This window comes from Bacillus sp. WP8 (assembly GCF_000800825.1).
Taxonomy (GTDB): domain Bacteria; phylum Bacillota; class Bacilli; order Bacillales; family Bacillaceae; genus Bacillus; species Bacillus safensis.
In genome coordinates, this window is record NZ_CP010075.1 from 3,163,027 (window position 1) to 3,278,369 (window position 115,343).

The following is a 115,343-nucleotide window of genomic DNA, read 5'->3' on the forward strand; positions in this document are numbered from 1 at the left end:
AACGTAAAAGAAGAAACACTTTTGGCACCTGCGTCTTTTAAAATTCTTGCTGCATCATAAATGGTTGCTCCCGTTGTATAGATATCATCAACTAATATAATATCCCTTTGAACAATCACATCTGTATGCTTTATTTGAAACAATCCTTTTTGATCTAGGCGTTCATTTTTCTTTTTTTTGGACTGCTTACTTTGATGTATTTTCACGAGTGGCTGCAATATTGGCTTACCTATCAAGGAAGCGATGATGACAGACTGATTAAATCCTCTTTCTGTTAGTCTTTCATGACTTAAAGGGATCGGAATCAGCAGTGGTTCTTTTATGCTGAAGGAATGTTTAAATGCTGCTTGTACATCTCGTTTAAACAGCTCAACTAAAGCCGTATCACCCCGAAATTTAAAGCGGGCAAGGACATCTTTCATCAACTCATTGTAAGTATAAACTGACCTATTTTTCACAAGAACTTTAGTAGAATCAGGGCGTTCATTCCATCTATCGCAGTCCTGGCACATTTGGTCATTTGACTGCGCCCTTCCACACGTTGGACAAATAGGACGCTCAATCTTTACTAAGTCATTCTTACATGCTACACAAAGACGATCATCATTTAATAGTAGGAATGATTTCCAGGTAAAAGCCGGCACAAAATGTCCCTCACAAATTTGGCAATTCAATTGTTTTTCTTGTTCAGCAGCAGACGATTTTCACACCTTGGAAATGCGGAGACCTTGGAAGCTGCTTCTGTCAGAATAACCAGCATAGCAGTATTCTTCTGTTTATCCACCATCTCAGATTTACTGTAAGATATTTTATCGATGTCTGTTATATATTGTGGTTTCACTTGATTCAGTGAAATTGCTAATACATCTTCCATACACTTTTCACAATGACAAATCATGTTTAATTGGTTGAGATATTGATAGAGAATTTCCTTGAGTAGTATTTCTTTTGCATTGAGTAGCATATTTTGTCTCTCCTGCCATTTGTGTATTGTGAATATAATGTACCATGATTTAGTTGAACCCACACTGTTTTTCAGAAAACTCATTTGCAGCCGTATCATTCATTTTAACGATATGCTTCTTTGCTTGTTTCATACTTCTCGTTAAACCAAAATGAAAAAGGAAAACGTCTCCTGTACAATAATCCGGGTGTCTGCCTACTCTTCCAGAAATCTGAACAAGTGCACTCTCTGTAAAAATAGTAGATTCCGAACCTAATACCCCCACTTGAACATTTGGAATGGTTACGCCTCTTTCTAGAATAGTGGTTGTAACTAGTACATCGTATACGTAATCTCTAAAGTGCTGAACCTTTTGTTTCCTATCTGGATCATCGGCAGATACTCCCTCCACGTTTAAGGAGTGTTCTCGAAGAATCTTCGTTACCTTCTTCATGGTAGCAATTGAAGGAACAAAAAGTAATACTCTTCTTTTATTTTCAATATGTCTCTGCATCCAATTCATCACTTTACGGGGCAGCTGATTCTTTTTTAATTTCTTTTTCCAATGTCCAATCCAATGAAAGGTTGGTACGGGTAATGGTTGTTTATGAAAACGCAGAGGAATTTTTATCGCTTCCAGTTTTCCACTAGAAACCTTTCTCGTCATTTTTTTAGAGGGTGTCGCACTTAAATAAATCCTAACCCCTCCGTTCTTTCTCATCGCCTTTAGAACAGCAAATTGGAGACGTTCATCCATTGAATAAGGAAAGGCATCGACTTCATCTACAATGACCACATCAAATGCATTTTTGTACCTCATCAGCTGATGGGTTGTGGCGATCACTAGCGGTGCAATCTGAAACCTTTGAGAACTGCCTCCATAAAGTACGGCTATTGTCATCCCTTGAAATGCTTTTCTAAGTCGTGGTTCGAGTTCAAGCACAACATCTGTTCTAGGGGTCGCAATACAGACACTCATTCCTTGATTTAACGCATATTCGATTCCGTGAAAAAGCACCTCCGTTTTCCCTGCCCCGCAAACCGCCCAAACAAGTAGATCAAATTTGTTTTTGATAGCTTCAATCATTCTTTCTGACGCTCTTTTTTGTCCTTTAGACAGCTCTCCCTGCCATGTTAATTCAGCTCGATATGTTTCTACTATTTGTGGACCTGTCCATTCATAAAGAAACCCACATTCAGTTGCTTTTCCCATCATGATGCATGATCTACAGTACACACAATCCTTTTGACACACTTCACATGGAGAGTGAGCAAAGTACCGCTTGTGTGATACACCGCACCGGCAGCATGTAAAACCATTTGCTTTCCTCTCAATGGCAGGTGTTCGATTGACTAAGCCCTTCTCCTCCAGCCAATCCAATTTGTACTGTGGGCACCTTGTTTCGGCGGTGAGCAAATGGCGTGAATGCAGCTGCCGCATTAGTTCCATTGCTTTGTCCATATTCAACTTCACCAAACACCTTTCAATTGATGTTTGCCTATTATGCGCAAAGACATGACCTTTCGTCCAACGGGTAAAATAGAAAAACAAAACCCCTTTTCCATAAGAAAAGAGGTTTTTTAGGAATTATCTAATCACCCAGCCAAGAGCTAAAGAGCCTTCACCTAGATGGGTGCCGATCACGGCACCAAAGTAGCTTTTATAAAATTCAACATGAGGATATTTTTCTGATAAGTGCGCAATTAATTCTTCTGCTTCTTCTTCTCTATTACCATGTATCAGTGTTGCTCTCATCGGAACACCACGTGATGCATCTTCATCAAATAATTCAAAAATACGTGAAATGGCTTTTTTACGGGTGCGAATCTTCTCAAAAGGGACAATTAGCTTGTTGTCAAAATGCAGAATAGGCTTTACCTTTAAGAGGCTTCCAATAAAAGCCTGTGCACCATTTAATCTGCCGCCTCTTTGCAAATGAGTTAAATCGTCTACCATAAAATACGCCCGCTGACTTTCTTTCAGGTAATTTAGATGTGCCAACACTTCTTCTAAAGAAGCACCTTCTTGGATTTTTTCAGCAGCTTCTAACACATAAAAACCTTGTGCCATACAGCTTGTTTCTGTATCAAACGGGTAAATATCAATCCCTTCAACTAGATCATTCGCTGAGGCAGCACTATTATACGTTCCACTAATTCCACTTGAAAGGTGAATACTAATCACGGCGTCGTATGTTTCACTTAGTTTTTCATATAAGGCTATTAATTCACCGAAAGCAGGCTGAGAGGTTGTTGGAAGATCTTTGTGTTTTTTGATTTCTTCATAATATGTCTTCCAGTCCATTTCTATTTCTTCACGGTATGATTCACTGCCAAAGATGACGTTGAGGGGGATCATATGAATATTATATTTATCACGTAGCTCTTGTGGTAGATAAGCAGTACTGTCTGTTACAACGGCTATTTTCATTCTTAAATACCTTCCTTATTCGTTAAGTTACTCTTTTTTATTTTAAAAGAATGATCATTTTTTCATTAGATTTATAATAGTAATCAAAAAAGCCTGCCTAATCAATAGGCAAGCCCGCTATATCCGAAAAAGACTCCTTACCCTGTCTATCATTTCCCTCCAGCTAAAATGTGAGAGAACAAAAAACAGGCGAAAAAGGAGTACTTGTCCGGAACATTATCTCATTTCTACCCAGCCGTTTTTAATTGCTACAACAACAGCTTGTGTACGGTCGTTTACATTCATTTTTTGCAAAATGTTACTCACGTGGTTTTTGACTGTTTTCTCACTAATAAAGAGCGATTCACCAATTCCTCTGTTGCTCTTTCCGTCAGCTAACATTTGAAGAACTTCGCATTCACGTCTAGTTAAGATATGAAGTGGTCTGCGAATTTCAGGATATACCTCGTGCTGTGGATGTGCTGAAACGCCGCTAGTTGCTAGGCGTCGGAATTCATTTACTAAATTATGAGTGACTTTCGGATGTAAATAAGAGCCTCCGTCAGCTACAACTTTCACTGCTTCGATAAGTGTGTCTGCATCCATTTCTTTTAACAGGTAGCCTCTCGCTCCTGTTTTCAATGCATGTGTTACATAGTTTTCATCGTCATGAATAGATAGAATAATGACTTTTGATTCGGGATAAAGCTCAACAAGCTGCTTTGTAGCCTCAACACCATTTACATTCGGCATATTAATGTCCATAATGACAACATCCGGATGATAGTGTTCTACGATACGTGCAGCTTCGTCACCGTCGTCTCCTTCTGCAACTACTTCAAAAGTAGGTTCAAAATCTAAAATCCGTTTGACACCTTCACGGAATAATTGGTGGTCATCAATAATTACAATATTTACTTTAGTCACAAGCTACGCCTCCCCATGTTTATTGTTCTACACCTGAACTTTATGGTCAATATGTCTTTTGACTCTATTTTACAATTTTATTTTGCAATGTTAGCGGCACGCGAATCATGATGAATGTCCCTAGACCTATTTTTGAGTCTATGGTCATTTTACCTTCCAGTAAGTCTACGCGTTCTTTCATGCCAAGTAAACCGAAGGATTTGTTTTTGTTGGTTTTCACATCTTTCATATCAAAGCCTTTTCCATCGTCTTTAATAATTAAGGTCACAAAGTCTTTCGTTACTTCTACTTTGACAGAGATTTCTTCAGCTTCAGAATGCTTTAATGAATTTGTGACAGCTTCTTGGGCTAGTCTAAACAGTGCTACTTCAAATTGAGAAGCAATTCTTTCGCTTTCTGTATCACCTAGGCATTGGAACGTAATTTTGGTTTTCCCATCATATTCTTCAATTGTGTTTAAGTATTTTCTCAGTGTTGGAATCAGACCCAAATCATCTAAAGCCATCGGTCTTAAATCATAAATGATTCTTCTTACTTCGTACAGTGCATTTCGCACATTCTGTCTGAGACTTCTAATTTCTTTAAAGCCTTCTTCTGTACCGCGGTCTCTAAAAATCCGTTCAATTAATTCGGAACGCATCATCACGTTTGCCAGCATTTGAGCAGGGCCGTCATGAATTTCCCGAGACACTCTTTTGCGTTCTTCTTCTTGGGCTTCAATAATTCTGAGCCCAAAATCTTGTTTTGCCTGAGCATCTTCAAGTAATACGCCGACCTGGCGTAAATCCTGGTTGAGATAGTTGAGAACAACTGTAATCTGACTCACAAGGGTTTCAGAGCGTTCTATGACGTCTTGCAAGCTTAGTAATCGTCTTTCCAGATCGTCTCTTCTTTCTCTCAGCTGCTTCTCGCGCTGCTGAATCATGGTGAGTTCCACCTGCAAGTTATGTGCTTTTTCGTAGGCCTCACGTATTTCTTCTTCGCTGAATTTGTTGAAGTTTCTGCTGACCTCAGATAAGCGATTTCTAGCATGTCTTGTATGGACTTCCAGCTTATCCCCAAAATCAATTACTTCGTTTACTTGCTGCTTGATTTGCTTCAGCTCTTCTACTAGGCTTTCATATTGTTGACGGGACTGTTCGCCTATTCTAAATACTTCGTCCTTGCTGCCATCAACTGTACTTAGCATTTTCATGATGATTGAATCCAATAATTTCGGATCCATTTTGGGTGTTGTCATGGCTTTTCCCTCCCGTAACAGTGATGTCATCTTTTTTTATTATAAATGTCATTGATCTGCATTTTATGTCGAATTATAATGAAAGAATGCGTATAAATCTTGAAGTTTTTATGACGACCCTTTTTCCGCTCCTATCATCATAACAAAATACGCTGTAAAATTCTAAAACCAATGCAAATTTTCACTAGTCTTACAATTTGCTTGTCAGGAGGGTATGTCTTTTGCTGAATCGCTATCTTACAGTAAAAAGTCGTGGCGAGCATGAGATCGTCATTGAAAAATCACGTTTTATTTGTCATATACAGCGTGCTGTCTCAGAAGAAGAAGCACAAGCATTTATACAATCCATTAAAAAACAACATTGGAATGCTACACATAACTGTTCAGCCTATCTCATTGGTGAACATGACCTCATTCAAAAAGCGAATGATGATGGTGAACCAAGTGGTACAGCAGGTGTCCCAATGCTTGAAGTGCTAAAAAAACGGAAGCTGAAAGATACAGTCGTTGTGGTCACTCGTTATTTCGGCGGTATCAAGCTAGGTGCCGGTGGATTGATTCGTGCCTACGGAAAATCTGTATCAGAAGCTATCAACCATGTTGGAATGGTAGAGCGCTGTTTAATGCGTACAATGCACACAACAATAGATTATACATGGCTTGGAAAGGTAGAGAATGAGCTTAGAGCCTCATCTTTTCAGCTAAAAGAAATCCATTATGCAGAAGATGTTATTTTTGAGACATATGTCGAAGAAACACAAACAGAGCAGTTCATTGAGTGGATGACTGAGCTGACAAATGGAAAGAGTGTTACAAAAGAAGGCGAATTGATTTATTTAGAAAAGGACATTGGTCCGATAAAGGAGACAGATGAATGGCACAACGAGTAAAAGTGCGTGTACGAAAGAAAAAGAGTAAGAAGAAGAGAATTATCAAACGTATTCTGGTCTTATTTTTGCTACTTATCATCTGCATGGGCGGATTCGCAGTATATAAAATCGTCAATACTCTTCAAGCTGCTGACAAAACATATGATGAACTAAACCGTGGAGAGAAATCGAATCTTCGTGATGCTGTCATTGATATTAAGAAAAAACCTTTCTCTGTATTATTTGTCGGAATTGAGGATTATGCCACAAAGGGTGATCATGGCCGTTCAGATTCACTCATTGTCGCAACGATTAACCCTCAAGACAAAACGATGAAAATGGTTAGTATTCCTCGTGACACACGCGTACAGCTTGCAAGTGATACAACAGGAAGTAAAGAAAAGATTAATGCAGCATTTGCTAAAGGTGGTAAAGACGAAACGATCGAAACTGTCGAACAATTCTTGCATATTCCGATTGATAAGTATGCAACCGTTGATTTCGACGGATTCAAGGATGTCATTGATGAAGTCGGCGGAATTGATATCGATGTTCCATTTGACTTCAATGAAAAAAGTGATGTTAAAAAATCGAAAAAGATTTACTTCAAAAAAGGCAATATGCATTTAAACGGGGAAGAAGCACTTGCTTACGCACGGATGAGAAAACAAGATCCACGCGGTGATTTCGGACGTAACGATCGTCAGAAACAAATTTTACGTGCAATGATTGATCAAATGGCGAAGCCAAATAACATTGCGAACGTCGATAACATCGCTAAAGAGGTCAGTGATCACATTACGACCAATTTCCGTATCACAGAAGGTCTTGCGCTTCAGCAAATCTACAGCGGATTTAAAGGAGACGACACAGAAACACTTTCTATTAAAGGGAAAGACCTTTACTTAGGTCCAAATCGGACGTATTACTTTGAGCCAGATCCAACCAATCTAGCTAACGTTCAAAATGAATTACGGACGCATTTAAAGCTTCCTACTGAATCTTCAACTGAAACAGATTCACAAACCAATCCATCCTCTGGTGAAACAGGGTCAAGTGATACAACTAACTCATCGACCAGCACACCTGGACAATAATAAAAACAGCCCAGTTCCTAGGAACGGGCTGTTTTTTACTGCCTTTTGACCATTCGTTTATAAAATTTCGTAAATGGTTTAAATTCTTCATTCACTAAGCCTGTGACTTCTGCAATCACTTGCATGAACATGACCAGTAAAAAGATAATAATCAGTGATAACCAAATGGTGGCGCTTGTCAGCAAAATCGCACTTAGACTAAAGACTAAGCCAATCATATAAATCACGATGACAGCCATGCGATGGGACAACCCAAAGGCCATCAGTCTATGATGAATATGAGATTTGTCAGGTGCTGAGATTGGCTGTTTGTTTAATATTCGTCTAATGATGGCAAAGGTGGTATCGAAAATAGGGACACCTAAGATGATCACTGGGACAACTACACTAAACAAAGTGACACTTTTGTATAGCCCTAATAGTGACAGTACCGAAATCATATAGCCTAAAAAAAGCGAACCGGTGTCACCCATAAAAATCTTCGCCGGATGAAAGTTGTAAAAAAGAAAGCCGATGGTACTGCCAATGACAACAAGGGATAAAGAAAGAATCAAAATTTTATCAGCTGAAAATGCCATCACGGCAATGGTTGATAAACCGATGACAGAAATACCGGCAGCCAGTCCATCAAGGCCGTCAATTAAATTAATGGCATTTGTGATTCCGACAATCCATAACACGGTTAGGGGATATGCCATCCAGCCTAACTCAATTCGATCTGTTAAGAAAGGAACAGAGAAAAAGTCCATTTTTAAGCCTGTGCTTACAATCAGACAAGCAACAAGAACTTGTACGAGAAATTTGAATTTTGCACTTAAATTATATTTATCATCAAATATACCTAGAATGACGATAAGTACGGCACCAACTGAAATTGCTGTAATTTTATTATGTAGAAACAGCCCGCCTGCTAATGCTCCAGCCGCTACCCCAATAAAAATTGCCAAACCGCCCATTCGAGGCATTACTTTATCATGAACTTTTCGTTTATTCGGCTGGTCCACTGCACCAATCTTAATTGCAAACTTTTTGACGATTGGTGTCACAATTAAAACTGTAGCCAGAGAGACAAAAAACGCTAATAAGGCGCGTTCGTAATCCATAGGTCAGTCTCCTTCTAAATTGAAATCTGTATTTTGTATATTGGCCGCTCTTTCCATTATACAATTGAATAGAGGATGATCACAAGCTTCCCCTGTAAAGAAGAAACAAATAAAAACGCACAATCCCTGATGAATTATGCGTTTTCTTTAATATTCGTTAGTTCCACCATGTTTGTGAACAGCGCGTGCCAATCTTTTTTCTTCGCACGGCTTTGTCTTAGATGTCTATAGTCCATGTCGTCTTTTTTGCTGATCACTTTTTGGCAGGCTTCTACGAAGAGTGCAGGATCTTCGCCCTCTAAATATTCATACACATCATTCTCTTTTAGCCTTTCCGTTGACGGAAGATTTAAACCGACAACCGGTATTCCTGCGGCTAAAAATTCATATAGCTTGAGCGGGAACACGGCTTGATTGTAAGGAGATTGTTTGTATGGCATCATGCCTACATCAATCAGCTTCATATACGCAGGCACTTCTTCTGGTGCAACAGCACCTGTCCAAATCACATTTGGCAGTTTAAGTGCATGCTGAAAAGATGGATCGCCATTTGTTCCATCCGGACCGACAAATAAAAATGTCCAATCAGGCTGCATGCGGGCAGCTTCTGCTATCATGTCAAAATCCAGCTTCGGCTTGATGCCTCCAATAAAACCAAGAACAGTTCCTTCTCTTCCCCCCAGCACATCCTCCTTACATGGGAGATTGCTTTTGGCAAACACATCGTACTCAACGCCATTTTCCACTGTAAAGACATCTTTCGGTTCACCCATGAGACGTTTTTTAATTTGATCGTGTAAGTATTGAGAAGAGCATGTAATACTGTGTGCGTATTTGATGATTCGATTTTCTGCTTTCACAATGACACGCTGCCTCATATAAGAAAGCAAATTATTTTTGCCGCTTATCGGCTCTCCCCACAGGTCACTGCAGTCATAGACAATATGTTTCCATTCAAATAAAGAAGATAAGAGCGGAAAGCCCGGAAACGTATACCATAAGCAAACAGCGATTCCCTTCTTTTCCTCCTGCCGCAAATGCTCAAGAAGTGGGGACAATTTATGAATATAGAACATGTCTTGATATCGGCCAAAGCGAAAAAATTTGCTCTTAAGCACATCAGGAATGGTCAATTGCTTCATTCGATCGGTTATGGGCTGAAAGGGAGCTTTATGACGGGATGCAGATGGGCATACCCAGATGACCTCTTTCGTTTCTGGATCAGATGCTAGAAATTCCGCCAGTCGATGCCGTCTGTACCTCAAGCCGTCCTGTCCCCATTCTCCCGTCGCTACGATAACATGTATGATCGAGTCTGCTTTCACCTTTATCACCTTTTTTCCCTTCTGTTTATAAGCGCTTCTTCACAGCATTTGTCGCATAGTGCATAAAACACCAAGATGCTTTGACAAAATGAAGCTGCTCAATTTCTCTGTAGACGAACCACGTTTTTTTCGCTGCTTTCCACTTGTTACTAGAGATCGAGTTCCCAACGATGCGGTATTCACTGAGCGGTTCACTCATGCCATAGGCTGTAAATCCTCTTTTTAATATGGACAGCCACGTTGCTAAATCCTGTCTTGTGCGGATGTTCGGCATTTCTATATGTCCGATCTTCTGTACATCAAGCATCACCGTTAAACAGCCGATAATGGTATTTTTCAAAGCTTCATCATAAGTTAATCTTGCTGGTGCAGTGACGGTTTTTTCTAATGGTTCTCCATTTTCTGCGATAATATCATATGCCGTGAATGTAAAGGCATAATCGTTTGTCAGCATGAAGTCTACCTGCTTTTCGAGCTTCGTCTCTTTCCACTTATCATCGCTGTCTAAAAAAGCAATAAAGCGGCCTTTTGCCTGTTTGATGGCTGTATTTCTAGCGATGGCGGCTCCCCCATTTTGCTCTAAATAAATGACGTTGATTCTGTCGTCTGCTTCACATAAGTCCCCAAGCAGCTTCCTTGTTCCATCTGTTGAACAATCATCTGCGATGATCAGTTCCCAATTGGAATAGGTTTGGGCAAGGACGGAATGAACTGTATCCGTTAAATAACGTTCCGCATTATAGGCCGGTGTAATAATTGATACTAACGGTTGATTGTTCACCTAAGACTCATCTCCAGTTCATCATTAAGATTCTTTGAACACTTCGGGCAAGACCACAAACATGAGCGAGATACTAAAGCCAATGACAAGTCCAAGCAGTGCACGCTTTTTCGCTGACATGCCTTTATTGCCTTCATCAAGAACTTGAGCAGGGTCAACAATCTTCGCCTGCTTCATTCCAAGCTTTGTAGACTCCAATTCATATAAGAATCGTTCTTTATCTACTTTGGAATCGTTGCTGACAGATTCGTCTTTTAGAGCAGATAATCTACTTTCAATCACCTGTTGCCTTTTTGTAAATAATGCTTTATCTTGCTTCAGAAATGTATCCGACACCTGCTTCACGACAGCTAAAGCATGATCCTTCTCAGCATCTGTGAAGGACAGCTGTAATTGTGTATCTGATTGATTGGTGAGGATGAGGCGGCTTTTCACATCCTGCCTTTCTTCTTCTTTGATGTCACTGAGTGCTTCATTCAGAAAGGCATCACTTTTTAATAGAGATGTCACTTCAGCCATATTGTTATACACTCCGTCATCATATTTACCAAGCGTGAGAGTAACAGCAGCTGTGTAACTAGACTGCTGCGTTGTTCCTTTGGCAAAAAAGAATCCAAAAGCGCCTAATACGACAGGCAGCAGCACGAGCCATACGATATACTTTTTGATTCGCTTCCCTATTCTTGATATGAAACCAGACATGTTCATTCTCCCAACATTGACGTATTTGCTTTTTCACTAGTGTAGCCATACCAGCGCAGCATCACACACGGTTTACCAAGTCTTAAACCGCTGTTTGTTTTTCAACATATTCACCGCTGCGATCACGAGTCCTAAAAAGACCCAGTGGAAATATAAATTCGAGACAGAACTAGGGCTGATACTTGAAACGAGAAAGCTCAGCATGGCAGCGAACAAACCTTCAATGATCATTTTTGCTGATCTTGTGTCAGCCCATTGGTATTGTTTATACAGTGTGAACATGAGATAAGCGTAGACGGAGATATAGCCCAGCATGACCGCAAATCCAAAGTTCGTCATCACTTCCAGCAGCCAATTGTGCACTTCAACCACTTGATCTGTATCAAAGATTGAAAAGTGGGCTAAGTAGTAAGACACATTCCCCGCTCCGACACCAAATCCGTATGAATCCGTAAAGAAATGCCATGCATTTTTGATCAAATTCGCTCTCGCAATGTTGGATGGGAGTGGTTCACTAAAAGAATGCGCGACCTGAGAAGCGAGAAACAAGTCATAAAAGACTGAATAAATCTTGGCTGAAAAAACCGCGATACAGATGACACCAAGTCCACCTGCTGCGATGAGTGACCACTTTTTGAGAAAGCGCGGCATGAGCAGCCACACATAGATGGCGACTCCTGCAAATATGCCAAGCAGGCTCGCGCGGGATTCTGTTAACAAAATGAGATACAGTGCTGCGATGGCGCCAAATAATCCAAATGCTTTGAGATAACCATTTTTCATTTGACGCATACACGCTAAATATAAGAAAAAGCTAATCGATAAAAACGTCGCAAAATCATTTTGATTAAAAAAGACAGCTGTAGGATAGTGCTGTTTATACGCCGGCCCAAGATACAATGAAGTATTCGGTAAATGGTTCAAAGTAAAGTGATTATAAAACCCTATCCCCATTACAAATACAGTCATGATGAGCCAAATGCTATAAAAGGTGACCACTTGATCCATTCGCTGGATGTACATGACCACAAGAAAGACAAACCCCATCCCCATCGCAAGCAGGGACATATATTTGAGACCGTCTGTCACCGAATGAGCCCACAGCAGTGAGATGAGCCCATAAAGAAACCATGCAGCGAAAAAACCAAGAATCCCTTTTACACGAATCTGCTGCCACTGCGATATGTACGTCCCCTTATCTCTCATCCGCCATATGAATAATGCAAAGGCAGCAATGAGCATAATACGGTAGAGAAAAAGACTAAAGAACCCAGCACTAATTGAAAAGAAAGCGTTGTTGAGAAAGGTCAATGCAATTAAAAGATAAATGGCTGACATGAACACTTGTTCACCGTTCATGTATAGCTTCATTAACACGAGAAAAGCCGTCAGGATCAAAAGCAGGACCGGAATGGTGACGATCTTTTTTAACCCGATGGGCTGCGCAGACGCCATTTGTACAAGTCCTAGCCCTGCTGCAAATAATATACATCCGATCATGATTTGCCATGCTGTTTGTTTCACGCTCATACCCATTTTCCTCCTAAGCAACCCATCCGATTTGAGGGATTAAGCCTTGACTTCCTGTTTATAGTAGGAAATGGTACGAGCCAAACCTTCCTGTAAACTCACAACAGGCTCCCAAGCTAAGACTTGTTTCGTTTCCTCATTTGCTAGTGTACTATGCACGATATCTCCTGCACGCTGCGGCTTGTAAATCGGTTCAAGCTGTGAACTCGTTACCCGTTTCATCGTTTGAAACAGTTCATTCACAGTGATGGAATGACCACACGAAATATTTAAACAAACGTTTGATTGGGCTGTTAATGCCGCAACATTCGCTGCTGCTAGATCACCCACATAGATAAAGTCCCTTGTTTGTTCCCCATCTCCAAAGATAAAAGGGGCCTCATCCTTTGCAAACTTATCAGAGAAAATAGAAACAACACCACCTTCGCCAAGTGCGTCTTGGCGAGGACCATATACATTGCTGTACCTAAGAATACAATAGTCCACATCATAAAGTGATTTTGCCATTTCTAAATACCGCTCTACTGTCAGTTTTGCTAAGCCATAAGGTGAACCAGGCTTCAGCCGGTGAGCGGTGTCTACCGGCAGATACACCGGGTCTCCATAGACAGCTGCTGATGAGGCAAAGATGACTTTTTCCACTCCTGCTTCAGCCGCAGCTTTCATGACGTGCAGAGATCCTTTGATATTGACCTCTTCGTCATAAACGAAATCCTGAACGGAAACGGCTACACTTACTTGTGCTGCAAGATGAATGATATAATCCGGCGCGATTTGTTTGATCAAATCAATCGTCGCTGGCTTTGTGATATCTGCCTCTATGCATTTCACGGAAAGATGGGCAATATTTTCTCGAGATCCAGTTGAAAAGTTATCAAGAACGATGGGCTCATAGCCTTTTTCTAGTAAAGCCTCTACCGTATGTGATCCAATAAATCCGCTTCCCCCAGTAACCAATACTTTCTTCATCCAAGCTCCCCCTGTTATTGTGCCTTCGATACCAATTCTGCTTCCCATACACTTGGGCGGCCGATAGACTGGTAAATAAATCCTCTCTCTTTCATTTCTGCTGGATCAAACAAATTCCTTCCATCAATTACAATTGGCGAACGAAGCAGCTGCTTGATCTGGTCTTTATCCATCTTCTGTACGTCATCCCATTCTGTTAGGATGAGACAGGCATCGGTATCTTTTACTGTTTCATACAGGTCGTTGCTGAAAACCGCCTGCGGACCAAGCTCTCGCTCAGCTTCTATATAAGCAATCGGATCATAGGCTTTTACAAAAGCACCTAGCTCTCTCAGCATTGGGATAATATCTAATGCAGGTGCGGAACGCATATCATTCGTATTCGGTTTGAATGCAAGACCTAAGACAGAAATGGTTTTTCCTTTAATATCACCGAACACACTCATCAGTTTGCTGACAAGGTGGGCTCTTTGGTTGTTGTTCGTTTCAATGACAGATTCGATCAGCTTGAACCGATACCCGGATGTTTCGGCAATTTTGAGAAGAGCCATTGTGTCTTTCGGGAAACAAGAACCCCCAAATCCAATGCCTGCTTTTAAAAATTTATGCCCGATGCGGCTGTCTAATCCAACTCCTTCACTGACTTTTTCAACGTCAGCACCCACCCTTTCGCAAATATTTGCAATGTCATTAATGAAAGAGATTTTTGTGGCAAGCATGGCATTTGCAGCATACTTAATCATTTCAGCACTTTCTAAGTTGGTCTCCACAACTTCTGTTTGAAACGGATCATGCAGCCTTTTGATGATGGTGGAAGCATGAGTGCTTGTTGAACCAATGACCGCCCGCTCCATATTCATCGTGTCTTGAATTGCAGAGCCTTCTCGGAGAAACTCTGGATTGGATACGACGTCAAAGGGATATTTGCTGCGCGATGCTTTTTCCACAATGGCTTGAACGAGACGGCCTGTTCCAACGGGCACTGTGCTTTTATTGACGATGATTTTATAGCCATTCAGGTGTTCACCGATCGTTTGAGCGACGGCTTTCACATACGTTAAATCCGCTTCCCCTTGTGGTGTCATCGGTGTCCCTACGGCAATATAGATAATCTCTGATTCCCTAATAGCGGCAGTAATATTCGTTGTAAAAAACAGTCTTCCTTCTTCTGTATTCTTTTCAATCAATTCCTTTAAACCTGGTTCATAAATGGGAACGACACCACTTTTTAAGCTGTTGATTTTTGATTCATCGATGTCACAGCAGATGACACGATTTCCGATATCAGCAAAACAAGTACCCGATACTAACCCGACATACCCTGTTCCAATCACAGCAATTTTCTTCAACATTTTTCATCCTCTCAGTAAAAGCATATTGTCCGTTCCAAGCTGTTTATCTATCTATCATTCTTTGCACATTTCATACTGTTTAAACGATGGATGTTGATTGATTGAGCACCTTCTCATATTGCTGAATGAGATGCTTCGCATTATGTTCTGATGAATATTCTGTATGAACCATTTCATGAAGATCGCTTTTCACTTGCTCATTCCATCTGTTTTCATAGAGGCAGGCGTGAATCGCCTCTTTCAGCTGACTCGCCGAACGTGGCTCAACGAGCAGGTGTTGATAGGTAGAAAATAAGGATGGGAGACCACCAACCCGTGTTGCAATGACAGGTACTTTTAAAGCGAGCGCTTCTAGTACGACGGTTGGCATTCCTTCACTGTAGGACGGGAGTGCAAACAGATCAGCTGCCATTAAGTAGTCTCTTACCTGCTCATTCGGTACCTGCCCTGGGAGTATAATAGATGCTCCCGCCCGTTCCGTGAGCTCCTTTGCAAGGGGGCCTTTTCCGACAAAGACTGCTTTCACACCCTCCATGCTGCTGACAGCATCAGCTAATTCAAGCAAGCCCTTCTCTTTCACTAAACGCCCGACGAAAACAACGAGCTTATCTTTAAGCGGTAAACCTAAGTGCTTTCTGATGCCTTTTTGATCTTCTTGCGTTCTTGAAAATGATTGGAGCGGTATACCAAGCGGAAGACATTTTGCTTCTACCTTCGTCATATCATTTGTCTTTTTAGCGAGCTCCTCACTCACTGTCAGAACAACAGACGCCTGCTTCACCGCCGTTTCAAAGGCTGCCTGTGCCCCTTTGCTATAGCTCGGATATACGTTCACATCACTGCCATGTAAGGTCAGAAGATAAGGGATTTGCGTTTCTTTTTGAATGACAGCCGCCGCTCCGCCAGACGGCATGGCAAAATGCGCATGGATGAAATCTGGTGACAGCTGATGATCCTGCATTGCCCGGAGAACGGAAGCCGCTATTCGTTTACTCGGCTGTGCCCATTTCAGTTGTCCAGGGAGCGCTCGATAAGACGGTCTGTAAACCTTCACTCCGTTCCGCACTTCCTGTTCAGGCAGCTCTTTTTTCTGCCGATAGGATGACTTGAGCATCCGTAAAACCGGCGGATTCACTGGATTAGGACAAATGACAACCACTTCTATTCCTTGTTTGAGCAGCTCCTGGACTTGTGTTTCATGAAATACGCCCTCACTTGGATGTTTTTCACTAGGATATACACTTGTGAGCCATAGTACCTTCATGACGAACGACCTCTTCTCAATAATTTGCCTGCAGCCTGCGGATACATTTTGATGAGCAGCAAGCCATACAATGCAGCACTGACACAAACAGTCAGAAGTAATTGAAGTGAAATATCTGCTGATGTCAGCTTCATCCCTTGATGTAAAGCTATCGCACAGATCGCCATAAGCAGTGTCATGACAGCAGGCTTTCCAAGTGATTTTAAATACACCTTCATATCAAGCTGAATGACATATGCCATGAGCCATCTGCCGACAATAAAATTGAGCAGGCTGACACCTGAATAAATCCAAGCTACTGTGAGCAGACTGCCTGTCATGACACCTGCATATAATGCGCAGCCATACACGATGAGCATCCCCGTATCCCAATAAAAGGCTAAGTCCGCTCTCCCTTTTGCAAGAAGTATGGAACCGTTTGGATTCATCAGCACACGCAGCAGGCCGACAATGCACAATATATTTAAAACCGGAACCGCTACTAGCCATTTCTCTCCAAACACGACTTCTATAAAACTGTCTGATACGGCAGCAAGGCCGATTAATAATGGAAAACTAACCAATGCGAGCATATTCGTCATACTTAGGAAGCCCTCACGCAGCATGGAGTGATCACGCTGACTTTTTGCGAAAACTGGGAAAGCCACTCTCGTCACAATCGGATTTATCTTCAGTACGGGTATCGTCACAATTTGATACGCCAAGCTGTAAATACCTAACGCCTCCGCTCCAAGAAATCGACCGATTAATATCATGTCGATGTTTGATCCTGCTCGGTTGACCAGTCTGGATGCGAGCTGGAATGTACCGAATGAGAAAAATTCCTTCACCTCTCCTAATGCAAAAACAGGTGCTGGACGCCACTTCTTCCAATAAGCCGCTGCATACATGAGACCTTTTCCTGATTGCAGCAGCACTTGAGAGATGACATAGGCGACAATCGGATTCATGAAGAAGGCGAAAACGAGTAAAACGAGCAGCGATATGATGGTCGCAATGGCTTCAATGGTGCTTAATGTTTTAAAGGCTAAGTCTTTTTGCATCATATACTGGTACTGCTGGCCAATCGGTGCGATCAGAAACATGATCGATAATAGCTTGAGCAGACCCTCTAGCTCTGGCCGGTTATAAAAAGCGGCTATCATTGGGCTTAGCAGGATGAGCAGACAAAACAAGATAATCCCTGTGAACAAGTTGATCCAATATAATGTAGATAATTGACGTTCTGTCGTTTGTTCCTTTTGAATGATCGCTGCCCCAATTCCTAGATCAAGCAAAATCTGCGTAAATATTGTTACAGTTGTGATCATGCCAACGAGTCCAAACTCCTTGAGTGACATCACGTTCCCTAAAAAGGCGAACTGTGCGATTTGGATGATGGTGATGATCAATGCGGACAAGCTTGTCCATTTTGCCCCGCCTAGCATACGTTTTTTCATACTTGCCATTTCTCTTCCCTACTTTACTTATCTGGCTCCGTCACCAGTCATGATGACTTTTAACGTTTTTACCATAATCTTCGTGTCGAGAGAAAATGTCAAGTTTTGAATATACTGTAAGTCATGTGTTAATTTTTCACTTGGACTCATTTCATATCCGCCATTTACTTGAGCAAGACCTGTCAGCCCCGGCTTTACTGCCAATCTTTTTGTGAAGCCTGGAATCGTCCGATTAAATTCTGCGGTAAACATCGGTCTTTCCGGACGAGGACCTACGATACTCATTTCTCCTTTTAACACGTTGATAAATTGCGGAAGTTCATCAATTCTTGTTTTACGAATGAATGCCCCCACTTTGGTGATACGCGGGTCATTTTTTTGAGCCCATTTCGCTCCTCCGCTTTCTGCGTCAGTTCTCATCGATCTGAGCTTCCATAATTTAAAGTAAACACCGTCTTTCCCGACCCTTTCCTGCATATAAAAGGCTGGCCCTGGTGTTTCCAGCTTAATCAAAAGAGCAAACAGCAAAATGATTGGCGTACTCAACATCAATCCGATGAACGAGAACATTAAATCTATGAAACGTTTTGCAAATAAATAACGAACCATATGTTCTGTTAAGGCAAAAGAGTGATTTCGTCTCACTTCATATTCTCTGTAAAGATTCATCGCTTTCTCTGCACTCACTGACCTGCACCTCACCATTCAAAGTAGTTGTTGTGTAAAGAGATGTTCTATGAAAGTCAGTTTAGCAGAGCAACATTAAGCAAATGTAAATGCGCTGTTAAGTCTTGTAAAACTGTGTTAAGAATGTGCACTTATATCAAGTTATGCCCTTTTCAACGTAAAAAAGACCCGCAATTCTGCGGGTCTCCGGGTCTTTTCTTTATTTTGCTTTTACAGATTCGATCGTTTTCAATCGAAGTGTTCCATTTGCATCTTTTGTATAGGTTACTTTTACTTTTGATTCTTCTTTTAAGCTGTTCACTTGTTTAGAAAAGGTATTTCCGAATTGAATAGCTACTTCTTTTCCATCAATGTTGACAGCAATTGTATGTCCATCAGCCAAACCGACATATGTGCCTTCTTTGGTGACTTCATTTTTCTTACTAGTCGTTGATTCTTTCTTTGTTTTAGAGTCAGGTTTTGAGTCAGATTTTGATTGGTCTTTAGCAGGTTCTTCTTTTGTAATTTCTTTGCTTGAGCTGTCTTTTGCTTCTTCATCAGATTGACCTGCTGGTTCTTCTGTTTGAGCAGCTGTTTCTTTACTTTGATCATCTGATTTTTCGTTTTTTGATGATTGATCATCTTCTGATTTTTCGTCTGCAGCCTTATCTTTGTTTTGATCAGCTGCTTCGGTTGTTTCTTTTTTACTGTCATCCTTTTTGTTATCGCTTGATTGATTTGTTGTGCCGCACGCTGTGAGCAATACTCCTAGAAGCAATACTAGAAACGGCATTGTGATTAATTTTTTCAAGATCGTCACCTCTTCATGATTTGTCGGTTTGCTGAAGATTTATGCGTAAACCATTCACCTTCTATGTTTCAATTATAACAAACATACCCAAAAATGAAATGTATTTTTAACTTGACAATGTTTCTTCGTGGACTTTTAAAAAAAGGCTGCCGAGTTCTTACTCGAGCAGCCTAAGAGGAGTATCTGAGGCACCCCTCAGGTTTGTGTTTTCTTATCTAAAATAACCTGACACACCGCTTGAAATGCCTGACGCTAAACGATCTTTATACGTAGCAGATTTCAAGATGTTTGAATCAACTGGACTAGAAACAAAACCAGTTTCTAAAAGAACACTCGGCATTTTAGAATATTTAATGACGTAGAAGCCAGCTGTTTTCACACCACGGTCTCTTGTCCCTAGTGCACTAACCATTTTTGGCTGGATGTTTTGCGCCAGCTTCAGGCTGTTTGCAGCCGCATATGTTTTGTCATAGTATGTTTCTGTTCCATTTGCACTGCTGTTATCATTTGAGTTCGCATGGACACTAATGAAGATATCCGCTTTCGCATTGGCACCTTTGCTCACTCGTGTTTGAAGACTATCAAATGTGTCTGATGTTCTTGACATAGTCACGAGTGCACCAGCGTTGTTTAATTTCGTATTTAAACGCTTTGCTACGTCTAAATTCAAATTCTTTTCATATAATCCGTAACCTACAGCACCTGAATCATGCGCGCCATGACCTGGGTCAATGAATACTTTTTTTCCAACAGCCGGGTTTTTCAGCTGGTTTACAACAGTTGGTGTGACAGTATTTGTACTGCCTACGACAGTAAATTTAGTGATTTTCTTGCTGCTCACTGTTGCTCTTGTTACTTTTGGCAGCGTCTTTTCATTCGTTAGAAGCAATGCTTTGTTTTGCTTCGCCGCAATGCCTGCAGCAGAAGATGAAGTGGCATAGCCAAATCCTCTTCCTACATAGGTATTATTGACGCTCATATTGTATTTTTTCACAATATTTGCCGCGACATCATAACGAGTCGAGCCTTTGATTCGTGTTGGAGATTTCAATTGGTTATAAGCTGCTTTTGTGACGTAATTCTCTCCGCCGACTACAATGGTTTGTTTCACATTGCTTGCTTTTGCAACAGAAGCGATTTCAGAACGAAGTCCCTTTTTATCTGTGTATAGAATCGGGAATCCTTTTTGAGCGGCTACAGGTGCAATTGCAATCCCATGTGCATAGAAAGAACCCTCAACGACAACGACGCCTGCTGGCTTTTTCATTTTTTTCGCGATATTAGCAGATAGCTCATATCGGTTTTTTCCTGAAATACGCTGTGTGGAGATGCCCATTTTCTTCACTTGGTTGACCACGTTGTTTGACACACTTGATGTGCTGCCTAAAACGATCACCGTCTTTGTTTTTAATGAAGTTAAGGCTTTCTTTGTATCACCCGAAAGGCTTTTACTGTTTGTGTAAAGAACTGGTCCATTTTTTTGATGTGCAAGTGGAATCCCTGCTGTTGCATCTGCATACGCAGTTTTCCCTACTAAAACGACTGTACTTGCAGTTCCCCATCCTTTTTTCGCTACGTTTGCCGCTACGGCATATCTGCTCCCGCCATCAATTCTTGAGACTGAATTGTCTGCCAATGCTGTTGGAACGATAACGAAAATGGCGATGAGGCTGAGGATGGCTGTTTTCATCAATGAGCGCATCTTCTATGTCCTCCTTTTACCCTTTAATAGTTTGTTAGTTTTGTACCTGGATAGTAGAACGAGAGTATGGAAGAATATGAGTTTCCAGATTCAGCTCTCGCTTTAGCTCCGTATTGGCTCATACCAATGCCGTGGCCATACCCTTTTCCTGAAATCGTGAAGTCATTTGTGTTGTTTTTGACTGACGCAAACGTGCTTTTCACTTTTGTTGCGCCCATGACTGATCGAAACTCGGTCATCTTCATACTTGCCGTTGTGCTTTTGTTCACCGAATATGTGCCTGTTTTGTTTTTCAGATGGTATGTCAGTTTGATCGATACCGTCTTCGCACGCTGGCCTTTTGTTTTCCCTGAGAACGTCAGGCTTGAGATGGATGCGATTTTCATATCAGATGCAGCAGTTTCTTTGTTTTTAAGCAGCCATGATTTCAGGCCAGCAAGGTCAGCTGCATTTGTCTCTTTTGCTTTAGACCACTCAGATGCTGCTGTACTAGCAGTCAATGTCGTGCTAAGTTGTTTCTTAGAGAGTTTCAGTGTCCATGGATTGACTGGATCTTTTGGATCCTTTTTGGCCACTAAGTATGGCAGTGCATTTCCCCATACTTCTTCACTTGCCTCTGTATAACCGCCATTGCTAGAGTAATAGGTTGCTGAAATGAGTTGATTGTTGTATTTCAGAACCTTTCCTTTTGTGGCATCGACAGCTTTTGTCGAATTTGTGTACCAGTTATATCCTCCATAGACTTGGAAGGCTGTTGTATCAGGGACGACTTTTCCAATACTTTTCACAGAATACGTTCTAGCGGCAACCGCCTGTGCTTTTAACGCTTCAACATTCCAGCTTGCAGGCATTTCATTTGGCACTACACCTTTTAAATAGTCTTCAAATGGAATATTTTCGAGAGTCGGCCTGATATACCCTGATTCAATTGCAAAGTTTACGCTGCCTAAATACGGCTTTCCTGCAATTTGAAGGACATTTTTTGTTGAATATTTCTCAGGAACAACTCTTACTGTGTTATACGTTTTTATGCCTTTTAATGAAATTTTTCCGTTAGAAATATTCAATTGGTAGTTTTGATTTTTTTTCAGATAAACTTGTTTGGCTAAGGAATTTTTCAAGCTATCTTTAATCGCACTTGTGCTGCCCGCAAGATGATAAGCATATGTACCTTTTTCTTTCAACAGTGCTTTTAAAGACGCTGTGACAGAATCGGGTTTCACATACACAACGGTACTGTTAGATTTTGCAGCCAATTGCGACAGCGGCATAGCATAAATATAGCTAGAGGCTTTCGCCAAATAAACTTTATCTGCATTAATATTTAATTTCTTTATAATATTCACAGATAATTCATATCGATTGGCACCACTGATTCTTGTCACCTGTGAGGTTTTTTTGATTTGATTTTCAACTTTTTGTCCAGTACTTTTCGTACTGCCGATGATGATCACTTTACTTGGCATTCTATAAGACGGAATGGAATCTTTTTTTGTTAACAGGATAGGGTATCCCTTTCTCGATGCATAGGATGCAATGGCAATCCCATTCATAAATGAGTTCCCGCCGACAACGACAGCTTGCTTATAGTTACCCATTTCTTTAGCGATTTTTTGGGAGATTTCAAACTTGTCTTTTCCACTAATACGTCTGACTTTGCCATACTTTTTAATAGATTTCTCAGCAGCTGTTGAAATGCTTTTCGTATTTCCGACAATCAGAATGTTATCCGGCTTCATTTTCTTCAGCTGGTTTTCTGTTGTTTTCGTCAGTTTTTCAATATTCGTATACAAAATAGGTGCGCCCAGTTTGTATGCTAACGGTGATACAGAAATTGCATGATCAAATGCATCACGACTGACAATGACAACAGTTGAAGGATTTTTCCAGCCAGCAGATGCAATGCTATTGGCTACTTCATAGCGATTTTTACCGTCATATCTTTTCGTCACAGCAACATTTGATCCTGATAGCTTGTATTCCCCAGTTGTTGAGATATCCATGCTTGTTTTGTTTCCGATATAATTAGACAATTTCACTGAAATTGTCGAGCTTGCCATGGCAGACTGAAAGGGTGCGACTAGTAGAGTCAGTATCATGAGAACGATTAGTGTAACGCCTGTTTTCTTCAATTTTGTTCATCCCGCCCATCTTTTTTACTTCTGTTTTTCAATCTTCTGGATTTCCTTTTGACCACTGTCATTAATAAAGTAAGAGATTTCTACTGTGTCTCCTGGTTTAAATTCATTTAACACATCTTTAAAATTATCCGTAAATTCATAGCTTAAGGTCGTATTCACTTTTTTCACTTCGACTGTATGTGCATCAGCCATTCCAATAAATTCAGCTTTCTCTTCCAGCACCTGAGGAGTTGAACTGCTTGTCTTGTTTTCTCCTGTGGACTGCTCAGCCGTTCCACATGCAGTGAGCACGATACCTAGTAGCAGTATTAAGAACGGTAAAACGACGATTTTCTTCATTTTTTTCACCTCATGTCTTTGTATCGTCTTATAACTTATTATTTTAAGGTAAATTTAAGGTTTTTTGAAACCTTTTTTTTGTTACAACGTCTATATCTAGGTTCAGAGTAAAAAAATAACTTGTTTATCAAGATTCGTAAACCTATAATCATGGAAGAATCATAGAAAAGGTGAGGGACATTATGAGAGCTGAAAGAAAAAGAAAGAAGAAAAAGGTTCTTTGGATTGTTTTATCGATTATTGGCTTATTTGTATTAGCAACTGGCGGATACGCATATCATCTTTGGAACACAGCAGCATCGACCGTCGCAGGCATTCAGGAGAATTTAAAGAAGTCAGATAAGCGTGACAAAGATGTCGATTTAAATAAGAAAGACCCGATTTCTATTTTAGTCATGGGTGTCGATGAACGAAAAAATGACCGAGGCCGTGCAGACACATTAATATACATGACAGTAAATCCGAAAACGAAAACGACTGAAATGGTGAGCATCCCGCGTGATACGTATACGAAAATTGTCGGAAAAGGCACAATGGATAAAATCAACCATTCCTACGCATTCGGCGGTACACAAATGGCAGCAGATACTGTAGAGGAACTGCTTGATGTACCTGTTGATTACTTCGTTAAAGTCAATATGGAAAGTTTTAAGGATATTGTCGATACACTTGGCGGCATTACGGTGAACAGCACGTTTGCATTTAGCTATGATGGCCATTCATTTGGTACAGGAGAGATTAACCTGAACGGGGATCAAGCCCTTGCCTATACGAGAATGAGAAAGCAGGATCCAAAGGGTGACTTCGGACGTCAGCAAAGACAGCGCCAAGTCATTGAGGGCATCATTGCAAAAGGTGCAAACATTTCATCTATCACGAAATTCGGCGATATGTTCAAAGTCGTGGAAAATAATATGAAGACAAATATGTCATTTGACGATATGTGGACGATGATGAATGATTATCGCGATGCAAGACAGCATGTAAAGCAGCACGAGCTGAAAGGATCAGGCGCACGTATCAATAACATTTATTACTACCAGCTTGATGACAGCAGTCTTGCGAATGTGAAGAAGGAATTGAAGGAAAGTTTGGAGCAGTAAAAAAGAAGACTACATTTCTGTAGTCTTCTTTTTTTATGATTGAAATGGAACTGGTTTTTCTTCGCTTAATCCAAAACGATGGAGAAGCTCTTCGACAATTCGTTTTGAGGCTTGTCCATCACCATATGGATTAGACGCCTTTGACATGTTGTCGTACTCTTTCTGATCGACTAGCAGCTGCTTTGCCATGTTGTAAATGGTCTCTTCATCTGTACCAGCGAGCTTAAGCGTACCTGCTTTCACACCTTCAGGGCGTTCTGTTGTATCGCGCAGCACTAGTACTGGCTTCCCTAGAGAAGGTGCCTCCTCTTGTACACCGCCAGAATCCGTTAATATAAAGTGTGAGGCAGCAGCGAAGTTATGGAAATCAACAACTTCAAGCGGCTCAATTAAGTGCACACGATCAAGATCACTGAATTCTGTCTGAGCCGCATCACGAACAGCAGGGTTTAAATGTACAGGGTAGACAACCTGAACATCTTCAAACTCTTCTACAATACGTCTAATTGCTCTAAACATGTTTTTCATCGGCTGGCCAAGATTTTCTCTGCGATGAGCCGTTAACAAAATCATTTTATCTGTGCCTATTTTCTCTAAAATAGGGTGTTGATACTGCTCTGTAACTGTTGTTTGCAATGCATCAATGGCAGTATTCCCCGTCACACAAATCGTCTCTTCTTTTTTATTTTCAATTAAAAGATTCTGTTTCGCCTCATTTGTAGGAGCAAAATGAATATCGGCAATCGTGCCTGTCATTTGTCGGTTCAATTCCTCAGGGAACGGCGAGTATTTATTGTGTGTTCTTAAACCCGCTTCAACGTGACCGACAGAAATTTGGTGGTAGAATGCGGCCAAGCTTCCTGCAAAGGTTGTAGTTGTGTCTCCATGAACAAGGACAATATCAGGTTTTTCCTCTTGGAATAATTGATCTAGTTTCAATAGTGCATTTGATGTGATTTCAGATAATGTCTGGCGCTGCTTCATGATGTTTAAATCATGATCTGGCGTAATAGAAAAAGCCTCAAGGACTTGATCAAGCATTTCTCTATGCTGAGCTGTTACAGTAACAATCGAATTTATCTGTGGATGTTTATTCAATTCAAGGACAAGTGGTGCCATTTTGATTGCTTCAGGTCTAGTACCGAAAATAGTCATTACATTTAGTTTTTTCACTTGTTTACGCCTCTTTCCATCAATACATATTGTTTTTATTATACAAAAGATCTCTTTAAATGATAAACTAACCATGATAAAATTAATAAAATTTTCACAGATCCGATTGTTTATATTTACAATTTTCTATTAAAATTACTTTAAACATCATAAAATTATTTGATTACTTTTAAAAGTAAGGTAGAATTTAGTGGTATTCTCTTAATTTTCACATCAGTATTTAAGGACGGTGCAAAATACATTGAAAAAAGTACGTAAAGCCATTATACCAGCTGCAGGTCTCGGGACACGTTTCCTTCCTGCAACAAAAGCCATGCCTAAAGAGATGCTCCCAATCGTTGATAAACCAACCATTCAATATATTATTGAAGAAGCTGTTGAATCAGGAATCGAAGACATTATTATCGTCACTGGAAAAGGAAAAAGGGCAATTGAAGATCATTTTGATTTTGCTCCAGAACTTGAGCGTAACCTAGAGGAAAAAGGGAAAAAGGAACTGTTAGAAAAAGTAAGAAAATCTTCTAACATTGCTGATATTCACTACATTCGTCAAAAAGAACCAAAAGGTCTTGGACATGCTGTTTGGTGCGCACGCAATTTTATTGGTGATGAGCCTTTTGCTGTTTTATTAGGTGATGACATTGTTCAAGCCGAAACACCTGGGCTTCGCCAGCTGATGGATGAATATAAACAAACTCTTTCATCTGTCATCGGTGTTCAGCAAGTAGCGGACAGCGATACGCATCGCTACGGGATCATCGACCCACTTACACAAGAAGGGCGCCGCTACCAAGTCAAAAACTTTGTTGAAAAGCCGCCGCAAGGAACAGCACCATCGAACCTAGCCATCTTAGGGCGCTACATTTTCACGCCAGAGATCTTTATGTACCTTGAACAGCAAGAGATTGGTGCAGGCGGAGAAATTCAACTGACAGATGCCATTCAAAAGCTAAATGACATCCAGCGCGTATTCGCCTATGATTTCGAAGGAAAACGATACGATGTCGGCGAGAAACAAGGCTTCATTGAAACAACGCTTGAGTTTGCTCTTCAGGATGAAGAATTAAAAAAGAAACTCATTCCATTTATGAAACAGCTTCTCGAAAAAGAAGAAGTGAATTAAAAAAGCTGCCGACATCGGCAGCTTTTTATTTGATCAACGAAATAGTCAATGTATGCTGTTCATTATCAATGACAAACAGATTCTTTTCGCCCTTCACTGCGAATTTTGTTCGTTTCTCATTCATCCAGACATTCTGTTCTGTCAGTTCAAGTGTGAAAGGAGAGATTGGCATAATGTCGCGAAACACAACGGAGTTTGCCTGACCCTTTTGAATAACATAATCGGTTTTCTCTGTGGTCAATCGTTCCATCTTATCTCCTTGCTCACTTTTGACTGAACTCAGCATTTGCATTCTCTGCTTTAGCACAGATTCTTCTTTCCCAAGGAAAGAGAGTAAATACTCATACGAACCTGCCGATGCAGGCGATACATAGGAATTAAACTGTCCTGGTCCAATAGATAATGACTTTAAATCCTCTGCATTTTGAAGCGCATCAGGTTTAACAAAATACGTGTCTGACGCTGTTTTAATTTGAACGGTTTGTTTATTTTCAGCCACAGCCTGTACTTCTTGTCCAAATGGCAAAGTGACATCAGCCTTTTTTTTCATGGCTTGGTCTTTGTAAACCTTGAGTGGATCAGCCGTGACAATCATCTGTTGATCCACCTTTTTCATATCGGGCGCCCCCTTCGTTTCCGGGTTCTTCGACTGAGGCGCTTCTATCTTATCTGATGGGATTGCACCAAATGTCGCCAGTGTACGAAGCGGGCGATCCGAAAACATTGATAAGGCAAGCAATATCGTTAAGGCCGCTAAAACTGTCACTTGAAATGCGGGGCCGAACAATGGGCGCCGTTTTCCGTTATCTTGATAACGAGACACCTTTTCTGTCTTTTGTATCCCTTTTCTGCCTTCCTTATGTTCCATTTGGTATTTTTGTTTCTCTTTCTTGGAAAGCTTGTTAAACCAATCAACAAACTCCTTATACTCTTTCACGACCTTTTTCGTATCATCGAACATACGAAGCTCACCATAATGCATCCAAGCTACCCGATCACAGATTTTTTGGATTTGACTAATGGAGTGACTGACAAAAAAGATCGTCTTTCCTTGTTCTTTGAATTCTGTAATGCGGTCCACACATTTTTGATAGAAGGTTTGGTCTCCGACAGACAGTGCTTCATCAATAATAAGGATATCTGGATCGATATGTGCTGAAATGGCAAAACCAAGACGGGATTTCATTCCGCTTGAATAGCTCTTTACAGGCTGGTCAATAAAGTCACCAATATCGGCAAACTCTACGATTTTTTCATAAAGCTCGTCTATCTCTTTATTCGTCAGTCCCATCATTAAGCATTTTAAGCGAATGTTATCTTTCCCACTTAATTGGTTGTTCAGCCCTGCTGCAATGGCAATTAGCGATGGCTGGCCGTCCATATCAATTTCACCACTTGTCGGTGGAATGATTTTCGCTAGAAGGTTCGACATTGTCGATTTCCCAGATCCGTTAATCCCTACAAAACCAATCGTCTCGCCTTCATATACATCAAAAGATACATTACGAACAGCAAAAAATCCTTTATCATTTTTATTAGGTAAAAACAGCCCTTTTATTTTATCTGACTGTTTTTTATACAAAAAATACTGCTTGGATACATTTCTAAACGAAACCTTTAGTTTCATCGTATAATCTCCTTACTTTTAAAGAAAATCGACAAATTTATCCCTAAATTTCATATGAAGTAACGAACCGATTGTTAAGAGAAGTAAAGTAATCAACCAAAAATAAAGCGTATACTTCAGATCATTGTAAAACCATTCTCCTCTAAGAAAACTTTTCCTAAATCCTTCAATAATATAATATAAAGGGTTTAGCTTTAACGTAGTCGCAATCCATTCATACTTCCCGGTGAACTTATCTCCAATATCCCATAAAATAGGCAGCAAAAACATTAGAAGTCTTGTCAAGGATTGCAGCAAGTTTTGGTAATCACGAACAAGGACACTAATAGTTGAATTAAACAGGCTGAAAGCAAACATAAACGTTATCAAACAAATAAAATAATATATATATTGAATCCAATGAACATCGGGATATATTCCATGAGAAATGAGCATGATTACATAGATACCCATCATTAAAAAATAGCTAAATAAATTTGATGTTATGACAACAGAAGGCAGTGCACTAATTGGAAAATTCATTTTCGATACTAAATTTATACGCTTAAAAACACTATTTGCACCCTCTGTAATGGTCGAACTAATGAAAAACCATGGAATTAACCCAGCCAGCATCCATATAAGAAAAGGTATACTTACATGAGAACCATCTGCCATTTCTGCAGTTCTTCCAGATCCTCTAAGACCTAAACCAAACACAAACCAATAAGCCATGATTTGAATTAATGGATTCAATAATTGCCAAAAAACACCTAAATAATTAAGCTGATATTTAGACTTTGTTTCATAAATAGCCAGTCTAAAAATTAAAGTGGTTGAATTGAATTGCTCTTTAAGAATTTTAAACATTGCATTCATAATAATCGTCCTTAAATTTAATTATTGGCATAATCTATTTCAAAACACTGCTCTTAATTGTAACAGATTACATTAATTTTTTCATCTTAAATCAAATATCCTAGAATCATCAACTGTAAATATAAATTGAATGCTATTTAAAGAATTGTAATTGGCTATTAAAACAAAAAAGCTTATAGACAGTATCTACAAGCTCAAGACTTTTACAGTATATTGCTTAAATTAATACATTCTCTTTTGGGATGGCTGTATATAAATTGCCCAAATTGATATAATCAAATTCACTTGAACGATTCTTCACTACATTTTTAGTATCCAGCACTTGTTTATTAGACATTTTTGAAAGCTTGTCCCAATCTAATTCAACAAACTCATCATGATCAGTTAATATCAAGATTAAATCTGCATCTTCAGTAGCTTCTTCAATATCATGCATAACAAAATCTTTTTCAACATGCGGGTCATAAGATCTAACTTCATATCTTTTTTGTTGTTTAAGTAGTTGTAGTATTTCCATAGCTGGACTTTCTCTAATATCATCAACGTTACCTTTATATGTCAAACCAAAAATAGTGATGATTTTCCCATCAGACTTTTCCATAATTTTATTTACATTTTCAACAATATAATAAGGCATAGAAGTATTAATTGAGCGAGAAGTATCTATTAACCTAGCACTCTCAGGAGCTTTAGCTATAATAAAGTACGGATCTACTGCCAAACAATGTCCACCAACACCCGGGCCAGGAGTATGTAAATTTACACGTGGGTGTTTATTTGCCATATCAATAACTTCTAATGCATTGATATCTAGCCCGTTACAGATTTTTGTTAATTCATTTGCAAGAGCTATATTCACGTCACGGAATGTATTTTCCATCAATTTTGACATTTCAGCAGTTTTCGCATTCGTCTTAATAATTTCACCTTGAACAAAGGTACTGTATATTTTTGCGCCAGCTTCTGTACAAGCCGGGGTTACTCCACCCACGATTCGGTTATTATGAATCAATTCATGCATGATTTGTCCTGGTAAAACCCTTTCTGGACAATGGACTAAATAAATATCTTCCCCTACTGTTAAACCAGCTCCCTCTACTAAAGGTTTTACATGGTCATCCATGCTGCGAGGGGCTATGGTTGATTCGACAATAAGCACGTCTCCCTTTTTCAAGAATGGAATAGTATTCCTTACAGCACTCAATACGTAAGACAAATCACAAGATTTATATTCGTCATCATTATTAGGGGTTGGAACAGAAATGATAAATGCCTCTGCACTTTCAGGTGAAACGGATGCACGGAATTTACCAGAAGCAATTACATCTTCAAGGGCTTCTTGGAGACCTGGTTCCTCAATATGAATTTCCCCTTTATTTAATGATTCAATGACTGTTTCGTTAACATCTACACCTACTACTTCAACTCCATATTTTGCAAACATAATTGATGTAGGCAATCCAATATATCCTAATCCTACTGTACAAATTTTCATTTTGTATCCTCCAATTGGTTTATGACTAATTCATTAGTATACTGTGTAACCTTGTTGCCAAACTGATCACGAACAAAAATTCTAACCTTATATACACCAGGTTCTTTTACATAATACGTAGTTTTTGATTTCGGACCATACATTATTTTTTCTATAACTTCTTTATCTTTGTATATATAATATGCAAAATTCAATTGATCCCCTGAAACATTACACATTATGTTGAGCAATGAATTTGAATAACTAATATTCGAGCTCTTAATCTCAGGAACCTTATACTCTATTCCTAAACGACTCACAATTGTATCCATAAGATATTTAGGAAAGTGATCTTTTAACCCTTCATGATCTATGCCTTGCTCAATCTGTAAAGATACCTTGAACTTTCTTTCCTGAAGTGCCGCTACAAGGGGCTCAACATGATTTTTAAGATAATGGTCCTTACTTCCAACCATGATTTTTATATATGGGGAAACATCGGAAGGTTGCTGTATTACCTTGTAAAGAAGTTCGTCTAAATAGACTTGATCTGCCTTCTCAGCTCTTCCAGAGATATAAGAAGCAATATTTGGATGCTTCGCTTGATTTATTAGAAAATGTCCTAAGTTACTTTGAGGTGACCCTGCTATAACATTGCCTACATAATTCTTAACTCCAAAGTAAATAGCGGCATATCCACCTTTAGATAACCCAACCATTGTAATGTTTTCATTATAAATTTTAAGTTTTCTTTGAAAATATTGAATTAAGGAATTTACAGTTGTTTCTATTGAGAAATCTTTATTTCTTCCTAAATAGTAGGCACCTTGATCTCCAAAATCATCTAAGATGAACAGTTTATTAACATTCAAGTTTTCTAACGTTCTAATATAGTTGTACCTAAACTTATTTTTTTCAGTAAGGCTTGAAAAGATAATAACTAATTTGTCTTTTAACTTTTCATTCTTGGCTTCCTGAAAGTAATATCGTACATTTCTCATACTGCTAAACTCAGCCTCTAAACAAAATGGAGGTACTGGAGTTTGGATTTTAAATTCACTCAGCCTGAAAATTGTTTCAAATTCACATGTATTTCCTTCAAACTCCACTTCCAAAACTGTAGAAGGAACTGCATTTTCCATTTTACTGAACATCCAGCCTTTCACCATAGGCTCTTTCTGACCAGCACACTTAGAAACTTTAAAAGGAACCTCAGCCACAAATTCTATTTCAGCTACTTTCTCACTGCCTCTAAAAAGTTCAACCATGTGATCTCTTAAATGAACATCTACTCCAATAGCTACTTGCCATAAAAGTTTGTAATTATGTCTTTTTTCAGAAATAACAGTATCCTTTACTTGAATCACTTGATCCCTTTTCATAAACGACACATTTCTCTTATGGGTTACATCTTCATATCGTTCATTAATTCCAGTTACTTCAGCATAATCATCTGCAATAACATAATCTTCAATAAATACCTTATCGTATTGACCATCCGTACGTACAAGACCCACTCCATCTACAATTAGGGCATTATGTGCGTATGAAGAATAAGCATATTGGGTTAGCGGATCTGAATAATTATACCCATTGGGGCCAGCCTCAGATATCAAATCTCCATTTGCATAAATAAATAACCCAAGATCATCGCTATGTTTATGATAATTACCATGATAAGCAGCGTTAAATAAAACGTAAGTAGCTTTCTCTTTTTTTAACCAATTATCTCTAAATATAGCGTAACCTGACTCTTTGAATACCTTACACGATTCTTCCGGGGGGTTTCCATTATTCCCTTTAGACGAAGAAAACAAGAATGAATCTCCTTGATATAAACCCATTAGGCCTGTTTCCTTTATTGGTTTACTTTCAGTATCTCCTAAAGGTGGAAGTGAGCTGTCTGGCTTTAGTATAAATGTTGCATATTCTTCAGTTTTTGAGAATATTTCATTCAAAGTATTACTAAGATTAAAATTAATATCCTTTATGAAATCAATGGTTTTCTTTAGGTTATTTGATACTACCAAATGATACGCAGGTGAATGCTCTTTGTGCACTCCTTCGTTTGTATAGACATGTTCAAAATACTTTAACAGCCTTCTTAATGCCAGCTCTTTTTTTTCTTCATCATTTTTGTAATAGCTATATTGCAACAACGCAATGTCTTGAAACATTCCATGATTGGTGTTCGTTGAATGGAAGTTTTCATTAGCTAATAAGTTGCTAGTAAACGCCATTATTTCCGCTAGTTTTTCTTGGTCAGAAGAATGAATATGAGGATGGCCCACTATATAGAACCTTAAAATATACTGAAGTCTTAGAGCAGTAGTTTCATCATGGAACGCCATTGTCTTCGAAGTTTCAGAATATTCGTTGGTGCTGCTCCAATCCAATATGAATTCTAATCCTTTAACCAAATATTTTATATTGCCAGTACGTTCAAAAGCTTCAGTAAGACACCCTAATGGAGTAAGTCCATGAAGCAATCTAAGGAAACTTCTTGACTCTTTTGCTGTCCAGTCCACGCCTTGAGAGTAATCACGCAAACCAAATGGCGGAATAGTATAAAGATTATTTTCTAAAATTGTATTAGCAGTAGAAATGGGGTCTCTATTTCTACTCTTGGGAAGAATGGATAAGAGCTTTTGTTCTCTTTCGTTAAGAAAATCTTTGTTTAGATTGTTCACATGTATCCCCCATTAAAGCAAATTAGCAACTAAGGACTCAATTTTATTATTAATAACTTGAACATCATAATTTTCTGCAGGGAAAATCTTTCTAGAAGCTTGATTTTCAGTAGCTTTATTCCTAACAATATAATTTGCTGCTGCTGCTTTATCTTTAAAAATATAATCACTTGGATAAATTGTTTCAGAGCCTCTCCAATGTAAAACAACTGGGATACTACCAGTTGCCATACCTTCCATAGGGGCAAGATGAAAGCTTTCAAAGTCACTGGTTGATAATACATATCCAATTTTACGGAACCATTCAACCATATCATTCCCATGTTTTTCAAAAATAACATTTTTACCCCACGGTGCTTGCTTTATTCTATCAAATAAATTATCGAAATACCGCATTTCTTCAGGACGATTTTTCAACCAGGGCAGATCGCTGGGAAGTTTGCTTTTCACGTAAAGTTTGTAACGTTTATCAATACTCCAAAGAGTTTCTAAAATATCCACTGCCTTATCCAATCTCTTAGAGGAAGGGAGTACTCCGCAAACACCTAAATTATAATTGAGTTCTTTAAGATTCTCTTTCGGTTGATTAAATGCTTTTGTGTCAATCATGTTAAAAATCATAGTCATCTTGCTTCTTGGAATCTTACAAACTCTTGAGAATTCTTCAAAGATATATGGTGAGATTGCAATAAAACGATCAATATTTTCAAAATTAAATTGACTAGGATAATCTGTGTCTATCTCTTGTCGATGCATTCTAACAACTAGTTTCTGACCTTCTCTTTTATTTTGAGAGTACCAAACAGCATTGCCTAATCCCCACTCACAAAAAACAATATCTGCCCAATCTCTTAATTTTTTAGATTTATTAAGGTCATGATTATTATGACCCTTCCACTGATCAATTTCCACATCGTAAGAGGAATGATTTTCGAAGTGAGCTATTGTATGCTTTAAAAATTTCAAGTCATGACCAGCAAATACGATTTTGGTTTTCCCCTTATAAAAGCTCCAAATCAGAGGTTTTAATACTTCATACACTTCTTTAAAAGTATATTTTTCACATGCTTCATAAACTGCTTTTGCACTCTTTTTATAAAGTTTGCGATTATATAAGAGCTCCATTGTTGCTTCAACAAAATCTCCTAGGGTGTCCACAAACATTGGATAATCTTTCCCCAATACCTCTTCATGAAGCTTTGTTCTTCTAAGTAGAATTGGCTTCCCCATTCTCCCATATTCCAGTAATTTAGTAGACAACTCAACACTTTGATCATTATCGATCAAGCTGCTTCTCCATGCAATCCCTATATCGGATTGATCGAGTAAATCTTGAACCTCACTCCTTGAGATTGCCCCTCTCCAGTTGACCCCATTTTCGTTTTCCAGTCTGGTTATAATTTCATCTCTTCTGTCTCTAAGAGCACCTTGAAATTTGTCTCCAGCTATATTTAAACTAATGGTAGAATCTAACTTTCTGATTTCCAAGAATGCATCAAGGATTTCTTCTGTATACCAATCTTCGGCAAATTTACCTGCATAAATTAATGAATTATTTTCATTTTTAAAAGACGGGTTACCTTTATAATTAGGAATCATAGGCGAAAGGAGTTTAAATTTCTCACCATTGACATTCAGTATGGATTTTAAAGTTTCTTTCATACTGTTCGTTTGAACAAACATATACGGATATACGTCATAGAAACCTCTTAATTGGGAAATTTCCGATCTAATAATAGACTCTTGATCATGATTAAAATCCGTCACATAAGGAATAATTTTTTGAGTAAGGCTGCTTTGAGCAAGTTCATTGACAATGTTTTTCCCTCTTACAACTATTAAATCGTAATGGTTGGTGGAATCCATTTCTTCAATAACTTCTCTTGCTTCTAATACATTCATTCTCTTTCGACTTTCAAATGTTCTATGAGAGAATACTTTAAACGTCTCAATCACATTAACTGTAGATAGCCCCTCTAGAGATTGTATAAGTTGAGTTTTAACAATAGGAGCCTTAAGTATGACATCTACCTTTATATTTACATCTGAACTAAATACATTTGCCAAAGATGTCAGCCAAACTGCCGAACCATCCATTATGTTCAAGTCTACATCACCATATATAAGAACCTTTAATTTCCTCATGCTAACCACCTAAATTTCTATAGTATTCTCAATTTTTTCAGTTGAATTTGAAGAAGGATTTTTTACAAAGTTGAACTTATCAGAACTGAAAAGCCTATACCCCTGCTTAAAGTACGAATACAAAGAGATATTGTTTTGAAAATCTGAAATAACTTTCACTAGTTCTACTCCTTTAAAGACTCGTCTATGAAGTAAAGAGTTATGGATATTCAAGTCACTGACATACACATACTCTGCGCCCTGCCCTACTTCATGAATTTCGCCTTCATCACCAACAAAATGATTTGCTTTCCCTATGATTTCAGCTTGACTATATTCTGTTGCAATCAATAAATCTAGCAAATAATTTTCCCCATAAAAATGATTAGGTGAGAAATATGAGACATAGTCTGAATCAACAAGGTGCTCGATTCGGTCATAATGATCCATGTACGAGAGAACATAAGCAGTGACGTTAACATTATTAAATTGATTTAAGATATCAATATATCCATCGAACAAATCCAATAGCAAGATGAGTTTCTTATTTTCATAAGATTGTTTTCTGAACAGATTAATCACTTGATATGCTTCTTCCTTGGAGCGCACAACTGAAATAACTGCAACAGTCTTCTCTTCCTCTTCCAAATCAAATCCAAATTTTTCTAACATATAAGTAAGCCTATGTTTGTAGGTATGATTTAAGTGCACTTCCCTAATTCCTTCCATTGATTTGCTTCTATAGAAGGTTTCGTCATTAAACACTGATTTCAAATGTTGCCTTAATGTCTCTTCATCTTCTGATATCATGACAATATCTTTAAAGATTCTTTTAATACCTTCTGAATAACTGCTTAATATAGGGGTCCCGCTGGCTAACCCCTCGAATACTCTCCTTGAAAACATGGTTGGTGAATTTTTGACACTATTGACATTTAACATTACCTTGTAGCCTTTATTAGCCTTCGCTATTTCATCATATTTCAAGCTCCCTTTAATACTTTGTTGAAACCTTTCAGGAAAACTAAAATCTCCTTCTTTTTTTTGATTTAAGGTATAGTTTCGATCATAGATGTCCAAACCGAATTCAGCAGCAATATCCAGCACTTTCTCCATGTCTCTCTTTCTATCTTCATGTCTGTTTGCATAATAAGAACCAGCAAAGCAAATCTTATCTATTCTATTCTCCTTTAATTGAATAGGGTTATGCAGTTTAGGCTCTGCTGAGAAAGGTAAAGCATACACTGTAGGTCTCCCAAGAACCTTTACGTATTCACTTATCATATTTTGATCAGTTGTAAATACATGATCAAAAAGTTGTGCTGAATGAATGAATTTTTCAAAGTGAATCGGGTCCTCCTTGTTCCAAAATGCAGTTGGAATCCCCCTTTTTTTACACCATTCAACTAGCGCAATAAGTTCGCTTTGGTCTTGATTATTATACTTTCCAATCATATACTCCCATGAACCAAAATTACCTTTCCATGCAGATTCAACGATGAGTACATCCGGCGGAGTTTGTGTCAATACCTCTTTCCAATTATCTTTTGTAAAGGGAATGAGCTTCACTTGTTCTTTAAAACAAGTCATGCTGAATTCATCAAAAATACATGCAACCTTATATTCTTTAAGAGGTTTTGAAACATGGCGAGGAGTATGATGTTGGAATAAGTCCATTCTCGAAAAAGATGAGGCATCAAAATCTAGGTTTCTAGTAATTCTCATTCTTTCAACAACAATAAAACCTTCTCCTGAAATTTTTAAAGCGATTCTCAGATTCCTCGAGTTTTTTGAGGTGATAAATCTTTTCAATTGATTAGGTCTCACTACTTCAGTACCTAGTTTCTTACTTTCATCATATTCAATCGCTATTAAATAAACACTGATATCTCCATATGTCTTGACCCTAAAATCAACACTGATTCTTTCCTCTGGATATATCCGTATTTCTTGTTGAGGGAGTATCTTAAAACTATTATTCTTCTCTTTGAATGAAAGATAAGTCTTCTCTTTTTTATTTGTTGCAATGATAAATTTTTCACCTTGATTAAACGTTTCAACAGAAGTATCATTAGCAGTAAACCAGAGACTCGCATTAACTAGCTCATCCCCCTCAATAACTTCTGGCTTCAGCTCTCTTATTAACTGTGTTTCGAAGCTTTCCAGCTCCTTCTGTAGTTCTAATAATTTCATTTCCTTTTATACCCCTCTTCTCAACCGTTTACGTAAATTCCAATACTTTAACGTCAATTTACCTAATGTTGAATTCTGCATAGCAGAGAGTTTTCGTTCGGTAACTTCTAATTGCTTTTCTACCCTGCGTAACCTAGAGAGTAACTGATCTTTTTCTTTACCATTAAAAACATCTATTTTGTCATGAGACAACGCTTCATTGTTTATCTCTTTCATGGCAGCTATATATCGAAGCATCCTTTTCTTCAAAATAACTAACTCTCTTTCTAATTCTACACTTTTTGCTCTGTAGTCAATTTCATTTTTCAAACAGACTCTCCTCCTAATGATTCGTAGATGCGCGTGAAGTTTTCCTTTTCGTTTTCCCAGTTGTACTGATTGCTAGCTTCAGAAGCATTTTTACTAAATTCAGCAGTTTTCTCAGGGTGCTCAATCATATAATTTACTGCTTTAGCAATTTCCTCATGATCATGAGAATCAATACAAATTCCTACGTTGTTACCTTCAACTACTTTCTTTATCTCTGGAAAATTACAAGCAACTACTGGTACTCCGCTCATTAGATACTCAAATAATTTATTTGAAGAAGCTGAATAATGATTAAAACAGACATTATTAAGAACTTGAAAACCTAAATATGCATTCTTTGTATATTTAGGGAGGTCTGCTAAAGGAACCTTTGGAAGGAACTTAACTTTATGAGAAAGATCCATTTCTTCAGTCAATTGAATAAGTTCATTTTTAATACGCCCATCTCCAATAAAAACCAAAATTCCTTCTGTAAAATATGGAGCAGCTTTCACTAAATTTTCTAAACCTCTGCCGGTTTGAATTCCTCCTTGATACAACAATATTTTTTCTTTTGCTGAAATTCCTAAAATTTTGTGTAAATTAACTTGATCTAATGATTTATTTTGAACAAACGGGTAGTTGTGAACTACCTTAGGGTAAAATCCATAAAGATTTTTATTATATTCTGCTCTTGTATGATTTTCTACAATCATTTGATCAACAAATCTTAAAAGAAAACTTTCCATCACTCCGTAGAATTTACTATCATATCCTGTACGACTAGTTTGAACTTCATGTGAATCATAGATTAGTTTTTTCTTATTTAGTCTAAACTTAGAGCATATAACTCCTTGCAGTAATGTATTCAAATCATTAGAATGATAAAAATCATATTTATTATTAAAACCCTTCAATATCATTCTGCATAAAATGCTTCCTCGAATAATTAAAGTTTTTATTTTCGTTTTTAATAAAAGTATTAAGAAAATTGTAACTATACTCGTGTATAACGGCTGGTAATATACGCTCAAAATCCAAATTAAAAAAATAAAAAATAAAAGATATTTTTTACTTTTCAACAATTTAATTATGGTCTGAAATAATACTAACCATTGTGGGAATCTCTTCACTCGATAAACATGAAACCCGTCATTCATTTCTTCATATCTCTTTAAATCTTTCATTGACGGATCATGGATACAAATTAAGTCTACAGTGTATCCTTTTTCTGACAATGCTGTGCATTCTCTCATTACTCTAGCATCATTTGTAAAGTGGTTCCAAACATACATACATATATTTTTTTTCATGACTAATTAACCTTTTTTATTATTTTTTTTATTAATTCATCTAATATCAGTATATTATTATCCCACAAAAAGTTTTTTTCAATAAACGTACCGCAATTACGTTTCATTGATTCAACTAGTTTAGGATTGTTATATAAATGAAGAATATGAGAAACCATTTCATTACTAGTTTTCGTACTTGCGATTAATCCAACTTCTTCTCGCTCAATTAACTCTTTTGAATAGCCTGAGACCGATGCAACTACAGGTAACTTACAACTTAAATAGTCTATAATACGCCCTGGGAGCACTGTCTCAAAGATAACCGAGTGATTAAGAGTTGCTATACCAACATCACATTGTGCCATTATTTCCAGGCATTCTTTTCTTGACACTGGTATAATGAATTCAACATGTTGAAAATTTTTTTCAGCTATAGATTTCTCAAGCTTTTGTTTATTAACCCCATAACCGATTATTATCACTTTAATATCATGGTCTTTAAGTTTCTCTATAATATTCTCAAAGACGTTTATATCTTGGGCTAACCCCAAATTACCAGCAAAAACAACCGTAAATTGTTCTGTTGTTTTCTTATCATTGTTAGGTAACTCTTCTTTTCTTGCTGAATTTGGAATGAATGTTATTTTCTCTTTTTGATCCATCAAATGATTTTGGAATCCTTTGCTATTTATTACGATGTGATCAGATTTTTTATAAATATATTTTTCAACTCTTTTGAAAAACCAAATAATTAAGGAATGTTTAAAGACACCCACACCCTTTAATGAGTCTGGCCACAAATCCCTTATATCTAAAATCATTTTTGACTTATACTTGTGTTTTGCAATTACTCCCGAAAATGCGACAAATATTGGTGGGGTTGTAACATAAATTAGATCATATTTATTTTTATCTCTAAAAATAAATATGATCATTCTCGACATGATTTCTAGATAATAAATAAGTCTATTTATAAAACTAAATGCATATTTCTTATTTTTCACTGCAACTCTTATAATTCTCTTATCTTCACTATTTAATTCTTCCTCATCCCAAAACTTATCATTATGATAGAAGTCCTTTTCAGGATAACTTGGGTAAGTTGTTAAAACTCTAACATCATATCCTTTTCTCTGGAGCATTAAATATATATTTTTAAGCCTATTACCAGCACTACCAATTTCAGGGTAGAAGTTTTGAGTGATAAGCAAAATTTTTTTGGACAAAATGATCCCCTTCACTTTCAATTGACGACAATTTTAGAAACAGATTCATATTTTAACAAATTCTCTATTATACAAACAATTATAGGTTTTCACATGTGTAAAAACAACAATTTTTTCAATACTTAAGCCTAAAATTCTATCCAATTGCAAATAAAAACTGATAAAAATAATTCTTTTTTCTCGTAAACTTTGAATACAATTAAAAAAGAAATGGGTTCAAGGTTGGTGTTTCGCTCAAAGAAAAAAGCATAAATCAGTCAAAATACACAAAAAACGTGTATAAAGTGATTTATGCCTTCAATATCATATTTAATAATTAAAAACAGTCTCCACAACTCGCTTTGACGACTCTCCGCTCTCTAAGTAACAGAATTTCTCATAAAACGGCGCAAATGATTCTGGTAGTTTAAAGGTCGGCTGTTCTGTTTCTCTGACCCAGTCAATAACACTTGCTGTTTCTTTAACAAGTGGTCCAGGTGCTTCTTGTTCAAAGTCGAAGTAGAAGCCTCTGAGTTTGTCACGATAGGTTTCAATGTCTGGCACATAGAACAGCATCGGACGTTTGAGGTTTGCATAATCAAAGAACACAGATGAGTAATCTGTAATGAGCAGATCAGAAATCATATAAAGGTCTCTAATGTCTTCGTAATGAGAGAAGTCATAGGCAAAGCCTTCATATGGTCCTAAATCAAAGTTTTCAGCAACTAGATAGTGCATACGCAGAATGATGATATATTCATCTCCGATTGCAGCTCTCAGCTCATGCAGATCAAGGTCTAAATCAAATTTGTACTGTCCTTTTTTATAAAATTGATCATCTCTCCATGTCGGTGCGTATAAGATCAATTTTTTATCGAGCGGCAGGTTCATTTTTTGTTTCAGTGCTCTCATTGTTTCTTCATTGTTTTGATTATGAAGAAAGTCATTTCTCGGATATCCTGACTCAATCATGGTCTTTTGAAATTGGAACGCACGTGTAAAGATTTCAGTCGAGTAGGCATTAGGAGAGATAAGATAATCCCAATTTGATGCTTCTTTCGTGAAATTCTTTTTGTATTTCTTCGTGTTTGTTCCAGGCATATGCACCTCGTCCATGTCCATTGCCAGTCGTTTTAACGGCGTACCATGCCAAGTCTGCAAGTATGTTGTGTGATCTGGCTTTGGAACCCATAGCGGCAGACGGCTGTTTACGACCCAATACTCGGCTCTTGCCATCGCAAAAATCCATTTCAATGACAGACGATTGATATAATAGATGCCTTTTTCCTTAAACGGTGCTTCATGACCCTTTTTAACGCTCCAGATCAGCGTATATTCAGGGTGATTTTCTTTCATATACTCATAAATACCACGCGGATTACAGCTGAATTGTTTTCCGTTAAAGCTTTCAAAAACAACGGTTTTCTTTTTCACAGACAGCTTACTCGCCAGTTTAAAGGTCGTTTTAAACGTTCTTGTCACAAGGCGGTTACGGACTTTTTTGATTTTACTGATCTTCTTTTTGAATTTCTTCCACTTGCTTTTGACGTAATATTTGGCACGTGTTTTCATGGTGTAATCATTAATACGGATGCCAAGCGTTTGTCTTTTTTTCTTTCGGTACACTTCATATCGAATTGGTACATCGTTTCGTTTATGAATTTGAACAAGTCCTTTGAGTTTGTTCGAACGGTCTCCAAGCACTAAAGAAGTGGTTGTTAATGTTTCCTCTACTCCGTTCACATCACAGATAAATTCAAGATAGAAGCGATATACAAGGCGTCTGTTCAAGGAATAGGTCAATTCCTCTAAAGGAACTTCTGCTAAAAATTGATAAAGCTGTGGTACATGTTGATCATCACGGTATTCGATCACTTCATCTTTTATATGGGTGATATTGACCGGAAATCGATGTTCAATTGGTTCTTCACCATTTTTCTTCAATAGAAGTTTTACTTCTTTGATCTCATATGGATGTTCTGCACTTAGAACACCTGCATACCCGGATAAAGATAACATACATCCTTTGTTGAGCTCGATATGATTGAATTTCACAACCTTTAGCTCACGCTTAATTTTCAAAGAAGCATTCCCTTTGTCTGTGCGGTATGGAATGATATACAGCATGGCGTCTTTATTTTCTAAAAAAGTCAGCTCAGGCTTTTCTATTTCCATTTTTAAACGGCGTTTATAGTTTGACGTTTTCTCTTCAGATTCAATATCTGTATTGAGATCTGCTTCTTTTACTTCTTCTTCCTCTTCTTCGGTATCAGAATCATAAGCTGAGTCCTCAAGTTCGTCCTCATCCTCTTCTTTGTTTGTGCTTATATAGTCCGTGACATACAAGTTATATGTTTGGCCTTGTTCTAACGCAAGCGGCAGCGATGATTCACTCAATACCAATTTGAATAGATTCTCTTCTTGATGAACAAGCGGAAGGAAAAGTTCTTGTTTTGATACTCTCTCCCTCATAAACAAATAAAATTCTCTATCTGTTAATGGCATGTCATCATGGATGCGAATCAGCATTTCTAGTTTCTCATGGTGATTTTTTAACCCTTCAACGACACTCTTCTTCTTATGAATTCCCTCTTCAATCATTAATCGTTAATCTCCTCTGTTTCAGAAATCTTATTGTTTAGTGTATCGCTACTTCACTTTCCAAGAGTAGTTTCCTTGTTTCGTTTGATACGACCATCCATCTAGCGATGAAGGTTTGTTGGTGAGCAGCTCTTCATCTACTTCTAGGCGATGCAGGACTTCTTGCCTATCTTCTGTCTTAAACCGGATGTAAAAATCCACAAATTTCGTTTGGTTGATTTCAATGTTTTTCTTTGTTTGAAAATGGCCAATTGGGAAGCTGACTAAAAGGTTTTCATCGATTGTTTGAGAAATGATTTCAGCTCCATTCACTCGATCATATCCTGCAAAATCGATTTGCACATGATTCGCATGACTCATTTCATCTTTTAACTCAAGCTGAAGATGAAGAACGTGGTTCTCAGAGCTCAGATCACGCAAGATCCATTTTGTACAATCCACAATCCTTCTTAGTTCATCTTTACGCTCACGATTTTCGAGCATATGATGAAGTGCTGTATTCCAAACCGACATTTTATCAGAAGGTATCATATAAAAATAGGCTTGTTCTCCTAAAATCTTCTCGACATCTTCTTTATGCTTAGTATCCCCAAAGAACACGGCATCCACTTGCTGTTTTCTTATTTGTTTAAATAATTCTTCATATTGGGGTTTCAGCTGATGCTGCTCTTCCTCATAATGTGAGTCATGCACAAATGCAGCATAATAAGTTGTTTCAGGCTGCTCAATTTTAAACAAGTGGCGGTCTTGATCCCGGTCTTCTGTAATCATCAATTTCAAACGGTCATTTTGTGATTGAATGCTGGATAGCCATAATTGTTTAATATCCGTCTTCTTTGTAAATGTTTGAATTCCTGTTTTTTTATACCAATTAATATGCCGAACTGGATTCTTTTTTACATCTCCATGGTAGATGAACTCCATATAAATACTGCCATCGTCATTGATCAATTCCTCCAAGTATAGTGCACCTGTATGGGGAACAAAACTTTGTACTCTGCATAAAACGCCCTGCCAATTATATTCTTCCCTTTTCACCAATTGCCGCTCTTCATTATACTGTTCAATATAACAAATGGGAGAAGAAGACCGTTCATATCTCGTCACCTGAATCTTGGATTCTTCTGCTGGAATTACGGCTTCATTGATCGAATGCGATGATTCACCGACAATAAATTCCGAGTAACGTCTTTTACTTCCGCTTTCCGGTAGAATATAGTGTTCATACACATTCAAGATCTCAACCTCAGGAGAAAAAATTTCTTCCATGCGGTGAATACGTTCCTTCATATTTACATCATAATTCAAAGTTAAAATTGCAGTACGTTTATGTGGATCAACTAATGGTTCTATTCTTGCCTTTAAAGACTTCGTTAAGCTCTCATCCTGTTTTGGTACATCGCCCATAATAAAGTAGTAGTCCATATCAGGCATGTCCACTGAGGCCATTGTTTCATGTTGTTCAGGTTGATCAAATGTGTCTTCAACTTTTTTCTTCATCCAATTTTGAAACAAAGGAAGCTCTCCTTCATAATATTGTTGACTTACTCATTGTATTTTACATGAAAAAGTACTTCTTACCAAAAGATAAGAAGTACTTTTTTGATCTATTAAAGTCCAGCAATTTCTTCTTTAATTTGGGTTGTCGAGATGCCTTCGGTTCTCTTCAAGTAAACGACTTCGCAATGTTCTTTTAAGAAATCGAACTTGCCTTCCCAGTCATCTCCCATCACAAACACATCAATATCATGCTCTTGCACATCATGGACTTTTTGATCCCAGCTGTTTTCTGGAATAACTTCGTCTACATAACGAATGGTTTCAAGAATCAGCTTTCTATGCTCGTAACTGTGATAAGCTTTTTTTGATTTTTGTAAATTAAACTCGTCTGTAGAGATGGCCACCACTAAGTAATCTCCAAGCTGCTTTGCACGTTCTAGCAGCTTAATGTGCCCCCAGTGTAATAAATCAAATGTACCGTAAGTAATAACTTTCTTCATTGCAAACATAAACTCCTTTCTTTCATCCTTATTCGTCTGCTTTAGGGCAGTAATGTTTATCCGTAATCCTATTATCATCGATCATTTTCTCGCTCTTCGGAACTTCATTATATCACAACGCCTATAAAAGGTTAAGAAAATGTAAAGACAAACTATTTCCAATTTATTGGGCGCAGGAGGAAAAGTCCGAGGAATCAATGTTTCACAGAGGATCGTCCATTTGAATTGATGAAAATGTCATGAAATTTAAAGGTTTGTAAAGTTATTGTTAATATTTCATGGAGCATCTGTGATAAAATGATGAGTAGGCGAAGAATGAATTTACAATGAACGTTCATAGATAACAAGTTAAAAAGGAGGTCTAAACAATGCAAACAGAAGTGGTCTCTAACCTTTCTTATGTAAACGGCGACTTAGATGAATTTATCAGCTATATGAACCAGCATCATATTTCTCAGAAAAGAGGCGCCATGATTGCAACTGTCAATCCAGAGATAGGCTATGCCGTCATGAAGGATCATGCGTACCATCAAGTCGTCTCATCTGCGGATTATGTACTGCCGGATGGCGTAGGCGTCGTGTTGATGTCTCGCATGACCCAAAGTCCGCTTAAGTCAAGAATTGCCGGCTTTGATGTCTTCATGTCTATGCTTGATCTAGCAAACAAGCAGTCTAAAAGAATCTTTTTATATGGTGCGAAAAAAGAAGTGCTTGAGGCTGTGAAACAGCGAATTGATACGGAATATCCAAATGTGGTCCTTGCCGGAAGCTGTGACGGCTATCAAGCTGATAAACGTTTCGTAGCGAAGCAAATCGCGCGCTCGAAACCTGATATGGTGTTCGTTGCATTAGGTTATCCAAACCAGGAGAACTTTATTTACGAATACCGCCATTTATTCCCGCAGGCTGTTTGCATCGGTTTAGGCGGAAGCTTTGATGTATTTAGCGGAACGGTGAAGCGTGCACCACGCTGGATGATTAAGACAAATACAGAATGGCTGTATAGATTGATTGTGAATCCATGGAGATGGAAACGAATGCTGAATATTCCTAAGTACGCTTTTGCCGTATTGAAGGAAAGCAAAGGGAAAAAACGTTACTATCCTGAGCAGGTAAAGGATCAGACGAAGCAGCTGTAAGAGACTGACAAATGATGAATATACGCTCAATGATGATTTCATGTTACGCAGCTTTTATTTCTTTCATTGGATGGCTGATGAGCGGCGTGAAACCGCGTGAAAACCAGGTGACGCTGCTTGTTTCGTTCCAAGAGAATGCGGCTGCTCTCATTCATACTTATCAACAACAGGCGAACATGACAATGAAGCTTACTGTCCTCTATACGAAGCATGCTTCTGCGATAGAAAAGGACGGGCCTCATCTGTCATTTCGCTATTTTCATGAAAAAAATCCTCTCCATCTCATTCAATGTATGTATACGATGTTTAAAAGCAAGGTTGTCGTGACGGATAATTACTTTCTCATGACGAGTGTGCTTAGAAAACGGCCTTCTACCACCTGTATTCAAGTATGGCATGCCAATGGCGCTTTGAAAAAGTTCGGGCTTGAAGATGCTTCAAATTCTGAACGAAGTCCCCGTGACATCGAGCGCTTCAAACGTGTCTATGCGTCTTTCGACTATATCGTAACAGGCTCAGATCACATGCGTGAGATTTTCAAGACCTCGTTTGGAGCCAATGATGAACGCTTTTTACCAACTGGTGTACCACTGACGGATCTGTACTATGAACAGCATCAGCCTTCCTTAAAGCTGAATGATATCCCAAAAGGGAAAAAGATCCTGCTCTATACACCGACCTATCGAGACTTTGCAATGGACAGTCTTGTCCTGCCTTTTTCAAAAGAGCAATTGCAAACTGAGCTGAATGGCGATTATATTCTGCTCGTCAAGCTTCATCCTGCAGTCAAACATTTAGCGAAAGCAGGAACAGACGGTGAATGGATATTTGATGTGTCCGATCAGCCGCTCTATCCATTGCTTTGTGCTTGTGATGTCCTAGTGACAGATTATTCGTCGATTGTGTTTGAATATGCACTGCTCGAAAAGCCTGTCTTGTTCTTCACTTATGACTTAGACACTTATCGGGAGAAACGCGGCTTAGTTGATCGGTATGAAGACATCATTCCTGGAAAGGCTTGCGTCACACAGGACATGCTCTTGCAGGAGCTTTTACACCTAAACGGATCAACCAATAAAGAACGAATCAAAACCTTTGCTGAGGAATGGAACCAATATTCAAAGGGACAATCAAGTCAGCAGCTCCTTTCATTCATTGAACAGCAGCTGCTCTTACAAAAAAAACGTCCGGCTTCTCAATAGGAAGCACGGACGTTTTTTTATTTGTTATACACTGGGATATCGTAATACAGCGTATAGTCATCAAGCAGGTTATACAAACTATACATACGAGTGACTTGCTTAGAAGCCCAGCCAATATCTGTTGCATATTGATGAGTTGCTGTAGCAGACCAGCGCATTTTATAAATCGTATCTTGTTTGTATGTCGCATTATTGATGTAGCTGTTGCCAATGAATTTTGCCCCGCCAATAATCGCAGCCTCTGGTGTGAACCATTGCTGTTCATACGCATACTTTGCACCGAGATAATTCGGATTGCTGTCATATGCACCAATGCCATACATGTTATATACTTTCTTTCCATTAAACATTGTACCATTCGCTAGAATGGAACTTCCGTTACCCGTTTCAAGCAACGCATGAGAAATAAGATAAATTTCGTTGATATGATACGTTTTTGCTGCTGTAATAAAGGCTTGTCCTTTTCCAGCAAGAATCCCTTTGCCTGCTAAAATCTTTGTATTGACCTCTGCCGGATTGAGATTCGCAGCTTCAGAGAGTTTCAGAAATTGAAAATAAGATTGCGTGCCTTCTGCAATATTGGCTGGATCTACATATTTTTGCACCTCTGCTGCACTTGCATTTCTCCAGCCGAGGTTGATCCTGATCCAGTTTCCTTCTTTTCCAAGCTGTTTCACTTTTGCTCCTTTATTCAGCTGTGCGACAATGTTGCTTGCAGAGCTTGAATCAGGTGTAGAACGGACATTTAAGCCATCCGTATTCACTGTCGATGTTGCTTGGTCTACATATGCTGCATAGACATAGGCCGCACCATCTGTCTGTGGTGACACCTTCATTTGTTTGTTTACCATCTCATTGACAGTGAGGTTGTAGTTCGTTTGCATGACCATTGGGCCATTTTTAATTTTTACGGCTGTGGCAGTCCAACCATATTGGCTTTTCACAAATGCTATCGCTTCATTTACAGTTGGTAATCCTGTAAATTGCTGCGTAATGTTGATTTTGTAAGTTGGTTTCGTTGTTGTTGTATACACAGCGGTTTCATTCCGTTTTTTGAAAAATGCCATGCCTTGGTCACGCAGTGCAGCTGTTGAGATGGCACCTGTTTTGATCTGATATTGAGCATAATCGACTGCGCCTGTTTTTTGTGCAGCAGCCTTCATTTTTTGTTTCGTCAAATAGCTGAGTGCTTGATTCAGTTTTGTCTGATTCACTGTCGGCTCTGTCGTGATACGGTATTGCTTGACCGCTTCTGTCAGCGTTTTTGTACTGCTGGCAATACCATTTTTCTTGATGATCTCTTGAGCCTGCTTCACTTTAGTTTGTTCAAATACAGGTGTTGTCTTAAGACTATATGTTTTGCTGACAGCCTGTCCCTTACTTGTCTTGATGCTGCTTGTCACCTTCTGCGTTTTTAAGTATGCAGCACCTTTATTCACTTTCGCTTGGTCCACTGCTTGATTGACGACGAGTCGATATGTGCTGTCTGATACCTTGCCTGTTTTTTTCGTTGTCGCAGATACTTTTTTCTTTTGGAAGAAAGCCGCTGCTTTTTTCGCTTGATCATCTCCTAAAAGATTCCCCGTCACTACTTGATATGGCTGTGTAGAAGAAATCTTTTTAGATGTGTAGCGCCATTTCTTTTTCTTGAAAAAAGCTATCGTTTTTGCGTAAGCTGTATCGTTTAATTGATTGAGCTTTACGATATAATTTTTTGTTTTTCCCACTCGCTGCACAGTACCTGCAGCACCGGTTTGCTTCTTAATTTGAGCCGCAGCTGAAGCTGCTTGTTTGTTGTCTTTGAAATAGCCTGATTCCAAGCTGTAGACATTTTTTAAGGCACCTGTCTTTTGAATCTTCCCGCTGATTTTTGCTTCTTTTTGCAGCTGAGTAAGGAGTGTCTGTGCTTTCGACTGGTTCGCTTGTGCAGCGGATGTGACGATGTAATACGGCTTACCCGCTGTTACCGTTTGAAGCACTGGTTTTAAACCGGATGCCTTCTGAAAACCTTGCAGAATGGTATTCGCCTTACTTTGTCCAACAATACCACTTGAAATCAGCTGATATACAGTGCCAGCTTTGTTTTCGGTTTGGTATGTACTGGTGACGCCTGCCTGCTTTTGCAACTCGGTTTGAATATTTTTCACTTTCGTTTCAGAATCAATGGTTCCTGATATGACCTGATAAGAAGGCCTGCTTTGATTGATAACTTCATAGGAGCTATTGAGCCCAGATGTTTTTGTTAGCTCAAGTGAGAGCTTTTTCGCCTGACTTTCATCATTGACTGGGTCAGATACGACCTTTTGTAAAGGAAGGCGGTCACCTACTGGAGACACCGTACCGCTCATGCCCACCTCTTTTTTTAATGCAGCTGCACTTGCACTCGCTGCTGCTTGTGACTCATATCCTGAGGCAGTGAGCTGATAGCTCGACGTATTTCCTGAGGTTTGGTAAGTGGCTGTCCACTTTTTGTCCTTCTTCAGTGTTTCCACTGCTTTTTTCACTTCTGCTTCTGTTGTAAATACCTTTGTGGTGTTCATCGTATAAATGGATTGGTCGACATAGGAGGCTGCTTGCGCTTCTTTACCCGTGTGTAATGTCATACCAAAGGCAGCTGCGAGTAACATAATCTTGATGGTTTTTTTCATGTTCCCTGTCCCTCTCTTAACTTTGCATAATAGTCTACTAATCTCTTTATCGACAGAATCACCTAATTATTTTAACAACAAAAGACTCATTATATTTATATCTTTCTATGAAAAATGACATATTCAGGATATTTTTCACCTAAATATCATTTCATCATCTTAAATTTCCATTAAAGATTTAGTATCATATTAATTTCTCATTAAAGATATGGTATCATATAGCATCATTTGTATTTTTTTATCGAAATTTTTAAATTCACTTGTCTGTATATCACAACAAATTTTTGACTTTTTAAAAAGGAATGTTAAAAGGAGTCACAATCATGAATAAAAAGATCATAAAAAGGAACAAAAAGATTTTAAAAAGGAAAATAAACTTTCTAAAAGACCCTTTAAGGAATTTTATTAAAGATAAAAGACACCAAAGGAATAACCTATATGCATACTATTATCAACATCTTGATGTTGTTGATAAAACCGTACTTTATGAATCTAGAGATGGTAAAAGCATGACCGATAGTCCTTTAGCCATTTTTGAATATTTGCTTCATCAGCCAAATTTTAAAGACTATACTCATATTTGGTCTATTGAAGACTTTGAAACATTAGAACCAATTTTAAGTAAGTATAGAGATGACAAAAACGTGATTTTTGTTAAAAGGAACTCTAAAGATTATTTGAAATATTTAGCCACTGCAAAATATTTAATCAATAACTCTACTTTCCAACCATTTTTTATATGTAAAGAAGATCAAGTCTATATTAATACGTGGCATGGTACACCATTAAAGTATATGGGCTTTGATATCCCAGGAAATCCTGCACATTCTCAGAACGTATTAAGAAATTTTTTAAGCTCAGACTATCTTATTAGCCCAAATGAACATACAACAAGCATGTTCTTAAATAGTTATAAGTTGAAACACATTTTTTCAGGGAAAGTAATAGAAGAAGGATACCCAAGAATTGATCTAACATTAAATACTGATCCTCTCGCATTTAAAAAAAATCTTCAATCTTTTGGAGTTAGCCTATCTTTAGAGAAAAAAACTATTGTATATGCACCGACATGGAAAGGGACGAATGTTGGTAAGGTTAAAAATAATTTAACTCAGATCACTTCTGACCTGAATTACTTACAAGAACGATGCGGTCAAGAATTTAATATTCTTCTTAAGCTTCATCCATTTCTTTATCACCAAGCAAGTCGATCAACGGAATTACAAGGCCGGCTTATACCGGATTTTATTGATACAAATGTGCTTTTAAGTGCGACCGATTTATTGATCACTGACTATTCGAGTATATTCTTTGATTTTTTAGTTACAAATAAACCAATCCTATTTTATATGTGGGACGCAGATGAATATAACGAAGAACGGGGAATGTATTTTAATCTTGAAAACCTTCCAGGACCTCGTGTCTATAATATAAGAGATTTGGCAGAATCAATTGGTCGAATAAAGGAAATAAATTTAGAATTCAAAACCAAGTATGAGCAGTTTAAACATGCCTTCACAAAGTACGACGATGGTAAAGTGACTGAAAGAGTAGTTGAGGCTATCTTCAATAATGAGACTGAAACCGTTCGCTGCATCGATACTCATAATAAAGTGAAAGAAAAGATATTGATATATCCAGGAGGTATGAAAAATAATGGTATTACTTCCTCTTTCATTAACTTAACTCAAAATATTGATTATGATAAATATGATGTGAGTTGTTATATGAGTACACCAAACTCAAAAGAAGTATTAAATAATATTGCAAAAGTCAATAAAAATGTCAGATTTATCTTCAAGCCAGGCTTACCTGTATATACTCTGCAAGAAGTTTATAAAGATAAATTAATTCATAATCGCGGAGCAAAAGGGAAACTAGAAAAAAGACTCTATCCACAAGAAGCTTATTCCAGAGAATTCAAGCGCCTATTCGGAAAATCCACTTTTGATCATGTGATTGATTTTAGTGGCTATAGCTTATACTGGGCTAAATATCTCGTTTCTGCAGATGCGAAAACAAAAATATGTTTTATGCATAATGATCTTCTCTCTGATAGCGAAAGAACGATTAACGGTAAGAAACCTCATAGAATTAATCTGAGAGGTTTATTCACCATATATCATAAATTCGATAAGTTAGTGAGTGTCTCTAAAGGGACGATGGAGTTAAACAAACAGAATTTATCTCAATATGCAGAAGAAAGTAAATTTGATTATGTAATGAACTCTATTAACCCAGACAAAATTTTAGGAACAGAATTAACTTCTAGCGAAGAAGAAGATACAAGCCTAATCATATCGAACAAACCTTTTAAATCCAGGGCGAAAATTTTAAGCAGTAAACACGATAAAATACTCCCTACATTAGTTGAAAGTAATTATTCCACTTTTTCAGCTAAAGAATTTGAAAATAAAGTGGTCATGATTACAAGAAAAGCTGTAACAAAACAAAACGAAGTTTTATATAAATTCACTTATGAAGATCATGTGGTGGGATGGTTAAATAAAGAAGCGTTTAAGATTCTACCAGATAGCATTATATATGAAGAAGAAGTTCATAAACTAGCAGTGATTGCATCTCCTAAGCGCAATAATATTTGGACAAAACCCTATAAAACGAAGGGAATTAAAAAGGTTTCTTCTAGCCATCCATATAAGAATATTATGGTGGAAATAGATAGAGAAGCTAGAACTGAACGTTCCGTCTATAGCAGATTTTATATTAATAAACAACTAATTGGCTGGATAGATTCCTCAGCACTAAAAATACTGAAAAATTACGAAGTTAATAGTGATCTCCCTGAAGATAAACAAGCATTGATCGAAAAAGAAAAGCACACATTATTAACTGAAAATTACCATAAACATGAAGAATTTATTCACTCTTTGAATAATAGAACACTTTTAGAAAGAAATTTAAACAAGCAAATGAAGATTGTTCATACAGAAAATCATAAAGTATGGTCTAAAGCATATCCAAATTTCGGTTATGCTGAAGTCTGCAGCGCTGATCTCTATAAAGATGCGATCGTAACTGTAATCAAGAGCCATAAAACCAGCACATCTACCTATTATCAATTTTCTTATGATGGAAAAGTGATTGGGTGGTTAAACGTAAAAGCATTTAAACAATTAGACCCTCAATCTATTTTAAATCGTAAAGAAGTGAGTTATTCTGCCTTGCTTCATTTGAATGAGTTTAAAATTTATAATAAAACAAATGAAAATACACGGTTTCAAGTCGTGGAAGATTATTATCTATATAATCAAAAAGAAGTTGATGTCACTGAAGAGGTCACCACACCTATCTCAACATACTGTGCAATAGAGCTCAATAATGAAAAAATAGGCTGGGTAGATAAAAAAGCACTTGAAATCATTGAAATTCGCGGGTTCCAGATAGGAAATGAGTTTGTTCCTTATCCATCAAAACATCACTATAATTTTGTTAATATGGGACGCTTATCGCCAGAGAAAGGACAAGATAATTTAATCACTGCGTTTAAGCAACATGTCGAAACAAACGCAAATAGCAGGCTATATATTCTCGGTGATGGTCCACTAAAAAATGACCTTCAAATGTTAATAGAACAATTTGAATTGCAAAACCATGTGTTCTTAGTAGGCCAAGTTGAAAACCCATTTACCATCCTAAAAATGTGTAATTGCTTTGTTTTATCTTCACATTATGAAGGTCAGCCAATGGTCCTTTTAGAAGCAATGACACTAGGAATGGATATTTTAGCGACAGATATCGTTGCCAATAGGACTGTTTTAGAGAATGGTAAATACGGGGCTCTAGTCAATAATAGTATTGATGGGCTTATAGAAGGTTTAAACAACTTTAGCTCTCAGGCACACACTTCTTATGCTCCATTCAATTATAAAGAGTATAATAAAAAAGCAATGGACACTTTTTATAAAGTTCTAAACTAACCTTTCTATATTTGTAATAAAAAAGACTTTCAAGCTGTTTTTTATGCTTGAAAGTCTTTTCATTTTTATATATGCGACACAATCAGTTCACAAGATCCTTCAATTGAGAAGCTTCCTGTTTCAGCCGGCAGAATAAAATGAGCGCCCTTTGGCAATGGATATGTGTTTCCGTCATGCTCTAAAGATCCTTCTCCATTAATCACACTGCATAGCAAAAACGGATAATCCTGCGAAAGCTCTACTTTTTGATCAATTTCCCATTTATACACAGAGAAGTATTCTGCTTCGACAAATGTACGAATGGTCACTCCTCGGCGTGTTTCAACTGATTCATCTGCATAACCGTCTACATGAGGAACCGTCGTGACATCAATTGCTTGTGCAAAATGAAGTTCACGTTCGTTGCCATCCTGGTCTTTTCGTTCATAATCATATACGCGATAGGTTGTATCTGAGCTTTGCTGCGTTTCAAGGACAAGCGTTCCTTCGCAAAGCGCATGAATAGTACCGCTTGGCACATAATAAAAATCACCAGGCTTAATTTTCACCCGCCGCAAAAGACCTTCCCAATCTCCGCTATTCATCATGGTGACAAGCTCAGTTCTTGTTCTTGCATTGTGCCCATAGATCATTTCCGCTCCTTCTTTGCAGTCAATGATATACCAGCACTCTGTTTTTCCAAGCTCGCCATTTTCATGTCTTTCCGCATAATCATCATCTGGATGTACTTGAACGGACAAGTCTTGGTTTGCATCTAAAATTTTGGTTAACAGCGGGAAGCGATCGCCTTCTATCCCCCCGAACAATTCTCTATGATTGTCCCAAAGTTCGATCAGCGTTTTCCCTTTATATGGACCGTCTTGCACGACACTTGGTCCGTTTGGATGAGCAGAAATTGCCCAGCATTCTCCCGTTTGATCAGAAGGAATATCGTAGCCAAATTGATCCCTTAAGGCTGTACCTCCCCATATTCTTTCCTTCAATTCAGGCAGTAAAAAAATTGGTGACTGCTTCATTCAGGATGACTCCTCCCTTTGCTACCCTTTGATAATCCTTACCTAGCTTAATGAAAACTAGTAAGTCTCAACTTTTATTATGACGCTATCTAAAGAGAAGTCAATCCTTTCAGTACACCGAATGAAAACGATAACACAAAAATTGTTTTACCCTTTGACAGAGCCTGCAAGAAGCCCTTTGACAAAGTATTTTCCAAGAAGAATATAGACGAGTAGTGTCGGCAGCGCAGCCAATATCGCTCCTGCCATTTGGACGTTCCATTGCACGATTTGACTGCCTGATAGATTTTGCAAGGCAACCATCACCGGCTGATGCTCCGCAGTGGTCATCGTGACTGCAAATAAAAATTCATTCCACACATTTGTGAACTGCCAAATGGCGACCACAACAAATCCTGTGATCGAAAGCGGAAGAATCATATATCTGAAAATCCCGATAAACCCTGCGCCATCCATTTTCGCCGATTCAATCATTTCATCTGGGATGCTCACATAGAAATTTCGGAACATGAGCGTTGTGATCGGAAGTCCGTATACGACATGGACAAGCACAAGCCCTGGAATTGAATTATACAATCCGACTTCACGCAAAAATTGAATAAGTGGAATTAGAATACTTTGATATGGAATAAACATCCCAAAGAGCATCAGCGTAAAGACGACTTCTGATCCTTTAAAACGCCATTTTGATAATACATAGCCATTCATTGCACCTAATACAGCTGACAGTAAAGTAGCAGGAATGACTAGATAAAGAGAATTCATTAAATTAGGCGCCAGCTTTTCAAACGCGATTTGATAGCTTGAAAAATCGATTGTGGATGGCAGCGACCACATTCGTTCAAGGGTGACTTCACCTAATGGCTTCAAGCTTGTGACGAGCATGACATAAACTGGCATCAAAAAAAATAGACTGCACAAAATCAATAAAGCATAAAGAACTGGACGGACAAACCATCTGGCTGTCATGATGAAGCCCCCTTCCGGCTCGACAGGAGGTATGGCACGATAAAGACCGCAACAGAGACCAGCATGACAATCGCAATGGCGGCACCGCCTGCATAATGGTTTCCTCTAAAGGTCATTTCAAACATATACACGCCCGGGACATCGGTGACAAAGTTCGCACCCGGTCCTGTCATCGAGTAAATCAAATCGAAAATCTTTAATGAAATATGAGCCATGATGATAACAACACTTGCAGTAATCGGTTTTAAAAGAGGAAAAATGATTTTCCAGTAAATCTGCCACTCCGATGCACCATCCATTCTAGCAGCCTCTCTTACTTCCTCTGGAATTCCTCGCAGACCCGCCAAATACATTGCCAGAGAGAAGCCTGTCATTTGCCAAACAGCTGCAATCACGACGGCAATCATGGCCGCAGGTACACCAAACTCAATTTTCCCCCAGACAAATCCGGCCAAAATGTTCGTATCCGTGTACCATTTAGGCTGGATACCGAGCGTTTTCAAAAATAAATTCACCCCTGTTGACGGGTTTAAAATCCATTGCCATACAACCCCTGTGACAACGAAGGAAAGGGCCATCGGAAAGAAGAATAAATTCCGAAAAAGAGATTCCCCCTTGATCTTCTGATCTAGTAAAATCGCAAGTGCAAGACCAGAGACAATGACAGCCCCAATAAAAAATAGAGTAAAAAAGACCGTGTTTCGAAGATCTGACTGAAAGCGGAAATCTTGAAACAGCATGGCATAATTGCGAAGACCTGCGAAAGAGAAATCAGGAACAAGCGTGGTCCAGTTTGATAATGACACATATCCTGTCCAGCCAATAAAGCCGTAAACAAAGATGAATAATAAAACCGCTGACGGGGCTAAAAAGAGCAGCGCCAGCAGCTGATCTCCATTCCATTTTTTCCGCATACGTTTGACCTTGGGCATAGATGTTTTTGTCATCGGCGATGTGTCCATGCGCATGAAGCTACACTCCTTTTAAAAAAGAGGCGGTGCCTAGCCGCCGCCTCTTTCGTCTTTATTTCATTGCATCTTTTAAAGATGATACAAACTGGCTGCTGTCTTTTTGTGTCACGAAGATATTGACGGCTTGATTCGCTTTCGTCACAAACCCTTCTTCAGCAGCTGAGCCATGAGCAAGAGACGGCGCCAGCTTAGACTCTTTAAATGCCTTCATCGCCGATTTTCCGTATTCATCATATTTTGATACGTCTGCATCCACACGTGCTGGAATCGATCCTTTTAGCGGATTAAACGCATCCTGTCCTTCCACAGATCCTAAAACAGATAAGAATTTCTTCACGTTTTCTGGCTGTTTCACACCCTTTGGCAGTCCGAATGTATCGGTGATCACCATAAAGCTTCCTTCCGTTCCAGGAGTCGCCGTGTATCCAAAGTCTTGATTCACCTTCAAATCAAGATCATTCACAAAGTACCCCTTCGCCCAGTCACCCATGACATTCATTGCAGCTTCGCCTTTTGCCACGAGCTGTGAGGCATCCTGCCAGTTACGTGAGCTGTGATCATCATTGACGTATTCGAGCATGCGCCCAAAGATGTCTGCCGCTTCCTTCACTTTCGGGTCATCCATTTTCATGTCGCCAGCCCAAAGTTTTTGATAACCATCTGCCCCTAATACACCAAGCAAAACACTTTCAAACAAATGAGTCGCTGCCCAAGGCTCCTTATCTCCAAGCGCAAGTGGCGTGATCCCTTTTTTCTTTAATGCATCTGCTGTTTTGAAAAATTCATCAAATGTCGCTGGCGGCTCTAAGCCTGCATCATCAAATACCTTCTTGTTATACCAAAGCACATTGCCCCTGTGAATGTTCACTGGCACGGAATAGATTTTTCCATCTTTGCTGACAAGATCAATCAGTGATTCTGGAAATTTGTCTTTCCAGCCTTCTTTTTCATATAAATCATCCAGCGGCTCCATTTTGCCTGCCGCGACCCAGCTCTCATTCAGCTCCGCCCCGCCATGCACTTGAAACGTAGCAGGCGGATCATTCCCCTGCATACGGCTAGTCAGAACAGCCTTTGCATTCGTACCAGCACCACCTGCGACAGCTGCATTTTCAATTGGAATATCTTTATTCTTCTCTTCAAACAACTGGATGAGTGCCTTTAGCCCGTCTTCCTCACCCGCTCCTGTCCACCAAGAGAAAATTTCGAGCTTTTCCGTTCCGCCTTCTTTTTTTGCCTCTGAGTTCGTCGATGAACTGCAGGCAGTAACGATCAGCATACAGAGTGCAAGCAGTGTAAAGCCTAATTTGACCTTCATGATTGATCCCCCATCCCTATTTTGTAAGCGTTATCAAAATAAGTATAATGGCAGATCCTTGCTTTTTTTCAGGCAAACTTCTGCACTTTTTTATGAAATTCTTCATTTTTTTACGGCCTGTTTTCGATATTCCTTCGGTGAACAGCCGACCATCTTCTTAAACACACGGCTGACGTAATTAGGATCTGTATATCCTGCTTGATAGGTAATTTCTTTTAAGCTAAGCGAGCTGTCCTTGAGGAGCTTTTTGATTTTATCCAGCCGGCAGGTTGTCACATACTCTTTAAATGTCAGACCCGTCTCGTCTTTAAAACGTTTTGTGAAATAGGTTGGACTTAAATCAACATAAGCGGCTGTTTGCTCAAGTGTGATCTGTTCACAATAATGCGTTTTGATGTAACGTTTTGCCCGCTCAATGTCATTGATGGTCTGGGTTCTCGCTTCATACACGTCAAATAGGTGTTCACAGCACTGACGGCATTCAGCTGCGGTGCTGATTGTCAATATCGATAGATCTGTACGGAGACGTGATTTGAAGAGAATCAGCAGTTCCTTTACCTGTGAAATCGTCGCTCCCTCTAATTGAAAGGCATCAAATAAAGCCAGCGCATCCTCTCTTCTCCCTTCCTCGAGCGCCTGCATCATGCTGTCTGCAAGCTCCGGCAGATGAATCAATGGACCGGGCTTTATGTCTGTTTGGTAAAAACCATAACGAACAACGCCGCCACTCTTTTTTCGCTGATAATAGGAAAGCTTCGCCTCTGCTGCACTTTTCTGAAGATGAAGCGGGTTTGAGACTGGGTGCCCTATGCCAACGACAGGTGAAGGCTGACCATTTGTCATGGCAGCTCGAATGGCTTGCAGCAACTCTGCCTTAAGCTGACCTGGTCCTTGCTGACTATAAATGAAGCATGTAAACAGTTCACCCCCCATCTGAACCGGCACCGTATGAAATTGTGCAGATTTCTGTAAATCGTTCAACAGCTGATCCCCGCCCGTCCGCTGCACCGCGATGATAAGACCTGCTTCATATTCGGAAAATAGTTGTTGAAACTCCATGGAGGTATAGGATTGACCGTTCATGATATGGGCTTCAAGCCACTTTGACTGCTGATCGGCCGCTGCCGCCTGCCGCTGAGACGCCTCCTGCTTTATTTCTGCTGCTACAAATCGAATGGCTGCGATGGTTTCGTCTTTATCAGCTGGTTTAACAAGGTATTGTTTCACCCCTTCTTGCATCGCTTGCTTGGCGTAATCGAATGTATCGTAGGCTGTCAGCATAATGAATTTTGTATGAGGACTGCTTGCTTTGATCTGTTTGATCGCTGTCAGTCCATCCATGCCAGGCATCTGAATATCCATGAGCACAAGATGAATGGGCTCAGATCGCACGAATTCAACCGCCTTCTTTCCATTTTCCGCTTCTCCTGCTATATGACACTCTGGAACCCATTCGGTTAAGAACTTCCGCATCGCTAGTCGTTCTATTTTTTCATCATCGACAATCAGCACGTTCAGCATGCCGGTCCCTCCTTCATCGGAATAGCCAATTGTATGGTGGTGCCTTCGTTTGGCTTTGAATCAATTTGAAGGGCATTTTGCACCCCGTAAAACAAACGCAGTCTTGACATCACATTTCGAAGACCAATTCCTGTCGAGTGGCCTTTACTCAGGATGTTCGGATCTTCCTCTTCTTTTTCTGATAGCAATCTTCTTTTCTCCAATTCATTGATGCCCATCCCATTGTCCCGAATCCGAATCATCACATAGCCGCCTTCTTGATAGATTGAGAGCTCAACAAGTCCCTCTTCCTCCTTTGGTTCGACGCCATGAATGAAGGCATTTTCGACAAGCGGCTGTAAGGTGAGACTTGGGATATGTACAGATAAACACGACTCATCGATGGACGTTTTGCACGTAATACGGTCGGCAAATCTCGTTTCTTGTATATGAAAATACTCTTTTACCACTTTCACTTCTTGTTCCAATGTAACGGATGTACTCAGAGCAGACAGCGAATACCGCATCAGCGTGGAAACGGATTGAATCAATCTCGATGTGGCTTCCGCTGATTCTAAGTAAGCCATCCGCGAAACGATGTTTAATGTGTTAAATAAAAAATGCGGGTTCATTTGGTTTTGCAGCGTTTTTAGCTTCATGTCTTTGATTTTTTGATCCAATGCTGCCTTTTGTTTGATCTCTTCAATCATCATTTTCATCTCTTGCCGCATTCGCTGAAAGGCTTCATTTAAAACAGAAATTTCATCCTTTGAGGTGACATGCAAATTCGCTCCATCAAAATTTCCTTCTGATACTTCTTTTACGCTTCGGGACAGATGAACAATGGGTCTTGATATCCCGCCAGCAATCATATAAGCCATCCATAATGCGACCCCGATTGATAACGTAAACAGGCACAAGGTAAAGAGCGCATAGGTATGATGCCTTTTTTGAAGAGATTGATAGAGTACTTGATATTCAGATAATTCATCATCAAGCAGGGTCATCGTCTGCTCTTGTATATAGGAGGAGACGGTTCTCACTTCCTTCACACTTGCAGCATATTCTTCGATTTTCCCTTCTTTTACATGTGTCATGGTCGCATCACTTTCATTGATGAGCGTCCGTATCATATATTGATATTTTTCAATCGATGGAATCGCAGCATGAAGCCCGGCATCCTTTCGCAGCGCTTGATCGTAGGATTTCATTTTTTGTTTTGACGTAAGGTATTCTTTGGCAAACTTCCGATCCTTTTCAATGGCATAGGCATTGACTTTTTCATACATCGTTTTTGCTTCTGTCGATATATCATTGAGCAGCAGAAAAGAACGGAAGCTCCGGCTATATTCTGATGTGATTTTTGAACTGCTCCAGTAGACAAAAAAAGCGGCTACGTTGCCAAGAAGCACAAGGATTAAAAATGCCAATAACAGCTTACTTCGAATCTTTCTCATGGCTGCATCCCCTGCTTTCTGTCTGTTTGCTGAAGAGGCAGATCCCCGCGCCGGATCACACTCGTTCCCGTGTACTGAAGCGGTTCTTCTTTTTCACCTTTTTGCAAACGAACAAGCGATTCCACCGCTTGATAGCCCATTTCATAAGGATGCTGCACGACCACGGCATCAATCGTTCCATCATCAAGCGCCTGAATCGTATCAGGCAATGTGTCAAATGCAAGCACATAAAAATCAGTGGATGATTGGTACTGTGCGATTGCTTGAATGATGCCTGCACCATCTAATGCACTTGTGCCATAAAATGCGGTGAGCTTCGCATGATCGTTTAATAGTTTATAAGCGGCACCTGAGGCACCTGACTTCGTAATGGCTGATTCTTCTATTCCAGCAATATGAATGCGTTTTTCAGCGGAGACGGCATCTCGAAAGCCTTTGACGCGCAGCTTTTGATGAATGGCATCCAGCCTGCCTGTGACAATTCCTACATACTGTTCACCTTTTGTATCTGCGATGAGTGCCTGCCCTGCGATAAAGCCTGAATAGTAATTGTCCGTTCCTACATACACTTGACGCTTGCTCCCTTCTGCATCCGTATCGACGGTGACGACATCAATTCCTTTTTCCCTCGCCTTCTGAAAAAGCGGTTTGTATTTTTCCGCATCAAGTCCCTGCGTCATAATGCCGTCAACATGTCCAGCAATCGCCATATCAATGGTTTTCAGATGATCGTCTACATCCGCTTGCTTTGGGCCCAAATATTCTAGATACACGTGATGAACGTCTGCCGCATCAGCCGCACCCTTTTGTACAAGCTGCCAATATTCGTTATCAAGTTCCTCCGGTACAAGGACAAAATGGTATTGATACGTTGACGCTGTTTTATCGGAAGCGCTTTCAATTTTAAATAAATCTTGACCTAATAACGTTAAAAAGATGACAGAGACCGCACAAAATGTGAGAAATGCGCTCATTCCGATCCACTTAGATAATTTCACCGTATCCTCCTCCTTTTCACTATTTCCGCATAAAAAAAGAGCTGCTTATAAGCATACTCTCTCGACCTCTATAATTCCTTTGTCATAAATAAACTGTTTGGATCTTCTTGATATGTACCAAAAGGCGAGCAATACTGAAACCCAGCGCTTTCATATAGTTTTCTTGCTGGTTCAAAGAAAGCCATTGCCCCTGTCTCTAAGCTGACACGTGTATACCCGCGCCGTTTTGCCTCTTGGAGAAGATGATTCAGCATATACCTCGCTACACCTTTCCGCATATGGAGGGCTGCAGTTCTCATCGATTTGATTTCCCCATGTTCACTTGACAGCTCCTTTAACGCTCCGCAGCCAAGAAGCTCCTCTCCATCTCGCACACTCCACACGGTGACATCCTGTTTTTTTAAATCAGTTAATGGAAGGGCGTGAATGCTTTCTGGCGGCGAATGCTCCTTCATTTCTTCTATATGTGCAGTAATCAGCTGATCAATTCGTCCATCCGTAAGTTCATCTTGTAGAATATACATTTCCATCACTCCTTCACGATCATTGTACGTGAAGAGTTGAATGGTTATCTGCTGTTATGTGAGATAAACGAACAAACAACTGGCATCTACAAGCCAATTGTTTGTTCGTTTTACAAGTATTTATGAGGAAAGAACGGCTTGTAATTCCTCTGCTGTACTGTTTTCAAGCTGACTTCCGACACCGACAGCCACCGCGCCTGCTTGAAGCCAGTTCGGAACATCAGCTGGATGAATGCCACCCGTAGGAATAAATTCAATCTCTGGAAATGGACCTTGCAGGTTTTTCATATAGGATAAACCGAAGGAGCCGATTGGGAAAAGCTTGAGCAAGCCGTAGCCATCTGCTTTCGCCTGCATGATTTCACTTGGGGTGAGAACCCCTGGTACATAGAGTGTGTCGTAAAATGAAAGATGTTCTCCAATCATAGGAAGATATCCTGGACTAACGATAAACTGTGAGCCTGCCTCAACAGCCGATTGTGCCTGCTCCAGAGTCGTAATCGTTCCAGCTCCTACAATGAGGTCTTGCTCCTGCTGAAAGGATGCGATGATGCGTTCAGCATTTGGCGTGGTATACGTCACTTCAATGGCACGGACCCCTTTTTTCTTTAAACGCTCAATCATTTCAATGCCTTCTCTTTCACTACCCGCTCTCACCACTGCGATCAACTTACAAGACGCGAGCTGCTTTTTAACGCTCAAACTTGCTGACTTCCCCATATCTCTCATCCCCTTTCATGTAATCCCGCCTTTTATATCGTTTGGCTTCTTTCATAAAAGCTTGAAGCTCCTCCCGGGTAGGCAGTCCATCCTTATCTCCAGGAGACATCACTGCAAGTGCCCCGACTGCATTGCCTCTTGTCACGGATTTTTCATTTGATAAGCCGTCAAGTAAGCCGCTGATGACCCCCACTGCAAATCCATCACCAGCTCCAACTGTATCTACGACATCCTGCACATAAAATCCATTCACCATTCCTTGTCCGGCTGCACTTTTATAAAAGGCACCTTCTGCCCCTAGCTTAATGACCACTAGCTTGACGCCTTTTTGCAAATAAACATCTGCAATTTCTTCTGGCTCGTGACAACCCGTGAGCCTTTGCCCTTCTGCAAGACCTGGAAAAAACCAATCCACTTGCGAAGCGATTTGATTCACCGTCTGAATCATGTCCTCCTCCTCTTCCCATAGCTGAAGCCGAAGATTTGGATCAAATGAAATGGTTTTGCCCGCTTCTTTCATTTCTTGAAGGGCACGAATAGAAAACGCTCTCATTTCACTGGATAGGGCAGGCGGAATACCAGTCATATGAAGGTGGCCTGCCTGTTTGAAATAAGTGACGGGAAAGTCACTTGGACTCATTGTGCTCGCAGCAGAGCCTTTCCGATAATACGTGACGTCAGGGTCTCCATCGATCACTTTTGATTTAAGTAAGATCCCCGTTTGAGACCCATCATTTGAACGGAGCACTGCACTTGTATCGACCCCTTCTTTTTGAAGCTCTTCTAAAATAAATGTGCCAAGTGAATCTGCTCCGACTTTGCTCATCCAGCCCACATGAAAGCCCAGCCTCGCCAAACCGACAGCCACGTTACTTTCTGCACCAGCAAGCGCCTTTTGGAATGTATGCACTTGATGAAGCTCCCCAACTTCCTTTGCATAAAACATCGCCATTGATTCCCCAAATGTGACCGCATCCAATGCTTTCACTCATTTCTCCCCTTTCTTGGTACCGGTTTCAAATCAGTTGAAAAAGAGAGAGCATGCACGTCTGTATACTCTTCTCTGCCTATCATTTATAAAGATTTCCTTACAATGATTTCACCATCAAGCTGAATCGTTTGGGGCGCACTTTCATCCCCTTCAAGCCGTGTCTTGATTTTTTGCATGGCTGCTTTCCCCATTTCATGAGATGGCTGGGCAACCGTTGTGATTCCAGGTCCAATCAGCTTATACCATTCTGTATCATCAAACCCTGCAATACCGATCTCATCAGGAATCTTCATCCCAAGCTCTACAAGTTCACTAATCAGCTTCAGCATGAGTAATCCATTGCCTGCTAAAATCGCTTTTTTCTGTTCGTTTGATTGTAGAAAACGGACAATCTCTTCGCGCATTTGTTCCTTTTGCTTTAAATCAATTTCTGCAATGATTGGCTTCTTATGTTTACTCAAAGCTGTCTGTTCATATGCTTCCTTTCGTTCTTCACGAGGACTGATTCCATCGACGGGCTCAGTAAAGAATGCGATGTGATCATAGCCTTTCTCATACATTTGTTGAAGCAGCCGGATTGTGATATCACGGTTGTTCGTGGTCACTGTGTCGACTTTTAGTTCAGGCAGCTTCCGGTCCACAAGAACAATCGGCACACCGTTTTTCTTAAACTCCTCCAGAATGTCATTGTTCTGTCCTGTCGTATTGATGATGAGCCCTTCAATATAATGTGCATTCAGTTTAAGGAGCATTTCCCGTTCTTTTTCTGGACGATTATCTGTGTTGCACACCATGATGCTGTATCCATATTCATCACAAATCTCTTCAACTCCGCGAAGTGTTGCCACAGAGAATGGATTCGTAATGTCGGCTACAATAAACCCAATGACCTTGCTTTTTCTGACTTTTAGTCCTTGAGCAAGCTGACTCGGACGATAATGGAGTTCCTCAATGGCCTTCTTGATTTTTTTTACCTTTTCAGATGAAATTTCATTTGTTCTGCCATTGATATATCTGGATACAGTTGATTTTGAGACCCCTGCATAAGCTGCTACTTCATTAATGGTCACTTTCGTTTGCTTTTTCTCTTTCATTCAAAAAACTCCCACAATTGATCTTCTCATTTGGTTCGGTACCGATTTCAAATAAACTTAAAAAGAGCATATCATAATTATTTGCATTTCAGAAGATTTTTTTGCTTGATGATGGCAAAAATTCGTTTAATTAGAGAAAAAGAAAGCGATTTCAAATAAACGGTTGACGGCGCTCTCTTTTTCCTCTAGAATTTTCCTTGAAACCGATACCAAATAAATATCAATATTTGTTTCAGATGGAAAGGGAGGCTTATCCAAATGGAAAATCGTTATGCTGTACATCCTGAACAGGTCAAACGTTTTACAACAGAGGAACTTCGTCGTCATTTTCATATACCTACGCTATTTGTCAGTGGTGAATTAAAGCTCTATTACTCACATGAGGACCGCGTGGTGATTGGCGGAGCCATGCCAGCAGCAGAGCCGATCACACTAGATGCTGGGGACTTTTTACGGACGGAGTATTTTCTTGAAAGACGTGAAATCGGGATTGTGAATGTCGGCGGACAAGGAACGGTCACTGTTGATGGTGAGGCCTTTGTGCTGGAGCATAAAGATTTCTTATATATTGGTCTTGGTCACAAAGATGTACAGTTTGCTAGTTCATCAGGCGACGAGGCCAAGTTCTATCTAGTTTCAGCCACGGCTCATAGAGCGTACCCTACACAAAAAGCAGCCATCGCTGAATTAACACCAAACCACTTAGGGGAAGCAGCTGCTTCCAATGTACGAAACCTGTATCAAGTCATCCATGCAGACGGCATCCAAAGCTGTCAGCTCATGATGGGAATCACTCAGCTGCAAACCAATAACACGTGGAACACGATGCCTGCTCATATTCACGATCGCCGGATGGAAGTGTACTTATATCTTGATATCGAAGAGGATGCACGAGTCTTTCATTTTATGGGGGAGCCATCTGAAACAAGACATCTTGTTGTGGCAAATGAGGAAGCAGTCATTTCACCTGCCTGGTCCATTCATTCAGGTTCAGGTACAGCGAATTATTCATTTATTTGGGCAATGGCGGGCGAAAACTATACGTTCAAAGATATGGACTTTGTCCCAATGGATCAGCTGAGGTAACGAGGGTGATGACATCATCATATGCAGCGTCCCTCTTTTCCCTTGAAGGAAAAACAGCACTTGTAACAGGTCCTGGAACCGGTATTGGGCAAGGTATTGCCGTGGCGCTTGCCCAATCAGGTGCAGATATCATCGGCACATATCATCACACACCGCTTGAAGAAACAAAGGCACTTATCGAACAGGCAGGCCGATCATTTCATGCGGTTCAAGTTGACTTTTCTAACCCTCAGTCTGCAAAGCAGGATGTCGACGCCATATTAAAGAAGCACACGATTGATATTCTAATCAATAATGCTGGAACCATTAAAAGAGAGCAGGCGGCTCACTATTCAGAGGAAGATTGGCATACGGTCATGGATGTGAATATCAACAGTCTCTTTTTCCTCACGCAAAAGGTTGGACAGCAGATGCTGAAAAACGGGCAAGGGAAAATCGTCAATATCGCCTCCCTTCTATCGTTTCAAGGCGGCGTCTTTGTCCCCGCTTATACAGCAAGCAAGCATGCTGTCGCAGGGCTGACGAAAGCTTTTGCCAACGAATGGGCGAGCCAGCATATTCAAGTGAATGCGATTGCGCCTGGGTATATTGCAACCAATAACACACAGGCCATTCGTGACGATGAAAATCGAAATGAAGAGATTCTGAAACGAATCCCTGCCGGGCGCTGGGGAAAACCTGAGGATCTAGCCGGTGCTGCTGTTTTCCTTAGCTCACCAGCTTCTGATTATATGAACGGCCACATTTTAGCTGTTGATGGCGGCTGGCTTGCGAGATAATAAGACGAGAGAATTCCTATTCGGGGATTCTCTTTTTTCTATTTGCATAATTCTCCACCTTCCGAGTCACTCTATAAAAAAACATGTGATGAGGGTGAGGTATTATGAAAAGTCGCATTGAACAAGATATAGCGTCCGTCATTAAGCGTGTCAAAAGCTTTGCCGGAAGAAGTGATGATATCGTGTTCCACTCTTTTTCATTTGGTCCTTCCACTATTTCTGGATGTCTCGTGTACGTTGAAGGACTCACAGAATTTGAGATGCTTTCTAAGCAAATCATTTCACCAATGCAAAAGGAACTGGACATCACTGAGGTTGGTTCTACTACACTTTCCTCCCTTTCAAAAACGTTCTTTGGCATTCAAAGTGATGTGCTGGATGATATGAACCTTGCCATCGAGCAGTTATATAGCGGCAAGGCTATTTTATTTGTAGATGGAGCGGATCAAGCACTTGCACTCCATACAAATCTTTTTCAATTTAGGGAAGTAGAAGAGCCGCAATCTGAAGTTCTTGTAAGAGGACCGCGGATCGGATTTATTGAGAATCTTGAAAAAAACACGGCTTTACTCCGTGAACGGGCAAACGACCCAAATCTTGTGATTCAAAAGGTGAGTATCGGTACTCGCAATAAAAAATCCGCTGCCCTTGTGTATGTTCGTGATATTGCTGATCCTATACTAGTAGAAGATGTTCTATCACGCATGGCCGAAATCAAAATGGATGACATCCCTGAAACTGGCTATATTGAACAGTTGATTGAGGACAGTCACATCTCCATTTTCCCACAGATTCAAAACACAGAACGTCCTGACCGGGTGATTGCATCTGTGCTAGAAGGCAAAGTCTCAATTTTGCTCGATGGGACTCCTTTTGCCCTCATTTTACCTATGACACTTACAACATTGATGCAATCACCAGAGGATTATTATCAGAGGTGGACAAGCGCGACTCTTTTGCGTTTACTTCGTTATATTGCCGTGCTGCTCACGATTTTTTTACCCGGGCTTTACATTGCACTTGTCTCTTATCATCCCGGTTTATTACCGACAAGAATGGCACTCACCATCGCAGGCAGCCGGCAGAATGTTCCCTTCCCTCCTGTTGTCGAAGCCATTCTCATGTCTTTTACGATAGAGCTGCTGCGGGAAGCTGGACTACGGCTTCCAAGAGCCATCGGACAGACAATTGGGCTCATTGGCGGGGTTATTATTGGTCAGGCAGCTGTTCAAGCCAATATCGTCAGTGCCTTAATGGTGATTATTGTGTCGCTGACCGCACTGGCTGACTTCACGGCACCGTCATATGACTTTAGTTTCCCACTGCGTATTTTGCGGTTTATGGCCATTTTTAGTTCAGCACTGTTTGGATTATACGGTTTAATCATGTGTTATTTATTTGTGCTTTGTCACTTGATGCAGTTAAAGACCTTTGGTTTTGACTATTTCACACCTGTGTTGTCTTCACCGTTTTCAGATTTAAAGGATACGTACGTTCGTTTACCAATCGGTCTATTTAAATCCAGACCAAAAACAGCAAAAATAAAAAATCTCAAAAGACAAGGAGATTAAACGATGTACAGACCTGAAAGGCTATCATTGTTACAAGTAACCATTCTCTGCAGCTCTACAATGATAGGCGCTGGAATTTTAACCATTCCACGCAGTTCTGCCAATTCAGGATACCCTGATGGCTGGATCATTGTATTAATACAGGGCGTCATCTTTGCTTTCGTTGCTTTTTTGTTGGGCTGGATTGCCGAAAAGAATGCACCAGACACCATTTTCGAGTCAAATACAAAAGGAGCAGGGGCATTCTTTGGCACAATCTTTAATTTAATGCTGATCGCCTATTTACTAGGCATTGTCGGCTTTGAGGCACGTGTCCTTGGGGAAGTGGTTCAGTTTTTCCTGCTGCAATCGACTCCCATGACCGTGATTGTGATGATTTTTTTACTCGTGGCGATCTATCATTTGAAAAGCGGTATCTTTCCAGTCGTCAAAATGGTGACCTATATTTATCCGATCACCATGGTCATTTACATAGCGCTCATGCTGTTTTGTTTAAAAATATTTGATTTTAATTATTTGCGCCCTGTGATGGCGCATGGTTTTAAAGATTTTAGTAACCTTTTCTCTCAAACCTTTATTCAATTTACAGGGTTTGAAGTGATTTTGTTTGTTGTCCCGCTCATTTATAAAGACAAATGGTCTAAGGCAAAATGGGCGGCTGCGATCGGGGTTGGAATTACTTCTCTTGTATATTCCCTCACACTCTTTATAGTGATTGGCTCCATGACCGTTGGTGAAACGAAATCTCTCACTTGGCCGACGGTTTCTCTTATACAAGCGCTTGAACTTGAAGGGGTGTTTATCGAACGATTTGATATTTTCTTACTGACGATCTGGACGTGCCAGCAGTTCATTTGTATGCTGGGTTTTTTCCAGTTTGCGATTAAAGGCTGCTTCACTGTTTTTAAAACAACCAATATAACGAGACTGTTATGGCTGTTATTTTTGATTACATCAGCACTCTCACTTTTCCCTAGAAATATCAACGAAGTCTTTTACTACTCTACTTTACTCGGCTACGCATTGTTTGCGGTTTTAGCCATTCCTTTTATTACTGCTATCCTGCTGATGATACGCAAAAAATGGGGAGGTCGTTCTACATGAGAGGCAGGCGTATACTGTTATTCTTTTTTTCCTGCTGTCTTTTCCTTCTATCAGCAGGCTGCTGGGACTTAAAGGATATTGAAAAACTATCGTTTGTACGCGGGGTTGGTATTGATGAGGAAGATGACAATGGAGTTAAGCTGACCTACCAAAACCTTGTACCGAAATCAAGTGGAACACAAGAAGCCGATTCTCCCGGCTATGTGAATGTTGTCTCAAAGGGAAAAAATGTGCTTGAGGCTGTCAGTAATGTCGCCTTGAAGGACCCGCCGATCTATAGTGATCACCTAAAAATCTTCTTGTTCGGCAAAACCCAGGCGGAGCATCACGATATTCAAGGAACACTTAATCATTTCATTCGAGATGATGAGGTTCGGCGCAGCAGCTATCTCCTCGTGTCACGAGGAGATGCGTCAAAAGTCATCAATCAAAAGTTAAAGTCTCAACAGAAGGTACCGGTTGAGCATATCTTTGAAACATCCAAAAACCGAAGCTTTAACGGAAAGATCGCACCGCCAACACGTATTGGCCGGTCGTCTGATTACTTTCAGATGGGCGTTAGCTTCCTCGTACAAAGTGTAGATGTGATCGACAGTGAAATTATTTATGATGGGGCAGGAATCATACATGGTAAAACGAGAAAGCTGATTGGTTTTATCCCAGCAAAAGATGTCCAATCTTTAAACTGGGTAATGGGCCGTATCACTGGCGGCGTTGTACCTGCCACCTACAAAGGTTATCCGATCACGTATGAAATAAAAAAAGCAAAAACCAAGGTCAAGCCCTATCTGAAAGACGGAAAGGTATCCTTTAAAATTAGCATACAAACAAATGGAAAATTGTCTGAGGATCAATATCCTCCTGAAAACTCATTCGATGAGCAGTACATTAAACGTTTTGAGCGTATCTTTGCTCATAAAATTAAAGAACGCATTCAAAAAGCAGTAAATCATGTGCAAAAAGAAGTCGGCGTTGATCCCATATTTTTAAACCAGCAGTTCCGTATGAAATATCCCGACTATTGGGATCAGCACGGTACCGAGTGGGATAGGCTATTCCAAGAATCAGACATCGATTACGATGTCAAAGTCAGCATCTTGAACTTTGGTGCAGAAGGTGCAACAAAAAGCTTTAAATGGTAATGCCATTAGGCGGTTATCCCGGTGGGGGGCCGCCCTCATACTGTTGACAAAGGGCTAAAATGATCTTGATTTTAGCCCTTTGTCTTCTTTTCAGCGTGATAGAAAACCTTTGCAGCCCTAGGAAGGACGAGCACCGGAGCGCAGACCTGCGGGCGAATGCGAGGATTTGGCTACACGCTGAAGTGGTTATCCCGATGAGGAGCCGTCTTTTTTACGTACGACAATGAGAAGCTGATACAAAGTCACTTGGTCAGACAACGATTTTGTTTGAAAGCCAAGTGATGCTCCTATTCTTGCCACCTCATCAAAAAACAATTGAACGTTTTGATCAATCTGTACATTGACCCGCTGCTCGATCACGCGTTCAAACAATTGGTCTGGGAAAAGCGCACGCATGGTGTTTGGTGTGAAGAACCGCATATGGGTTCGATCTAAAATTCCTACATCTTGATACGTAAAGTCCCCTGTCATCAAAGGAAGAAGCACCTCTGCATGCATCATGTTAGGCAGGCAGCAAATGATGATACCGTCTGGCTTTAAAGATGCGTGTGCTTGCTCAATGATGTGCCAAGGGTCTGACACATGCTCTAAAACATCTGAAAAAATGACCGCATCAAAAAAGGCCTCTTTCTCTGACCATGGGTATTCATCCGCATTTGCCTCAATCACTTCTTCGTAATACGCCTTTGCGACAGCTGCTTTTAATGCATCCGCCTCTACCCCGTACATCTGTACAGACTGACGATTCATTAGTTCAAGCCCGGTAGCTCCTGCACCGCACCCAACATCCAGCACACATGCAGCTTCCTCAGGGAGTAATTCCGTAAAATACGGATGAGGGGTGATCAAATTTAGATCTATGCCCCACTTATCTAAAAATCGAAGTCTGTTTTCAGTAAACAGTGTAGAGATGTTCGTTTCTTGATTGGCATTGAAGGTAGCATGACCATGATGATGCACAAAGGAATCATGCACAATTTGCAGCTGATACCCTTGCAGTAATGAACGTAAGCAAAGATCGTCATCCTCAAATGATCCATATACAAACCGCTCATCAAATAACCCCACATCCTCGATCAGCTTTCTTTTCACGAGCAAGCAAAACCCTACAAGCCGGTGCACATAAGTTCTCTGACCTTTTCTCTTAGACGTATATTCCTTAGCAAACGCTGGGAGCTCCTTCACATCTGTATACGACGGCTGGACCATCTGAGGGCCGCTTACATAATTGGAGACTGGCCCCACCATCCCAATCTGTTCTGATGCGAATAGCGCCTCTTTTAATGGAGGAAGCCAATTTTCCGTCACGATCGTGTCATTATTTAAAAAGAGAATGCTGTCTCCTGAAGCTTCTTTTGCCCCTTGATTACATCCCTTTGCAAAGCCTTCATTCTTTTCATTATCAATGAAAATCACATCATCCAGCTCTCTTACATATTCCTTCGTGCCGTCAGTTGACGCATTATCAACGATGATGAGTTCATATTGGTCGCTGCTCGTATGCTGTTTAATGCTTTCGATACATGTTTTCGTTAAATGGAGTTCGTTGTACGTCAGCATGACAATGCTTGTTTTCCCTTTCATCTCATTTCCACCTTTCGCCCGCCTGTTCCATATGTATGTGATAGGAAGCACGTTCAGAAGATGAGGGAATGTCCTTTCTTGATTAAACGTTTGTTTAACATAGAAAAACCAGCTGCATACGGCAGCTGGCCATTGTTCACACTGTTTTCCCTTCGTCACCTGCGACGGCACGATTTCTCTTTTTTAAATCTTCTTCAATTTCTTCAAGACTTTTCCCCTTCGTTTCGGTCACCAAGTACCTCACAAATAAGAAGGCGCCTACGCCGATGACCGCATAGATGAGGAAGAGATTACTGATACCAATCGCGCTTAATAAAGCTGGGAATGTAAGCGAGATGATTAAATTTCCTGTATGAAGGAGGAAGGTCGATACACCTGTACCGATTCCTCTTACATGTACCGGGAACAGCTCTGGAAGCATCACCCAAACGACTGGCCCCCAACTGACAGCAAAGATGACGATAAAGAGACCTAAACAAATAACGGTTGTCCATCCTGCAGCTGTCGACCCTTCGAAAAATCGGTTGACCACTGACAGGACAATTAAACTAAGGACCATTCCTGCATTCCCAAATAGGAGCAGCGCTTTCCGCCCTACACGGTCAATGATTTTGATGGCAACAAACGTCATGATGACATTCACTGCACCAATTCCGACAGTGCCTAAAATCGCCGCAGAATTTCCAAAGCCAACACTTGTGAATGTTTTTGGTGCATAGTAAATGATTGTATTTGTACCGATAAACTGCTGCAGAAAGGCTAGGCCGACACCGGCAATCAATGCTGGGCGTACCCATGGCTCAAATAATTCCTTAAAACCGCCTTTTTCTTCACTTTCCGCCTTTTGAATATCCGAAATTTCTTCTTCCACTTCTTGCTTACTTTTTCTGAGTTTAGATAATATCTCCTTCGCACGATCAGCCTGTCCGTGGACAAACAGCCAGCGGGGACTTTCCGGCATAAACAAAATTCCAGATAATAAAAGAACAGAAGGAACAACCGCAATTCCAAGCATCAAGCGCCATGCCTCTGCATCCGCTAAAGCGTAGTTCACAATATAGGCTAGAAGAATACCAAATGTGATCATGAGCTGGTTTAAAGAGGATAGTGCCCCTCGTGATTCTTTTGGCGCAAGTTCAGATAAATATAATGGAACAATCGTTGTCGAGCACCCGACAGCGAGCCCTAGTACAATTCGGAATAAGACCATCACTTCCGTATTAGGGGCAAGAGCTGTACCAAATCCGCCGATAATAAACAAAATCGCTGCGGCGATGATGGCTTTTTTCCGCCCAAATTGGTCTGTCAGCTTTCCAGAAAGAGAGGAACCAAGCATCGCTCCGATTAAAATCGAGCTGACGACAAGCCCCTCTGTAAAAGCATTTAAACCTAAATCCTCTTTCATAAATAAGATGGCGCCAGAGATGACACCTGTATCATAGCCATATAAAGCACCGCCAAGGGCGCCGAAGAAATAAAGCCATCCATTCCGATTTTTCATGTTCATAACCCCACTTTTGTCTCTGTACTCTATGAAAAGTCATTTTCCTCACTTCCTGTCATTTCAAACATTTCGATGTTTTATGACAAATATATTTCATTTGTATATCTTTGAAACTTTTTACGAGAAGGATACGTCAATTAAGCGTTAGTGAAAAAAATGTCGCACTATATCCCGTTTTAAGGTATATTTGTTTTAGTTTGTAAGCATAAAGAAGGACATCTTTACTATAAAATCATAGCGAGGGTTTAAAATATATGGATCAATCACGAAGTAAACGCAAAGGGAAAAAGCGTTTAAAACCATGGGTGAAAGTCACTCTTTTTATATTTGGTATTCTTTTACTGACGACCGCTTCTGTTACTGGCTACGCCTACTACAAAGTAACAACTGCTGCCAAAAAGGCTCAAGTATCTCTTGATCGCGGCGCACAATCTGTGAAACGGATTGAAGCATTCGATCCAGGAAAAGACAGCTTTTCTGTCTTGCTGCTTGGAATTGATAGCAGACCGGGCGAAACAGTGAAACAAGCACGAAGCGATGCAATGGTGTTGGCAACTATTAACCGCACAAACAAAACCGTTAAATTATTAAGCATTCCCAGGGACTCATACGTTAATATTCCAGGCCACGGTTTTGATAAAATTACTCACGCACACGCATTTGGCGGTGCAGATTTAACAGTAAGTACAGTTGAAGATTTACTAGATATTCCGGTCGATTTTGTCATCCAAAGTAATTTTGTAGCATTTAAAGAAATCGTCAACGAATTAAACGGTGTTCCTATTAACATCAAGGACGATTACCTTGTGAAACAGATTAAAAAAGATACAAAAGGCAAGGTTGTGCTTCAAACTGGAACTCATACACTAGATGGTGATCAAGCGCTCGCCTATGTGAGAACGAGAAAAGCAGATAGTGACTTAATGCGTGGACAGCGTCAAATGGAAGTGTTAAAAGCCATTTTTGATAAATCAAAATCTTTAACATCTATTCCGTCATACGACAATATCATTGATACACTCGGCGATAATGTGTCAACCACCCTTTCTATGAAGGAGTTAGTCGGTCTTTTCCCGCTTTTAACTTCATTGAAATCGGTTGATACTATCCAGCTTAAAGGATCTGATTACCAGCCAAACGGGGTTTATTATTTCCAATTGGATCAAAACCAGCTGAACGAAGTGAAGACTGAATTGAAGAAGCAGCTTGAATTATCATAAATAGAAGCGTCCCTTTGGGGCGCTTTTAGATTGTTGACCAAAGGGCTAAAATGATCTTGATTTTAGCCCTTTGTCTTCTTTTCAGCGTGATAGAAAACCTTTGCAGCCCTAGGAAGGGCGAGCACCGGAACAGAGCGAATTTGAGATTCGTGAGTACCGGAGCGCAGACCTGACACCGAATGCGAGGGTTTGTCTACACGCTGGAAGCGTCCCTAAGGGGCGCTTTTTCTTATTTCCTTGATCATTCGCTCATTTTTGTTTAGCCTTGATAGTGAGGAATCAACCATCCTTTTTTTATGAGAATGAAGGAAATCGTACATACTTTGAAGAGGCTATTGCATGAATGAAGGAGGATTTGACAGCGATGAAAAAAATGATTGCGATTGATCTAGACGGTACACTTTTAAATACAAAAAGTGAAATATCCGCTCAAAACCGAGAGGCATTGATTCGTGCGAAGGAAGCGGGATATATTGTGACCATCTGTACAGGGCGGGCAACTTTTGATGTAAAGGAGCTGCTTGGCGATTTGGACATCCCCATTATTGCGGCAAACGGCGGGACTGTCCATACAGAAGGATACGAGCTTTTCAGCCGAATCACATTGGACCAAGAAGCGGGCAAGCGCGCTGCTAAGGCATTAGTGGAACGAAACATTTACTTTGAAGTCTATACGGACGATGCTCTCCTCTCTCCTTACGATGGAAAAGAGAAACTAAAAGCAGAATTTGATCTGATCGAAAGCGCAAACCCAAATGAGGATCTCGCTGATCTATGGGAAGGAGCCATGACGCAATTTAAACAATTTGGCATCAAACCAGTGGATGATATCCGTCAAATTTTTGAGTCGAATGAACCGACCTATAAATTACTCTGCTTCTCGTTTGATATGAACAAACTGACCGAAGCACGAAATCTTCTGGCAGACATGCCCGAGCTTTCATTGACCTCGTCTGGAAAACATATTATTGAGGTACTGCCAAAAGAGTCTGGAAAAGGACATGCCCTGAAAAAACTCGCAGCCCATTATGGTGTAGACCGCTCACATATTTATGCAATTGGTGACAGCCCAAACGACCTTTCTATGTTTGAAGAATCAGGCCACCGCATTGCAATGGGGAATGCGGTTGATGTCATTAAAGAAAAGAGCACTTACATCACAAAAGGGAATCATGAAGATGGTGTCGCTTATTTTATTGATCTTCTTTTACAAAATCAATTCCATGAAAAAAAGACGCTTGTCTGATCAGCGCCTAGAGAGAAGTCGAGAAGTCCGATACAAGTATTGATCGGGCTTTTTCTTTATTTTTTGATTCTAACAGCCGTTTCATATTTGTCCTTCCAGTACGTACTTGTTTTCATATTGGTTAAGACAACACCGTTTGAAACAGTCACATGAATGACTTGATTTGATCCTGCATAAATTGCCGGCATCAATGATGTCCCGCTAAAGAAGACAAGATCTCCCGGCTGAAGCTCAGAACGTTTCACAGGCGTACCTGCTTTGACTTGACCTGATGCATAGCGAGGCAGCTCAATGCCAAGCACTTCTTGATACACGTACTGCGTGAACCCTGCTGTATCAAATCCTTGTTTTGGGTTCGTACCGCCTTTGACATAAGGGACTTCGCCAATATACGTAGCAGCTTTTGATACGATAGGGTCCTCTTTCGAAAGCTCCAGATCTGTTAATCGTTTGGCACCTGTCCATTTTTCGCGCCAATACGATTCAGACAAATAAGAAATTGTCACACTTTCAGAACGGCTCGCATGAATAAAGCGATCGCCTCCAATATACATACCTACATGAGAAATTCCTGGCTTATATGTGTTGCTAAAAAAGACAAAATCCCCAGGGCGAATATCGTCTAATGCCACTTTTTCTCCAACGGTCCACTGCTGTTCAGCACTTCGAGGTAAATAAATACCAAGTGATTTTTCAAATAAATACTGTAAAAATCCTGAGCAGTCGAATCCAGTCTTTGGATCGGTTCCTCCAAATACATAAGGAATACCTAAATAGGTCATCGCATCTTTCACAAGAGGGTCATCAGAAATGTTTTGTGTGCCGGGCAAGCGTTTGACCGCATAAAATCGATCAGTCCAATATTTGCTTTTGCTGACATCCGTTTTCACCACACCTTGACTAAGCGTAATATGGATGACCTGATCGTTCCCCGCGTACAACGCCACATGTGTTGGGATATCCTTCGTTTCTTCAAGACTTCGGAAATACACAAGGTCACCGGGCTGCGCTTTCTCCCATGATACCTTTTTTCCAATCTGATATTGGTCAATTACCTTCCGCGGCAAATCAAATGTTTCGGATGTCTTGTACACATATTGAATAAACCCAGATGCATCAAAGCCCGTTTTTGGATCGGTTCCTCCTTTATGATAAGGCGTTCCAATCAGCTTTTCCGCTTGCTCCAAAAGAGATGGTGTTTGAGCAGATACCGCTGGTTGAGACATGAACATCAGCCCTACAAGCGCACACCCTCCGATCAACATTCCTTTCCATTTCATGATCCTTTCCCTCCTATCTTCTATAGTTTCGGCATGACACCATTCATTTTACACCCTTTTTCGACAAAAAAAGAACACGCGATGTGCGTGCCCTTTCTCCTATTTAGGTTATTTACCTGCTTCCGCTTTTGACTGCTTTTGCTGTTCAATTTTCTGCATTTCAACCGAGATCTTTTGTTTCTCGTGATCTGTCAGACTGTCACTAAATTTAAAAGCAGACATAAAGACAAAGACTAAGATTAACGCAACAAACGGCCAGCTTGCTTTTAGGAATTTCATTTCTTCTCTTTCCCTCCGTTTTCTTTTAAGTTTTTAACTTTATCAGCGTGATCTACTTCAAAGAAAATGTGTCCGTCTTTTTCTTTCCAATCCGCATTCGTTCCATTGGTCAGCATACGGATAATCGCTTTTGATTCAAGAGATCCTGCTTTTACTGGGGCAGGTGTTGCTTCTTTGATGTACATTGGGACAACTTCAAATGTCGCTTTTCCATCTTCATTCAGATGATACTGAACAAGTGCAGAATCACGTGTTCTTGACCAGCCTTGGTCAAAAATAAAGTTTCCTAGGCTATAGAAAATCGCCGTTCCATTATAAACTTCCATCGGTTCAAGGACGTGCGGGTGAGCACCGATAATGATATCAGCACCGGCCTTAGACATCGCTCTTGCCAATTCTTTTTGTCTGTCGTTTACTTCATTGTTGTACTCCTGTCCCCAGTGAGCATGAACAACGACGAGATCTGCCTTTTCAGCAGCCTGCGAAATCATCGGAATAAAGATAGATGGATCGGCTGGCAGAATACCCGCCTGGCGATTCGTTGCTTTGAAATCTTTCCCATACACATCTGTAAAACCAAGCGTTGCAATTTTGACACCATTTACTTCTTTGTATGAAATGTTCTGCTTCGCATCTTGGAGGTTACGACCTGCACCTGTATAATCCATGTCAGTTTGTTCAAAGGCATCGATTGTATTATTCAGCCCTTTTTCACCATAGTCTGCCGCATGGTTATTGGCAAAGTTTAAGACAGAGAAATTTAAATCCTTCAATGCTTGGACAGAATCTTCATCTGTTTTTAAATGAATATTCTTTTGGGCTGCCTGTTCTTTATCTGATGCGACTGGATGCTCAAAGTTTCCTGTCACATAATCTGACACATCAAAATATGGCTTGGCATAGCGAAAGAGATGCTCTTTACCATAGCGTTCTGTTACTTTCTCTACGTTTCTTCCAAACATAATGTCACCGACAAACGAAGCGGTCAGGATGTTTTCTGGATTCTTTTGTACAGTTGGCACTTGTGCTTTCCCGATAAACGTAAATAGAAATGTACAAGCAATGACGATCGGTAAAGCAATGAGTACGTGTTTATTCGTCTTTTTCTTTTGGTTCTTTGTGATTTTCAGCAGCTTTTCCTGAAAGCTCAATTTTTTATTCATCATTGGACACACCTTATCTTAAAATAGATAGTAAACATACATGATGGCAAATGTTGCACCACTTAGAAGTAACGTGCTTCCAAGGGTAATTGTAAGACCTTGCTTTTGAATCGTATTCGCAATCAATCCAGGGACGATGATTCCAATTCCGCGGAATTCTGCTATTTCAAATGGGACCACTGGATAGAAGAAATCAAATATGAGTTTTAAGGCAATCCCTGTAATGAGCATCGCAGCAAACTTTCTGCGTCCGTATAAAATCATGAATTTTGATAAGCCAAAACGAACGATCACATACGTAAGCAAGCTGACAGATAAGACGACTAAAATGAAGACTGGCTGGTTAAATACGAGCGCCAGATAACCTGGGACAACAAGTCCAGCTGGTACGATTCCTGTTTTTTCTGCAAAGATTAAACTGAGTAGAACACCTAAAATTAACGAGATATAAAGATCTGATCCGAACATTTTCTATATTTCCTCCTAGCTGACAAGCTGCTTAATTTTGTATTCTTGAATTTTTTCGATTAACGGTTCAGCGGCACCATGGATATTGCCGACTCCATAAACCACTCGATTATGAAGCTTTTTCTCAAGCATATTCATAATTTGTTCTGTAGATTGATATTCAAGGTTGTGTAAGTGGTCAGCCGGAATTTTCCCTTCCTCATATGCCTTCACAATTGGATCTGTTGTTTCACCAATTAAAACAAGGTCACTTGCTTCAATATAAGGAAGTACATCCTCCGCAAACTGGATCGTTCTATCTACTCGATCCGCACGGCAGTTCATAATAATAATCGGTTCATCTGTTGGATATCCAATTTCTTTCACACGCTTCCAAATGTTCAATGTAGAGGATGCGTCATTTGCCGCAAATCCATTTACAAAGTGTCCAGGTGTTTTCGCGTCCATTAATGGAAGAATTCTCATCGCTCCTGGATCAGGCGGCGCATTTAACATTCCTCTGAATGCCGTATCTTCATCAATCCCTAATGCTTGGGCAACACCAAGTGCCAGTGAAGCATTATCTGGGAAAACCATGTACTCAAATTTCCGCAAAAACTCATCAGAAATCTTGGAATTATCTGCAACAATGACTTCTGTGTTGCGTTTTTTCGCAATCTCTTTAAAGAAATCCGTATATTCACTATCCGTAATAACCAAGTGTCCATTGTAAGGAATTGTCGCTGTAAAGGCTTCTGCTATTTCATCAAGTGTTGGCCCCATGACGTCCATATGATCTTCAAGAACGTTTACGATTACGCCAATGTTTGCTTGAAGCAGCTCTTCCTGAAAGATAATTTGGTAATCTGGATTTACCGCCATACATTCACTGACGATGGCATTTGCTCCTCTTTCAACTGTTTCTCTCATAACTTCCTTCTGCTCTCCGATATTCGGTCCTTGCGGTTTCCTTTTAATCGGTTTCTCCTCTGGCGTATCCCAATAAATCATTCTTGCATCCGTTCCCGTTGTTTTACCGACAGTTTTATAACCTGCCTCCATTAAGATACCGGTTGTCAATCTTGTGACGGTAGACTTTCCGCGAATACCATTAATATTGACGCGCACCGGCAGGGCATCGATATTTTTCTGATGACGCTTCTTTTCAATAAAGCCAATCCCTAACATGATGACACAGGCTATAACGATTAACCACATCGCTATCTACATCTCCTTTTTTTATGAGTGTGATATGTAAATTCAATCAACAGTATATCTGTTCAGCATAAAATCACAATCGGTATTATGTAACATAATCTTTCACTTCCTCGTATGCCAAATTCCTCTAATCAAAAGGCTATTTTGCCTACCTATCCTTTAAATGAAAAGGCCAAAAGACGGACAAAAATCAGTCTGAATTTCTGCTGAATTCATGAGAAAGCGTTAACATCAATGATCCGAAAATCTTTTGTCCTTTTCTCCCTAAATTTTTCGACAATTATTAAGATGTATTTTGAATCAATGTTTTAAAGACCGTTATTCTCTATAACATCAGTCATATCAGCGCTTTAAATGAATAGTGCGTGTTTTGGAATGTTTTATATTTTTGAACGAACAGGTTAGAAAGTCATTCTCCTTGGTCAGATTGCTGTGTGTTGACCTATGACAAAGGTCACCTCTAAAAAAATCAAGTCATCTGCTTATTTTTAGGTCACGAAAAATTGGGATAAGATGTAAAACTTTGATCATTTCGGTGTACCTTCTCTTTACGAGATTCGCACCTTATGACCTAAACAATGAAACATTATTCATTTGTTTTTATCAAGATTCATCATTTCTTAACATTTTTAATATGAATTTAGTTGAAAGTTGTCAGCTCATGTCATGCTTTCCCCAAAGGTGACGAATAAAATTCGCTTCTCCGCTTACACTATGGTTAAAAAATCTGTGAGAGGAGGCTCAAGATGCCAAACTCCAATGAGCAAACACGCCTGCATTTTTTATCAGGAAGCTTTGAGGAAAAAATCCGGATCCTGAAAAAAACATTTCAGCAAAGCGGCGATTTTGAATACCGAGAATTAATGGTGAATGAAACGAAATCTGCGCTGTTTTTTATAAAAACAAGAATAGATGAAGGAAAACTAAATGATTTCATAATCGGCAACTTGTTAGGCCCTCCTGGAAAGCAGGATTATACAAAATCTCTTAGCACACTTGAAACAGGCGACTTGACGCTGATCACAGACAGTATTATTGCAGGAAGTATTGCCTTTCTTGATGAAAACTCCTCACAAATTAAGCTATTTGCTGTTGGACAGCCTCCGCTGCGCTCTATTTCTGAACCTTCTTCGGAAAGTATTATCGCAGGCGCACATGATGGATTTGTTGAAAGTCTTGATACCAATATCTACTTACTGCGTTCCCATTTAAATGATCGGAAGCTCGCCATTCAATATCATAAGATCGGTACAAAATCGGAAACAAAGCTTGCAACGGTTTATATATCTGATATTGCCAATCAAGAAAAGGTCGAAGAGGTCAACAGACGGATTTCTTCTATTAAAGTAGACACACTGTTAAGTCCTGGCTCTATCGTTGAGGCAATTGAGGAGGATTCATTTTCTATTTTCCCGCAGCTGATTGATACAGAACGTCCGGACAAGGTGAGATCTGCGATCCTTGAAGGCAGAATAGTCGTACTCATGGATGGTAGTCCAATGGCCATCATTCTGCCTATCACGTTCTTTAGCTTCTTTCAGTCACCAGATGATTATAACAGCCGCTGGATTCCTGCTACGTTTATTCGAATTTTGCGTTATCTTGCCTGCATCATCGCAGTTATATTGCCATCTTTTTATATTGCTGTTATTGCGTTTCATTATGAGGTTGTACCTGATGAACTAGCCATTACTATGAAGAACTCTATTATCGGAATTCCCTTTCCTCCATTAATAGAGGCTATTTTGATGGAGATCACGATTGAACTCATACGTGAGGCTGGAGTGCGTCTGCCTAAACCAATCGGGCAGACCATTGGAATCGTAGGTGGTTTGGTTATTGGGGATGCGGTTGTACAGGCAGGACTTATTTCGAATGTCCAAGTGATTGTAGTCGCTGTAACTGCTGTCGCTTCATTTGTACTTCCGTCGTTTGAAATGACGTCCACCATCAGGATGCTTCGTTTCCCGCTCATGTTTATGGCATCAATGTTTGGATTTATTGGCATTTCATTTGGGCTCGCCATTATGCTTATGAATTTATGCCGCTTAGAATCACTAGGGGTACCATATTTATCACCTGTTGCTCCATTTAACTGGCAGGACTTAAAAGATACTGTGGTTCGACTCCCAATGTGGATGTACAAGAACCGACCTGTTTATTTAAATCCGCAAAAGAGCAAACAAATTGAACAACTGAGAGGATGGAAAAAGAAAGATGAAAAATAAAATATCTCCACCTCAAGCTGTTTTTTTTATTATCCAATCTCAAATTGGTGTTGGAATTTTAGCTCTCCCCCATTTGCTGATGAAAGACATAGGACACGATGGCTGGATGGCGATTATTTTAGCGTGTTTTTTTATACAGATCATCAATACGATTTTTCTTTATATCATCTACAAGTATCCTGAAACGTCATTTTTCCAAGTGCTGATTGAGGTCTTTGGAAAATGGATTGGACGCATCTTGGTCACGCTCTATACGGTATACTTTGCCTCGGTTTGTATCGTTGTGCTTTCAATATTCACAAGGATTCTTGGCATTTGGGTGCTCCCGCTTACACCAAACTGGGTCATTAACCTATTACTCATGATATGCATTATCTATATCGCAAAGGAGCAAATTACAGCCATTGTCAGATTCAACTTTATCTTAACGCCCTTTTTGCTCATGCTCTCTCTATTGATGTTCTATGCATTGAAAGGAACCAATATTGATTATCTCATGCCTTTTTTCCAAACGGATGTTTCTCAACTCCAAATTGGATTGAAGGATGTGGTGTTGTCAATGAATGGATTTGAGATGATTCTGGTCATCTCCCCACTAATGAAGGGCTCCATTAAGGAACGATATAAAGTGATGACCATTTCAAATATATGTACGACACTTTACTACCTATTTATTACATTAATTTGTTTTATGTTTTTCAGCCCGGCTGAGCTTAATGTCATCCCGAATCCTGTTTTGTACCTTTTAAAAACCATTACGTTCGGTGTCATTGAGCGGACGGATTTAATTTTTCTAAGCTTTTGGGTCTTTGTCATTCTAGCTACACTGAGTAATTATCTGTACTTTTGTGCAAATGGTGTATCCAGTATGCTTAAGAAAAAAAATCACAAAAAATATGTCTACTATTTTGCCATTTTGATTTATGCTGTCAGCTGTTATCTTTCAACTGATAACTTTAGAATTCAGCGCTTTAATGACTTTACCACTGTTGCACAATATTCATTTATTTACACACTTCCGATCATGATGGCCGTTATTATCTTGATCAAACACCGCAAAAAGAAGGTGAAATCACATGCATCATAAGTACATGTTGACACTGCTTATTTGTGTTTCTCTCATTTTCATGCCAGGCTGCTGGGATCAAAACCTATTAAAAGACATCTCTCTTGTTTTAACTTCAGCTGTTGATCAAGGAGAGGATGACAATGCGAGATATTCGATTACCTATCGAAAGGTGCAGCAGTCTCAAAGTATGCAGCAAGGGAATACCGGCAGTTATTTAACCACTGTTCTCACAACCGATGCGCCTACTTTAAGAAAAGCAAGAAGCAATTTTAGCCGGAGTGTAGACCAAAAAATCGATATGTCGAAAATGCGTGTGCTGCTGATCGGTGATGAATTTGCCCAAAACCGGCTGCTCCCTTACTTAGATATGTTTTACCGCGATCCCAAAAGCCCTTTACTCGCAAACTTGGCAGTGGTGCAAGGCGGGAGCTGTGTAGATTTAATCAATCAACTGCTCAAGGAAAAACTGATTGTGAGCGACTATTTAAACAACCTGATCACTTCTGCATCACGCTCCTCACAAGTTTCACCTAAGAACATTCAAAATATCCGGTCCAAAATGCTGCAAACCGGTGAGGATTTCACACTGCCGTTACTCTACTACGATAAGTCAAAAAAGTTAACGAGTGTGAGGGGGGTTGCCTTATTTGATAATGAGAAAAAGAAAGGTGAACTCTATGCCCAGGATGCCATTCTGCTCACCATTATGGATGGAAAAATGGGCAGCTATGCAAACTTCACGAAAAAAGTAAGAAGTGATATGAAATTAAAAGAGAACAATTACATCACCGTTCAAGTAACCGATTCAAAGAGAGACATTAAAATCGTCAATCCTGATCACCGAAACTTAACCTTCTCTCTTGAGTTTGAATTCACCACCTCTGTTATTGAATACCCGAAAGACAATTTAGATACAGATAAAAAAATTGAAATGTTAAATAAAAGGCTATCAGCTATTTTCACAAAAGACGCTGAAAAAGTCATTGCCGCCCTGCAAGAAGCGAATTCTGACGTTCTCAGCCTTGGCAGAAAATATCGGGTAAGACACTATGATGAGTATATGAAAATGAACTGGGTCACCGATTATCCGAAGGTGAAAATCATTCCAAAAGTGAAAGTGAACATTACACAAACAGGTATTATTAGTTAAGAAAAGGAAGAAGTCATCTTTCTTTTCTTTTTTTAGATTGTCATTTTGATTCTTTCATGATAATCTATGTGTGTAAACGGTTACACATTCATGAAGGGAGGCTCTCCATTGGCTACCATTAAAGATGTTGCAAAAGCTGCACAAGTGTCTGTTGCCACTGTTTCACGCGTGCTCAATGATACTGGATACGTCCATTCAGATACGAAAACCCGCGTGACACAAGCGATGCAGGAGTTGAACTACTTTCCCAATGAAGTGGCTAGATCCCTTTTCAAAAGAGAATCACGCTTAATCGGCTTAATCTTGCCTGATATCACAAACCCCTTCTTTCCTCAACTAGCTAGAGGTGTTGAGGATGAGATTCATGCGCACGGTTTTCGGTTATTATTCGGGAACAGTGATGAGGATCGAGAGAAGGAAATGGCCTACTTACAAACCTTTAAACAAAATCAAGTGGTCGGTGTCATCGCAGTCACAAATGAACCTGAATCAGATATATACAACGATGATGATTTACCTGTTGTGTTTTTAGATCGAACCGTTCCACATGCACCTTCTGTTTTTGCAGATGCTGCAGCTGGCGGGAAAATGGCCGCAATGGAATTAATTAGACGCGGCAGCCGGCAGATCACACTGCTAAAAGGACCTGCCCATCTACAAACAGCTCGGCAGCGCTTCAAGGGCGCACTCGATGTTCTCACGGATACAGGTGTCGACTTTCATGTGATGTCTAATGCTTCCTTTTCCTTTCAAGAAGCCCGAAAAAGCGCCAAAGCCCTCTTCCAGCTGTACCCTGAAACAGATGGGATCATTGCCAGCAATGACATCGTCGCAACAGCGGTCATCCATGAAGCGCTTCGTATTGGAAAAGCCATTCCAGGAGACGTTCAAATCATTGGATTTGATGATATTCCGCAAAGCGAGCTGCTTTTCCCTTCCTTATCGACCATTAGGCAGCCCGCCTATGAGATGGGGAAAGAAGCGGCACAGCTGTTAATCAAAGCGATTCAGAAACAACCGATAGATCAGCCAGTTATTCAAATGCCCGTCTCTTTTATTGAACGAGAGACCACAAGAAAGGTGGATTCACAATGAGTCATATTGTTGTAGTAGGAAGCTGTTCAATGGATTTAGTCGTCACATCAGATAAACGGCCAAATGCCGGGGAAACGGTTTTAGGAGAATCGTTTAAAACGGTCCCAGGCGGAAAAGGTGCCAATCAAGCAGTCGCAAGTGCCAGACTCGGTGCAGATGTATATATGGTCGGCCGAGTTGGTGATGACGCTTATGGTCAGGAAATTCTCAGTAATTTACAAACACAAGGTGTCCGCATCTCACATATGAAACCGGTTACCGAAATGGAGAGCGGCACAGCTCATATCATTTTAGCAGAAGGTGATAACAGCATTGTCGTGGTCAAAGGGGCAAATAATGAGGTCACTCCTGACTATGTAAATGATGCTCTTTCTACAATTGATGATATCGGGATGGTTCTTATCCAGCAGGAAATACCTGAAGAAACGGTCGAAGCGGTCTGCTCCATTTGCAGTGAAAAAGAAATCCCTGTGATTTTAAACCCTGCACCAGCCCGCAAAGTATCGCAGCAAGTTTTAAATCAGGCTGCTTACATTACACCGAATGAACACGAAGCTGTTCTTATGTTCGATGGTCTGCCAATTGAAGATGTCTTGCGTCAATACCCTAACAAATTACTAGTCACAGAAGGAAAAAATGGGGTTCGATATTTTGATGGATCGAAAGAAGTGTTAGTTCCAGGTGTACCTGTCGAAGCAGTCGATACAACAGGAGCTGGCGATACCTTTAACGGTGCCTTGGCTGTCGCCCTAACAGAAGGCAAATCCCTCTATGACGCACTTGCCTTTGCCAACCTTGCAGCATCAATGTCCGTCACAAAGTTCGGCGCACAAGGCGGCATGCCAACAAGAGAAGAATTGGAGAAAAAGAAATGAAAAAAAACGGCATCCTAAACAGCCATATCGCCAAGGTGCTTGCTGACCTTGGCCATACAGATACAATCGTCATCGCAGACTGCGGCCTCCCTATTCCAGAAGGTCCAGTCAAAATCGATCTAGCATTATCAATCGGCACACCGTCCTTTCAGGAGGTCACCTCCCTCCTTCTTCAGGAAATGGCTGTTGAAAACATGACTGTGGCTAGTGAAATCAAAGAGGCCAATGAACGAGATCACTTATTTCTTAAGAAAGCGTTCTCAAAACCATTACATGAAGTAGACCACGAGACGTTCAAAGACATGACCAAACAGGCAAAAGCAGTCATTCGAACGGGTGAAGCCACCCCATACGCAAACTGCATTCTTCATGCCGGTGTCATCTTTTAAAAGGAGGAGCCAGATATGAACATAGAGATGCATAACATCCATAAGGCTTTTGGGAAAAACACCGTTCTCTCCGGGGTCTCCTTTGACCTCGTCACAGGCGAAGTCCACGCACTCATGGGTGAAAATGGTGCGGGAAAATCAACTTTAATGAACCTGCTTACAGGTCTTTATTCTTTAGATCAAGGAACGATACAAATCGACGGAAAAGAAACCGCTTTCAAAAATCCGAAGGAAGCGGAACAGCACGGCATCGCCTTCATTCATCAAGAGCTCAACATATGGCCGGATATGACCGTCTTGGAGAACCTATTCATCGGGAAAGAAATCTATACGAAGCTTGGGCTGCTAGACACAAAGAAAATGAAGATCCTCGCCCAAACGCAGTTGGACCGATTGTCTGTGAATCTCTCGCTTGATCAAGAGGCAGGCAGCTGTTCTGTTGGACAAAAACAAATGATTGAGATTGCAAAGGCATTAATGACCGATGCGAAAGTCATCATCATGGATGAGCCGACAGCAGCTCTAACGGAACGTGAAATTGAAAAGCTCTTCCAGGTCATTGAATCTCTCAAAAAAGAAGGCGTTTCCATCGTCTATATTTCTCACCGTATGGAGGAAATCTTTGCAATCTGTGACAGGATTACGATCATGCGTGATGGAAAAACGGTCGATACGAAAGCCATACCTGAAACGAACTTCCACGAAGTCGTCAAAAAAATGGTCGGCCGTGAATTGACAGATCGATTTCCCGAGCGAACGCCTTCTACAGGAGATATTGTCCTCGAGGTGAAACAAGCAACGAAAAAAGGACAATTTCAAGATATCAGTTTCTCAGTTAAAGCTGGAGAAATCGTCGGTGTTGCAGGCTTAATGGGGGCTGGCCGGACCGAAATGATGCGGTCACTCTTTGGCCTTGATCCTCTTGACCAAGGAGAAATCTGGGTTCACGGAAAAAAGGCTGTTATTAAAAAACCAAGTGATGCTGTCAAGCTCGGTATCGGCTTTATCACAGAGGATCGCAAGGATGAAGGGCTCATGCTTGATGCATCCATCCGAGAAAACATCGGTCTGCCAAACTTAAAAAGCTTCTCTCCAAAGGGACTGATTGATAAGAAAAATGAACAGGATTTTGTCGACCTGCTCATCAAACGACTGACGATTAAAACGGCTTCCTCTGACATTTCTGCCCGAAGCCTGTCTGGTGGAAATCAGCAAAAAGTCGTCATCGCCAAATGGATCGGCATACAGCCAAAGGTCTTGATTTTAGATGAACCGACACGAGGTGTCGACGTCGGAGCGAAACGAGAAATCTATCAGTTAATGAATGAACTGACCGATCGAGGCGTTGCCATTTTAATGGTCTCCTCTGAACTCCCAGAGATACTCGGGATGAGCGATCGAGTACTCGTCATTCATGAAGGAACCATCAGCGGAGAATTAGACAAAACAGAAGCAACACAGGAACGAATTATGACACTAGCTACAGGAGGGAAGTAACATGAAACCACTTACTTCAAATGGACGATTTGATAACATCATGCAAAAGCTTGGGCCATTCTTAGGACTCATCATCCTTGTCGCCATTGTTTCTATTTTAAACCCGGCCTTTTTAGAGCCTTTAAACATCTTAAACTTACTGAGACAAATCTCCATTAATGCCCTCATTGCCTTTGGGATGACGTTTGTGATTTTAACTGGAGGTATTGATTTATCAGTTGGTGCCATTCTTGCACTGTCCAGTGCCCTGACTGCCGGCTTTATCGTTTCTGGCATGGACCCGATTTTAGCCATTATCGTCGGCTGTATCATCGGTGCCGTTCTCGGGATGATTAACGGTCTTTTAATTACAAAAGGAAAAATGGCTCCTTTTATCGCAACGCTTGCGACGATGACAATTTTCAGAGGTTTGACACTCGTTTATACAGATGGAAACCCGATTACTGGGCTTGGCTCTAACTATGCCTTTCAGTTATTCGGCCGCGGATATTTCTTAGGCATTCCTGTTCCAGCGATCACGATGCTTCTCACCTTTATCGTCCTTTGGGTACTGCTTCATAAAACACCTTTCGGCAGAAGAACATATGCGATCGGTGGGAATGAAAAAGCGGCTCTCATCTCAGGCATCAAAGTACCGCGCGTGAAAATTATGATCTATTCGTTAGCAGGCTTCATGTCTGCCTTAGCAGGTGCGATCTTAACATCTCGTCTGAATTCTGCACAGCCAACAGCTGGTACGTCCTATGAGCTTGACGCCATTGCTGCCGTCGTACTTGGCGGGACAAGCCTGTCCGGCGGAAGAGGACGAATTGTCGGCACACTCATCGGGGTACTCATTATTGGTGTCCTGAACAATGGTATGAACTTACTTGGTGTTTCATCATTCTATCAATCTGTTGTGAAAGGGATTGTCATCTTGATTGCAGTCCTGCTAGACAGAAAGAAATCTGCTTAAGGAGGCAGCTGCTATGAAAAAATATCTTATTCTCATCCTGACTCTCTCATTGTTCATGCTTTCTGCCTGCTCACTTGAACCACCTGAGTGGGCCAAGTCATCAAAAGATGGCAAGAAAAAAGACATCAAAATCGGGCTGTCAATCTCGACATTAAATAACCCATTCTTCGTTTCTTTGAAAAACGGTGTGACAAAAGAAGCGAAAAAGCTAGGCATTGACGTCGTGATTGCAGATGCACAAAATGATTCAGCTAAACAAACAAGTGATGTAGAAGATTTAATTCAGCAAGGTGTCGACGCATTGCTCATCAACCCAGCGGATTCATCTGCCATATCAACCGCTGTCGAATCAGCGAACGCTTCTGATATACCTGTCATCACATTAGATCGCTCAGCCGAAAGTGGAAAGGTAGAAGCACTTGTCGCCTCAGATAACGTCAAAGGCGGCGAAATGGCAGCTAAATTTATCATCGACAAGCTCGGCAAAGGAGCAAAAGTCGCTGAATTAGAAGGCGTACCAGGCGCTTCCGCTACACGTGAGCGCGGAAAAGGATTCCATCAAATAGCAGATAAAGACCTAAAAGTGACAGCGAAACAAGCTGCTGACTTCGACCGGACAAAAGGACTGAATGTCATGGAAAACCTCCTTCAAGGAAACCCTGACATCAAAGCCGTTTTTGCCCACAATGATGAAATGGCACTTGGCGCGCTAGAGGCAATTCAAAGCTCCGGAAAAGACATTCTCGTCGTTGGTTTTGACGGGAACGAAGATGCACTCAGCTCAATCAAAGCAGGAAAACTCTCTGCAACAGTTGCGCAGCAGCCAGAGCTGATCGGTCAACTGGCAGTCGGTGCTGCAAACGACGTATTAAAAGGGAAAAAAGTACAAAAGAACATCGCAGCTCCACTGAAACTAGAACAGAAGAAATAAACAGAACCCCCGAGCATCACTCGGGGGTTTTTTGATTACTGTGGTCTTTTCAGCACAAATGACGTGCCTAAATGGGCATAATCATTACCTGCTAGTCGCGCGACTGGTTTCAGTTCATTAGTAGAAACATAGCCTTTTTCTACATCATAAACACCCTCATCTAAATGTGCACATACAACCCGGCCAATGATATGATCGACCGTGATCTCCCCTTCATCATTTTGAAAGGTGAGATGTTTTTCCAGCTGACATTCAAAACGAATGCGCGCTTCCTTGATCCCTGGCACTGAAATAACATGACTCTCTACTTGATGAAGACCGGTTCGATCCAGCTCACTCTCTTCCTGCGGCAGCGTAGCAGCTGTTTCATTAATATCTTCTATTATGGCTTCATCACTCACATGAACGACAAACTCTTCCCTATCGATAATATGCTGAGCAGTATCTTTCATCTGACCTTCACGTCGTCCGATAGAAACCGCAATGAGCGGCGGGTGTCCACTGATGACATTAAAGAAACTAAATGGTGCGGCATTGACGACATTTTCTTTAGATAGACTTGTAATAAACGCTATCGGTCTTGGAACGATAGAACCAGATAATAATTTATATGCCTCTTTTCGTGACAGCTGATCCATTTGCAATGTAATCAATTCAGGTACGCCTCCTTTTAATGTAACGACATCATACCATAACCCGTTCCCTATACCTCTTATTCTAGCTCGGTGCGATGCAGGATATGGTGGACAAGATGAAATAAAGCGGGATTATGATTTTCCCGTCTATAGGAAATCGTCCATTCCGCCAGAAGCTGTTCACCCTCAATGGCTCGATAAACAACATCCAGATTAAATAAACGCCGGGCTGATTTTGGAATCACTGCAATACCGATCCCTGCTGTGACAAGGCCAATGATCATTTGATATTCCGCCGCTTCCTGCACGATATTTGGAGAAAATCCGTACTTTTCACATAGCAGGACAAAGTGCTGATAAAGGGACGGCCACGATTCCTGTGATAAAGAAATAATCGGTTCATGACGGATATCTTCAATCGTGACAGTCTCTTGTTGAGCCAATCGATGATTTTTTGGAATCGCAAAAATACATTCACTTTGCTTCATCAAACGACTGACTAGTTCTTCATGCGGCGCTGTAGGATGTAAAAAACCGATATCAATCTCACCATTTAACAGTGCCTCTAGCTGCTGCGGAACAGAAAGCTGCTGCAATTCAATACTGACAGAGGGATACAGCTCCCTGAATTCACGTACAACGGGCGGCAGAATATCATACGTCGCCGTTCCAACAAAACCTATGATGATTTTCCCCAGCTCTCCTCTTGCTGTGTGACGGGCATGATCAACGGCTTTATCAAGCTGTTGCAGTACTCCCCGAATCTCATGTAAAAAGACCTTTCCAGCTGCTGTTAGCTCCACCACCCGCTTCGACCGGTGAAATAATGGAAAACCCAATTCTTCCTCAAACTGCTTTATTTGCTGACTAAGTGGAGGCTGTGTCATATTCAACCGTGCGGCTGCTCTGCCAAAATGCAGCTCCTCCGCTACTGTGACAAAATACTGCAAATGTCTCAGTTCCATCCTTTCACTCCTCACACACTTATTCGTGAAACATATTAAAACCACGTTAAACATATATTGGAAAATTTATTTTATGAAATGTATAGTAAATCATATCATGAAAATATATTTTCATAAAAAATTTTACTTGCCGAAAGGAGTGCGGGGTAAATGAAATCTCAAGCACAACCCCTAACAAGACGAGGAGCAGAGTTGATTGTCGATACGCTGATTGCTCAAGGTGTGACCCATGTTTTTGCGATTCCAGGAGCAAAAATTGACGCTGTATTTGATGTATTAAAAGACAGAGGTCCAGAGCTTGTCCTATGCAGACACGAACAAAATGCAGCCTTTATGGCAGCTGCTGTCGGACGTTTAACCGGCAAACCAGGTGTTTGTCTCGTCACATCAGGTCCTGGTGCATCTAATTTAGCAACAGGTCTATTAACAGCCAATACAGAAGGTGATCCCGTTGTCGCAATCGCTGGAAACGTCATTCGTGCAGATCGGCTGAAACGAACACATCAATCACTCGACAATGCGGCATTATTCAAACCAGTCACCAAATATAGTGTTGAAGTACAAGACGTTCATAATATACCAGAAGCATTAACAAATGCTTTTCGCGCGGCACAAAAAGGGCAGGCTGGAGCAGCATTTATCAGCTTTCCACAAGATGTCGTGACAGAACACACCACACAAACAGCAGTGTCTGCTCACCCTTCTCCAGAATTAGGTCCTGCACCGGATGCTCTCATCAGTTCGGCTATCGCCAAAATTCAAAATGCACACTTACCTATTGCGATTGTGGGAATGAAAGCCAGTCGTCCAGCTGCTGCAAATGCCACAAGAGCATTATTAAAAACACTTGGTATCCCATTTGTTGAAACGTATCAAGGAGCCGGCGTTCTCTCAAGAGAGCTCGAGTCTCAATATTTAGGCAGAATCGGCTTATTCCGTAATCAGCCGGGGGACCTTCTCATTGAACAAGCAGATGTCCTTTTGACCATTGGCTTTGATCCAATCGAATATGATCCGAAGCATTGGAATCTTCAGCCGCAGCAGCGCCAGATCATCCATGTTGATGACATGCAGGCAGATATTGACCATTTTTATGAGCCAGCGCTTGAACTTGTAGGCAATATTTCTGAAACCGTCAAACATCTAGCGCATGACAGTGTTCCTCTTTCTCTATGCAAAGAGAACATAGAATTAGTCACTGAATTACAGGAGCTATTAAGCGACATTGAAAAGGCACCAGAAAGAGAAAGTCATCGATCTCACCCGCTGGATGTCATTCATACATTGAGACGTCTGATTCCTGATGACACAAAGGTCACGTGTGATATCGGATCTCACGCGATTTGGATGTCCCGTCACTTCCGCGTCTATGAACCGAACTCATTCTTGGTGAGTAACGGCATGCAAACATTAGGCGTCGCATTACCATGGGCAATTGCGGCTTCTATATTGAATCCAGATGAAAAGATTATTTCGGTTTCGGGTGATGGCGGTTTTCTTTTCTCCGCAATGGAGTTAGAAACAGCTGTCCGCAAGAAGACAAACCTCGTTCACCTTGTTTGGAACGACAGCACATACGACATGGTTGCGTTCCAGCAGGAAATGAAATATGACCGTACATCCTGCGTTGAATTCGGTCAGATCGATTTAGTGAAATATGCGGAAAGCTTTGGAGCGACTGGATTACGGGTCAACTCACCTGAGGAGCTTTCAACCGTCCTTCAAAAGGGTATAAACATAGAAGGACCCGTGATCATTGATATTCCGATTGACTATCAAGATAACCCTGACCTCGCCAGTCAAAAATGGCCAGAACTCTATCGCAAAAAACACACAGCGAACGTCAGATAAGACTTCGATACATTACATTAAAGGAGTGAGCGGATATGGGTATGATGCACCCAATGAATCAACAGAATGACACAAGACAGCATGACAAACAGCAAGAGGTCTATCAAGTATCGACGATGACCTCCTTGCTTGAAGCCGTATATGATGGAGATTTCTCCCTCGCGCAAATTCCTGAACACGGTGATTTCGGCATCGGTACATTTAATCAATTAGATGGGGAGCTGATCGGCTTTGACGGTGCATTCTACCGGCTGCGCTCGGATGGAACAGCGACACCCGTCACCGATCAAGATTATTCACCATTCTGCTCTCTAGCTTTCTTTGAAACAGATATCGTTCATCGAATTGATGCACCAATGACGTCCAAAGAACTGGAAGAAGAAATTGACCGCATTTTACCAAGTAAAAATATCTTTTATGCAGTCCGCATTGATGGATCATTCAAAAAGGTTCAAACACGTACGGTTGAAAAACAGGAAAAACCTTACGTTCCGATGGTAGAAGCAGTCAAGTCTCAGCCTATTTTCGACTTCGAGGATATTCAAGGTACGATCGCAGGCTTCCGTACACCGCAGTACGCACACGGCATTGCGGTAAGTGGATATCACCTTCATTTTATTGATGAAGATCGAAGTGTTGGCGGACACGTATTTGATTACACCGTTGATCAAGTCACCATCCGCATATCTCAAAAACGTCATATGAATTTACATCTGCCGAATACGCAGGAATTCTTCCAAGCAGACATTGATCGAGCTGACCTTGCACAGCAAATTGCCAGTGCAGAAAGCAGCCCGGATCAATAAATGAAGACACCCCGATGAGCTCGGGGTGTTTTTTATGCATAAAGATGTTTTTTTGTCCGTAACGTTTTCGTTTCGATAGCAAATGATAACTCAACCATTCTATACGTAATAAAATATGATAGAATATTAACAGAAGAAAGGTGGTTATATGGTGTCAAAAGACTATAGCATTCCGAACTTAACATTAGACGAAAGAGATAAACAAATTTTATCCCTATTACACGAGGACGGGCGCATGTCTTATACAGATCTCGGCAAACAGGTCGGTCTGTCACGTGTTGCCGTGCAAGCCCGCATTCAGCAGCTCATTGAAGCAGGAGTCATTGAACGTTTCACCGCTGTGATTAACCCCGCGAAGGTCGGCATTCATGTCTCTGTCTTCTTTAATGTAGAGGTAGAGCCAAAATTTTTAGAAGCGGTTGCCCTTCAGCTTGAACAAGAAACAGCTGTCACGAGTCTTTATCATATGACAGGACCAAGCAAGCTGCATATGCATGGCATTTTTCAAGATGAACAGGAAATGGAGACATTTCTGACAAAAAAACTATACCCGCTAGAAGGCGTTGTCAGTGTGGACTGCCAAATGCTCATTAAACGATACAAAAGCCGTATGGGCATGAAATTGTAGACAGGAGTTGAACCACTTGCAATCATATATCGAACTCATTATCGCTATGGTGCGAACCGGGATTCTCGGTTTTGGCGGAGGCCCTTCCGTGATACCGCTTATTCGCCATGAAGCGGTAGTGAAATATCAATGGATCAACGATGACGAATTTGGAGAAACACTCGCCATCGCCAATGCATTACCAGGCCCAATCGCAACCAAAATGTCAGCATACCTCGGCTATCGATTAAAAGGCGTATCTGGCGCAATTGTCGCAACAGCTGCACATATTTTACCGACATGTCTCGCTATGGTAGCCCTTGTCACACTTGTCAGCGTCTTAAGTTCCTCACAAATCATTCAAAATATGATTGGTGCTGTGACCCCTGTCATTGCCGTTCTGTTAGGCATCATGGCATATGAGTTTGGACAAAAAACGCTGAAAGGCTTCGGCATGATCTTCGGGATCACTCTATTCCTTCTTGCCTTTGTCGGACTGCAAGTGCTCTCCATTCATCCAGGAATCATTGTGATGATCTTTTTATTTTATGGCGCTTTTCATTTTAAGCTGAAAAATCGCTGGCATCGGTCAAATAAAGAGAAAGGAGTGTCTTCATGATACTGATTCTCTTTTTATTCTGGGCATTCTTTTTATCTAATCTATTAGGATATGGCGGAGGCCCTGCATCCATCCCGCTCAATTATGAAGAAATCGTCAATCATTTTCATTGGATGACGAACGAAGGATTTTCCAATATGCTGGCTTTAGCCAATGCACTGCCGGGGCCAATCGCTACGAAGATTGCAGCATATGTCGGCTATGACGTCATGGGCTGGCCAGGTTTTATCGTGGCATTGCTTGCAACTGTCCTGCCTTCCGCTTCCGGACTCATTTTATTGCTCAAGCTCATTGACCGTTTTCGCCAATCTCCCGTCGTCAAAGGCATGACCTTATCCGTACAGCCTGTCATTGCGATGATGATGCTTTTACTAACATGGGAAATCGGCGGAGATGCAGTGAAAGCCATCGGCTGGACACAATCTCTCGCCATTGCCGCGATCTCCTTTTTCTTGATGACCAAATTCAAGCTGCACCCTGCCTTTCTTATTGTGGCTGCATTTTTATATGGTGGATTCATTCTGCCGCATTCATAAAAACCGATAACATTCACTGTTATCGGTTTTCTTTTACATATAAATTGGAGAAACTGATCTGCGCCCAATCGAATGATACTCGACCCCTGCTTCTTCTGCCGCTTCAAGTGTATGACAGTTTCGTCCATCGAAAATAAGCGGCTGCTTCATCCATTTTTTGTAGGACGCGAGTGGAAACGACTGAATATCCGCCCACTCTGTTAATAGACAGACCGCATCGGCATCCTTGATCGCTTCTTCAATCGTTTGAGCAAATAAGACTTGATCCGGCAGTTCACGAGCTGCACGCCGGGCAGCAACAGGATCATACGCCACAAGCTCCGCACCTAATTGATGGAGCTCATGAGCGATCGGAATAGATGGTGCCTCCCTCATATCGTCTGTATTCGGTTTAAAGGACAGACCAAGAAGCGCAATTCGCTTCCCTTCAAGCGCTGCTCCCAGCCGCTCCTGGATATTTCGGATAAAACCTGCCCGCTGCTCATTATTTACTTTGATGACAGCCTTTAATAGCTCAAAATCATGGGACACATGCCCTGCAATTTGGACAAGTGCATTTGTATCCTTTGGAAAACAAGAACCTCCGTAGCCAATGCCCGCTCTTAGAAAGGAAGAACCGATCCGCTGATCAAGCCCCATTCCCTTCGCCACCCATTCAACATCAGCACCCGTTTTTTCACAAATGGAGGCAATCTCATTCATAAAGCTGATTTTTGTCGCAAGAAATGCATTTGATGCATACTTGATCATTTCAGCACTTTTACGGTCTGTTTTCACCAATGGAAGGTGGAAATCAGCATACATCTCCTCTAACTGGTCTAATACGGCTTTTGTTTCAGCGCCAATCACAAGCCGATCCGCCCGCAATGTATCTGAAATGGCAGAGCCTTCCCGTAAAAATTCTGGGTTAGATGCAATCGCTAATGGTTCCTTCCGTCCTAATTCTTGATGGATGAGCTGATCGATTTGATCCCCCGTTCCGACAGGCACCGTACTTTTCACCACAAGAATCGCACCTGATTTTGCTTTTATCCCCATCTCTTTCGCAGCTTGAAACACAAACTGTAAATCAGCTTGGCCATCTGCCTGCTGCGGGGTGCCGACCGCGATCATTAATACATCTGCCTTCGTGTAGGCTTCCGCTCCATTTATGTGAAAATGAATTCGTTCCTGCTCAAAATTGCGTTTCAATAGCTCTTTTAACCCGGGCTCATACATTGGGGGAGTTCCCTGTTTCAGCTGCATGACCTTTCGGCGGTCAATATCAATACACGCCACATCATGACCTGCTTCCGCTAAACACACACCTGTCACAAGCCCCACATACCCACAGCCTGCAATCGCAATATTCATGACACCATCAGCTCCCCATACTCCTTATGCTTGTAATGACATCGTATGCCGGGAGCTTTCATTCCATTCTTAAAAGCATACAAAAACCCCCTGCCATCACTAGCAGGGGGTCACTTTTATGAAACAAGACCATTTCGAATATGAGCAATCAGATTTTCAAGCATTTCTTTTGTTGTGACATCATTTGAATTTTCACCAATATCATGAGCGTACATCAAAATCTTTAAAAATTCCTCTTGATTTAAACCCTTATTATCCATGTCTGTATCCTTTCGATTCCACTAATTTCATTATTATATGCTGTAAGGTTGGTTTATGCAATACTCTATTACATCATTCGACAGCTTTTGAAATTTATGACCATTTTCATGAAAAACTTTTTTATAAATCCCCATTGAGCTATAATAAAAGAATTGGAATCTTTTACTTGGTTAGGAGCGGATCAAATGCTTCAGCACAACATCAACGAAGAAGAAATCAAACAAACAGCCGAACAGATCAAAGAACTTCTTCCTGCAACAGATGAAAACAAACAACTCATCAAAAAAGCATTGATTACTTATAGACAGGACAGCGTATATCGGCTCAAGCAAGAGTCTGATACCGAATGGTCAGCTTATGTACATGATGTCGTGGCAGCAAGAGTCCACCTTCATGTGCTGTTTCCTGTGAGAAGCAGCTGCTCATGTCCAGCAGATGGACTTTGTAAACACATTCTCGCTGTCTTCTTTTCGCTATACGCTCAAGTAGAGAGTGTGACCGGATTTACAGAAAATTGGTCAGAAAAGGATGAATTACAGCGCAGCAAAGAACTGATTCGCCAGCACTTCCAAGTGAAGCGCCCAGACGAACAATCACTCCAAAGCTGGCTGACTTTTTTCCAAGAGGAATTTAACCTCTGGCTGAAACGGACACCAAAGCACCAGCAAACACCGCAGCATTTGTATTACGGCTATTTATCGATCCTAAAAAAACACGCACCTGCTTCACCTGAATTCAAGAGCTTGTATGCGATTCATACGTCAATCGATGTATGGCTGAGGCTTCATGAACTGATCGACCTCGGCCGGCTTGATGCCGAAAAAGACTTTTATTCCATGAATCCATATGTAGAACAGCTCATGAACACCATTTTCGATTCAGTGGATCATTTGAAGACATACGCCCTTTCCTTTTCCCTCGATCCGTTTCTTGAAAACACACCAACTGCCGTTCGCACACTTCTTCAAATCAATGGACCTTTCCAGCATGAACGAGTAGCGGTCTTTATGGAGATTTGGGGCACCATATTAAATAGAGGGAAATGGGTCAAAAAAGAAACAGAATTACTAAAGAACGCCCAGAAAAAAGAACAAACGGTTGAACGTACCATCGGACTGATGCACATGGATTATTTACTGAAAGAAGATGAAAGCCTCTTTCAGCAATTACAGCTGCTCAATGCCGACATGCTGCCAAATGTGCTCAATTGGCTGAAGGATCTCACAAACCGAAAGGACTGGAAGCGGCTCAAGCTCTGGTATCACGAAATCACCTATATATTAGAGGAATATTGCCAGCTCGACCTTTCATACAGAGAACTGCGGGGAGCCGTCAGTGATTTCTTCTTTTATTTAGATGCATATTTTAAGCAGACGAAGGATCATCATTTATATGAACGCTATCTCCAAATCTGTATGCCCTATGCGTTTACAGAATACAGTCAGCTATTGTATGCACAGCAGCGTTATGCGGAATGGATTGAGATTCACAGCCTTGTTGGTTTCTCCATTAGTGAACTGGAGAAGGATCTGATCAAACAGATTGCAAAAGAGGAGCCAGAAGCCCTCATTCCATCGTACCACCGTGAAATCTCACTGCTTCTCGATCAAAAGAATCGAAGTGCTTATCGAGAGTCTGTGAAAATGCTGAAGAAACTGCGCACGCTTTATCATAAAACGAAAAAAAACGCGATTTGGGAAAGGTATGTAAAGCAGCTGCAAGATTCAACAAAACGGCTGCGTGCGTTCCAAGAGGAAATGAAGAAAGGAAAATTGATTGATGACACGCCATAAACAAATTGTCATTCATGCAGAACAAACAGAAGATTTCTCTTTCACCATTTCAGCGCAAGCAGAGGACGGACACCCTGTTCCGCTTAATGAAATGAAGAGGCAGCTTTTCCAATGGCACGAATCTTCTTTCTACGGAACATTCTTAGAAGATGTCAGCTTTATTGGCACACCTGCCTTCCTGTTAAGCCCTTGGATGACCGTTGAATTGCTAGGAAAAAATTCATTTAATACGTTTAGTCATGTGACATTAACGGATGAAACGGAGCCCCTGATGAAAACAGCCTCCACGATTTACGAATTTATCGAGGACGAAGATTTCGTTCCCGATTACGAGGCGTGGACAAAAGGCGAGCTTCGGTTTAAAGACAAAGAAGGCCTATTAGATGGTTATACGGCTGATTGGTTCTCCTTTGCTGTACAGGATTATATTCAATATGATGATGCCTTGCAGCACAAATGGGAACGTATGAACGCACAATCGCCTGCACTCTCAACCTTCCAAGGACATTTTCTAGATGAGCAGGATTTCTTGGAGACGATTGGCTGGATAGATGATGAGACGCCGTTCACTGTCGGCTTGCGCTTAAATGAGCCGGATTTTGACGGAGATGATTGGAAAATCGAATTGTTTTTGCGAGATAAGAAAAACAGTGACCTTCACTTTTTTGAAGGCATCCGTTCATTGAAAAGGTCTTGGCATCCGTATCAAGATAAAATTTCAAGAGAGCTGGAACGATTCAGTCAAATTGTCCCTTGGCTTTCTTTCACATCTGGCACCACACTCATGTCAGAAGAAGAGGCGTGGCTCTTCCTATCTGAAGCGAGTGAAACCCTTGTTAATATGGGTATTGAGATTCTGCTCCCATCGTGGTGGCAAATTGTTAAAGACAGCACGATGATGTTAAAAGCAAGGATCTCTTCTACACCGCGAGGCGAATCGCATGTCGGAATGGACGCATTAATGGACTTTAATTGGCGCTTTGCTACAAACGGCATTGAACTGACAGAAGATGAGTTCAACGAGCTTGTCCAAAGCAAACGACGCCTTGTCAACATTCGAGGACAATGGATCAAAATAGATCCTACCTTCATCCAGCAAATGAAAAAGTGGATGGAGCGTGCCGAAAACGAAGGACTTCACATGTCTGATATTTTGTCACGTGAACTGGCAGATCAAGAAGCTTCCTCTGAATCGATTCCAGAGCTATTGGACAGTTCAGCATTTGCCCATATTCAATTTGAACTTTCATCGCAATTAAGAGGGCTTGTCCACCAATTAAATGATACGCACGAGCTGCCTTCCTACGAAATGAGTGAGTCCTTTAAAGGCATACTGCGTCCGTATCAGCAGCATGGCGTGAACTGGCTTTTATTTTTAAGATCGCATGGATTTGGGGCTTGTTTAGCAGATGATATGGGCCTTGGAAAAACGATTCAAATGATCGCATATTTCACGTATTTGAAGGAGCAGGAGCAAAATGCCACTCCCTCTCTCATCATTGCGCCGACCTCTGTTTTAGGAAACTGGCAGCGAGAGCTCGAAACATTCGCACCACATTTGAAGGTTGCCCTGCATTATGGCCCATCGCGTCCACAGGGAGAGGACTTCACAAAAGCATACGAGTCAACAGATATTGTTCTGACGTCTTATGGACTCTCACATTCTGATCGTGATGAATTAACGGCAGCAAAGTGGAATACCATTTGCTTAGACGAAGCCCAAAACATCAAGAACGCCCATACGAAACAATCGAGAGCGATTAGACAGCTTAAAGGGCAACATCACATTGCCCTCAGCGGGACACCAATGGAAAACCGTTTGACAGAGCTTTGGTCCATATTCGACTTCGTCAACAAAGGATATCTCGGCAGCCTGACCGGCTTCCATAAGAAGTTCGTCCTTCCGATTGAAAAAGACCGTGAAGAAAAAAGAATTGAACAACTGCAGCAGCTGATCAAACCATTTTTATTAAGACGAACAAAACAAGATGAAGAGGTTGCCCTGAACCTTCCTGAAAAACTCGAAGAAAAAGAATTCATCCCGCTATCCGCTGAACAGGCGTCTTTATATGAACAGCTCGTGAAGGATACATTTGAACATATGGCATCATTAACAGGGATGCAGCGAAAGGCCATTATTTTAAGTATGCTTGGCAGACTCAAACAGATTTGTGATCACCCTGCTCTCTATTTAAAAGAGAGTGGAACAGATGTGAAACTGCTGAAACGTTCGTTAAAAATGGATAAACTCGCAGAGCTGTTAAAAGCGATACATGAGCAAGGAGAAAGCTGCCTCATCTTTACGCAGTATATTGAAATGGGCAACATGATCAAGCAGCTGGCAGAAAAGATGTTTGGAGAACCGGTCCAATTTTTAAATGGCAGCCTCTCAAAACAGGAGCGGGACAAAATGGTGGACCGCTTCCAGAAGAAAGAATTCAACATTTTAATTCTTTCTTTAAAGGCAGGAGGAACAGGACTCAACCTAACCGCCGCAAACCATGTCATTCACTACGATAGATGGTGGAATCCTGCTGTGGAAAACCAAGCGACAGACCGAGCTTATCGGATTGGACAAAAACGATTTGTTCACGTCCATAAGATGATCACAACTGGCACAATCGAGGAAAAAATCGATCAAATGCTCGAAACAAAACAAACATTAAATGATCAAATTATCCAAAGCGAGAGCTGGATTACAGAGCTATCGACAAACGAACTAGAAGACTTATTTACCTTAAGTGCCGCCGCTCAATCATCTTAATCACAGCAAAAAGAGGACTTTTCTCAAGTTTCATGAAAAGTCCTCTTTTTTATTAGATATAAACGTAAGCTAAATGTTCAGTTTTTTCAATGCAGATTTCACATTCATATACGTATTTAATTCACGGAAGTCCTCTCTCATTTCTCCCATTTTCATTGCAAGATTCGGTTTAATTCCTGTCACAATGAGTTCAGTACCCGTCATTAAAATCAAATCGTTCAGCTTAAAGATCGCATCTGCCACAAATGAATCCACTTCTAATAATCCGGACAGATCGACAATAAAATAATCATCCTTGGATTGAGAGATATAGGTGGAGACCGTTGAAATGATCTTATCAAATCTTGGCGCTGTTAACGTACCAATGATCGGTAACACAGAGATACCATCTTTCACAGGAACGATTGGGACAGAAATATTCAGCACTTCATCAATTGATTGCTCAAGAAGCTCTTGCTGTTCCTTCTCTTTCGTGACATCCTTTTGCAGACCAACGAAATAAAGACGTTTCCCTTCATTTTCGTCAATCCAAAGTGGAGCGACACTTAACTCGTTCCAAAACATTTGTCCAGATTTTTTATAATTTTTCAGCTGAACAGTGACAGCCTCTTTGTTCTCAATGGCTGTTCTAATTTGTTTGAGAGCGATTTGTTCAGTTTCATCTCCCTGAAGGAAACGACAATTCCTCCCCAATACTTCGATTTCTTGATAGCCTGTCATATCTAAAAAGCCCTTGTTCACATATATTAAAGGATTATCAGGTAAAGACGGGTCCGTCACCGTCAGGCCAACCTGAGTATAGTCCAAGGCTTCCTTGATTAAATGCAGATTTTCGGACTTATAAGATTCCAGCGCCATTCGTTTACTCTCCTTATTTTCCTTACAAGCGGGTTATATTCTTAATTAAATTATATGATGTTCCACATCATGTGTAAATAGAAGTGGTTCCGAATTCCTCTTTTGTAGAATGCGCTTCATCCTATGTGATTTATACCGCGACATCTGATTCATCTATTTCAAAAGGTGCCGGATCATATGCGCCACTCCATGTTCATCGTTTGATAACGTGACGTGATCAGCGATTTCTTTTATATCCTGCCTCGCATTCCCCATCGCAACCCCAACACCAGCAGCTCGAAGCATCGATTCATCATTTAAACTGTCTCCTACAGCCGCTGCCCTACTTAAAGGAATACCTAGTCTTTCTGCCAGCCTTGTTAATGCCTGCCCTTTAGACGCGTGCTTTGAACCAATTTCAAAATTATGATCAGCCGAACTGACCAATGTTAAATCTAAATCATCACCAAACATATCCCATCCGGCTTTCAATCTGTCCTGAAAGAAAGAAAAACCTAAAATGTTGTAAAATGAAAGCTTTCGATCCTCACGAAACAATTCTTTATATGTATCAATATAAGAAAAACCAGACTGGCTGTATTGAACTTCTGCCGCTTGCTTTAAGACATTTTGATCCGTTTCTGGATTTGCACTTTTTAAACGGTCCATTTCAATCGCAAGAAGCTCTCTGCCGCGATTCGGTGTGAAAATGGCTTCGTTTGTAAAGACTTCATAATAATAATCACGTTCTTCCAGCCATGACAATATGTGTTTAGCCTTTTCTTCTTGTAAAGCAGCTGAATGGTACACTTGTCCAGTTGGATCATGAATCACAGCTCCATTGGCACTAATCACCCATGTATTCATACCAAGCTGGTCAAAAATAGACCTCACATCAAAATACGCTCTCCCTGTTGAAACGACAACCTCAATTCCATTCGCAGCTGCTTCCTTTAATGCCTGCTCGTTTTCCTGACTCACTTTGTGTTCACTGTTCAATAAAGTGCCATCTAAATCCGTTGCGATTAATTGAATGTTTGTCATCGTTCTCTCCTTTTTGTCTTTATTTTCAACCGATATACCGTTAACAAAATCCATCATCATTATGTAATGAGTATCCACTATTTGCAAGAGCTGATCGGTTAAACAGTGAATAAAAGGGTATCCGGCCACGCATTATGACCGGATACACACAAAGGGGATTCATAAGGGGACACATGACCTATACAAAGAAGCATTGGTTCTATTACGCAGTGTTCATATGCACAAGGCAGCATCTATCAGCTTTAGCTAGAGGGGGGCTGTCAGATGATAGACGTTACCTTTTGATCGGGACTTGCCTCCTTTCCTTTCAGCTACCCCTAGTCTACGGAGAAAGGCCTGATGTGACAAAACGTGAAAATAGCAAAATAGGCCTTCAAATTCTCTATATCCTCATTAATTTCTGTTTTTTACCGCTTGCGTATAAAACATCATCTTGTTTTGTTTGATGAAATACTTATTTTTCATAAATTGATAAAAAATATCTGAATGAATCCAATTACTAGAAGGCATGTGAATATAATCAGATCCGTCCCACGCAAACCAATAAAAACAAAGCCGGCCATCATGAACCGACAGCTGAAACTCAAAGCAGTCCATTTGATCCTTAGTGACATATTGAAACGTGAGTGACTCTCCTTCTTCCATATAGACATCACAAAATGAAAGAATGTCTCCCCACGAATAAACACGTATATCACTCTTTGCCTTCTCCTCGCCAATATGAATATTTCTCAATTGATAGGACTCCATAAAACATCTCCTTTCACTCATGTGCAGCTAGTTCTAAGCAGGCAGCGGTTTCATTTATACAGATGTTGTATGCTATAATAATACTTACGAATAATGAACGCTTGTGAGGTGATAAATATGAAAACCTTTAGGCTGATTGATTTAAAAATTGAACTTGATCCACAGCAAGATAAAATGTCCAGCATTCCCCTTCGTGACGGTTTAATCATTAATAAAGAAGACGGTGAAAATCACTGGATGATCGAGGCACTCATTCCAAAGAAACATAGACAGGTGTTTGAGGTACTCTTTCAGCAGCACACAGAAGTGAAGATTCTTGTAACGATCACTAAAGAAAACAACCGCCCTGTTCACCTATCTGTCCAAGTCAAAAACATCGTTGCCTTAGAAGAAAACATTTCTGTATTACTCGATGGTAAAATGATTACAAATCGTTACAGAACAGAAACTGAAGAAGTATTAAAAGACCTCGTCAAAGAGGGGCTTTCAGGAGAAAAACTACTGGATGCTTTTAAACAAAACACATAAAAAAGAGCGGGATCAGCCGCTCTTAGATTGTTGACAAAGGGCTAAAATGAACTTGATTTTAGCCCTTTGTCTTCTTTTCAGCGTGTTTGAAAACCTTTGAAGTCTAGGAAGGACGAGCACTGGAACGGAGCGAATTTAACATTCGTGAGTACCGGAGCGCAGACCTGACACCGAATGCAAGGGTTTGTCTACACGCTGAGAGCGGGATCAGCCGCTCTTTTTTATTGCACATCTTTAGACTGGCTTTGATTTTTCAATAGATCTCTAATTTCAGTTAGCAAAACTTCCGTTTGATCCGGCGTTTCCACAACCTCTTCTTCCTCGACCTTTTTCCGTTTTAACTTATTCAAATAACGAATAAAGATAAAAATGGAAAACGAGATAATTAAGAAATCAACCACTGTTTGAATAAAGTTTCCATATAAAATTTGAGCAGCTCCGATTTTAATGGATAAACCGCTAAAATCATGCCCTCCAATAATAATACCGACAAGCGGCATGATTAAATCATTCACAAGAGAAGTGACAATTTTGCCAAATGCTCCCCCAATGATGACACCTACAGCCAAGTCAATGACATTGCCCTTGACGGCAAACTCTCTAAATTCTTTCAGCATCCTTTATCACCTTCATCTTTTTTTGTCTAATATGACGTTTTTTTGTCAAAATTGCAAGTCCTTATCCGTTCTAACTGAACGTTTCTAAATAAAAAAGCGATTCATGCTTGATGAACCGCCCGGAAAATCATGATACTTTAGGACCGATAGAAAATGTCAAGTCTGCTTCACATGCAACTTCGCCATCTACTGTCGCTACTGCTTTTCCTTTTGCAACCGGTCCGCGGAGGCGCGTCACTTCAACCTCTAAACGAAGCTGGTCTCCAGGCTTGACCTGTCTTTTAAAGCGGCAGGCGTCAATCCCTGCAAACAAACCAATTTTCCCTTTGTTTTCTTCCTTGCCTAACATAATCACACCAAAAACCTGTGCGAGTGCTTCTACAATAAGCACACCCGGCATGACTGGGTATCCTGGGAAATGGCCATTAAAAAATTCTTCATTTACTGTGACATTTTTAATCCCAACCGCTCTTTTTTCTCCCTCAACCTCTAAAATACGGTCGACCAATAAGAATGGATAACGGTGTGGAATAATGTCTTGAATTTGCTGAGCATCAAGCATATCTTGATCTCTCCTTCTTTTCTATATCGCTGATCTTCATTTGATTCCTATAGAAGTATATTATGAATGCTGGCATTTTTCAATATTCGCCTTACGTATATGGTAAAAAATAGAATCTATCATTACCAATTGTCATCAAATATAATCCACACTACACTCATTGTTTTTTCACAAATATGGTAATATATATTACATCAATGAATAAATAAGAGGGTAAAAATGAACTTTATGAGCGATAAATCCATAAAAAAACTTCTCCATTCCTGGTATACAATGCTGAAGCATCGACATTTTTCGAAGGCTGAAGAAATCAAAAAAACACTACTAAAATATAAACGTAAATTATCAAAAAAACAGGAGCTCTATTTCCATTATCAGCTGATGCTTTTTCGTCATCAGCTCTGGATGAATCAAACAGAGGACTTAGAAAAACTCAAACACGAACTGCTGCCACACAAAGATGAAATGAATGAAGAACTACAATATTATTTTTACTTCTTTCTCGGATTATATGAATCTTTAAAAAGTGATCAAAATGATGCGATTCATTATCTCGAAAAGGCAGAGGAACGACTGCCATTGCTTAACGATGAGCTGGAAGAAGCAGAGTTCCATTTCCGTACAAGCGGTGTTTATTATAACAACCGTTACTCGTTGTTATCGATTCGTCATGTTCAAAAAGCCATGGATATTTTTGCAAAGCACGAAGACATCCACAGCATCTATCGGTGTAAAATTGTACTCGCTCTTAACTATAGTGACCAAAAAAAATATGAGGAAGCAGAAGCTATTTTCATTGAGATTATTGATTACGTGAAAAAGATTGATGATCAAGAGCTGCTCGGTATCGTTTATTATGACGCTGGCTTTATTCAGTCAAGACAAAACCGTCACAAGGAAGCGCTGGACTACTTTAAAAAAGCGCTTCGTCTCCCAGCATACCGAAAGTCAGCACACTCCTATGTATCGTGCCTATACGAAACTGTGCGTTCCTGCTTTAAAGAAAATTTAACCGATGAAGGGATGAAGTATATTCAAAAAGGGCTGAAAGAAGCCGTTGCTTCGCAGTTTGATATATTAAGAATGAAGTTTCAAATCTTATCTCTTCTCTACAGCCAAACGCCAAAGGCAGATGAGCAGATCGCCACGCTCGTCACATGTCTTGAACGAAAAGAAGCCTGGATTGATCTTGAGGATCTGCTTGCTGATGTCTCAGATTTTTATAAAAAAAAGGGCGACTTTGAGCGAGCCGCCTTTTTTATCATGAGAGGCTGATACGAGCCTGCTGATTATCGAATTGTATTAATTAATCCCAGCATCTGATCGCCCATCGTAATAGATCTTGAGTTCAACTGATAGGAACGCTGCGTTGTCATGAGGTCTGTTAATTCTTTCGACATGTCCACATTTGACGTTTCCAGCGCACCTTGCTGAAGCTGAATCGCCTCTCGGTTTGCACCATTTAGAGCTGTTAATGCGCCTTGATAGGTTCCATCAACTGAGAATAAATTATCTCCTTCAGAGACAAGTGCTGACGAATTGTTGACTCGTACAACGCCTAAATTCACTTGCTGGTTCGGTTGATTATCTCTTGAAATCGCTGTAAGCCGTCCATTTTTATCGATTGAAATATCACGGAAATTCGCATTTAAGACGATTGCATTCCCATTTTCATCAAGAATCGGATAGCCTTCGCTCGTGACAAGCTGCACTTGGTTACGGTTATTGCCCGGCTGTAAGTAAAGTGAACCATCTCTTGTATAACGGATATTACCGCCGGCGTTGACCTGCAAATACTGCGACGGCGCTCCGAATGCAACATCAAGATCACGTCCAGTTTCTTTAATTGAGCCTTGCAGCGAGTTAATGGACGCATTGACCATTGTCCCCGTACCAAGCCTTAACCCAGCAGGTGTCAGACGACTGTTTGCCACCTGATCATTTTTTTCATCTACCTGATTAAACTGCTGTCTGATCAGCTCTGAGAAACGGGTGTTTTTCGCGCGGTACCCTGTTGTCTCACTGTTCGCGATGTTGTTGCTGATGATGTCAAGCTGCTTTTGCACTTCATTCATCGATACAGCTGCGTTTATCATCGTTCTAAGCATAAGTATCCTCCTTTCTTTTTATTTCTTGATTAGTACACTCTTCCAATTTCATTCACTGCTTTTTCTAAGCTTTTATCATATGCCTGAACCACTTTTTGGTTTGTTTCAAATGCTCGGTAGGCTGTTGTCATATCTGTATATGATTTTGTCACATCGACGTTCGACAGCTCCGATACGCCTTGGCTTAACGTATAGGACATTTGACCGTTATTGACTGCACTTGGAAGGGGCTGATTATCAGCTGTACGGTATAAATCATTTCCTTCACGCGCTAGGTTTCTTGTATCCATCGCAACTCTTACATCGATTTGACCAAGATTTTGGCCATTTTCAGTGACAGTACCATCTGCATTCACTTTGAAATTCTCACTCTGAACCGTAATCGGCTGGCCGGTCACGGAAAGAAGAGCACGTCCATTAATGGTCAACTGATTTTGTGCGTTCAATGTAATGGAGCTGCTTTTTGTATAACGAACGCCTTCTGGTGTGTTGACCGCATAAAATAGCGCTGATTTCTGATTGGTCTCCGGATTGATCGGCACATTATTTTCAACTAGTGCTACGTCTGTTGTTTGATCTGTTGTTTTTAAAGTTCCCTGTGTAAATTGAGGGATTAATTCCTGCATATATGTCCCAGTATTGATTCCACCAATCGGCGATTGCAGTGGAACACTAAAGCCTTTGCCTGAGGATGTTTGGAAACGTCCTGATTCCATTCGGCTAAGCAGCATTTCTGGAAATGCACGCATTGCCCCTTCATCTGCTTTATAACCTGGCGTATTCGCATTTGCGATATTATTTGAAAGCATTTCTGTCCGCCGCTCTTGAGCGATCATGGCAGATGTTGCGGTGTATAGTCCTTTTAACACGTGCTCACCTCATTCAAATTCTTTCACATGACCTAAACACAATCTTCTATGAAATATATCGGCTAATTAGCAGGGTTCTTTAATAAAAATCCCCCATTCTTTCTAAAAAGAATGAGGGAAATCATTAGCTGAGTTTACGCTTTGGCAGCTTGTCCATATTATCAAGCATCACACCAGTACCAACTGCTACACAGTCCATTGGATTTTCAGCAACGAAAACCGGTACTTTCAGCTCTTCTGCAAGCAATTGATCAAGTCCATTTAGAAGAGCTCCGCCACCTGTAATGATGACGCCGCGATCGATAATATCAGCTGATAATTCAGGCGGTGTTCTCTCAAGAACTTGTTTCGCAGCCTGAACAATCGCAGATACAGATTCACGCAATGCTTCTTCTACTTCTTTGCTTGTGACGGTAATCGTTCTTGGTAATCCTGTCACCATGTCTCGTCCACGAATTGAAATCTCTTCGTGACGTGCGTCTGGGAATACCGTTGCAACTTGGATCTTAATATCCTCAGCCGTGCGCTCACCGATCAACAGCTTGTACTCTTTTTTAATGTAGTTTAGAATTTCCAGATCAAATTTGTCTCCAGCCATTTTAATAGAAGAGGCGGTTACAATGTCACCCATTGAGATGACAGCGATATCTGTCGTTCCGCCTCCAATATCTACGACCATGTTTCCACTTGGCTGAAAAATATCCATACCAGCACCAATGGCTGCTACTTTTGGCTCTTCTTCAAGAAATACATGCTTACCACCGCTTTTTTCAGCAGCTTCTTTGATCGCCTTCTGCTCAACAGATGTAATGTTTGTCGGGCAGCAGATGAGCATACGCGGCTTAGAGAATAGCCCTTTCACATTTAATTTGTTAATAAAATGCTTGAGCATCGCTTCAGTTACTTCAAAATCAGCAATTACGCCATCTTTTAATGGACGAATCGCAACAATATTCCCAGGCGTACGTCCAACCATACGTCTAGCCTCTTCTCCAACAGCCAAAACTTTCCCGCTGTTTTTGTCAAGAGCTACCACAGATGGTTCATTTAACACAATTCCTTTTCCTTTGACATGAATCAGTACATTGGCAGTACCAAGATCAATTCCAATATCCCTAGCAAACATCTATATATATCCTCCTTGAAAATCTGTTTCCATAGCAAATACCACATTCTGCCCTAATTATATATTCTATCATAATTTGCAGAAAAAAAGATATTTCTTTACAAAAGTCTTTACAAAATTTGTGGTTAGAAACTACCGATATGAGGAAGATATATATATCATGTTTATGAACAAAGAACTAAGCTTACTGTTTCACAGGCTCGCCTTCTAAAATTTCTTCTTTTTTATACTTTAACTTGGTGGCTTCTCCTCCTCGCAAGTGGCGGATTGATTTATGATAATCCAGTATCTCCTTCACTTCATTAGCCAGATCTGGATTAATTTCTGGCAGTCTTTCTGTTAGATCCTTGTGTACAGTACTTTTAGAGACTCCAAATTCTTTCGCAATAACACGAACGGTTTTCTTTGTCTCCACGATATACTTTCCTATCTTGATTGTTCGCTCTTTGATGTAATCGTGCACACCACTCGACCTCCCTAAAATGGATGTGAGAAGTGTGAAATGAGATCCGTATGAAGATTATCCATTTTCAGCAGCGCTTGTTCGTCGTAATTTCTCATCCAATAGGTAGTAAATGCCAAACACGATCCCTCACCTCAAACACTCTCTTTGTCAGGTTTGTAACAGTGTATTAGCATTGAATAGGGAATATGCTAAAAATGAAGATGGGACAAGGGATTTATCAGAAAAGGCAAAACAAAAAATCATTTCGGGGCGCGAAAATTTTCACTTTACAAGAAAGGATTCAGGACGTAAAATAGAAAAGGTGAATTTATTTACCTAGCTAAATATTTAAAAAAGGTGAGCATATGGATACGTTAAATAGAGAGTGTTTACATCAAATACATCAAGGCGCACGACTGCTGTCTAAAAAGGCGAACGAAGCGCTTGCTGCTTATGACTTGTACATGTCCCAGTGGACTGTGCTTTTTTGTTTGGATACATTCGGCCCGAAAACCCAAAAAGATATCTGGACATATTTGAACGTCGAAGCACCGACGATCACCAGAACCGTCACCCGTTTAGAAGCAAACGGCTGGGTGAAACGTGTACAAGGAAAAGACAAACGTGAGAATCTGATCGTGATGACAGATGATGCAAAAGCCCGATTTGAAGAAATTAAACGCACGATGGAACAATTTGAAGAAGAATGTCTTTCAGATTTTACCTACGAAGAAAAACAACTCCTCCATACACTTTTACACAAATTATCAACTGAATAGGAAGTGACATACATCATGAACGAACGTATTTGGACAAAAGACTTTATTATGATTGTCCTGGTGAATTTATTTACGTTCACCTCTTTTTATGCCCTTTTGACATTACTGCCCATTTACACAATGGATGAACTAAATGGAACAGAATCACAGGGCGGCCTCCTTGTGACGGTCTTCTTATTGTCTGCAATTGTGACAAGACCTTTCTCGGGCGCCATTATTGAGAAATTCGGCAAAAAACAGATGGCGATTTTCTCTTCTACGGCCTTTGCCTTACTCACTTATTTATACATCCCGATTGATCAATTCCAAACGCTTCTTATACTGCGTTTCGTACAAGGGATCTTTTTTAGTATTTTGACGACAGTAGCCAGTGCCATTGCGGCTGATATGATCCCGAAACATAAACGCGGGGAAGGACTCGGATACTTTGTGATGTCCATGAACCTCGCTGTTGTCATCGGTCCATTTATCGCACTGAATCAAGTAGGAAAAATAGGATTTCATTCCTTATTTCTTCTCTTTTCCATTATCGTAACGATCGGAGCCGCTTTTACGATGTTGATTAGACAGCCAGAGCCGGAAAACGGAGGAAGCATCGTCTTCCGATTCACGTTTTCTCACCTGTTTGAAAAAGGCGCATTAAAAACAGCGGCCGTCGGCATCATTATTTCCTTCTGTTATTCGCCGATTATTTCATTTATTTCAGTTTATGCCAATTCACTCCATTTGATGGGTGCAAGCAGTTATTTCTTTATTGTGTTTGCGGCTGCAATGCTTGGATCACGTCCATTTACAGGCAGGCTTTTTGACCGAGTTGGAGCTCACGTTGTGATCTATCCTTCGATTGCCCTTTTTGCCATTGGTTTATGGATGCTGACAGCGACACATTCAGCCACAATGCTTCTTCTATCAGGCGCTGTGATTGGGCTTGGCTACGGATCACTCGTGCCATGTTTACAAACACTTGCGATTCAGCACTCACCAGCCCACCGTACAGGATATGCGACGGCCACTTTCTTCACCCTGTATGATACGGGAATTGCTGCTGGCTCATTTGTCTTTGGACTCCTTGTCAGCTTCACAGACTTTTCAAATGTGTACCTCATTGCGGGTATTGTGGTCTTACTGAGTATGGGCGTTTTTTATTGGAGCGAACGAAAACCCCAGGAAGCAAAAGCACAAAAGGTCTCCCTTTCAGAATAAAAGGATACTATTTTAAACTTCACCGGAAACATGCTAAAATATAGGATATTTCAAATAGAGCATACAGGCTTTTTTGAAAAATAGTTGGTATTAAGCGAAAGTATAGGTGATGTTTTGAATTACGAATTGTTTAAAGTCATACACGGGATGGCTCACCATTCTGAGTTTTTAGATCAGGCCATGATTTTCATTACAAAAAAGGCCATACTTGTGTATGCCCTTGTCTTATTGATTTGCTGGTTTTTAGGGAATCACAAATTTAAGAAGCATGTCTTCTTTTCCGGTGTAACAGGCATTGCAGCACTTATCGTCAACTTTGCCATTACATTGTTTCATTATGAAGAGCGGCCGTTTGTGGCGCATAAAGTCGACACACTCATCCCGCACTCAGCAGACGCTTCCTTCCCAAGTGACCATACAACAGGTGCACTGGCTCTTTCATTAGCCATTCGATCCCGTAATAAAAAGCTCGGCAACATCTTGCTCGTCTTTGGATTACTCACAGGATTCTCCCGCATCTGGGTTGGCCACCATTATCCATTTGATGTTTTAGGCAGCTTGGTCGTATCGATTGTGGTTGTCTTTATCATGAATAAATTATGGAAGTTCTTTGACTCTCCTATT

Annotated in this window: 100 protein-coding genes (2 of these 100 only partly in view); 35 read left to right on the forward strand and 65 right to left on the reverse strand. The window is 40.4% G+C overall.

Annotated elements, in window-relative coordinates; translation table 11 throughout:
- From QR42_RS16055 to QR42_RS16080, 6 genes are all read right to left on the reverse strand, one after another.
- On the reverse strand, positions 1 to 674 hold the 5' portion of the coding sequence (locus QR42_RS16055; protein WP_064497978.1) for a ComF family protein. It extends 13 nt beyond the left edge of the window; the window shows 674 of its 687 coding nt (coding positions 1–674); it begins with the start codon at positions 672 to 674; the stop codon falls past the left edge of the window.
- Positions 671 to 964: a late competence protein ComFB gene (locus QR42_RS16060; protein WP_039181811.1), complete on the reverse strand. Its 294-nt coding sequence runs from the start codon at positions 962 to 964 to the stop codon at positions 671 to 673. The genes QR42_RS16055 and QR42_RS16060 overlap by 4 nt, the downstream gene beginning before the upstream one ends.
- Before the next feature lie 49 nt (positions 965 to 1,013).
- Positions 1,014 to 2,411, reverse strand: a complete 1,398-nt coding sequence (locus QR42_RS16065; protein WP_144246074.1) for an ATP-dependent helicase ComFA — start codon at positions 2,409 to 2,411, stop codon at positions 1,014 to 1,016.
- Between the two features lie 120 nt (positions 2,412 to 2,531).
- Positions 2,532 to 3,374: a DegV family protein gene (locus QR42_RS16070; protein ID WP_039181815.1), complete on the reverse strand. Its 843-nt coding sequence runs from the start codon at positions 3,372 to 3,374 to the stop codon at positions 2,532 to 2,534.
- Positions 3,375 to 3,590: 216 nt separating this feature from the next.
- Entirely contained in the window at positions 3,591 to 4,280 is a 690-nt protein-coding gene (gene degU, locus QR42_RS16075; protein WP_008348273.1) for a two-component system response regulator DegU, read from the reverse strand.
- Positions 4,281 to 4,344: 64 nt separating this feature from the next.
- Complete coding sequence (locus tag QR42_RS16080) at positions 4,345 to 5,520, reverse strand: two-component sensor histidine kinase DegS (RefSeq protein ID WP_003213166.1); 1,176 nt, start codon at positions 5,518 to 5,520, stop codon at positions 4,345 to 4,347.
- A gap of 221 nt (positions 5,521 to 5,741) precedes the next feature.
- Here QR42_RS16080 and QR42_RS16085 point away from each other — a divergent pair, with 221 nt between their 5' ends.
- The gene (locus tag QR42_RS16085; protein WP_012011434.1) at positions 5,742 to 6,410 is read left to right on the forward strand and encodes a YigZ family protein; all 669 of its coding nucleotides are present in this window, start codon (positions 5,742 to 5,744) and stop codon (positions 6,408 to 6,410) included.
- On the forward strand, positions 6,395 to 7,486 hold the full coding sequence (locus tag QR42_RS16090) for an LCP family protein (protein ID WP_039181819.1): 1,092 nt from the start codon (positions 6,395 to 6,397) through the stop codon (positions 7,484 to 7,486). Before QR42_RS16085 ends, QR42_RS16090 begins: the two co-directional genes overlap by 16 nt.
- Before the next feature lie 35 nt (positions 7,487 to 7,521).
- On the opposite strand, the gene QR42_RS16095 is transcribed toward QR42_RS16090, so the two are convergent.
- The 14 genes from QR42_RS16095 to QR42_RS16160 all read right to left on the reverse strand — a co-directional run bounded on the left by QR42_RS16095 (position 7,522) and on the right by QR42_RS16160 (position 23,610).
- Positions 7,522 to 8,589: a glycosyltransferase family 4 protein gene (locus QR42_RS16095; RefSeq protein WP_034660156.1), complete on the reverse strand. Its 1,068-nt coding sequence runs from the start codon at positions 8,587 to 8,589 to the stop codon at positions 7,522 to 7,524.
- A gap of 134 nt (positions 8,590 to 8,723) precedes the next feature.
- Positions 8,724 to 9,923, reverse strand: coding sequence for a teichuronic acid biosynthesis protein TuaH (gene tuaH / locus QR42_RS16100; protein ID WP_144246075.1), 1,200 nt, complete (start codon positions 9,921 to 9,923; stop codon positions 8,724 to 8,726).
- A 16-nt stretch (positions 9,924 to 9,939) separates the two neighbouring features.
- The gene (gene tuaG, locus QR42_RS16105) at positions 9,940 to 10,695 is read right to left on the reverse strand and encodes a teichuronic acid biosynthesis protein TuaG (RefSeq protein WP_039181825.1); all 756 of its coding nucleotides are present in this window, start codon (positions 10,693 to 10,695) and stop codon (positions 9,940 to 9,942) included.
- Between the two features lie 24 nt (positions 10,696 to 10,719).
- On the reverse strand, positions 10,720 to 11,397 hold the full coding sequence (tuaF, locus tag QR42_RS16110; RefSeq protein ID WP_039181826.1) for a teichuronic acid biosynthesis protein TuaF: 678 nt from the start codon (positions 11,395 to 11,397) through the stop codon (positions 10,720 to 10,722).
- A gap of 72 nt (positions 11,398 to 11,469) precedes the next feature.
- Positions 11,470 to 12,927: a teichuronic acid biosynthesis protein TuaE gene (gene tuaE / locus QR42_RS16115; RefSeq protein WP_039181830.1), complete on the reverse strand. Its 1,458-nt coding sequence runs from the start codon at positions 12,925 to 12,927 to the stop codon at positions 11,470 to 11,472.
- A gap of 39 nt (positions 12,928 to 12,966) precedes the next feature.
- Positions 12,967 to 13,896, reverse strand: a complete 930-nt coding sequence (locus QR42_RS16120) for an NAD-dependent epimerase/dehydratase family protein (protein ID WP_039181833.1) — start codon at positions 13,894 to 13,896, stop codon at positions 12,967 to 12,969.
- 14 nt (positions 13,897 to 13,910) lie between these two features.
- Positions 13,911 to 15,248, reverse strand: a complete 1,338-nt coding sequence (gene tuaD / locus QR42_RS16125; protein ID WP_039181836.1) for a UDP-glucose 6-dehydrogenase TuaD — start codon at positions 15,246 to 15,248, stop codon at positions 13,911 to 13,913.
- Positions 15,249 to 15,327: 79 nt separating this feature from the next.
- Entirely contained in the window at positions 15,328 to 16,512 is a 1,185-nt protein-coding gene (tuaC, locus tag QR42_RS16130) for a teichuronic acid biosynthesis protein TuaC (RefSeq protein WP_039181839.1), read from the reverse strand.
- The gene (gene tuaB / locus QR42_RS16135; protein ID WP_039181841.1) at positions 16,509 to 17,960 is read right to left on the reverse strand and encodes a teichuronic acid biosynthesis protein TuaB; all 1,452 of its coding nucleotides are present in this window, start codon (positions 17,958 to 17,960) and stop codon (positions 16,509 to 16,511) included. The genes tuaC and tuaB overlap by 4 nt, the downstream gene beginning before the upstream one ends.
- A gap of 18 nt (positions 17,961 to 17,978) precedes the next feature.
- On the reverse strand, positions 17,979 to 18,638 hold the full coding sequence (locus QR42_RS16140) for a sugar transferase (protein ID WP_034281119.1): 660 nt from the start codon (positions 18,636 to 18,638) through the stop codon (positions 17,979 to 17,981).
- Positions 18,639 to 18,837: 199 nt separating this feature from the next.
- Complete coding sequence (locus QR42_RS16145) at positions 18,838 to 19,437, reverse strand: prolipoprotein diacylglyceryl transferase (protein ID WP_235354777.1); 600 nt, start codon at positions 19,435 to 19,437, stop codon at positions 18,838 to 18,840.
- Positions 19,438 to 19,639: 202 nt separating this feature from the next.
- The gene (locus QR42_RS16150; protein WP_039181847.1) at positions 19,640 to 21,130 is read right to left on the reverse strand and encodes an N-acetylmuramoyl-L-alanine amidase; all 1,491 of its coding nucleotides are present in this window, start codon (positions 21,128 to 21,130) and stop codon (positions 19,640 to 19,642) included.
- A gap of 23 nt (positions 21,131 to 21,153) precedes the next feature.
- The gene (locus tag QR42_RS16155) at positions 21,154 to 23,262 is read right to left on the reverse strand and encodes a SpoIID/LytB domain-containing protein (protein ID WP_039181850.1); all 2,109 of its coding nucleotides are present in this window, start codon (positions 23,260 to 23,262) and stop codon (positions 21,154 to 21,156) included.
- Between the two features lie 24 nt (positions 23,263 to 23,286).
- On the reverse strand, positions 23,287 to 23,610 hold the full coding sequence (locus QR42_RS16160; RefSeq protein ID WP_039181853.1) for a hypothetical protein: 324 nt from the start codon (positions 23,608 to 23,610) through the stop codon (positions 23,287 to 23,289).
- A gap of 182 nt (positions 23,611 to 23,792) precedes the next feature.
- Between QR42_RS16160 and tagU the strand changes: the two genes are divergently transcribed.
- Complete coding sequence (gene tagU / locus QR42_RS16165; RefSeq protein WP_039181856.1) at positions 23,793 to 24,713, forward strand: polyisoprenyl-teichoic acid--peptidoglycan teichoic acid transferase TagU; 921 nt, start codon at positions 23,793 to 23,795, stop codon at positions 24,711 to 24,713.
- Positions 24,714 to 24,746: 33 nt separating this feature from the next.
- Here tagU and wecB read toward each other — a convergent pair whose 3' ends face one another.
- Positions 24,747 to 25,886, reverse strand: a complete 1,140-nt coding sequence (gene wecB / locus QR42_RS16170; RefSeq protein ID WP_039181859.1) for a non-hydrolyzing UDP-N-acetylglucosamine 2-epimerase — start codon at positions 25,884 to 25,886, stop codon at positions 24,747 to 24,749.
- Between the two features lie 241 nt (positions 25,887 to 26,127).
- Here wecB and galU point away from each other — a divergent pair, with 241 nt between their 5' ends.
- Entirely contained in the window at positions 26,128 to 27,009 is an 882-nt protein-coding gene (gene galU / locus QR42_RS16175; RefSeq protein WP_039181862.1) for a UTP--glucose-1-phosphate uridylyltransferase GalU, read from the forward strand.
- A 25-nt stretch (positions 27,010 to 27,034) separates the two neighbouring features.
- Here the strand turns inward: galU and tagH are convergent, their stop codons facing one another.
- The 12 genes from tagH to tagD form a co-directional block, all read right to left on the reverse strand.
- Positions 27,035 to 28,636 carry a teichoic acids export ABC transporter ATP-binding subunit TagH gene (gene tagH, locus QR42_RS16180; protein WP_039181865.1) on the reverse strand — a complete coding sequence of 534 codons (1,602 nt, stop codon included), beginning with the start codon at positions 28,634 to 28,636 and terminating at the stop codon, positions 27,035 to 27,037.
- 18 nt (positions 28,637 to 28,654) lie between these two features.
- Positions 28,655 to 29,494 (reverse strand): ABC transporter permease, encoded by an 840-nt coding sequence (locus QR42_RS16185; protein ID WP_039181868.1) that lies wholly within the window; start codon positions 29,492 to 29,494, stop codon positions 28,655 to 28,657.
- A 217-nt stretch (positions 29,495 to 29,711) separates the two neighbouring features.
- Complete coding sequence (locus QR42_RS16190; protein WP_039181872.1) at positions 29,712 to 30,989, reverse strand: nucleotide sugar dehydrogenase; 1,278 nt, start codon at positions 30,987 to 30,989, stop codon at positions 29,712 to 29,714.
- On the reverse strand, positions 30,986 to 33,658 hold the full coding sequence (locus QR42_RS16195) for a heparinase II/III domain-containing protein (RefSeq protein ID WP_039181875.1): 2,673 nt from the start codon (positions 33,656 to 33,658) through the stop codon (positions 30,986 to 30,988). Before QR42_RS16195 ends, QR42_RS16190 begins: the two co-directional genes overlap by 4 nt.
- A 12-nt stretch (positions 33,659 to 33,670) precedes the next feature.
- Positions 33,671 to 35,803, reverse strand: coding sequence for a glycosyltransferase (locus QR42_RS16200; protein ID WP_039181879.1), 2,133 nt, complete (start codon positions 35,801 to 35,803; stop codon positions 33,671 to 33,673).
- 9 nt (positions 35,804 to 35,812) lie between these two features.
- On the reverse strand, positions 35,813 to 37,975 hold the full coding sequence (locus QR42_RS16205; protein ID WP_039181882.1) for a CgeB family protein: 2,163 nt from the start codon (positions 37,973 to 37,975) through the stop codon (positions 35,813 to 35,815).
- A gap of 6 nt (positions 37,976 to 37,981) precedes the next feature.
- On the reverse strand, positions 37,982 to 38,284 hold the full coding sequence (locus tag QR42_RS16210; protein ID WP_039181884.1) for a hypothetical protein: 303 nt from the start codon (positions 38,282 to 38,284) through the stop codon (positions 37,982 to 37,984).
- On the reverse strand, positions 38,281 to 39,576 hold the full coding sequence (locus QR42_RS16215; protein WP_039181887.1) for a glycosyltransferase: 1,296 nt from the start codon (positions 39,574 to 39,576) through the stop codon (positions 38,281 to 38,283). Before QR42_RS16215 ends, QR42_RS16210 begins: the two co-directional genes overlap by 4 nt.
- A 2-nt stretch (positions 39,577 to 39,578) precedes the next feature.
- Positions 39,579 to 40,784: a glycosyltransferase family 4 protein gene (locus QR42_RS16220; protein WP_039181890.1), complete on the reverse strand. Its 1,206-nt coding sequence runs from the start codon at positions 40,782 to 40,784 to the stop codon at positions 39,579 to 39,581.
- 309 nt (positions 40,785 to 41,093) lie between these two features.
- Complete coding sequence (locus tag QR42_RS16225; RefSeq protein WP_039181893.1) at positions 41,094 to 43,364, reverse strand: CDP-glycerol glycerophosphotransferase family protein; 2,271 nt, start codon at positions 43,362 to 43,364, stop codon at positions 41,094 to 41,096.
- Positions 43,365 to 43,412: 48 nt separating this feature from the next.
- On the reverse strand, positions 43,413 to 44,879 hold the full coding sequence (locus tag QR42_RS16230) for an alpha-glucosyltransferase N-terminal domain-containing protein (RefSeq protein ID WP_039181896.1): 1,467 nt from the start codon (positions 44,877 to 44,879) through the stop codon (positions 43,413 to 43,415).
- 95 nt (positions 44,880 to 44,974) lie between these two features.
- On the reverse strand, positions 44,975 to 45,364 hold the full coding sequence (tagD, locus tag QR42_RS16235; protein ID WP_034281137.1) for a glycerol-3-phosphate cytidylyltransferase: 390 nt from the start codon (positions 45,362 to 45,364) through the stop codon (positions 44,975 to 44,977).
- Between the two features lie 368 nt (positions 45,365 to 45,732).
- On the opposite strand from tagD, the gene QR42_RS16240 reads away from it, so the two are divergent.
- Positions 45,733 to 46,503, forward strand: coding sequence for a WecB/TagA/CpsF family glycosyltransferase (locus QR42_RS16240; protein ID WP_039181899.1), 771 nt, complete (start codon positions 45,733 to 45,735; stop codon positions 46,501 to 46,503).
- Between the two features lie 11 nt (positions 46,504 to 46,514).
- Complete coding sequence (locus QR42_RS16245; protein ID WP_084096443.1) at positions 46,515 to 47,705, forward strand: CDP-glycerol glycerophosphotransferase family protein; 1,191 nt, start codon at positions 46,515 to 46,517, stop codon at positions 47,703 to 47,705.
- Between the two features lie 17 nt (positions 47,706 to 47,722).
- On the opposite strand, the gene QR42_RS16250 is transcribed toward QR42_RS16245, so the two are convergent.
- The gene (locus QR42_RS16250; protein ID WP_039181902.1) at positions 47,723 to 50,353 is read right to left on the reverse strand and encodes a glucosaminidase domain-containing protein; all 2,631 of its coding nucleotides are present in this window, start codon (positions 50,351 to 50,353) and stop codon (positions 47,723 to 47,725) included.
- A 323-nt stretch (positions 50,354 to 50,676) separates the two neighbouring features.
- Between QR42_RS16250 and QR42_RS16255 the strand changes: the two genes are divergently transcribed.
- Positions 50,677 to 54,291: a CDP-glycerol glycerophosphotransferase family protein gene (locus QR42_RS16255; protein WP_039181905.1), complete on the forward strand. Its 3,615-nt coding sequence runs from the start codon at positions 50,677 to 50,679 to the stop codon at positions 54,289 to 54,291.
- A gap of 65 nt (positions 54,292 to 54,356) precedes the next feature.
- On the opposite strand, the gene manA is transcribed toward QR42_RS16255, so the two are convergent.
- From manA to QR42_RS16310, 11 genes are all read right to left on the reverse strand, one after another.
- On the reverse strand, positions 54,357 to 55,307 hold the full coding sequence (gene manA, locus QR42_RS16260; RefSeq protein ID WP_039181907.1) for a mannose-6-phosphate isomerase, class I: 951 nt from the start codon (positions 55,305 to 55,307) through the stop codon (positions 54,357 to 54,359).
- A 147-nt stretch (positions 55,308 to 55,454) separates the two neighbouring features.
- Positions 55,455 to 56,276 (reverse strand): carbohydrate ABC transporter permease, encoded by an 822-nt coding sequence (locus tag QR42_RS16265; RefSeq protein WP_039181910.1) that lies wholly within the window; start codon positions 56,274 to 56,276, stop codon positions 55,455 to 55,457.
- Positions 56,273 to 57,244, reverse strand: a complete 972-nt coding sequence (locus QR42_RS16270; protein ID WP_200885522.1) for a carbohydrate ABC transporter permease — start codon at positions 57,242 to 57,244, stop codon at positions 56,273 to 56,275. Before QR42_RS16270 ends, QR42_RS16265 begins: the two co-directional genes overlap by 4 nt.
- Positions 57,245 to 57,299: 55 nt before the next feature.
- A complete protein-coding gene (locus QR42_RS16275) occupies positions 57,300 to 58,565 on the reverse strand; it encodes an ABC transporter substrate-binding protein (protein WP_039181911.1) in 1,266 nt (421 codons plus the stop codon).
- A gap of 102 nt (positions 58,566 to 58,667) precedes the next feature.
- Positions 58,668 to 60,086: a response regulator gene (locus tag QR42_RS16280; RefSeq protein ID WP_039181913.1), complete on the reverse strand. Its 1,419-nt coding sequence runs from the start codon at positions 60,084 to 60,086 to the stop codon at positions 58,668 to 58,670.
- Positions 60,080 to 61,522, reverse strand: coding sequence for a sensor histidine kinase (locus QR42_RS16285; RefSeq protein WP_039181916.1), 1,443 nt, complete (start codon positions 61,520 to 61,522; stop codon positions 60,080 to 60,082). The genes QR42_RS16280 and QR42_RS16285 overlap by 7 nt, the downstream gene beginning before the upstream one ends.
- Complete coding sequence (locus QR42_RS16290; RefSeq protein WP_039181918.1) at positions 61,519 to 62,520, reverse strand: sugar-binding protein; 1,002 nt, start codon at positions 62,518 to 62,520, stop codon at positions 61,519 to 61,521. The genes QR42_RS16285 and QR42_RS16290 overlap by 4 nt, the downstream gene beginning before the upstream one ends.
- A gap of 68 nt (positions 62,521 to 62,588) precedes the next feature.
- Positions 62,589 to 63,044: a GNAT family N-acetyltransferase gene (locus QR42_RS16295; protein WP_039181920.1), complete on the reverse strand. Its 456-nt coding sequence runs from the start codon at positions 63,042 to 63,044 to the stop codon at positions 62,589 to 62,591.
- 120 nt (positions 63,045 to 63,164) lie between these two features.
- Positions 63,165 to 63,764: a bifunctional 4-hydroxy-2-oxoglutarate aldolase/2-dehydro-3-deoxy-phosphogluconate aldolase gene (locus QR42_RS16300; RefSeq protein ID WP_039181922.1), complete on the reverse strand. Its 600-nt coding sequence runs from the start codon at positions 63,762 to 63,764 to the stop codon at positions 63,165 to 63,167.
- Positions 63,736 to 64,752, reverse strand: a complete 1,017-nt coding sequence (locus tag QR42_RS16305; protein ID WP_039181925.1) for a sugar kinase — start codon at positions 64,750 to 64,752, stop codon at positions 63,736 to 63,738. Before QR42_RS16305 ends, QR42_RS16300 begins: the two co-directional genes overlap by 29 nt.
- A gap of 86 nt (positions 64,753 to 64,838) precedes the next feature.
- Positions 64,839 to 65,849, reverse strand: a complete 1,011-nt coding sequence (locus QR42_RS16310) for a LacI family DNA-binding transcriptional regulator (RefSeq protein WP_039181927.1) — start codon at positions 65,847 to 65,849, stop codon at positions 64,839 to 64,841.
- Between the two features lie 258 nt (positions 65,850 to 66,107).
- On the opposite strand from QR42_RS16310, the gene kduI reads away from it, so the two are divergent.
- The 5 genes from kduI (at position 66,108) to QR42_RS16335 (ending at position 71,531) form a co-directional block, all read left to right on the forward strand.
- Positions 66,108 to 66,935 carry a 5-dehydro-4-deoxy-D-glucuronate isomerase gene (kduI, locus tag QR42_RS16315; protein WP_039181931.1) on the forward strand — a complete coding sequence of 276 codons (828 nt, stop codon included), beginning with the start codon at positions 66,108 to 66,110 and terminating at the stop codon, positions 66,933 to 66,935.
- A gap of 8 nt (positions 66,936 to 66,943) precedes the next feature.
- Complete coding sequence (kduD, locus tag QR42_RS16320) at positions 66,944 to 67,714, forward strand: 2-dehydro-3-deoxy-D-gluconate 5-dehydrogenase KduD (protein ID WP_039181933.1); 771 nt, start codon at positions 66,944 to 66,946, stop codon at positions 67,712 to 67,714.
- A 104-nt stretch (positions 67,715 to 67,818) separates the two neighbouring features.
- Positions 67,819 to 69,285 (forward strand): spore germination protein, encoded by a 1,467-nt coding sequence (locus QR42_RS16325; RefSeq protein WP_039181936.1) that lies wholly within the window; start codon positions 67,819 to 67,821, stop codon positions 69,283 to 69,285.
- A gap of 3 nt (positions 69,286 to 69,288) precedes the next feature.
- A complete protein-coding gene (locus tag QR42_RS16330; RefSeq protein ID WP_039181939.1) occupies positions 69,289 to 70,389 on the forward strand; it encodes a GerAB/ArcD/ProY family transporter in 1,101 nt (366 codons plus the stop codon).
- Complete coding sequence (locus QR42_RS16335) at positions 70,386 to 71,531, forward strand: Ger(x)C family spore germination protein (protein WP_039181942.1); 1,146 nt, start codon at positions 70,386 to 70,388, stop codon at positions 71,529 to 71,531. Before QR42_RS16330 ends, QR42_RS16335 begins: the two co-directional genes overlap by 4 nt.
- A gap of 186 nt (positions 71,532 to 71,717) precedes the next feature.
- On the opposite strand, the gene QR42_RS16340 is transcribed toward QR42_RS16335, so the two are convergent.
- Positions 71,718 to 73,115, reverse strand: coding sequence for a bifunctional glycosyltransferase family 2 protein/class I SAM-dependent methyltransferase (locus tag QR42_RS16340; protein WP_039181944.1), 1,398 nt, complete (start codon positions 73,113 to 73,115; stop codon positions 71,718 to 71,720).
- Between the two features lie 136 nt (positions 73,116 to 73,251).
- A complete protein-coding gene (locus QR42_RS16345) occupies positions 73,252 to 74,616 on the reverse strand; it encodes a sugar porter family MFS transporter (protein WP_126682393.1) in 1,365 nt (454 codons plus the stop codon).
- A 257-nt stretch (positions 74,617 to 74,873) separates the two neighbouring features.
- On the opposite strand from QR42_RS16345, the gene QR42_RS16350 reads away from it, so the two are divergent.
- Positions 74,874 to 75,839, forward strand: coding sequence for an LCP family protein (locus QR42_RS16350; protein WP_039181951.1), 966 nt, complete (start codon positions 74,874 to 74,876; stop codon positions 75,837 to 75,839).
- A gap of 364 nt (positions 75,840 to 76,203) precedes the next feature.
- The gene (locus tag QR42_RS16355) at positions 76,204 to 77,085 is read left to right on the forward strand and encodes a Cof-type HAD-IIB family hydrolase (RefSeq protein WP_180272449.1); all 882 of its coding nucleotides are present in this window, start codon (positions 76,204 to 76,206) and stop codon (positions 77,083 to 77,085) included.
- A 56-nt stretch (positions 77,086 to 77,141) separates the two neighbouring features.
- Here QR42_RS16355 and QR42_RS16360 read toward each other — a convergent pair whose 3' ends face one another.
- From QR42_RS16360 to pgsB, 5 genes are all read right to left on the reverse strand, one after another.
- Positions 77,142 to 78,365 (reverse strand): C40 family peptidase, encoded by a 1,224-nt coding sequence (locus QR42_RS16360; RefSeq protein WP_039181956.1) that lies wholly within the window; start codon positions 78,363 to 78,365, stop codon positions 77,142 to 77,144.
- Positions 78,366 to 78,473: 108 nt separating this feature from the next.
- A complete protein-coding gene (locus tag QR42_RS19500) occupies positions 78,474 to 78,644 on the reverse strand; it encodes an extrachromosomal elements maintenance protein EdmS (protein WP_087976066.1) in 171 nt (56 codons plus the stop codon).
- Positions 78,641 to 79,807 (reverse strand): CapA family protein, encoded by a 1,167-nt coding sequence (locus QR42_RS16365; RefSeq protein WP_039181959.1) that lies wholly within the window; start codon positions 79,805 to 79,807, stop codon positions 78,641 to 78,643. Before QR42_RS16365 ends, QR42_RS19500 begins: the two co-directional genes overlap by 4 nt.
- Before the next feature lie 18 nt (positions 79,808 to 79,825).
- Positions 79,826 to 80,275: a poly-gamma-glutamate biosynthesis protein PgsC gene (pgsC, locus tag QR42_RS16370; protein WP_007497520.1), complete on the reverse strand. Its 450-nt coding sequence runs from the start codon at positions 80,273 to 80,275 to the stop codon at positions 79,826 to 79,828.
- Positions 80,276 to 80,290: 15 nt separating this feature from the next.
- Positions 80,291 to 81,472, reverse strand: a complete 1,182-nt coding sequence (gene pgsB / locus QR42_RS16375) for a poly-gamma-glutamate synthase PgsB (RefSeq protein ID WP_039181962.1) — start codon at positions 81,470 to 81,472, stop codon at positions 80,291 to 80,293.
- A 746-nt stretch (positions 81,473 to 82,218) separates the two neighbouring features.
- Between pgsB and QR42_RS16380 the strand changes: the two genes are divergently transcribed.
- The 9 genes from QR42_RS16380 to rbsB all read left to right on the forward strand — a co-directional run bounded on the left by QR42_RS16380 (position 82,219) and on the right by rbsB (position 91,661).
- Complete coding sequence (locus QR42_RS16380) at positions 82,219 to 83,700, forward strand: spore germination protein (protein ID WP_039181964.1); 1,482 nt, start codon at positions 82,219 to 82,221, stop codon at positions 83,698 to 83,700.
- Positions 83,690 to 84,787 carry a GerAB/ArcD/ProY family transporter gene (locus tag QR42_RS16385; protein ID WP_039181967.1) on the forward strand — a complete coding sequence of 366 codons (1,098 nt, stop codon included), beginning with the start codon at positions 83,690 to 83,692 and terminating at the stop codon, positions 84,785 to 84,787. The genes QR42_RS16380 and QR42_RS16385 overlap by 11 nt, the downstream gene beginning before the upstream one ends.
- Complete coding sequence (locus QR42_RS16390; protein WP_039181970.1) at positions 84,777 to 85,919, forward strand: Ger(x)C family spore germination protein; 1,143 nt, start codon at positions 84,777 to 84,779, stop codon at positions 85,917 to 85,919. Before QR42_RS16385 ends, QR42_RS16390 begins: the two co-directional genes overlap by 11 nt.
- Before the next feature lie 108 nt (positions 85,920 to 86,027).
- Entirely contained in the window at positions 86,028 to 87,014 is a 987-nt protein-coding gene (locus QR42_RS16395; RefSeq protein WP_039181973.1) for a LacI family DNA-binding transcriptional regulator, read from the forward strand.
- Entirely contained in the window at positions 87,011 to 87,889 is an 879-nt protein-coding gene (gene rbsK, locus QR42_RS16400; protein ID WP_039181976.1) for a ribokinase, read from the forward strand. The genes QR42_RS16395 and rbsK overlap by 4 nt, the downstream gene beginning before the upstream one ends.
- Positions 87,886 to 88,278 carry a D-ribose pyranase gene (rbsD, locus tag QR42_RS16405; RefSeq protein ID WP_039181978.1) on the forward strand — a complete coding sequence of 131 codons (393 nt, stop codon included), beginning with the start codon at positions 87,886 to 87,888 and terminating at the stop codon, positions 88,276 to 88,278. The genes rbsK and rbsD overlap by 4 nt, the downstream gene beginning before the upstream one ends.
- Positions 88,279 to 88,293: 15 nt before the next feature.
- A complete protein-coding gene (locus QR42_RS16410) occupies positions 88,294 to 89,775 on the forward strand; it encodes a sugar ABC transporter ATP-binding protein (protein ID WP_039181980.1) in 1,482 nt (493 codons plus the stop codon).
- Position 89,776: 1 nt separating this feature from the next.
- Positions 89,777 to 90,730, forward strand: coding sequence for a ribose ABC transporter permease RbsC (rbsC, locus tag QR42_RS16415; protein WP_039181984.1), 954 nt, complete (start codon positions 89,777 to 89,779; stop codon positions 90,728 to 90,730).
- A gap of 13 nt (positions 90,731 to 90,743) precedes the next feature.
- On the forward strand, positions 90,744 to 91,661 hold the full coding sequence (gene rbsB / locus QR42_RS16420; protein WP_039181987.1) for a ribose ABC transporter substrate-binding protein RbsB: 918 nt from the start codon (positions 90,744 to 90,746) through the stop codon (positions 91,659 to 91,661).
- A 35-nt stretch (positions 91,662 to 91,696) separates the two neighbouring features.
- Here rbsB and QR42_RS16425 read toward each other — a convergent pair whose 3' ends face one another.
- Positions 91,697 to 92,299 (reverse strand): flavin reductase family protein, encoded by a 603-nt coding sequence (locus tag QR42_RS16425; RefSeq protein WP_052196560.1) that lies wholly within the window; start codon positions 92,297 to 92,299, stop codon positions 91,697 to 91,699.
- A 74-nt stretch (positions 92,300 to 92,373) separates the two neighbouring features.
- Positions 92,374 to 93,261: an acetoin biosynthesis transcriptional regulator AlsR gene (gene alsR, locus QR42_RS16430; protein ID WP_039181993.1), complete on the reverse strand. Its 888-nt coding sequence runs from the start codon at positions 93,259 to 93,261 to the stop codon at positions 92,374 to 92,376.
- A 150-nt stretch (positions 93,262 to 93,411) separates the two neighbouring features.
- On the opposite strand from alsR, the gene alsS reads away from it, so the two are divergent.
- From alsS to QR42_RS16455, 5 genes are all read left to right on the forward strand, one after another.
- Entirely contained in the window at positions 93,412 to 95,112 is a 1,701-nt protein-coding gene (gene alsS / locus QR42_RS16435; protein ID WP_039181995.1) for an acetolactate synthase AlsS, read from the forward strand.
- 35 nt (positions 95,113 to 95,147) lie between these two features.
- The gene (gene budA, locus QR42_RS16440; RefSeq protein WP_039181998.1) at positions 95,148 to 95,918 is read left to right on the forward strand and encodes an acetolactate decarboxylase; all 771 of its coding nucleotides are present in this window, start codon (positions 95,148 to 95,150) and stop codon (positions 95,916 to 95,918) included.
- 151 nt (positions 95,919 to 96,069) lie between these two features.
- A complete protein-coding gene (locus QR42_RS16445) occupies positions 96,070 to 96,546 on the forward strand; it encodes a chromate efflux transcriptional regulator ChrS (RefSeq protein ID WP_039183339.1) in 477 nt (158 codons plus the stop codon).
- A gap of 16 nt (positions 96,547 to 96,562) precedes the next feature.
- Positions 96,563 to 97,144: a chromate efflux transporter ChrB gene (locus QR42_RS16450; RefSeq protein ID WP_039182001.1), complete on the forward strand. Its 582-nt coding sequence runs from the start codon at positions 96,563 to 96,565 to the stop codon at positions 97,142 to 97,144.
- Positions 97,141 to 97,680 (forward strand): chromate efflux transporter ChrA, encoded by a 540-nt coding sequence (locus QR42_RS16455; protein ID WP_442852918.1) that lies wholly within the window; start codon positions 97,141 to 97,143, stop codon positions 97,678 to 97,680. The genes QR42_RS16450 and QR42_RS16455 overlap by 4 nt, the downstream gene beginning before the upstream one ends.
- Before the next feature lie 33 nt (positions 97,681 to 97,713).
- Here QR42_RS16455 and QR42_RS16460 read toward each other — a convergent pair whose 3' ends face one another.
- Positions 97,714 to 99,033, reverse strand: coding sequence for a UDP-glucose dehydrogenase family protein (locus tag QR42_RS16460; RefSeq protein WP_039182004.1), 1,320 nt, complete (start codon positions 99,031 to 99,033; stop codon positions 97,714 to 97,716).
- Positions 99,034 to 99,149: 116 nt separating this feature from the next.
- Entirely contained in the window at positions 99,150 to 99,293 is a 144-nt protein-coding gene (locus QR42_RS19505) for a YwzD family small protein (RefSeq protein WP_003214884.1), read from the reverse strand.
- Between the two features lie 186 nt (positions 99,294 to 99,479).
- Here QR42_RS19505 and QR42_RS16465 point away from each other — a divergent pair, with 186 nt between their 5' ends.
- Both QR42_RS16465 and QR42_RS16470 read left to right on the forward strand, forming a co-directional pair.
- A complete protein-coding gene (locus QR42_RS16465; RefSeq protein ID WP_039182007.1) occupies positions 99,480 to 101,087 on the forward strand; it encodes an SWIM zinc finger family protein in 1,608 nt (535 codons plus the stop codon).
- On the forward strand, positions 101,074 to 103,851 hold the full coding sequence (locus QR42_RS16470) for a DEAD/DEAH box helicase (RefSeq protein ID WP_039182010.1): 2,778 nt from the start codon (positions 101,074 to 101,076) through the stop codon (positions 103,849 to 103,851). Before QR42_RS16465 ends, QR42_RS16470 begins: the two co-directional genes overlap by 14 nt.
- Before the next feature lie 69 nt (positions 103,852 to 103,920).
- Here QR42_RS16470 and QR42_RS16475 read toward each other — a convergent pair whose 3' ends face one another.
- The 3 genes from QR42_RS16475 to QR42_RS16485 all read right to left on the reverse strand — a co-directional run bounded on the left by QR42_RS16475 (position 103,921) and on the right by QR42_RS16485 (position 106,482).
- The gene (locus QR42_RS16475; protein WP_039182012.1) at positions 103,921 to 104,709 is read right to left on the reverse strand and encodes a YtvA family blue-light photoreceptor; all 789 of its coding nucleotides are present in this window, start codon (positions 104,707 to 104,709) and stop codon (positions 103,921 to 103,923) included.
- A gap of 153 nt (positions 104,710 to 104,862) precedes the next feature.
- Positions 104,863 to 105,723, reverse strand: coding sequence for a Cof-type HAD-IIB family hydrolase (locus tag QR42_RS16480; RefSeq protein ID WP_235354827.1), 861 nt, complete (start codon positions 105,721 to 105,723; stop codon positions 104,863 to 104,865).
- 402 nt (positions 105,724 to 106,125) lie between these two features.
- Entirely contained in the window at positions 106,126 to 106,482 is a 357-nt protein-coding gene (locus QR42_RS16485) for a hypothetical protein (protein WP_039182018.1), read from the reverse strand.
- 117 nt (positions 106,483 to 106,599) lie between these two features.
- Between QR42_RS16485 and QR42_RS16490 the strand changes: the two genes are divergently transcribed.
- On the forward strand, positions 106,600 to 107,010 hold the full coding sequence (locus QR42_RS16490) for a YwpF-like family protein (RefSeq protein ID WP_024423692.1): 411 nt from the start codon (positions 106,600 to 106,602) through the stop codon (positions 107,008 to 107,010).
- A 221-nt stretch (positions 107,011 to 107,231) separates the two neighbouring features.
- Here QR42_RS16490 and mscL read toward each other — a convergent pair whose 3' ends face one another.
- Positions 107,232 to 107,627 carry a large conductance mechanosensitive channel protein MscL gene (gene mscL, locus QR42_RS16495; RefSeq protein ID WP_024423693.1) on the reverse strand — a complete coding sequence of 132 codons (396 nt, stop codon included), beginning with the start codon at positions 107,625 to 107,627 and terminating at the stop codon, positions 107,232 to 107,234.
- Positions 107,628 to 107,754: 127 nt separating this feature from the next.
- Positions 107,755 to 108,189: a 3-hydroxyacyl-ACP dehydratase FabZ gene (gene fabZ / locus QR42_RS16500; RefSeq protein WP_039182021.1), complete on the reverse strand. Its 435-nt coding sequence runs from the start codon at positions 108,187 to 108,189 to the stop codon at positions 107,755 to 107,757.
- 219 nt (positions 108,190 to 108,408) lie between these two features.
- Here fabZ and QR42_RS16505 point away from each other — a divergent pair, with 219 nt between their 5' ends.
- On the forward strand, positions 108,409 to 109,464 hold the full coding sequence (locus QR42_RS16505; protein ID WP_039182024.1) for a tetratricopeptide repeat protein: 1,056 nt from the start codon (positions 108,409 to 108,411) through the stop codon (positions 109,462 to 109,464).
- Between the two features lie 14 nt (positions 109,465 to 109,478).
- Here QR42_RS16505 and QR42_RS16510 read toward each other — a convergent pair whose 3' ends face one another.
- From QR42_RS16510 to spoIIID, 4 genes are all read right to left on the reverse strand, one after another.
- A complete protein-coding gene (locus tag QR42_RS16510; RefSeq protein ID WP_039182027.1) occupies positions 109,479 to 110,297 on the reverse strand; it encodes a flagellar hook-basal body protein in 819 nt (272 codons plus the stop codon).
- Between the two features lie 29 nt (positions 110,298 to 110,326).
- The gene (locus tag QR42_RS16515) at positions 110,327 to 111,166 is read right to left on the reverse strand and encodes a flagellar hook-basal body protein (protein WP_039182029.1); all 840 of its coding nucleotides are present in this window, start codon (positions 111,164 to 111,166) and stop codon (positions 110,327 to 110,329) included.
- Between the two features lie 124 nt (positions 111,167 to 111,290).
- Positions 111,291 to 112,292: a cell shape-determining protein Mbl gene (gene mbl, locus QR42_RS16520; RefSeq protein ID WP_007497573.1), complete on the reverse strand. Its 1,002-nt coding sequence runs from the start codon at positions 112,290 to 112,292 to the stop codon at positions 111,291 to 111,293.
- Positions 112,293 to 112,476: 184 nt separating this feature from the next.
- A complete protein-coding gene (spoIIID, locus tag QR42_RS16525) occupies positions 112,477 to 112,755 on the reverse strand; it encodes a sporulation transcriptional regulator SpoIIID (protein WP_008343327.1) in 279 nt (92 codons plus the stop codon).
- Between the two features lie 347 nt (positions 112,756 to 113,102).
- Between spoIIID and QR42_RS16530 the strand changes: the two genes are divergently transcribed.
- From QR42_RS16530 to QR42_RS16540, 3 genes are all read left to right on the forward strand, one after another.
- A complete protein-coding gene (locus QR42_RS16530) occupies positions 113,103 to 113,516 on the forward strand; it encodes a MarR family winged helix-turn-helix transcriptional regulator (RefSeq protein ID WP_024423697.1) in 414 nt (137 codons plus the stop codon).
- A gap of 15 nt (positions 113,517 to 113,531) precedes the next feature.
- Positions 113,532 to 114,719, forward strand: coding sequence for an MFS transporter (locus QR42_RS16535; RefSeq protein ID WP_039182032.1), 1,188 nt, complete (start codon positions 113,532 to 113,534; stop codon positions 114,717 to 114,719).
- Positions 114,720 to 114,833: 114 nt separating this feature from the next.
- Positions 114,834 to 115,343, forward strand: the 5' portion of a protein-coding gene (locus QR42_RS16540; RefSeq protein WP_024423699.1) for an undecaprenyl-diphosphatase. Its footprint extends 90 nt past the window's final position; the window shows 510 of its 600 coding nt (coding positions 1–510); the start codon lies at positions 114,834 to 114,836; its stop codon lies off the right edge, out of view.

Excerpts from the sequence above, each read along its gene's own strand:
- QR42_RS16060 (WP_039181811.1), bottom strand. The coding sequence starts at position 964 with ATGCTACTCAATGCAAAAGAAATACTACTCAAGGAAATTCTCTATCAA.
- QR42_RS16070 (WP_039181815.1), bottom strand. The coding sequence starts at position 3,374 with ATGAAAATAGCCGTTGTAACAGACAGTACTGCTTATCTACCACAAGAG.
- QR42_RS16080 (WP_003213166.1), bottom strand. The coding sequence starts at position 5,520 with ATGACAACACCCAAAATGGATCCGAAATTATTGGATTCAATCATCATG.
- QR42_RS16090 (WP_039181819.1), top strand. The coding sequence starts at position 6,395 with ATGGCACAACGAGTAAAAGTGCGTGTACGAAAGAAAAAGAGTAAGAAG.
- QR42_RS16095 (WP_034660156.1), bottom strand. The coding sequence starts at position 8,589 with ATGGATTACGAACGCGCCTTATTAGCGTTTTTTGTCTCTCTGGCTACA.
- tuaF (WP_039181826.1), bottom strand. The coding sequence starts at position 11,397 with ATGTCTGGTTTCATATCAAGAATAGGGAAGCGAATCAAAAAGTATATC.
- tuaE (WP_039181830.1), bottom strand. The coding sequence starts at position 12,927 with ATGAGCGTGAAACAAACAGCATGGCAAATCATGATCGGATGTATATTA.
- QR42_RS16120 (WP_039181833.1), bottom strand. The coding sequence starts at position 13,896 with ATGAAGAAAGTATTGGTTACTGGGGGAAGCGGATTTATTGGATCACAT.
- tuaD (WP_039181836.1), bottom strand. The coding sequence starts at position 15,248 with ATGTTGAAGAAAATTGCTGTGATTGGAACAGGGTATGTCGGGTTAGTA.
- tuaC (WP_039181839.1), bottom strand. The coding sequence starts at position 16,512 with ATGAAGGTACTATGGCTCACAAGTGTATATCCTAGTGAAAAACATCCA.
- tuaB (WP_039181841.1), bottom strand. The coding sequence starts at position 17,960 with ATGGCAAGTATGAAAAAACGTATGCTAGGCGGGGCAAAATGGACAAGC.
- QR42_RS16150 (WP_039181847.1), bottom strand. The coding sequence starts at position 21,130 with ATGCGCTCATTGATGAAAACAGCCATCCTCAGCCTCATCGCCATTTTC.
- QR42_RS16160 (WP_039181853.1), bottom strand. The coding sequence starts at position 23,610 with ATGAAGAAAATCGTCGTTTTACCGTTCTTAATACTGCTACTAGGTATC.
- tagU (WP_039181856.1), top strand. The coding sequence starts at position 23,793 with ATGAGAGCTGAAAGAAAAAGAAAGAAGAAAAAGGTTCTTTGGATTGTT.
- tagH (WP_039181865.1), bottom strand. The coding sequence starts at position 28,636 with ATGAAACTAAAGGTTTCGTTTAGAAATGTATCCAAGCAGTATTTTTTG.
- QR42_RS16185 (WP_039181868.1), bottom strand. The coding sequence starts at position 29,494 with ATGAATGCAATGTTTAAAATTCTTAAAGAGCAATTCAATTCAACCACT.
- QR42_RS16190 (WP_039181872.1), bottom strand. The coding sequence starts at position 30,989 with ATGAAAATTTGTACAGTAGGATTAGGATATATTGGATTGCCTACATCA.
- QR42_RS16200 (WP_039181879.1), bottom strand. The coding sequence starts at position 35,803 with ATGAGGAAATTAAAGGTTCTTATATATGGTGATGTAGACTTGAACATA.
- QR42_RS16205 (WP_039181882.1), bottom strand. The coding sequence starts at position 37,975 with ATGAAATTATTAGAACTACAGAAGGAGCTGGAAAGCTTCGAAACACAG.
- QR42_RS16215 (WP_039181887.1), bottom strand. The coding sequence starts at position 39,576 with ATGAAAAAAAATATATGTATGTATGTTTGGAACCACTTTACAAATGAT.
- QR42_RS16225 (WP_039181893.1), bottom strand. The coding sequence starts at position 43,364 with ATGATTGAAGAGGGAATTCATAAGAAGAAGAGTGTCGTTGAAGGGTTA.
- tagD (WP_034281137.1), bottom strand. The coding sequence starts at position 45,364 with ATGAAGAAAGTTATTACTTACGGTACATTTGATTTATTACACTGGGGG.
- QR42_RS16240 (WP_039181899.1), top strand. The coding sequence starts at position 45,733 with ATGCAAACAGAAGTGGTCTCTAACCTTTCTTATGTAAACGGCGACTTA.
- QR42_RS16245 (WP_084096443.1), top strand. The coding sequence starts at position 46,515 with ATGATGAATATACGCTCAATGATGATTTCATGTTACGCAGCTTTTATT.
- QR42_RS16250 (WP_039181902.1), bottom strand. The coding sequence starts at position 50,353 with ATGAAAAAAACCATCAAGATTATGTTACTCGCAGCTGCCTTTGGTATG.
- QR42_RS16255 (WP_039181905.1), top strand. The coding sequence starts at position 50,677 with ATGAATAAAAAGATCATAAAAAGGAACAAAAAGATTTTAAAAAGGAAA.
- manA (WP_039181907.1), bottom strand. The coding sequence starts at position 55,307 with ATGAAGCAGTCACCAATTTTTTTACTGCCTGAATTGAAGGAAAGAATA.
- QR42_RS16265 (WP_039181910.1), bottom strand. The coding sequence starts at position 56,276 with ATGACAGCCAGATGGTTTGTCCGTCCAGTTCTTTATGCTTTATTGATT.
- QR42_RS16270 (WP_200885522.1), bottom strand. The coding sequence starts at position 57,244 with ATGCGCATGGACACATCGCCGATGACAAAAACATCTATGCCCAAGGTC.
- QR42_RS16275 (WP_039181911.1), bottom strand. The coding sequence starts at position 58,565 with ATGAAGGTCAAATTAGGCTTTACACTGCTTGCACTCTGTATGCTGATC.
- QR42_RS16280 (WP_039181913.1), bottom strand. The coding sequence starts at position 60,086 with ATGCTGAACGTGCTGATTGTCGATGATGAAAAAATAGAACGACTAGCG.
- QR42_RS16285 (WP_039181916.1), bottom strand. The coding sequence starts at position 61,522 with ATGAGAAAGATTCGAAGTAAGCTGTTATTGGCATTTTTAATCCTTGTG.
- QR42_RS16295 (WP_039181920.1), bottom strand. The coding sequence starts at position 63,044 with ATGTATATTCTACAAGATGAACTTACGGATGGACGAATTGATCAGCTG.
- QR42_RS16300 (WP_039181922.1), bottom strand. The coding sequence starts at position 63,764 with ATGGGGAAGTCAGCAAGTTTGAGCGTTAAAAAGCAGCTCGCGTCTTGT.
- QR42_RS16310 (WP_039181927.1), bottom strand. The coding sequence starts at position 65,849 with ATGAAAGAGAAAAAGCAAACGAAAGTGACCATTAATGAAGTAGCAGCT.
- kduI (WP_039181931.1), top strand. The coding sequence starts at position 66,108 with ATGGAAAATCGTTATGCTGTACATCCTGAACAGGTCAAACGTTTTACA.
- kduD (WP_039181933.1), top strand. The coding sequence starts at position 66,944 with ATGACATCATCATATGCAGCGTCCCTCTTTTCCCTTGAAGGAAAAACA.
- QR42_RS16325 (WP_039181936.1), top strand. The coding sequence starts at position 67,819 with ATGAAAAGTCGCATTGAACAAGATATAGCGTCCGTCATTAAGCGTGTC.
- QR42_RS16330 (WP_039181939.1), top strand. The coding sequence starts at position 69,289 with ATGTACAGACCTGAAAGGCTATCATTGTTACAAGTAACCATTCTCTGC.
- QR42_RS16335 (WP_039181942.1), top strand. The coding sequence starts at position 70,386 with ATGAGAGGCAGGCGTATACTGTTATTCTTTTTTTCCTGCTGTCTTTTC.
- QR42_RS16340 (WP_039181944.1), bottom strand. The coding sequence starts at position 73,115 with ATGAAAGGGAAAACAAGCATTGTCATGCTGACGTACAACGAACTCCAT.
- QR42_RS16345 (WP_126682393.1), bottom strand. The coding sequence starts at position 74,616 with ATGAAAAATCGGAATGGATGGCTTTATTTCTTCGGCGCCCTTGGCGGT.
- QR42_RS16350 (WP_039181951.1), top strand. The coding sequence starts at position 74,874 with ATGGATCAATCACGAAGTAAACGCAAAGGGAAAAAGCGTTTAAAACCA.
- QR42_RS16355 (WP_180272449.1), top strand. The coding sequence starts at position 76,204 with ATGAAAAAAATGATTGCGATTGATCTAGACGGTACACTTTTAAATACA.
- QR42_RS16360 (WP_039181956.1), bottom strand. The coding sequence starts at position 78,365 with ATGAAATGGAAAGGAATGTTGATCGGAGGGTGTGCGCTTGTAGGGCTG.
- QR42_RS19500 (WP_087976066.1), bottom strand. The coding sequence starts at position 78,644 with ATGAAATTCCTAAAAGCAAGCTGGCCGTTTGTTGCGTTAATCTTAGTC.
- QR42_RS16365 (WP_039181959.1), bottom strand. The coding sequence starts at position 79,807 with ATGAATAAAAAATTGAGCTTTCAGGAAAAGCTGCTGAAAATCACAAAG.
- pgsC (WP_007497520.1), bottom strand. The coding sequence starts at position 80,275 with ATGTTCGGATCAGATCTTTATATCTCGTTAATTTTAGGTGTTCTACTC.
- pgsB (WP_039181962.1), bottom strand. The coding sequence starts at position 81,472 with ATGTGGTTAATCGTTATAGCCTGTGTCATCATGTTAGGGATTGGCTTT.
- QR42_RS16380 (WP_039181964.1), top strand. The coding sequence starts at position 82,219 with ATGCCAAACTCCAATGAGCAAACACGCCTGCATTTTTTATCAGGAAGC.
- QR42_RS16385 (WP_039181967.1), top strand. The coding sequence starts at position 83,690 with ATGAAAAATAAAATATCTCCACCTCAAGCTGTTTTTTTTATTATCCAA.
- QR42_RS16390 (WP_039181970.1), top strand. The coding sequence starts at position 84,777 with ATGCATCATAAGTACATGTTGACACTGCTTATTTGTGTTTCTCTCATT.
- rbsK (WP_039181976.1), top strand. The coding sequence starts at position 87,011 with ATGAGTCATATTGTTGTAGTAGGAAGCTGTTCAATGGATTTAGTCGTC.
- rbsD (WP_039181978.1), top strand. The coding sequence starts at position 87,886 with ATGAAAAAAAACGGCATCCTAAACAGCCATATCGCCAAGGTGCTTGCT.
- QR42_RS16410 (WP_039181980.1), top strand. The coding sequence starts at position 88,294 with ATGAACATAGAGATGCATAACATCCATAAGGCTTTTGGGAAAAACACC.
- rbsC (WP_039181984.1), top strand. The coding sequence starts at position 89,777 with ATGAAACCACTTACTTCAAATGGACGATTTGATAACATCATGCAAAAG.
- rbsB (WP_039181987.1), top strand. The coding sequence starts at position 90,744 with ATGAAAAAATATCTTATTCTCATCCTGACTCTCTCATTGTTCATGCTT.
- QR42_RS16425 (WP_052196560.1), bottom strand. The coding sequence starts at position 92,299 with ATGGATCAGCTGTCACGAAAAGAGGCATATAAATTATTATCTGGTTCT.
- alsR (WP_039181993.1), bottom strand. The coding sequence starts at position 93,261 with ATGGAACTGAGACATTTGCAGTATTTTGTCACAGTAGCGGAGGAGCTG.
- alsS (WP_039181995.1), top strand. The coding sequence starts at position 93,412 with ATGAAATCTCAAGCACAACCCCTAACAAGACGAGGAGCAGAGTTGATT.
- budA (WP_039181998.1), top strand. The coding sequence starts at position 95,148 with ATGGGTATGATGCACCCAATGAATCAACAGAATGACACAAGACAGCAT.
- QR42_RS16455 (WP_442852918.1), top strand. The coding sequence starts at position 97,141 with ATGATACTGATTCTCTTTTTATTCTGGGCATTCTTTTTATCTAATCTA.
- QR42_RS16460 (WP_039182004.1), bottom strand. The coding sequence starts at position 99,033 with ATGAATATTGCGATTGCAGGCTGTGGGTATGTGGGGCTTGTGACAGGT.
- QR42_RS19505 (WP_003214884.1), bottom strand. The coding sequence starts at position 99,293 with ATGGATAATAAGGGTTTAAATCAAGAGGAATTTTTAAAGATTTTGATG.
- QR42_RS16465 (WP_039182007.1), top strand. The coding sequence starts at position 99,480 with ATGCTTCAGCACAACATCAACGAAGAAGAAATCAAACAAACAGCCGAA.
- QR42_RS16470 (WP_039182010.1), top strand. The coding sequence starts at position 101,074 with ATGACACGCCATAAACAAATTGTCATTCATGCAGAACAAACAGAAGAT.
- QR42_RS16475 (WP_039182012.1), bottom strand. The coding sequence starts at position 104,709 with ATGGCGCTGGAATCTTATAAGTCCGAAAATCTGCATTTAATCAAGGAA.
- QR42_RS16485 (WP_039182018.1), bottom strand. The coding sequence starts at position 106,482 with ATGGAGTCCTATCAATTGAGAAATATTCATATTGGCGAGGAGAAGGCA.
- QR42_RS16490 (WP_024423692.1), top strand. The coding sequence starts at position 106,600 with ATGAAAACCTTTAGGCTGATTGATTTAAAAATTGAACTTGATCCACAG.
- mscL (WP_024423693.1), bottom strand. The coding sequence starts at position 107,627 with ATGCTGAAAGAATTTAGAGAGTTTGCCGTCAAGGGCAATGTCATTGAC.
- fabZ (WP_039182021.1), bottom strand. The coding sequence starts at position 108,189 with ATGCTTGATGCTCAGCAAATTCAAGACATTATTCCACACCGTTATCCA.
- QR42_RS16505 (WP_039182024.1), top strand. The coding sequence starts at position 108,409 with ATGAACTTTATGAGCGATAAATCCATAAAAAAACTTCTCCATTCCTGG.
- QR42_RS16510 (WP_039182027.1), bottom strand. The coding sequence starts at position 110,297 with ATGCTTAGAACGATGATAAACGCAGCTGTATCGATGAATGAAGTGCAA.
- mbl (WP_007497573.1), bottom strand. The coding sequence starts at position 112,292 with ATGTTTGCTAGGGATATTGGAATTGATCTTGGTACTGCCAATGTACTG.
- QR42_RS16530 (WP_024423697.1), top strand. The coding sequence starts at position 113,103 with ATGGATACGTTAAATAGAGAGTGTTTACATCAAATACATCAAGGCGCA.
- QR42_RS16535 (WP_039182032.1), top strand. The coding sequence starts at position 113,532 with ATGAACGAACGTATTTGGACAAAAGACTTTATTATGATTGTCCTGGTG.